Origin of the sequence: Enterococcus sp. AZ009, assembly GCF_050548785.1 — a bacterium.
GTDB lineage: Bacteria > Bacillota > Bacilli > Lactobacillales > Enterococcaceae > Enterococcus_D > Enterococcus_D entomosocium.
In genome coordinates, this window is record NZ_CP172960.1 from 1,622,013 (window position 1) to 1,737,355 (window position 115,343).

Below are 115,343 nucleotides of genomic sequence, written 5' to 3' on the forward strand. Positions count from 1 at the left end.
GAAGCATTGATTGAAGCAGTAAGTCAGGTCAATCCTAGGATCGCAACGATTCTTTTCTGTGGCAGACCACTGGTTTTGACCGCCATCGAGCCTCTTTGTCAAGCCATCATGATTGCCTGGTTCCCTGGATCAGAAGGCGGTAATGCATTGGCAGATTTGTTGATGGGCGAATCTGAACCGCAAGGACGTTTAGCTATGAGTTTTCCAAGGGCAGAAGGACAGTTGCCGTTGACTTATGCTCAACTCTCTACAGGTCGGCCACTGACAGAAGAGAATAGTGATCAAAAATATATTTCGCGCTATATGGATGAAAAAAATGAGCCGTTGTTTTCTTTTGGCTCGGGGATAGGCTATAGTAAATGCACGATTACCCACACCCAAATCATTATTCCTCAGGAAAAGGGTGCGCCATTTGAGATCAGTTGCACACTGAAAAATGAGGGCGATGTGCCGCATACAACGACATTGCAACTCTATAGCAGAGACGATGTTACGGAAGTAGCACGACCGATGAGGGAATTGAAACAATGGCAAAAAATCCATCTTGCTGCAGCCGAAGAAAGGCAGCATTCATTCTATGTTACACCAGAGGATTTTGCTTATGTTCATTCCGATTTCTCGACAGAAAGTGATCCTGGTACGATTTCCTTATACCTTGGCTTTGCTGCTGCCTCAGCGAAGTTGATTGGTACGCTCACGATTTAAAAGCCTTTCGAGGCTTTTTTTTTCGGGTACAACTTGTACCAAAGTGGCACAGGTTTCAAGGTGCTGGTACATGCGCCAACTAGTCCTAGAACCATTGTGGGTGAAAACGTTTTTATATATAGTTGGTTTATCGGATGGCCAACCTTAGAGTGGTCGTTGATTTTTTCAGCAAAATAAAAACGTTTTTATTTTTGGGAAGAATCCTTCAGGAGGGGAGAATCATTTGACAAATCGAATCACGATTCGGGAAGTGGCAAAGGAGGCAAACGTGTCGATTGCGACCGTGTCTAAAGCATTAAACGGTGTCGATGTTGTTCGGCCCGCAACGAAAGAACGTGTGATGGCTGCCGCGCAGCGGTTGCATTATGTCCCAAATTTGATGGGCAAACAATTAAAAAACACGAAAACCAAGATGCTTGGTTTTTACACCACCAGCATTAAGGGCCCCTACTTTAGCGTACTAGTTGAAGCCATTGCCAGAGAGGCAGAAAAACATGGGTATGCAGTCAACGTGTTTTTATCTGCAGATAAGCGCGTTGTCCTCAATAGTATTTTAGGTGGTGTTGTTGATGGCATTATTGGATTTGAAGATTTTTTAACGAAGCAGGATTTGGCTGCGATGGAACGAGAACAAATCAAAGCCGTCTTTATCGATCGAAACATTCAAGAGAAGAACTTCGGCAGTGTAGTCTTTGATTCTTTCGAAAAAGGGAAAGCAGCCACCGAGTATCTTTTGTCACTTGGCCACAAAAAAATTGCCTTTATCAGTGGTATTACTGGTGTTTATGATAGTGATGAGCGTTTAAGAGGGTATTTAGAAGCATTAAACGAGGCAGGGGTTTCTAAACGGTCGGACTATCAATTGCAGGGGTTCTTTGAAGAAGAACGAACGAGAGTCCGCGTGCAACAGTTTTTGCTAGAGCAGAAAGATTTACCCACAGCGTTTCTGGCGGGAAATGATCTTAGTGCGATCGGAACGGTCAAGGCGATCCATGAGACCAAGTGGCGGGTGCCGGATGATTTCAGCGTAATTGGCTTTGATGGCATCGATCTCTTGGACTATTTCATGCCTCGGTTGACGACTGTGAAAAATCCAATCCAATTGCAAGGGGTCACGGCAGTAAACCACTTGATCGAAATGATTGAGGAAAATGCATGTGGTGTCTCCTACGTTTTACCAGGAGAATTGAGTATTAATCAATCGACAAAACAAGTAAATGAATAATGAGGGTGAAGCAATGTTTATTGGAATTGATGTTGGAGGAACGGCTATCAAATATGGTGTGATTTTGAGAACGGGTGAAATTGTGAAGAAAGGACAGATGCCAACCATTCATGAAAAAGAAAAATTTTTGCAATCCATCACAGCATTGATCGAATCGCTGCAGCAAGACGCAATGATCGAAGGTGTCGGTATTAGCGCACCGGGCATCATCCAAAAAGATGGCACGATGATCACGGCAGGATCAATCAAACCGCTTTATGGAATCAACCTAAAGTTGGAATTAGAGAAACGTGTCAAGCTGCCAGTCCTTGTTGAAAATGATGCCAATGCTGCAGCGATTGCTGAAAAATGGCTTGGGCATGCACAGGCTTGTGAGAACTATCTTTGTCTTGTTGTGGGAACTGGTATTGGTGGCGGGATCATCGTCAACAATCAGCTCTATCGAGGCAGTCATGGCATGGCAGGTGAATTTGGGTGGATGCTGATCGACACATTGCCTGAACAGGGAAATCTAGAGTCAGTTTCCTTGAATCAACGAGCAGCCATCGTGGGTGGTCTTTGCCATCAGTATCAACTGGCACTTCAGCAACAAGGGCGAAGTGATCTGCCTCAAGATGCAGTCGAGATCTTCCAGAGAGGAGAACAAGGAGAAGTAGTAGCGAACCAAGTGATTGCTCAATTTTTCCAAGATTTATCAGTGGGCTTACTGAATTTGATCAGTACATTTGATCCCGAGCTGATTTTGGTTGGTGGTGGGGTCAGTGAAAATGATGGTTTCATGACAAGGCTTGAAGAGACCATGAGCCAGCTAAAAGCTCGCCATGAAAGTATTGGTTATTTAGAAGGTCGCACGATTGCACCGATTCAACGAGCAAAATTAAAAAATGATGCTGGTATGATTGGTGCGGTCTATCAATTGATGAACCAATAAAGGAAAGCATGTATTTCCTTTGGGTGAAAAAGTAAGCGTTTTAGAAAGGGTGGAAAAATGGAATCAAAAGGTGTCATGCTAAAAGCAACCCCACAGAAAAGGTCATTTTTGCAAAAACTAAAAAGCCAAAGCTTTTATCAAGCGATGGTTTGGCCAGGTATTATCTTGATGATTATTTTTAATTTTATCCCATTGTATGGGATCGTTATCGCGTTTAAAGATTACTCAGTTCTTGATTCGATCGCAAATGCGGAGTGGGTCGGTACTCAATATTTTCAAGAATTTTTTAGTGATTCAATGTTTTGGACGGTGATGAGTAATACATTGGGCATCAGCTTTTTTAAACTACTGATTGGCTTTCCAGCGGCGATTGGTTTAGCGGTATTGATCAATGAAATCGTTCATGTGCGCTTGAAGAAGGTCGTTCAAACGGTGTCTTATTTGCCGCACTTTCTTTCTTGGGTCATCTTAGGTGGCATGTTTATTACGTGGTTGTCTGATACCGGTCTGGTCAATAATTTACTGTTAGGTTTTGGGTTGATCGATGAACCGATCCGCTTCTTGACCGATCCCGAAAAATATTGGGCGATTGCAGTCATTTCCGATATTTGGAAAGAAGTTGGCTGGAATACGATTTTATACATCGCTGCTATGACGGGGATCAATCCAGCTCTTTATGAAGCAGCTAGAATGGATGGCGCCACGAAGTTCCAGCAGATCACGCGGATCACGATTCCTTCGATCCGTCATATTATCGCCTTGACATTTGTTTTGTCAGTGGGTGGGTTATTGGGTTCAAACCTCGATCAGACACTCGTCTTACAAAACCCTGTCAATTATCAGTCCAGTGAAGTCATTAATTCATTTGTCTATAAAATGGGGATCCAACAAGGAGACTTCTCCTATGCGACCGCCGTTGGCCTGTTTGTGTCGGTTGTTTCTTTGATCCTCGTAGTAGGAAGTCATCTTTTGACCAAAAAAATCAGTGATGAATCAGTCTTTTAGAGGAGGAAAAGTATGAAACAAACATTTTCAAAAGATGAGAAGATCTTCAATACCGCCAATGTGATTTTCATGGTATTCTTTTTAGCCATCATTGCGTTGCCATTATGGAATATCGTCGCTTTGTCGTTCAATGATGCAACCGATGCCGCAAGAGGGGGGATCTATTTCTGGCCACGGGAATTTTCACTAGAAAGTTACTACACCGTTTTTGAAGATTCTGCGATCTATAAAGCTTTTGTTATCTCAGTTGCAAAAACAGTGATTGGCGTTGTTTTGCATACGGCATTAACGGCGATGGTCGCCTATGGGATGAGTCGCAGAAACTTAATGGGACGGAAAATCTACATGAACATGGGGATTTTAACGATGTTCGTTTCCGGAGGAATGATCCCAACCTTTCTCTTATTCAAAGAATTAGGATTGTTAAATAATTTTTGGGTTTACATCATTCCTGTCTTATTTTCTTTTTACGATATGGTGATTTTGATGAATTTTTTCCGGAGCATTCCATTTTCGCTGGAAGAATCTGCCATGATGGATGGCGCCAATCCTTTTATTATTTTCGTGAAAATCATTTTGCCATTATCCCTTCCAGTTTTGGCAACCATTGCATTATTCCACGGCGTCTTTCAGTGGAACGACTACATGACCGCCAATATCTATGTGGATGATCGTAGTTTATATCCTTTACAAATGCTACTATTTCGGATCGTTTCGGAAAATCTATCGCCCGCAGTGGCGACCGGAACCAATGTTGTCAGAAATACAACTTCACAGTCATTGCAATTAGCAACCATGGTGGTAACGACGGTTCCTGTCGTCGTGATCTACCCATTTTTACAAAAGTACTTTATTCAAGGGATGACTCTTGGATCAGTAAAAGAATAGACAAAAGGAGAGAAAAAAATGAAAGCAAGCAAATTATTTTTAGGGATCGGTCTCGTATGTACATCTGTCATGGTATTAGGTGCCTGTGGTAATTCCAGCAGTGAGTCAAAAGGAGCTGCTGAGGTAGAAGATCTGCCAGAAGCTCGCTTTGAAGCAGACAAAGATACACCAAGCTGGCAAAAAGACACCGACCATGAAGCTACCTTAAAATGGTATGTCAATTTTGATTGGTATGCTCAGCCGGGGTGGGGCAAAGACACTGTGACGCGAAAAATCAAAGAAGACATGAATATCAATGTCGAATTTATTTCAGGAAATGACGAGAACCTTAATACGATGCTAGCTGGTGGCGATCTTCCAGATATCATGACCTTCGATAAAAACCTGTCTGCTGCAAATGAAGCGACAAAATTTGCCTTGCCATTGAATCTTTTGGCAGAAAAATATGACCCTTACTTCTTAGAACATGCAGCGAAACCGGAATCTGTTCAATGGTTTACTTTAGAAGATGGCAACATTTATGGATACCCGAGCTTTTCCACGACTGCACAAGATTATGAGGACGGCAATGTAGTGGGAGACCAAGTTTTCATTGTCCGCAAAGATATTTACGAAGCGTTAGGTGAACCCGATATGTCGACGCCAGAAGGATTTTTAGATGCGTTAAAACGGGCAAAAGAAGCATTTCCGACAGCAGATGATGGTGCAGCTCTAGTCCCATTTGCTTCGACTGCACTAGATATTTCCAATGGTGGGGATGGCGCCTATGGTGGTACTTTGCAAGACTTTCTCAGTATCGCACCAAGTGTAGACGGTCAATTCAATGATCGTGACGCTGATGAGGAGTACATCACTTGGATCGAGACATTTAGAAAAGCGTACAATGAGGGATACATCAACAATGACCAGTTTTCAGACAATGACAACACGATGAAGGAAAAACTAGGACAAGGGCGTTATTTTGCTTACCTGCATACGAATACGAAGGGACTCAATGAGTTTATGTCCGATAATAATGCCCGTAATCCTGAGCAAACCTATATTGCCGTCGATGGTCCGAAAAATTCGAATGGCGATGATTCCACTTTTACTGGCGGAAATATTGGTGGATGGACACAAACCTTCATCACGACGTCGACAAAAGAACCCCAAAAAGCCATGGAACTTTTGACGTATTTAGCAAGTGAGTATGGCACGATGGTCACTACCTTTGGTATCGAAGGGGAAACATACAATCTTGTGGATGGCGTGGTTGAGTACTCAGAAGAAACAGAAGCGTTACGAAATTCTGATATTGCTCGCTTTGATAAGGAAATTGGTTTAGGTTCTTATTGGTTTGTTGGCAATGACAATTACGCCATTCAAATGGGACAAAAACCAGCAACATCGATTCGGCAGATGGTGGAATGGTCGCAAGACAAATTGGCGCCGCGTTTTGAGATCGAAGACATTGATCCTCGCACCGGTTCTGAAGCAAGAAACCTCACTTCCATCAACACAGCAAGAGTGCAAGCGTTGGTCAACTTTATTCAAGCAGACTCGGAAGAAGCGGGCCGTCAGATTTGGGAAGACTACCTAAAAGAACGAGAAAACAATGGATGGTCAGCAATCGTTGATTACCGAAATGAGAAAATCGCTGAAAATATTGAAAAATTAAACTAAAGGTGTGTGAGTGTGATGTTTGCTTTAGAGAGTCGTTTTTATCGTCTTTGCGAAATCGTTTTTCGTATGCTGGTATTGAATCTCTTGTTTTTAGTGGTATCGTTTCCGATCATCACGTTTCCAGCCGCTTTGCGAGCAGTGGTCGATGCTTACGAACATCCTGAAGCAAAACTGCTAAAACCCTTTTTGAAAAATAGCAAAAGCGCGTTATTGAAGACTCTGCCACTAGGGGTCTTCAATCTCTTCTCATTTTTATGCGGACTCAGCTTGTGGCGTTCTGCTACTTTGACGAATTCATTGTTTTTCTCTTTTTTGACCATCATTTTTCTTACTTTTTTGTTGTCCTACAACATTAACCTGTATGTGATGCAATCAAAAATGCAAGATCGGCAAAACCTGTTTATCCTTTTTCGTAGTAGTTTTTTCTTTACGATGATGCACTACCATAAAGGGATCGGAATCTTAGTCCTAGCAGCGATCGGCTATTTCTTCACATGGCAATTAGCGCCAGGTATCTTCTATCTGTTTTGTCTGTCTGGGCCCTTGTATTTCTATCAAAAAGTGTTGCATCTAAACAGAGTGGATCAATCTTGATTCACTCTTTTTTTGTTGCTTGTAATCGCCACTAACTAGGAAGTAGACAGGATGAAACACATTCCAATCTTTGAAACGCATTGAATTGAAAACGTTTGCTATTCTATTAGTAACAAATGTTTCCTATAATGAACCTACAAATCAACTACAAAGGAGTTTCCTCAATGAAAGAAAAAGTGATGGATGCGATGCAGAAATTCTCCAAGGCAATGTTTGTGCCCGTTTTGATTTTGCCGATCGCAGGGATATTGATTGCCGTTGGGAATGTGTTTACAAATGTCCGCTTGCTTGAGCAGTTTCCCTTTTTGGATAATCCGATAACCACCGGTTTTGGTAGTATCTTATCCGCTTCCTTATTACCGATTTTAACCAATTTGGGCATTATTTTTTGTGTCGGGATCGCTTTAGGGTTAGCTAATAAGAAAAAAGCTGAAGCGGGATTTACCGCGTTGTTAGGTTATTTCGTCTTCTTGAATGCCATGAATAAATTCATGGAACTTCGGGGGATGTTGGTTCCAGCCGATGCCCTTCAAGGTTCAGGACAAGCGATCGTTTTAGGAATCCAAGTGTTGGATATGGGGGTCTTTCTGGGGATCATTTTAGGGATCGTCGTAGCATTGATCCATAATCGTTTTATCGATACGACCTTTAACAACGCCTTTCAAGTTTATGGCGGCGCGCGCTTCGTCTTTATTGTCTTGATTCCGGTCGTCGTGTTATTAGCCATCGTTTCCACGTTTATATGGCCAGTAATACAAACTGGCATCGACGGTTTAGGCGGCATCATTCAACAAACGGGCAACTTTGGCATCTTCTTGTACGGTATGTTGGAACGCTTATTGATTCCAACTGGCTTGCATCACTTGATCTACACGCCGTTTTTGTATACCTCATTAGGCGGTGTCGCAGAAGTTGGCGGTCAAGTCTTTGAAGGGGCACGAAACATTTATTTTGTGGAAATTGCTGACCCAGCAGTCCGCGTATTATCGCAAAGTGTCATTTGGGACGCTCGTGGGATCTCAAAAATGTTTGGACTGATCGGTGCCTGTTTGGCGATGTATCAAACGGCAAAACCAGAAAATAAAGTCAAAGTCAAAGCCATTTTGATTCCAGCTGTCGTCACTTCCTTTATTGCAGGTGTGACTGAACCAATCGAATTTTCTTTTATGTTCGTGGCACCTGTTTTGTTCGTCATTCATTCTGCACTTAGCGGCTTGAGCATGGTGGCGTTAAATCTCTTTGGTTCTCGCGCCATCGGACCGAATGGCTTCATCGACTTTCTTTTGTACAACTTGCCCTTAGGGATCGAGAAAACTCGCTGGCCAGTGTACTTGATCGTCGGAGTCGTCTTCTTCTTTCTTTATTACTTCTTGTTCCGCTTTTTGATCACGAAACTGAATTTGAAAACGGTCGGGCGTGAAGAAGATGGGACAGAGACCAAACTGTATTCGAAGAAAGAGTACAAAGAAAAACAACTTGCTGGAGCAGGTGTCGGGGTCATGGCGAGTGACCAAGCCGCCACTAGTCCGACTGGTGAAACAAGTATCTCAGCAATCATCACTAAAGCGCTAGGTGGCGATGACAATATCAAAACCATCGACAACTGCTATACCCGCTTACGTTTAAAACTAAAGGATCCTGAACTCGTGGATGAAGCGCTACTAAAAGACGAAACACAAGCCAAAGGCGTGATCAAAAATGGTGAAAATGTCCATGTCGTTTACGGGTTGACTGTGCCGAAAGTGCGGGAAGAATTAGAAAATTATCTTGGAAGAGAAGGAGAGATTGAATGATGAAAAATTTTTCAGTAGTGATCGCAGGGGGCGGCAGTACCTTTACCCCGGGAATCGTTATGATGCTGCTTGATAATCAAGAACGCTTTCCTTTAAGAAAGCTGAAACTATACGACAATGATGAAGCACGCCAAGCGATCCTCGGTGAAGCCCTAGCGATCTTATTAAAAGAACAAGCACCGCAAATCGAATTTTCATTTACGACGGATCCTGAGGAAGCCTTCAGCGATGTCGATTTCTGTATGGCGCATATCCGAGTAGGAAAGTATGATATGCGGGAAAAAGATGAAAAAGTCCCCTTGCGTCATGGCGTCTTTGGTCAAGAAACCTGTGGTCCAGGAGGGATCGCTTATGGGATGCGCAGCATCACTGGTATGCTGGAGATCATTGATTACATGGAAAAGTATTCCCCCGATTGTTGGATGCTGAATTATTCCAATCCGGCTGCAATCGTAGCTGAAGCATGTCGGGTCTTGCGTCCTGAGTCAAAGGTTCTGAATATCTGTGACATGCCTGTGGGCACGTTGCGGCGCATGTCGCAAATCATTGGCAAGCAGCCAGAAGAACTAGAAGTTCGCTACTTTGGCTTGAATCATTTTGGCTGGTGGACTAGTGTCAAAGACAAAGAAGGCACGGAGTACATTCAAACCATACGTGACTATGTTGCAGAACATGGCTATTTGACGCAAATCGAAGTGGATACCCAACATACAGACCCAAGTTGGCAAGACACCCACAAAAAAGCCAAAGACCTCTTGGCTCTCACACCAGAATATCTGCCAAATACGTACTTGAAGTATTATTTATACCCAGATTACGTCTACGAACACATGAAAGAACACCCAGAGTATACGCGTTCCAATGAAGTGATGGAAGGACGGGAAAGACGAGTGTTCGATCATGCCAAAAAGATCACGGCACAAGGATCTGCTGAAGGGATCGCTTTTGAGATTGATGCCCATGCAACCTTTATCGTTGATTTGGCACGCGCCATCGCTTTTAATACGCATGAGCGAATGGTCATGATTGTGGAAAACAACGGCGCGATTGCGAACTTCCCGGATGATGCCATGGTGGAAGTGCCATGTATCGTCGGTTCTGATGGACCAGAAGCCCTCGCTCAAGGAAAAATTCCTGCCTTCCAACAAGCGCTCATGTTCCAACAGGTGACTGTGGAAAAATTAGTGGTCGAAGCATATGTGGAAAAGAGCTATCAAAAAATGTGGCAAGCGTTAAGCCTTTCCAAAACGATTCCTAGCGCAAAAGTAGCCAAAGAGTTACTCGATGATTTGGTCTCGGAAAATGGTGATTACTGGCCAGGATTGTCTTGATTTGTTTCACATTTGCGAAACATTCGCTAGTTGGATAACGAAAGAGGAAGATTCTCCAAGAATCTTTCTTTTTTTTGATTTTTGCTGTGGAAGGATACTTCTCTGAAGAAAATCATCACTAAACGTCTTCTCAACAAAACGATCAGACAGGTATGCTAGAATATGCCACTAACTATGGTAGAATAAAGCTAATTGAATCAGATGAGAGGGAGCAATGCGATGTTTTTAGGGATTGATATCGGCACAACAGCCATAAAATTTGGGGTTATTGAAGATCGGAAAATCATTTACTCACAGTCATTACCAATCAAAACCCATAGCCACGGGTTAAAACAGACCCAATCAGCGACCCAGATCAGTAGCCAATTAATCAGTGGTGTCACAACGATTCCCGCTCAATTAAAAGCGGCAATCACAGTGATCGGGTTCAGTACCGCTATGCACAGTTTGATGCCAGTGGCTGGTGAGACAGCAGAAGAGATTTACATTTGGTCAGACAATCAAGCGAGTCAAACGATGACGGCCTTTCGTCAAACGGATCTGGCGGCAACGTTTTATGAAGAGACAGGGACACCGATCCATGCAATGTCTCCCTTTGCGAAACTGGCTTATTTTCAAACAAGTGGTTCATATTCCAAAGAGACGAAATGGTTAGGCTTAAAAGAACTAGCAATGGCGTTGTTTACCGGACAAGCACGGATCGATTATAGTACCGCATCAGCAACCGGTCTTTTTTCTTTGAAAGAAAAGCAATGGAGTCAAAAGATTCTCACCTATTTATCCCTTTCAAAAGCCCAATTAGCGCCTTTATGTGCACCGACTGATCGTTTTTTGATTACCGAGGAGATGGCGCAGCGGTGTGGCTTGAAGCCTGAGGTAGAAGTGATGTGTGGGGCTAGCGATGGGTGTTTGGCAGCATATGCTGGCTATATTTCTACAGGGATCCGCAACAGCTTGACGATCGGAACCAGTGCGGCGGTTCGTAAAGTAAGTGAGACCACCGTCTTTGATGACCAAAAACAAAATTTTTGCTACTATCTGCAAGAAGACCTCTATGTCGTAGGGGCACCTTCGAATAATGGCGGTTGTGTGCTTGCTTGGGCAAAAGAGACCTTATCAGAAGATCCTGATGGGTTTTATCATTATCTGCCGCAAGTCATGGAGGAATCACCGATCGGCAGCAACGGTTTACGTTTTTTCCCCTATTTAAATGGCGAGCGGGCACCCTTTTGGACGAATGAAATCACAGGTGGCTTTTCTGGCTTGACCCTGAAACACAATCGCTCAGATATGTTGCGGGCAGTCCTCGAAGGCATGCTGATGAACATCGATTTATTAAAGCAAATGGCGCAGTTGGAAGGGGCAGTCACTGTAAGTGGTGGTTTCTTTCAAACAAAACTATTAGGTCAAATGACCGCGGATGTGTTGGGGCTAACCTGTTATCTTTCCGATGAAAATGAACCGATATTCGGCTTGTATGATTTGTACAAAAGCTCTGTTGTGCGGCAAGATCAGCCAGATGAAAAATTTGTTCCTGATCCGCAGAACCACGCGCTTTATCAAGAACTGGCAAAAACGTATTTTCATGCATAAGCAAAAACCAGCAATCCACTAGGGTTGCTGGTTTTCTTTTTCAACACACGTGAAAGCGTCGACGATATATTCCATCAATAAGAGCAGTTTGCCAAAGAAACTGGTGTACTGGATGTTTTGGGTGTCGTAGGGACGTTCATCTGTCACTTCAAAGGAAAAGGTCGCTAGTTGATTGGCGCGATGCTCACCGTTCCCACAAAACAAAACAGTTGGTATGTGATGTTCATTGGCTAATGCCATCTTTTCCAGCACTTTTTGTGTTTCGCCAGATTTAGAGATAGTAATCAACATACTTATGTTCTCGATGTTGTTACTAATGATCCCACCTGAGTCAGAAGCACTGACTAATAAGGTTTTGATGCCGTTGACAAGCATTTTTTTGTGTAGGTATTCTGCCACGATCCCCGAAAAACCTGTGGCATAAATCGTAATAAACTTGTTCTTGTTTTGTCCATAGATTTCTTTGATCGCTTCGATCGTATCTGCAATACTGGCAGCGTCAATTTGGTAATCGATGGCGGCTTCAGTGATCGTCTGATTTTTCAAGCGATTCTTTAAGAAGTAAAGCAGCTCTAGATAGCCAGAAAAACCTAGTTTTTGCGCAAGCCGCACGATGGTTGCTGGGGAAGTGTAGATCGTTTTAGCGATTTCTCTTAAGGGCAGTCCATCGATCGCAGCGGTATTTGCAAGCAAATAATCAAGAATTTGCAGCTCATTGTCAGTCAATTTTTTTCCTTTGATCAATACATTTAAGTCCATTGTTCGGCACTCCTTTGTCTTGTCTTCATCATACAATGAATAACGACAGAAAGTAAAATAGGAATCGCGTCATGCTGATATATAGGAAAAAAGATTGTGCATTTCCTAAAAAGATATTATAATTTCTTATATAGAAAATAAAGGTGGAGAAATGATGACACAAAAACCATATGGAACCGTACTACTAAAAGCAGCAACCATTTTAGATTACCTCGCAGAAGCGCCAAGTAAACCATTGCAAGAAATTTCAGAAGCAACGAAACTGACCCCATCCACAGCTTTGAAAATATTGGAAACGCTACAAATGATCGGCTATGTCAAACGCGACAAAGAGAAGAATTATCGCTTAGGGTCTAAGCTGATCAAGTATGCGAATCAAAACATTCAAGAGCTTGATTTAGTGGAAATCAGCTTGCCATACTTGGAAGCATTGCAGAAAACGGCGGATGAAACGATCCACTTAGGGGTCTTGACCGCCAATGAGATTCTTTATGTCAATAAATTGGAGCCTCAGAATCAAACGATCCGCATGTCTTCAAAAGTAGGAATCACAAGACCGTTGTATAGCTCTGCCATGGGGAAAGCCGTTTTAGCGGAGTTTGATGCCCCTCAAGTAGAGGAGTACTTGGCAGCAACGCCTTTAACCGCTTATACCGAAAATACCATTACAAATCAGTTGAAGTTGAAGAAAGAATTGGAACAGGCAAAAGCGAACCAAGTAGCCTTTGATGATGAAGAAATGGAACAAGAAATCTATTGCATCGGCGCCTCACTGATAAAAGATCAGGAGATCGTTGGGGCGTTTTCTATCAGCCTACCGAAATACCGCTTGACCCCAGAATACAAAACGACATTGATCGATGCGATTATTGCGACAAAACAACAAATTGAACAAGCGTTATAAACTTTTTAATGGAAAGCCCTTGCAAATAAAAACGAGAACGGTATAATGAACGTGTAAGTTTCTTTATAATAAATACCATTTTCCAAATAGGAAATAAGTGGAGGGTCTTAATGAAAAAAGTAGCGAATTTAATGAAACTAAAGGAAAGCGGTGTGATCGCTGTTGTACGTGGCGCTTCAAAAGAAGAAGCACTACAAGCAAGTAAAGCGATCGTTGCAGGGGGGATCACCGGCATTGAGTTGACTTTTACAGTGCCTCAAGCGGCGGATGTAATCGCTGAATTGGTAGCAACCTTCAAAGAGAATCCAGAGGTAGTTGTTGGTGCGGGGACCGTTCTTGATGCAGTGACCGCCCGCTTAGCGATCATGGCAGGAGCAGAATATGTCGTCAGCCCAACCTTTGATCAAGAAACGGCTGAATTATGTAATTTATATCAAATCCCGTATCTGCCTGGTTGCATGACCATTTCAGAAATGAAGGACGCCTTAAAAGCAGGCGCAGATATCATTAAACTATTCCCGGGTAGTGCGTATGGACCAAGTATCATCTCGGCCTTCAAAGCGCCATTGCCACAATTAAACATTATGCCGACCGGTGGTGTCAGCTTAGACAACATGCAAGAATGGTTTGCAGCGGGTGTTGTAGCCGTTGGTGTAGGGGGGAATTTGTTAGCGCCAGCAGCAAGTGGGGATTTTGACAAAGTAACAGAAGTAGCGAAACAATATGCGGCAAAATTAAAAGAGATTCGAGGAAAGTAAGATGGCAAACATTCTGACACTAGGAGAAATCATGTTGCGTCTATCGACAACGTTAGGCGACCGAATCGCCCATAGTTCGACGTTTGCTGCCCATTATGGTGGCGGGGAAGCCAATGTTGCGATTTCCTTGGCAAATTTTGGTCATCACGTTTCTTTTGCTAGTAAAGTGCCGGAAAATGCTTTAGGAGATGCCGTTTTTCATCATTTACGAAGCTATGGCGTCGATTGTCGCCACGTGCTTCGTGGCGGTTCCCGACTAGGTACTTACTATATTGAAACCGGTATCGGGGAACGAGCAGCGCGAGTGGTTTATGATCGCGCAGGCTCTAGCTTTGCTCAAATGAAGGAAAATGAGTGGCAGTCTGACCTTTTTGATGGGGTTGATATTGTTCACCTTTCAGGAATCACGCCCGCTCTTTCAACGACTTGGCAGACACTTTTGCTGACGTTGATCAAAGAAGCGAAAGCAGCTGGTTGTAAAATCAGTTTCGATATCAATTATCGTGGAAAGCTGTGGACGACCGCTGAAGCACGCGTCTTTTTGCAAGAAGTGCTCCCCTATGTCGATTATTGCTCGGCAGGACAGTTAGATGCCCAAGTCTTTATGGATGTATCAGCTCCAACAGAGGAAGTCGAAGATGACTACTATTATCAAGAAATGCATCGGAAATACCCAAATATCCAGCTCTTTTATTCAACTAGTCGTCAGGTGCTCTCAGCAAGTCACAATCAATTGACAGGAAGCCTATGGCATAACGGCAATTATGTCGTTTCTGCTACCCATGAGATCAATCCAATCGTTGATCGCGTCGGAGGCGGCGATGCCTTTTCAGCTGGTATCCTACATGGTGTTGTCACGAAGAAACAAGACCAAGAAATCGTTGATTTTGCCACAGCCGCATCTGCTTTGAAACATACGATCCATGGCGACTGTAATCAGTTTAGCGCCAATGAGATACAAGAATTTATTGCAACAGGTTCAGGAAAAATTATTCGATAGGAGGAATAAAACATGCAACACATGGAAACACGCTATACCCATAGTCCACTTGATATTCGTCACTATAGTACCGAGGAATTACGCAGAGAATTTTTGGTAGAAAAAATTTTCACACCAGGACAAATCATGCTGACCTATACCCACAATGATCGGATGATCTTTGGCGGAGTGACACCGACAGAAGAAGCGTTAGAAGTGAAATTAAGCAGCGAATTAGGGGTGGAATACTTCTTAGAACGTCGCGAATTAGGCGTCATCAATATTGGAGGACCTGGTGCGATCACGATCGATGGCCAAAAAGAACCAATGAAAAAACAAGACGGCTACTATATCGGCAAGGAAACCAAACAAGTCTTGTTCCACTCAGATGATCCAGCAAATCCAGCGAAATTCTATCTATCTTGCGTGCCAGCACATAAGAAATACCCAAATGTAAAAATCAGTATTGATCAAGTCACACCAATGGAGACTGGCGAAGGCTTGACATTAAATGAACGGAAAATTTATCAATATATTCACCCAAACGTTTGCGAAAGCTGTCAATTACAAATGGGGTATACGATCTTAGAACCAGGCAGTGCTTGGAATACGATGCCAAGTCATACCCATGAACGTCGGATGGAAGCATATGTGTATTTTGATTTTGCCAACGAAGACACAAAAGTGTTCCATATGATGGGCAAACCAGATGAAACGAAGCATTTAGTCGTTAGTGGAGAACAAGCCGTTATTTCTCCAAGCTGGTCGATCCATTCGGGTGTTGGAACAAGTAACTACTCCTTTATCTGGGCAATGTGTGGCGAAAATATCACCTATACCGACATGGATATGGTGGCAATGGACGACTTAAAATAAAAAGAAAGAGGGTTTATCAATTATGGATTTTTCAATGGATCAATTTCGTTTAGATGGTAAGATCGCATTAGTGACAGGCGCTGTCTATGGGATCGGTTTTACGATCGCTCGGTCACTAGCAGCAGCAGGAGCAACGATCGTTTTTAACAACTTGGATCAAGAATCAGTGGATAAAGGATTAGCAAACTATCGTGAAGCAGGGATCGAAGCCCACGGTTATGTCTGCGATGTAACGGATGAAAAAGCAGTCAACGAAATGGTCAAGCAGATTGAAGAAGAAGTTGGCGTGATCGATATCTTAGTCAATAATGCTGGGATCATCAAACGAATCCCGATGTTGGAGATGTCTGCTGAAGACTTCCGCCAAGTCGTTGACGTGGACTTGAACGCTCCATTTATCGTTTCAAAAGCAGTCTTACCGTCAATGATCAAAAAAGGACATGGAAAAATCATCAACATTTGCTCAATGATGAGTGAATTGGGAAGAGAAACGGTGGCTGGTTACGCAGCGGCTAAAGGCGGCTTGAAAATGTTGACGAAAAACATTTGTGCTGAATTTGGTTCAGCTAACATTCAATGTAATGGGATCGGACCTGGTTATATTGCAACACCGCAAACCGCACCATTACGAGAGATCCAACCAGACGGTTCTCGTCACCCATTTGATCAATTTATCGTAGCGAAAACACCTGCTGCCCGTTGGGGTGAGCCAGAAGATTTAGCAGGACCAACTGTTTTCTTAGCTTCTGAGGCATCAAACTTTGTCAATGGCCATGTCTTATATGTAGACGGCGGTATCTTGGCGTATATCGGGAAACAACCTGAATAAAACAATCAGTAGTAAGGATGGGGACGATTGCAATCGTTCCCATTTTTATGGTGCAACACCTAAGAAATGCAGGGCTTTAAAAGGTAGCTTGGCGATAAATGGGTTGAAGCAAAGCAATTGCAAACAAATCTTTTAAAAAGAAGGAAAAGCAAAACGCTGTGAAGGAAACTGTTCTTCGCAGCGTTTTGCTTGAGTAGCTCTTTTTCAAATCAGGTAGCGTATTTATGTTAGGGGAAGATTCAACACGAACAATGAGTTTCAATCTAACAAAACTTGTTGTGCAAGCGGTAATGGAGCATTTGTCAAACATTTGGCAACTAATTTGGCGACGGCTGTAGCACCTTGGTTATTCAAATGCGTGTTATCCGTAATGCCGGCTGGATAATTGGGGTGCTGGTTTTTTTCTAAATGAAGAAAATAGGTTTTCGCCTGTTGTGGTTCCAGCGCTGAAAAGAACCGTTGTGTTGCGGCAAAAAGATCCAGACAGACCACATCCAAGGAGGTAGCCAAAGCACGCATTGCTTCTGGGTAAGGACCGACTGCCAAAGGATCAAGTTGCTGTTGGTCCACGTAATGCAAACGAGTGATCGAGGTCAATAGGATCGGTGTCGCTTGCTGCTGGCGTGCCGTTTGCACGTAGGTTGCTAAATTATGCTGATATTCAACAGGTGTCGTGCCGCGACTATCTGTTTTTTGATCATTGTGTCCAAATTGAATCAAGAGATAATCACCAGCATGTAGTTCTTTTTCTGCCTGCAACAAGCGTCCTTCTTCAATGAAGCTCTTGGAGGAACGCCCATTTTTTGCCAAGTTGACGATTTGATGCTGGGGGAGATAGCGTGAGATTTTTTCTCCCCAGCCCGTTTCTGGACGAGCGCTAGGCTCTTTGATCGATGCGGTGGAATCACCGACGATGACGATTTTTACCATTTGCTTTCTCCTAAAATTTGAAGTAGTTGCTGGCGTTTTGATAACAGACATTTTCTACTAATGGTTTTAACTGACGAAGATCAGCAGGGGCTTCACCACGTACAACGATCTCAGCAAGCCATTCACAAAAGACGCGTCGGAAATATTCATGACGGGTGTAAGACAAAAAGCTTCTTGAATCCGTCAGCATGCCGACAAAGTTAAAGATCACACTGCCGTCTGCGAATTTCGTCAATTGGTGACGCATGCCTGCGCGGGTGTCGTTATACCACCAGCCAGATCCTAACTGCAATTTATTATTGCCTTCTTGCTGGAAGCACCCCATCAAAGCGACGAGTGCATCATAGTCATTGGGATTTAAGGAGTAGAGAATCGTTTGAGGCAAATGGTCTTGCGCATCAGCAGCGTTCAATAATTTCTGCAAGTTTTGAGTCAGTGGTTGATCATTGATGCCATCGTAGCCAGTATCTGGTCCCAAGCGCTCAAACATTCGTTGGTTGCAGTTACGGTACGCATGGACATGCAGTTGCATCGTCCAACCATGTTCGTGATACAGCTGCATCAGTTCAACTAGAACATTGGTTTTGAAGAACGAGACTTCTTTTTCCTCCAAAGATTCTCCAGCTAATGCTTTGGCAAAAATTGCTTCAAGGGATAACTGTTCGTCTGTAGCATACACTAAAGTATCCAGCGCATGGTCAGACAAGCGGCAGTGATGCTGGTGAAAATAGCTTACACGGTCCCGCAAGGCTGTCAAGAAAGCATCGTAGGTAGTGATCGCGTTTTCGACACTCTTTTCGAGTTTGGTAACATAGGTAAGAAAATTCGGATGGTCGATTTGTAACGCTTTGTCAGGTCGAAAGGTCGGCAAGACCCGAAAACGTTGCTCTGTTTGGCTTAATTGGTGATGATAGTGAAGATCATCGACTGGATCATCTGTGGTGCAAACGATCTCGACTTTACTGCGAGCAATCAAAGCTCTTCGGGTAAAGTCTTTTTGCTGCAATTTTTCGTTGCATAGCCTCCACAAAGTTTCGGCATTTTCTTCAGTAACGGGAAGATCGATCGCAAAAAATCGCTTTAACTCTAAATGGGTCCAACTGTAAAGGGGATTTCCCACCAATTTTGGCACTGTTTGACACCATGCCAAAAATTTTTCATAATCACTGGCATTGCCCGTAATCGCTTCTTCGGGTACGCCACAAGCGCGCATCAATCGCCACTTGTAATGATCGCCACTTAGCCATGCCTCGGTGATAGTTTTAAAGGGCCGATCCTCATAGATTTCTTTCGGGTCTAAGTGGCAGTGGTAATCAATGATCGGCAGATCTTTGGCATATTCATGGTATAGGGTTTGAGCAATTTCATTTGGCAGTAAATAGTTTTCATTTAAAAACATGTCGAACCTCTTTTCTTTGGTTATAGTGTCACACCATTTTTAAAGATGGCGATCTCACGAACGTTGTTGGCTTCATTACGAGTCGGTTTTCCACTGGCAGTATCGATGATCGCTTGAATAAAGTCTTCCAGCACGACCTCCATCGGCTCTTCCAACAAGCGACCAGCGTTGAAATCCATCCAGTGGGGTTTCTTATGATAAATCTCTTGATTCGTGGCAACTTTCATGGTCGGCACATAGGCACCAAATGGCGTGCCCCGACCAGTGGTAAATAAGACGAGTTGGCAATCGGCAGAAGCCAGTGCAGAAGCGGCAACAAGGTCGTTTCCTGGACCTTCCAGCAGGCTCAAGCCTGGCTTACGGAGTTTCTCCCCATATTTTAAGACATCGACGACAGCGGAAGTCCCAGATTTTTGGGTACAGCCTAATGACTTATCTTCTAGCGTAGTGATCCCGCCTGCCTTATTGCCAGGAGAAGGATTTTCATAGACTGGTTCACCGTAAGCAAGAAAATAATCTTTAAAGTCGTTGATTAGATGAAGGATTTTTTCAAAGGTTGCTTCATCTTGTGCACGCGCCATCAAGACTTGTTCAGCGCCAAACATTTCGGGTACTTCCGTCAAGACCGTGCTGCCACCTTGAGAAACTAAAAAGTCAGAAAATGCCCCTAACAAAGGGTTGGCGGTGATCCCAGAAAACCCGTCAGAACCCCCACATTTTAACCCGATCTTTAGCTCACTCAAGGGAACGGCTTCTCGTTGATCCTCTTTTGCTGCTTCCAGTAATTCTTCTAATAAGCTTTCGCCGACCGCAATTTCATCGTCGCTTTCCTGTGCCACCATAAATTTGACGCGCTTTGGATCGTAGTCACCCAGGTTTTTCTTAAACTCGGGAACGGTGTTGTTCTCACAACCTAAACCAAAGACCAAGACGCCACCGGCATTTGGATGATGCACCGCATCAATTAAAATTTGACGGGTGTTTTGATGATCTTGGCCTAACTGGGAGCAGCCGTAGGGATGTTTAAGGATCGTAATATGATCAAAAGTGCCAAGATCTGGATGATTCTTCTTGAAGTTTTCAACAATGATCTCTGCGATGCCATTGATACAACCAACTGTTGGCACGATCAGTAAATCATTACGAATCCCAACTTTGCCATTTGCCCGCCGGTACCCTTGGAACGTCGCAGCCCTTTTTGGATAACGGACGGGATGCAAATCGGGGGCATAGGTGTATGCTAAGGTACCAGAAAGGTTGGTTTTGACATTGTGGGTATGCAACCATTGGCCAGTTTTAACATCAGTTAAGAGATGTCCAATGGGGTAGCCATATTTGATCACGTCTTGTGATTGAGCTAGGTCTTTGAGGGTGATTTTGTGTCCTTGCGGAATATCCTCAAAAAGGGTGATCGTTTGGTCTTCAAATGAAAGGGTCGTTTTAGCAGCTAGTGGTTTTAATGCGACTGCGACATTATCATTAGGGTGCAATTTCAATAGTTGCGCGGGTGTTTCTGTTAATGTGCTGGACATAAAGATTCTCCTTTATTTCAAACTTGGCTCAGGGGTGTCAATCGACGCAAGTAACTGGCGGGGTCCGTCTTGTTTTAGACATGCGCACATTTCATTGATTGTCGCTGTCATAAAGCTCAGGTCTGCATGCCAGAGTTGCTCATTTTTTAATAGAGTGGCGATCTGTTCTTCTGCTGGTAATTGTTTCACTTGCTGAAATATGGTTGTCACTAGGTCATCATCTTGAAAAGGTCGAGTGAGATAGAAAGTCAGCAACCCTGCCAGTGCGGCAGTGATTCGTTTTGGTAACTGCTGGTTTTGTTGGACATAACGAGTTAAGACTGGTTGAAGACGCGCACGGAATTTTGAGACGCTGTTTAAAGCGATCGATTGCAGCTGATGCTTCACATAAGGATTTCTGAAGCGCTCTTTGATTTGTTCCGCATAAGCTGCAAGCTGCGCTTTAGGCAAATCAAGCATTGGAATCAACTCTTCCAGAAAAAGACCATCCAAAAAGGCTGCAAAATCACGGTCGTTCATTACTTCTTCAACGGTTTCTAAACCAGCTAAAAGACCGAGAGGAACCATCGCCGTATGAGGACCATTTAATAAATGTACTTTTTGTTCACGGTAAGGGGTCATATCTTCTGTCACGATCACATTCAACCCAGCTTCTTGCAAGGGAAGCTTTTCGGCTACGCCGCTTCCTTCGATCACCCAGAGCATAAAGGGTTCCGCAGTGACCATTACGGCATCCTCATAGCCAAGAATCTCTTGGTATTGTGCCACTTTATCGCGAGGATATCCTGGAACGATCCGATCGACTAAGCTGCAGCAGAAGGTGTTTTCTTTTTCTAACCAGTTGACGAAGTCTGACTCCAAAGACCATAATGCGGCATATTGTAAGACGATCTCTTTTAGTTTTTCCCCATTCCGATCGATTAATTCACAAGGAATGATCAAAAATCCCGGTTTTTGTCGTTGAAAACGACGATACAAAAGAGCGGTCAGTTTTGCAGGAAAACTTTTGGGAGGGGTATCGTGTAAGGTATCCTCTGGGTGAAACGCAATACCTGCTTCCGTCGTATTAGAAACGATGATCTCAAGTTGCTCGTCTTCGGCTAAAGCAAGATAGTCTTCCCATTGCTGATAAGGATTCAGCACTTGATCAATGGTGGAGACGACTTCAAATGTTTGAGATAAAGCGCCATCGACAAGTCCTTCTAAGATAACGGTGTAGAGATTTTCTTGTTGTGCCAACAGCTCTTTCAAGCCGTGATCAATCGGCTGTACCACAACGGCACTGCCATTAAAAAGCCCTTGTTTGTTCATTTGCTGCAGCTGCCAGTTAAAAAAGCCCCGCATAAAATTGCCTTCCCCGAATTGAATCACTCGGGCTGGATAGGTTTGATGGGGTTGTTCGGTAATTTTTTTCATAGAATCCTCCTTAAAAAATAGTTATGCACACGTTAACATTTTTGCGTAAGCGCTCTTGAAAACAAGAGGCTTACAGCGATTGACGAATGATTAACGAGGTATCAAAGAAATGTTGTTTCTCAACTACTTGATTGGCAAATGCTTGCAACAGCAGAGTTGCTGCCAATTGACTCATTTCATAGACTGGTTTGCGGATCGTTGTTAAAGGGGGATACGTATAGGGAGAAAAAGAACTATCATCAAAACCGATGATACCGATCTCCTCTGGGATCTTTCGTCCTGCTTGATGACAGGCATTGATCGCCCCGATCGCCATATCATCATTGGCGCAAAAAATCACTTCAGGTGGTTCAGGTAAAGCGAGTAGTTGCTGGGCACCCAGCTGACCACTTTCCAACGAGTAGTCGCCAGCTACGAAGTATTCTTTCGGGCAGACAAGCTGCTTTTCTTGAATCGCTTTCATAAATCCTTTGCGACGCTCTCTAGCGGAACCAAAGGAAGCGATCCCTTCGATCATGGCGATCTTTCGAAAGCCTTGTTCAAGCACATAGGTGATCATTTGATAGACCCCTTGGGCATCATTACTAGTGACATTCATCAAGGTTGCATCCTGCAATTGACGATTCAAAACGACGATGGGAATGTTTTTCTTTGAAAGAGCAGCGATAAAGCCGTCATCACGATCACTTTGACTCATCACGATCGCTCCATCTAGGCGATTCGGCTCTTCATCAAATGTATCGGATTGCAATAATTCATGAACCGCCAAAGTATATTCGGATGGTAGGGTATCACTGATTCCTTTGATCACTTCGACTAAAAAGCTATCGGAAGTACCAATGGATAGATGAGAAAAATAAAGACCAATGATATAAGATTTCTGATTCACCAGACTTTTGGCATTGACATTGGGCACATAGTGTAAAGATTCAGCGATGGCTGCGATCTTCTTTTTTGTTTCTGGCTTGATTAATGGGCTATCGTTTAACGCACGAGAAACAGTTGTATGTGAAACACCAGCGACTTTGGCGATATCTTTGATCGTGACCATAGAAAACCTTCTTCCTTTTTGCTTGATTCAAGCATAGCTTGTTCCCACGAGAATGTCAATACACCAAGGATGCACACGTGAAACATTTTTCAAAATAACATAGGAACTTTTTCTGGGATGTGCTAGTATAAAAGAAGATAGTTAGGTAATGGGAGGGAGTCTATGAAATTCTTTTTAAGCTATCATCAAACATCCAACTTGTTTTATAAAATATTTATTTTGATTTTTCTAATTGGTAGCGCTTTAATCATTGGGTTTAGTGGGGTCATTTATCATCGAACGTATCAAAACATTCAAGAAACGTTTTTGCAAAGTCAACATAATTTGGTCAACCAAGTCAAAGAAAATCTGGATCAAAAAATTCAGATGGTGGAGTATGCCTTTTCTACATATAGCAGCACGCAAAGCTTTTCCGATACGATGGAACAGCCGTTTTCCGTGACGAATTATCGACAAGTGCGCGAGATCAATTCGCAACTGGCTTACATTGGTGTGATGGGAATCGAAAACGCCAGCTACCAATTGGTGAATTTGAATCAGCATTGGAAAATCGAAGAAGGCTCCTTAAAACAGATCGATGATACTGAATTCGCTGCTTTTCAAGCGTTGATCGACAACCAACGCTACTTGTATTGGTTGCCAGAAGATGGCTATTTAAAAATGGTGATGACGCTGCCTGTTTTTCGACAGGAAACCACTGCTTTGGGGATCGCTGAAATCCAAGACCATACCATTGCGCAGTTGGTGGCAGATCATGACGATTCCTTTTTGAATATTTTTCATGCGGACGGACAACTGCTTTTCGATAATGGTGAAGTGATCGATTCTGACTTACACGAAACAATGATCGCAGCTGCCCACGACGATGGCATCTTCACTGACAAAGAAAACAATAAGTATGTGGTCACACAATCGGATTACAATAAGTGGTATCATGTGATCCGTCTGGCACCTGCCAGTGTTTCGCAAGCAATCCGTGAATTAAGAAGCGGTTTGATCGTGATTGGCAGTCTTTTGATCATCCTCTTTTTATTAGTATCCTATCGCATTGCGATCGTGGCTACCTCACCCATCAATCGGATCGGTGAGCTTTTAAAGCCCAAAAAACAAGGTCAGAAATTAGAAGTCAATCAGTTGATTTCCGATATCGACCAGGTCTTACATCAAAACCACGATCTCGCCGTCAAAGTTGAACACCAAAAGCCCGAGTTAGAATCCTTGTTTTTATTAAACTTGTTTCGCGGCTGTATCTCAGAAGCAGATAGTCACTTAAAACTGTCACAATTTGGGTATGAAGTATCCGAAACGGAACACTATGCCGTATTACTGATTCAAATCGATGATTTGTGTGGACGAGAAACAGCGACTATTGATATTTTCTTGCTTGCCATCGAGAATCTCGTTTCTGAAATCATTCCGGCGAATTTGCGTTTTCAGCCAATCATCTCCAGTCAAGAAACCCAAGGAACAATTTTAAAGCTTCCTGAATCAGTTGACCAAAAACAAGTATTGACCTATTGTCAAAAGATCCATCAAGCGGCAAAAGATTACTTGAAAATCAAAATAAGTTGTGGGGTCTCACAATCCTACGACCGCCTCGTAGAAACCAAATTAGCGGTTGATAACGCTAAAGAAGCCTTGCACTATCGAATGAATTTAGGGGAAGAAGTCATTATCTTTTTTGACGACATTGCGGCACAATTAGACAATAACGCGATCGTTCAGTACCCTAGAGAAGCAGAAAGCACCTTTTTGGATGCAATGCGTAGTGGGGATCTAGCGACCATCAAAACGAGTTACACAGAAGTCGTACGCGAAATCATTCATGAAAACAAAAATCCGTTGACGATTGAAAGTGCCTTGTTTAAGTTGATCAACAGTATCGTTCAGCTAGGGCAACTCCTAGGAGCAGATCATACTAGCTTGCAGAATAGTCGTAAAGTCTATCAATCCGTGCTCAACCAAACCAGTTTGTTCAAAGTTGAGCAAATCATCTATCAAGAGTTAGTTTTACCTATCGTTGAAACGACACAAGCCAAAACAGATCGAGAAATTCGCTCCTTGTCTGAAAAGATGGTCTTGATCGTACACCAACAATACGACCAAGATCTCTCCTTAGATAGCATTGCTGAACAGTTGCATTATAATGCCAATTACTTAAGTAATGTGTTTAAAAAGGAATTATCCATCAATTTTGCCGATTACTTACAAAACTATCGATTGCAAGTCGCGAAAAAGTGGTTAAGAGAAACCGATTTGACCATCAAAGAAATCGCCGCCAACCTACAATATACCAACTCTCAAAACTTCATCCGCTTTTTCAAAAAGAAAGAACAGATGACACCCGGAGAGTATCGCAAACGATCCAAAGATTAAAAGAAAAAAAGCGTTTTTTGATCAACGATCAAAAAACGCTTTTTTTCTTTGCTGCCTGTTGGCTACCCTTTGACGGAACCAACCATGGCACCTTTCACGAAATACTTCTGGACAAATGGATAGGCGATCAACATTGGCAAAGTCGCAACGACGATCACGGCCATTTTCACGGATTGTGCTGGGGGGACAACATCGACACTAGCGGCATCGGCGTTCATCCCGCTGGAGACAATCACGATTTGTCGAAGGAGCACTTGGATCGGCCATTTCGCTGAATCATTGATGTACAAAATCGCTGATTGATAAGTATTCCAATAACTAACAGCGTAGAACAAAGAGATCGTCGCAATCGATGGTAAGGAAAGAGGTAAGATGATACGGAAAAAGACGCCCCAATCAGAGCAACCATCCATTTTTGCTGATTCCTCTAAACTATCAGGAATCCCTTGGAAAAAGTTTCTCATAATGATCATATTATATGCACTGATGGCGCTCGGTAAGATCAGTGCCCAGAGAGAATCGATCAAGCCAAGGCTTTGTACCAAAATAAAACTTGGGATCATCCCTCCGCTAAACAACATCGTAAATACGACAATAAAATTGAAGATGCCACGTCCATGCAAATATTTTCTTGAAAGAGCATAGGCCATAAAAGAGGTCAAGATCATTGAAAGAACCGTTCCGACGATGGTCACAAAAAGGGAAACACCAATACTCGTAAAAATCGTGGGAGTCGAGAGAATATACCGGTAAGCATTTAAGCTAAATTCACGTGGGATAATGATAAATGTTCGTGTCGCAATCTCAGAAGAAGAAGCAAAGGAGCTTCCGAGAATGTTCAGAAAAGGCAAGAGACACATTAAGGTAAAGAGTAGTAGAAAACCGATAATAAATCCTTGAACAACCCGTTCACTCTTCGGGCGATTCGTTTTTTTTAGGGTTTGTTGCATAGGAAAAACCTCCATCTTTTTTTACTTAAATAGGTATTTCCAACGTATCATGAGGCGGGGACAACGTATATAATCACTTTTACATGTTAAAAAAATCACAATCATGACAAACGTTGATAAATCAATGGTTTTCCAATTCAACCGAGAAATAATCCTAAAAAATGTATGCCCTTCCAATGCTGAGAAAATGATTATATACGTTATCTTTCTTACACGCTACCATGGGACTATCAAATCAAAAAAACTCGGAGGAACAAGTATGGAAACAAAAGTTGATAATTACTTCTCACCACTTACTGAAGAAGAACAGCGACTGCGGTTGAAAAAGAAAAAATGGGCGCAAATCAGAAAAAATCGTGCGCTCTATATTATGGTATTGCCAGGTATTTTATATTTTATTATCTTTCGTTACATTCCAATGGGCGGTTTAGTCATCGCTTTTCAAGACTACCAGCCATTCTTAGGGATCTTAGGCAGTCCCTTTGTTGGGTTTACTCATTTTATTCGGCTCTTTACTGAAGATACTTTTGTGATGTTGATGCGCAACACGCTGATCATGTTTTTCTTAAATATCACGATTTCCTTCCCTTTTCCTATTTTATTGGCGCTTATGTTAAATGAAGTAAATAACCGTCGCTTGAAAAAAAGTATCCAGACGATTATTTATTTGCCTCATTTTATGTCGTGGGTGATCGTAGTTTCAATCTTCTACGTCCTGTTGACGACTGAAGGCGGTGTGATCAATAACATGATCGAAAGTCTTGGTGGGGAACGTATCCCATTCTTAACTAGCCGTACTTGGCTACGTCCAATGTACATTTTCCAAGATCTTTGGAAAGGTGCCGGTTGGGGGACGATCGTCTATCTAGCCGCTATTACCAATGTTGATGAACAGCTTTATGAAGCTGCGGATATGGATGGGGCTGGCAAACTACGTAAAATGTGGCACATCACGTTGCCGTGTATTCGTCCGACGATTGTGACCTTAATGATTTTAAAAATCGGTTCGATCTTAGATATGGGCTTTGAGCATATGTTCCTATTAATGAACTCAATGAACCGTGAGGTTGCCCAAATCTTTGATACCTTTGTCTATACCGCCGGGATTCAAAATGGTCAATTGAGTTACTCGACAGCTGTTGGGCTGTTTAAAGGTCTTGTAGGTTTGATCCTCGTTGTTTTTGCGAATCGTTTGGCGAAAAAAATTGGGGAAGATGGTATCTATTAAGAAAGAGGGGATCATATGACGATTGAGAAAATCACGAAAATCAACGATGGGCTAACCGCGTTTTTGACCCTGATCGCCCTTCATTTTCTTTGGCTAAGTGTGACACTTCTGGGGGGAATCTTTTTGGGAATCGGACCAGCCTCGTATGCCATGATGAAATATTATGATCGCTGGCTTCGTCTTCACGAACGACCGCCTTTGATCAAAAGTTTTTTCTACTATAGTAAAGAACGGTTCCGACAATCGGTGCTGATCAGTTGGTTGTTTCTGATCATCGCAGCGATCGTGATCACCAATATATTTGCGCCATTTCCATGGTTTATCCAAGTAGCGAATGTCCTCTTTTTGATTGCGTTTCTCTTTCTATTCATGCACGTGTATACCGTCATGGCAGCCACTAACTTTGTGACCGTGTTTGAGATCCTGCGAGGGAGTGCGTTGTTAGGTTTAGGCTATCTGCATTATTCGATCATTAGTTGGTCGATTTTGATCGTTGGCTATTTAGTTCTTGGCAGCTATTTCTTGATCGGCCTCATTTTGATGGGGAGCAGCTTAGTTGGTGGTGTTTTTGCCCTTGCTGGTAAAAAAATTCTTCAAGATATCCACCCAATTGAAACAGATCAGGTGGTTTCAAAAACGGCATCGACTACGGAGCAAACCGTTGCCAGTAAAGGAGATGAGGTCATTATCTAAAGAAAACGGCTCAAAGACTTTTACTGGTCCGTGAACAAAACGGTCACTAGAAAACACCTGAAAAATAGCAGAACAAGCTGAACCCTCATGAAATACAGCCAGTAAAACGGATTCATTGAAACAGCTCTATGAATTGAGGAGACTACAATAAAAGGAAGTATCGTACATGAAGAACTATTCGGAAATTGCTTTGAACACATTATTTGAGCGCTATGACTACTTATGCAAAGAAAAAATTTATCACGGAAAATGGTCCTATGACATCGGGGTCGTTTTGCAAGGCGTGAAAGAAGCCTATGAACAGACTGGTGACAAACGCTATTTCGACTATATCCAAAACACGATGGATGTTTATATTGACGAAGACGGTCGTATCAAAAACTATCAGATGGATGCGATGAATATCGATTACATCAATAATGGCAAATGTTTATTCTTGCTATACAAAGAAACAGGAGCGTCAAAATACAAGATCGCCTTGGACACGCTGTATCAACAATTACAGCAGATGCCAAGAACGAGCGAAGGCGGGTTCTGGCATAAAAAAATCTATCCGTATCAAATGTGGTTAGATGGCTTATATATGGGGGCCCCATTTTTGACAGAATACGCACTGACATTTGATAAAGAAGAAGCATTGGCAGATGTAATCAAGCAATTCACCTTATGCTTTACGCATACCCTAGATCCAAAAACGGGTCTTTTGTATCACGCGTGGGATGAACAAAAAGTCCAGCCGTGGGCAGATCCCAAGACCGGTTGTTCAAAAAATTTCTGGGGACGGTCAATGGGATGGTTCATGATGGCTCTCGCAGATACGATGGTGCTATTAAAGGAATCAGAGCAGAAGAATCCATTAGAAAACATGTTTGTCTCCTGTCTAGAAGCTCTTGCTAAAGTAAGAGATCCCCAGAAAAAAGTGTGGTATCAAGTCTTAGATAAAGGCAGTGAGCGTGGGAATTATTTAGAAGCATCTGCTTCTTCAATGATTTGTTACGCAACAGCGAAAGCAGTCAAAGCAGGGATCATCGATCAAAAATGGCAAGTGTTTGCCCAAGAGACCTATCAAGGATTGCTTGATGAGTTTGTCTTTTTAACAAAAGAAGGCTGGTTGAATCTGATCAGAAACTGTGAAGTTGCTGGTCTTGGTGGACCAGATAATCGGGATGGTACGTTTGTTTACTATATCAGTGAACCCGTTATCACGAATGATTTCAAAGGATACGGTGCCTTTTTACAAGCGAGTTTACTGCTGCAACCATTAACGGAGGAAGGAAGCAAGAAATGAATATCCAATTGACTACAGCTGATTTACAAGGAAAAGAAGGTCTGTTGACAGAAGCGATTCAAGAAAAAATTGATGAATTGCATCAACAAGGAGGAGGCAGAATCACTTTTTCAGCAGGACGCTATCCGACGGGTGCGCTCTTTTTAAAAAGTAACATTGAACTGCACCTACTATTGGGGGCGACCTTAGTATTTTCTGATGATCCCAAAGACTATCCCGTCGTCGTGTCTCGCTGGGAAGGGGTCAAACGGGAAGTTTATGCCTCTTGTTTATATGCCGAGAATGCGGAAAATATCGCTGTCACAGGACTAGGAATGCTTGATGGACAAGGGCAAAGATGGTGGAATACCTTTCGGGAAAATCGTGAACAGCTTGCTTATCCACGACCAAAATTAATTAGTTTTGACTCTTGCCAGCAAATTACGTTGAAAGATATCCGTCTTGTCGATTCACCAAGTTGGACCGTCAATCCGATTCTTTGCCAAGATCTAACGATCGATAATCTTCGCATCAAAAATCCAGCGGATTCGCCAAATACAGATGGGATCGATCCTGAATCTTGTAAAAATGTCCGCATCAGTAACTGTCATATCGATGTTGGCGATGATTGTATCGCCATCAAATCAGGAACGGAGGACACTAAAGAACGGGTCGCTTGTGAGAATATCACGATCGTAAATTGCCATATGCTTCATGGGCATGGGGCCGTCGTTCTAGGGAGTGAGATGAGCGGCGATATTCGTAATGTCACTATTAGTAATTGTATTTTTCAAGATACCGATCGTGGGATTCGTTTGAAATCACGTCGTGGACGTGGCGGAACGATCGAAGATATTCGAGTGAATAACATTGTGATGGATAATGTCATCTGTCCATTCACTTTAAATCTTTACTATTTCTGTGGACCGAAAGGCAAAGAAAAGTATGTTTGGGATAAAAATCCGTACCCGATCACCGAGGAAACCCCTCATTTCCGGAGAATTCATTTTGCAAATATCTCGGCTCGGAATGTCCATGCGGCCGCTGGGTTTGTTTATGGCTTGGCTGAACAATTTATTTCAGATATCACTTTCCAAGATATTGCCGTCTCTATGGCTGAGCACCCAATTCCAGGAAAGCCTGCGATGATGACAGGTATCGAAGAGATGACAAAACAAGGTTTTTATATTGGCTGTGGACGGAATATTCAGTTTGATCGTATCAATTTGGAAGGTGTAACTGAAGCGTTCCATATCGAGAATAGCCGGGAAATCACCGTCACACAGTCATTTGAGAATCGTCAGCCTCTGGGATTTCAAGGAGATTTTTTGTGAGGGATCCTCAGTTACTTCAGCTGCTAGGTCCTGATATGAAAGTTGCACCACAAGTGGTTCAGCAAACAAAAGAGCAGGTGCAAAATTATACCTTGGAACATTTACTTCTACGATTAAATCAAGAAGAGGATGTCCCTGCATACTTTGCTTATCCTAGCTCTCAGCAACCGGTTCCACTCGTTTTGTTCAATCATTCTCATGGCGGCGACTTCACGATGGGGAAAGAAGAACTGCGACAAAGTCCGCCGTATATGCAAAAAGAAAGCCTATTCGCTGCATTTATGAAGCTGGGCGTCGCCGTTGGAGTGATCGACATGTGGGGTTTTGGCGAACGAAAAAACGGTGAGAATGATAGCTACAAGCGGTTTCTGTTGCAAGGCAAAACATTATGGGGACAACGAATCTATGACAATCAACAGTTTTTAACCTATCTTGCTTCCCGTAAAGAAGTGAAACATTCCGCTATCGCCACATTGGGACTTTCTATGGGGGGCTTGATGAGCTGGTGGTTGGCAGCGCTAGATGAACGGATATCAGTGGTGGTGGACATGGCAGCACAAGTGGACTATCAAGCATTGATCAAAGAGGACCGTCTAAGCAAACATGGGTTTTACTATTATGTTCCTAATGTGTTGAAAGACTTTACGACTGCGGCGATCCAAAAACAGATCGCACCACGCCCGCGTTTGAGTTTGGTTGGCAAAGAGGATCGTGGCTGCCCCTCAAGCGGCGTCGCTCGTTTGGATCAGCAGGTCGGGCAGCATTATGAAGCAATAGGCTACAAGGAGCATTGGCAGGCGTGTTGCTTGCCAGGTGGTCATGAAGAAACCAAGGAGATGAGAGCGCAGTGGATCGAATTTCTAAAACAACACCTCCTATCAAGCTAAAGGTTAGTAAAGAGCCGCAAAAGGGTGATTTTACGAGTATCCAAGCAGCCGTGTTGGCTGCTGAAGCCTTAAACGCACCTTGTGAGATCACGATCGCCTCTGGCGTGTATCAAGAACAGGTGAAAATCTATAAAAACCAGCTTACGTTGATCGCGGAACCCCACACGTTCTTATGCTACCACTTGGCTGCCGAGCAAACCGATGAAAATGGGCAAAAAAGAGGAACCTTTCAAACAGCGACGCTCTTTATCAATAGCCGAGAAGTCTTTGTAAAAAACCTGACCATCATCAATGACGCAGGGTATGGGCAAGCAGTTGCCGTCTATATCGAAGGGGATGACATTCGCTTCGAACGCTGTCATCTCGATGCTTTTCAAGATACCTTGTGTCTGGGTCCATTGCCAAAATATACCAAAGAAGGCGAACCAATGATCAGTCCTTGGCGAAAAACAATCTTTGACCAACAACAGAGTTTGTTTTTGCATTGCAGAATCAGTGGAACAGTCGATTTTATTTTTGGCGGTGGTTCCGCCACCTTTGAAGAGTGTCGCTTGCATTGTAAAAATACACCACAAACGAACTACGTTACTGCTGCCTCAACTAGCAAACAAGCAAGCGGGTTAACCTTCGATCGGTGCCGAGTGACAGGGGACAAAGCCTATTATCTAGGCCGCCCTTGGCGCAATGAAGCCAAAGTCACCTTTTTATCCTGCTGCTTTGATCAACAGCTCGCCCCTTGCGGATGGTCTGATTGGGGAAAAACAGCAAGCCACCAAACGGTCACATTCACGGAGCGAATGTGTTGTTACCAAAGAAGTCCCCAACGTCCTGAATGGGTGACTCTTGAAGGAGTGATAGAAAAATGAACAAGGCAAAATGGTCTGGCTGGATCGGGATGGTTCTCGCTCTGGTGTTGATGGGCGGCTTTTCCTTGGCGATCAATCAAATGACTGTCCAGCAGTTCGAAGAGATCTTTCAACGTGCGTTTCCCACTATACTGAATCAAATGACGGAAGAAGCAGCATTGGCGCAATTTCAAACACTCGGCGCTTGGTTTGGCTTCACGCTGTTGGCACTCCTGATATTGGTTTCAGTGGCGACGATGCTTGTTCGCTATCGTAATTATCGAAAGCAATCTTGTGCTATTTATTTTTTGACTGGTGTCGTGACATTGATTGGTAGTCAAATGATCGCTTTTCCGATTGCCTTTTGTTTCTTTTTAGCGGCGGGTTTTTGTTTTCTCCATCGCGATGATCGACACAAGAAAAAAACAACGGACACAGTCAGCAAACAAGGAGGGGTTGCATGAAGGCAGTGATCAATAATCCGATTTTAAGAGGGTTTCATCCTGATCCGAGTATTTTAAAAGTCGAGGATACTTATTATTTAGCGGTTTCTTCCTTTGAGTGGTTGCCAGGAATTCGGGTCTACTGTTCTCGAGATCTAGTCAATTGGTCCCATGAAACAGATATTCTGACCAATCAGGTGGATTTATTAGGTAACACAGCAAATTGCAGCATTTGGGCACCGCAAATCAGTTACGCAAACGGACAATACTATTGTGTCTATACAAATGTTCGCAACACGACACGCCCCTTCAAAGACTGTCGAAACTATCTCATCACGGCTCCTACGATTCATGGGCCATGGAGTGAGCCCATTTACTTAAATGGTAGTGGCTTTGATCCGTCCTTGTTTCATGATCAAGAGGGGCGTATCTGGTTATTGAATGCGCTTTGGGATTATCGTAAGGATACACCAAATAAATCGGTGGGGATCGTGCTCCAAGAATACTCTGAAGTACAAGGCCGCTTGATCGGTGACAGAGTGCCAATTTTTTCTGGAAGCCAGCTGGCGAAGACTGAAGCACCGCATCTTTATTACCACAATGAGTGTTATTACTTACTGACGGCAGAAGGAGGAACGGGTGCAGGTCATGCGGTAACGGTTTGTCGTAGTAAAACCATCACTGGGCCTTATGAAGTAGATCCGCATTTTCCCATGATGCGTGCCTATCAGCGCGAAGATTCCCCTTTTCAATGTACAGGTCATGGCAGTTTGACGATTGCACCATCAGGAGAATGGGTCATGAGCTATTTGATGACTTGGCCAGTAGAAGAGGCAGCGATCCTTGGACGAGAGACGGCACTCCAAACCGTCTATTGGGATCACGAAGGATGGCTGCGTCTTAGCAATGATGATACGATCCCAGATCAAACCATCAGACTCGCTAGCGACGCTCAGAAGCAAAGGGCATCACCTGCTGTTTTTATGGATGATTTTAAAGGATCATTGCAAAAAGCATGGAACGGTAGGCGATTGCTGCCCAATGAAGAGTGGTGCAATCTGACTAAGCGACCAGGGTTTTTGCGATTGATCGGCGGAGAATCGATGCAATCGAACTTTCATAAGCACTTATTGGCGATTCGTCAACAAGACTTTTGTTTTGAAGCTGAAACAGTGATGGAATACCACCCCCAATCGTTTAATCAGATGGCTGGATTGTCGCTGTTCTTAAACGAAGAAAACTATTTGTTTTTCTATGGGACTTATGATGAAAAAGACGGCAAGATCCTTCGTCTGATTCGGTGTTGTGAAGGAGAATTTCACTTGTTCCCAGATAAATTGCCCCTCGCTGCTTCAAGTGAGCCGATCGGATTGAAAGTAGTCGGTTCTTATCTAGAAGCAGAATGGTTCTATCGGCAATCACAAACGTGGCATCCCTTTAAAAAGCAAAACATCCAGTTCTTGTCTGGTGGTTTTACAGGGAATTTCATTGGAATCAGTGCCCATGATCTAGATCACTTTGCTGGAAGCTATGCCGATTTTACGTACTTTAAGTATCAAGGGAAAGATCCGCTCGATGATGATTCCCTAAAAATAGAGAAAGAAGGGTAACGAATGAAAAAGTTGAAAGTAGCAAGTTTATTATTATGTGCAGGACTGTTTTTAGCAGGCTGCGGCGATGGCGGAGGTTCATCTGATGGACCAGAAAGTGATGAAAAAACAAGTATTTCTTGGATGGCAATGCTGCATACCGCTTCACCTCCGTCTGGGGATGTAACACAAAAGTTAGAAGAATATACAGGGGTCGAGATCGACTTTACATGGGTGCCGGACGCATCAAAAACAGAACGCTTGAATGCAGCATTAGCGTCAAATTCTTTAGCAGATATCGTAAGTTTGACAGAAATCAATAACACAACCGTCCGTAGTTCGCTAGCATCTGGAATGTTCTGGGATGTGGAACCCTATTTAGAAGAGTTTCCGAATCTGGCAGAAATTTCTGAGGATCGCTTAGAATCTTCTCGGATCGATGGTCATATCTATGGTGTACCGTTTCTAAAACCGATCGCTCGTTATGGTGTCCTCGTAAGAAAAGATTGGTTAGACAATTTAGGGTTGGACGTGCCATCGACTTTAGAAGAATTATCAGCTGTGGCACAAGCCTTTACAGAAGGAGACCCAGATGGCAATGGGGTAGATGACACGGTCGGATTCGTTGAACGTGATGAGTCCTTTAATGTTGGGTTCCGTTCACTTTCAGGTTACTTTGGTGCAGACAATTGGTTTACGATCACGGATGATGATGAAGTGATGCCATCCTTTATGCAACCAGAATACAAAGAAGCAATGGAATGGTTCCGTAATATCTATGATAACGGCTGGATGAATTCTGATTTTGCGGTAATGGCGAAAAATGATCAGAAGAACTATATCGTTCAAGGTCGTGGTGGGATTGTATTGAGTGGTTTGCAAGAAGTACGTAACTACATTGATGATGCAGCTGGTACTGATGAAGAGCATATGGAATGGGTCTTGATCAATGATATCGTCCATGAAAATGTGGAACGTCGTATCCTTTCTGATACCAATGGTGGAATGGGCGGTTGGTTAGCCATTCCGAAAAACAATGTTGAAACCGAAGAAGACTTACGTGTTGTTTTGAAATTTATCAACGATTTGATGGACGAAGAGCCGTTTACCTTGATGACGCAAGGGATCGAAGGGGTCCATTATGAAATTGATGATGAGGGTGTCTATGTCCGTTTAGATGATACGAAGTGGCAACAAGAAGTACAACCATTTTCTTCGTCTCGTCCATCAGAATTAGTAACAGTTTTCCCTTCAAGCAACCCATATGTCAACTTAGCCAATGAAAAGATTCGGGAAAATGAAGAATTTGCGGTGATCAATCCTGCACAATCGCTGACCTCTGAAACCTATGATCGTTCATGGTCAAGCTTGATTGAAGGAATCTCAGACGCTTACTACCAATATATGACTGGGGAAATCGAGATCGATGGGTTTGATACAGCGATCGAAACCTTCTTAAGAAATGGTGGACAGCAAATCATTGATGAGTTCACGGAAGATTATCGTTCACAACAATAAAGGTCACAAAAGGTTCTGATCATCTGTTGAGAAGGAATGGATGAAGTGAGGAGCCGCTACTGCTGAATGATTGGAAGACCAAGACCAGTTGAAGTGATTCGCTGCTTGGTCTTCTTTTTGCTTCAAAAGCAGTGAAGAAAGGAGAAGCTATGTTTCAACTAACTGTTCGGGGGCATGATTTAAAGAATTATGGGTCCCCAGAAGAATTAGCGCAAAAAATTGCCGCCAAAAACATTCATAACATTCAATTTGCATTAAATAAATCCTTCCCGCAATGGGCAGAGCCAGAGCAATTAAGCCCTGGTTTAGGCCGCTTTTTCAAACGTGTTTTTGGTCAATCTTATGTTCAGGTCGCTTTATTGAGTTGTTATAGTAATCTGATCCATCCTGATCTGGAAAAACGGGAAGCGATTTTATCCAGATTCGAGACCTATCTCGCACATGCCAAATACTTTGATGCAGCTATGGTTGCAAGTGAAACTGGTTCGGTTTTGCCAAATATGGGGTATACCGAGGAAAATTTCAGTGACGTCGTTTTCGATGATTTGGTTCAGGTGATCAAGCGTTTGGTCCAAGTGGCTAAGAGACATCAAGTGATGCTAGGGATTGAAGCGGGCTTGAATCATCCACTATCATCGATCGATCGAATCGAAGAATTGCTGGAACGAGTACCGTCTGACTATTTAGGGATCATCTTTGATCCAACCAATCTGATTACGGCGAAGAACTATCAAGAGCAAGTCGCTTTGACAAGGGAAGCTTTTTCCCGCTTTGGTGATGCCATCGTTTGCTTGCACTTGAAGGACTATCAAGTAATCGATGGTAAAATCAAGGTAGTGCCATTGGGAGAAGGAAGGATTGATTATCAACAACTATTGGCCATCACCGCTGAATACAAGCCATTTTGTTATGTTGTGTTAGAAGGGACGACCGAAGAAGCGATGCAGCCGACCATTTCACTGATTGAAGCATTGCAAAAGTGAGCGAGCTGTCTTTGATTGTGACTGATGAGGAAAAGCTTTGTTACAAGGAGTCACGGGAGATCAAGGAATCCTTTCCTCAACAAGCAGATTTATTTACTTACTAAAAGTTAGTGTTATACTTAAAGGTACAAGTGAACTTAACTGTTTAGAAAAGAGGAAATAGCGATGACAATGATTCAATCAACCTATCAAATCGATGCAACAGCCGCAATTGGCAAAGTCGTTTTAAAAGTAGCGAATATGGAAAAAATGAGCCGGTTTTATTCGGACGTGATTGGCCTAACTTTATTGGAGCAAAGTGTAGATCACGCGCGATTGGGCGTGGGGACACAAGAGCTTTTAGTCCTAGAGAAGGTAAGTGATCCGTTGCCTTTGACACGGAAAACAGGCCTTTTCCATACGGCGTTTCTTTTGCCTAGCCGTAAAGACCTAGGAAATATGCTGATTCATTATTTGGAGGCCAAAGCCCCTCTGGATGGTGCTAGCGATCATGGGTATAGTGAAGCGTTATACCTGACCGATCCAGAAGGAAACGGGATCGAAGTGTATCGTGACAAACCGAAGAGTGAATGGGATATTCGAGCAGACGGTGAGATCGTGGGCGTTACTATCGAAATGGACGCGCAAGGCGTGCTGGGAGCCGCTGACCGATCACAAACGACTTTTCCAGTTGGCACCACGGTGGGGCATGTCCATTTGAAAGTGGCGGATCTGGCAAAAACAGAAGAATTCTACACCGAAGTTTTAGGCATGCGTTTGACTTCAGATTTTGGTAGCCAAGCAAAGTTTTTTGCTGCTGGTTCGTATCATCACCATATCGGATCGAATATTTGGATGGGAAGAAATGTTCCAGCTATGGAGGAAAAGGATCTAGGCTTAGCGTACTTTACGATCGTTTTGCCAGCTTTTGCTTTTTCTACGTTACGAAGTCATCTAAAGGCAAGTGGCGTTTCTTATGAGTTAGAAACAGACAGCCGCTTGCATTTGACTGATCCGAATGGGATCAATCTGATCATCGAAAGAAAGAATCAGCCTTAAGATGGAGGTTTTTTCATTCATGAAATGAGAGAATAACCTATAATCAAGTAAAAGGAGAGCAAGCATGAAAAAAAACGGGGCGGGACAATCACTATTTCTAGCATTATTGATCAGCATGGGCTTATTTTTCTTTGTCCAAGGGAAACAATTAATAGAAAGTGGGGCGTCTCCTGTGATTTTTATTGCTTTTTCGGCTTTTGCAGGAATTATCGGAGTTGGTGTCTATGGTCTTCAAGCAATAATGAAACAGCATCGGCGCAAAGCCATGGTACCAATCAAAACCAAAAAATAAAGAAACCGGCCAATCTTAAACAGGAAGATTGGTCGGTTTTTTGTTTACGCTAAGAAAAAATGGGGAATGGGATCTGTCTCGTCCACTACATACTAATTTTCCATGTTTTCAATCGCAAATTCGATCTCATCAGGTAAGAAGCCGTTCCCTTCAAGATGAGCGGCCATATTTCTTTGACGGATCCCTAACACCCGGCGGGATTGATTGGCGCGCCCTAAAGCATGGCGATACCAATCTACGTCAAGGGTCTCTAGTGCCCATTGTGTTTCCTCCGCAGTGAAACCTTCTGTTTCTAACAGTTCTGCCATCTCTTGTTTTGAATAAAAGCGACGATTTCCTTGCGCTCTAACGAGGAAAAAGGCTTCACGTTCTCGTTCTGTCGCATTGTTTTCGCGCTCATAGCGTGCTGCTACAGTCGGGGCGAAATGAAACCCTGCTAAAATCGTTTCCTCGGTCACTTCGTTATCAAACACGTAGGTTCTAAATTGAAAACGATTGTCGTTTTCCAGTTCAAGCCATAGGGATTCAACCAGAAATCGATAACCGACTGGAATCGTTTCATAAACTGCATCGGCAATTTCGTAAAAATAAGCGGAAACGGCTTCGTAAGGAGTCATTATCTCGGGAACGATTTCCGTCATTTGCCCATTAAACAAAGTGATTGCGGCAGGGTATTTTTCGCCAGCATTCGTAAATGTGAGAATCTCCACTGGCTCATGTTTTGTTGAAAAGACATTCATGGTCACACCGTTCGCCAAATCAATAGCACTCTGCCACTCGATTTCTTGGTCTTCGCTTTGTTGGTGTAAGTGTTCAAGTGTATCAGGTGTCAAACCAAGCTTTTCTCGTGTATCTTCATTAATTCCTTCTTCATCGGCAAGAGGATTGTTTGCTCCAGCGGTCACTAGTGCCAAATCCTCTTCGTATTCGTTGAATAATTCTTGCAATTTTGCTCGTCTACTGACGATGATCGGGCTCTCTTCATGGATGGCAAGTAAGGCTTCGATACGGCCATTGCGAGCGGCAACCCAACTGGGCATATCCAGATAGCGAGCTTCGATCGCTTCTTGAGCGAGTGCGATCATTGTTTCCGTGTTTTCAATGAATGCCGCCTTGTGTTTTGAGTTGCTATTGACCTGGTCTAGAAAGGCCAATTCTGCTTCTTTGCCTCGAATCATCAGTTCGAGATTTTCAATACTTAACTCATAAGTCAGATTTTCTGCATGATAGGTATGTTCCCAACCAGCATCTAAAGCTGCCCCGATGCGTTCAGAAAGTTCCTCAGGACTTGCTAAATTTATCGTCCCACATCCTGAAATCAGGGATAGTATTAGTAATAAAGGCAACAAAACTTGTTTTTTCATTTTTCTCCTCCTCGGGGATTCTGGTAAACTTCGCCATTTTGTTCGAATGAACGCATCAGATCGAGCACTTTCTTGGGTATAAAAAATAGCAACAATATAAGGGCTATCATAAAGGCATCGCGATGTCCTTTTCTTCGCTAGTTTTTAGTTACCCATGTTTGTCATCGCGTAGTCGATTTGTTCTTCTGAAAAGTCTTCGGAAGCCAATAACCGGCGAATGTTGTCTGGAGGAAGACTCATCAAGGAATGGTAACTATTTGCTTTCTTCAACGCCTGCTCGTTCCAATCAATCGTGAGCTGATCAACTGCCCATTGCGCATCATTATGGGTAAACCCTTCAAATTCTAATTGTTGGATCAATCGTGCACGTGAGAAAGCCATGAGGTTCGTATAGGATTCGGCACGTGCGATCGTTCGTCTTTGTTCTGAAGATCCTTCATTCTCGGTCTGAGTTTGTTCGTCATTGTTTTGCTCTTGCTGCAAAGCCGTAGCTGCTTCTTGTTTTGCGTTTGCTTCTTGAAGCTGTTGATACACGGTAGTGACCATGTCTTGATCAATGTCATGATCAAAGCCATAGGTCATCACCGCCAGCTGATATTCATCTGAAGATTGATCGAATCGATTCATAAACATCAACGATTCACGAGGAATATTTACGACCAGCCCTCGTAAAATCGTTTCATAGAATGCAGCTTTTTGCTCGTCGGCAGTTTCCCGATTAAGAACAGTAAATCCAGATGCGTACTCCTCTTCGGGCTTCGAAAAAACGAAGACGTCAACATTCGTTTCACTTGTGTGGTAAACAGTGGCGGTGAGTTCGTCGTCAAGTTTGATCCTGCGATGAAGAGTTAGCTCATCTTCGGTGAGCTGCTGAAGCTGCGCAATATCGTCTGCCAAAAGCCCCAGCTTTTGACGCGGGTCGGCTTCAGGAATCGTTTCGTTTGCTACCTCCAGTAGACGGTTGAGGTTGTCATGATTACTGAGAATGATAGGGCTCCGTTCATGAATCGCAGCCAGAGCCTGGCTATAACCAATGCGGGCAGCAAACCAAGCAGGGACATCGATCCGACGCTCCACTAACGCTCGTTCAGCGGTTGCCATCAAATCAATTGTGTGGCTGATTAACTGATAAAGATCTTCGTCGGAAGAATCAAGCTCTTCCAAAATAGCCAATTCGGCTTGACTGCCGGCAATCAACAACTCTAAGGTTGCTGGGTGATAATAGGCCCAGCCCGTTCCGGATTGGTTTGTATATTCCAGTCGTGCGTCGATGCCAAGTGCAACGGTCTCTGACAGTTCTTCATCTGCCTTTGCGCAACCGATAAGCAAAATAACGAATGACAATAGGGTGATCAGTACTCTTTTTTTCATTAGGCTCCTTCTTTCTATCGAAAGTAACTGAGAAAACGGTCGGAAGAGGTTTGTTTATCTGGGGGAAGGAGGAGAGAAGGTGAATGGGAAAAATGCTGAAAAGATTTTTCATCACCAGTAAATTCAGGCAACTGTTTCTGATCCGCCAATAAGAAAAAGCGGAGCATCGAACCAGCTTTCGAGAATAATTGTTATATTATTCATTTTATATGAAAAATAGTGTGAAATGCAATGATAAAAGAGTTTTTATCGATTTATACATTTGGGAAAGGAAGCTTCGTATCAACTTTCTAGGAGTAGACGCTCAAGATCAAAGCGATCGAAAGAATTCATCGAAGGATCGCCATGGGGAATCTTTTGAGCAAACAAAAAAACAGCTTCCCATAATAGGGAAGCTGTAAGGATGCGGAAAATGGGATTTGAACCCACACGAGCGATTGCTCACAAGACCCTCAATCTTGCACGTCTGCCATTCCGTCATTTCCGCAAATACTATAGAAGGAAACGCAGGCTGAGGTAGTTCTGTCACGCCGCGTCTAGAAAATATCTTACCTGATTTTCAACAGGTTTGTCAATAACTTTTCCTAATGCTATTTGAAAGAATTTTCAGACTTTAGATTGCATTTTTTTCCATAAAAGGTATGCTAAAAGAATGAATAATTATTTTTTTGAGAGGAGAGCAAATGAACTACTTTAAAAACCAGTTAGCTAAATCTGTCAAACAGAAAACGTTCCTCTTCCTGCTCATTGGTGCCTTTAGTTTAGGTTGCTGTTTTTCCATTTATTTGAAGCTGATGGAACCCATCAACTTACCCGCCACGATCACTGCAGAAAAAGCGGAAGCCTCACGGCTTGTTGATCGCTACCAAGCCAATCAGTCGGGTTCACCTGCTGAACAAGAGGTGTATCAACTTTTGCTTGAAAACAATACACTGACTTCGCGACAGTTATCCAACTTGATTATGGAAGAATACGAACGATTTAATCAAACGAGTATTCAAATTGCAGAACTAAAAAAGCAGATTTGGGCGTCAGAAGTTGATGACAAAGGATTTTTGCCACCTTTATGGGCAATCGAACAAGATCAGAAGGTCTATCAAGCTTTAGTCGAGCAAGAAAAAGAGCCGGTCCTCACTGCTGCCAATGCCCAGACCGCTGTCGCTTTGGCAATAACCTTTTTGCTTAATTTTGGCTTCTTCTTTTGGGCTTTTTTTGCCAGTGACAATTTGATAGAAGAAAGAGAACACTTCTCTTTGATTCGCTCGTACCCGCAGATTTTTCCGATTCGGATGTTAAGTAAAATTGTGGTTAAAGGGATTACAAATTTAGGCGTTTTGATTGTGTTCTTCTTAGGCGTCTTTCTTTCAATGAGCCTTCTGGGGGAGTTCGGGGATTGGCAGTATCCAGTAGCCGTCTATCTCAATGGGGAGTGGGTAGCCTTACCTTTTTGGCAGAGCGTTTTATATAGCCTGGTTTCTTTTGGCTTGCTGATTGGTTTGATCGAATGCTTAGGTTTTGTCATGAACATGATCGCAGCCAATCGATACGTCTCTTTCTTTTTGCTGGTGCTTTTTTATGGGCTCGGCTTGATTCCGATGCTGCAAAAGATCCCACTGTTACCAGTTCATATAGCTGCTATGGATAAATTTTATTCGGGCGCCTTTGCATTGGGTTCTGGTACTTCTTGGGGAGTCTATGCTAGTTGGCTGCTGACGGTGGTGTGGATCTTCCTTTGTATAGCTTTGATGCTCGTTGCGGATAAACAGAATCGCTTGTTGAGAGGAGGCAAAGGATGAAAGACTATTTTTTATTTGAATTACGACAACTCTTAAAGAGCAAGAAAACTATTGGTCTTTTTTGCTTGCTTCTTATCTATAGCGGCGTTTACAGTTTTTGGCAAAAAGATTTTCGCCCGATTGAACGAGTAGATAAAACAGAAATGCAACAACGCTATACTGTGCGACAAGATTTTCTTGATCAACAAGCAGCCAATCCTTCTGACCATTGGTCGGCAAGCTTAGCAGTTGAAATGTTTACCCCATGGAACGAAGCGGAAAAACAACGATTAGATGCACTAGCTGATGAAAACTGGCAAGCTTATGCACGAGGAACAACTACGTGGTACCAGTTGGCGTTGCAGTTTACCGATGAACGAAATGTTTTTTATACACCGGATTATTATACGTTTCAAAATTACTACGCTGCCTATGACGGTCGCTTTGGTTATGCTTCAACCGCTAAGCTTATGGAAGCCTTCAGCCAGTTGCCGAATAAGAAACTCTCGCAAGCAGTCATGGAGCAAAAAACGGGGATACAGGCATTGCAGCGAAGTTTTACTGGATATTTACCGATTCTATTGCTTGCTGTTTCTTTATTTTTGGCGATCGATTGTTTGCCAAAAGAACGAAGACATAAATCCCTATTTCTTTCACTGCCATTATCGGCAGAAGAGATCCTTTGGAGCAAAACGGCAGTATTGATGGTCGGTTCTGCAATTGCAACGCTTGGGACCATGTTCTTTCTCTGGTTGGGTTCTGGCATTCAATTCGGCTTTGGTTCCCTGGAAATACCGGTCACGATTTTATCAACGACCTTTGATGCTCGCTACCCGATCACAGATTTCAACGCTTTTGAAACACAAGCCATCGGTCTTTTTATAGGCCAATGTTTTCTTGCGACGCTTTTTTTGCAGTTTATTTATTGTCGCGGCATCTTGTTGTTCAGTACCCTGTTTCGCTCAGAACTGGTTAATTTGCTTTTGGCTGGTTTTTGCTTGCTTTCACCCTATATTTTCCAAAGACGTTGGTTCAGTGCTTACCTTGATAAAACGCTGTATGTCTATCTGTATCAAAATGTGGGACAAGTCCTTTCAGGCTGGACACGTTTTTATTTTGGTTCTGCAGGGTTTACGATGGAAAAAGGGTTGCTTTTATTAGGAGGCGTTTGGCTTCTGATCGAAATGTGTTTCTTCGTGACGATCCAACGCAAAAAATTTCATTTGGCATAGGAGGAACGATATGTTAGAACTGAAAAATGTGACGGTCACGTATACGAGAAAAGTATTGGATCAGCTTTCCATTGCCTTTTCTCCCGGGGAAATCGTCGGGTTAGTCGCCCCTAACGGCACCGGGAAATCCACGCTATTGAATGTGGCGATGAATTTCATCCAGCCGAATGAAGGCGCAGTATTTTTGAATGGCAGTCAAGTATATGTGACCAAAAAATCAGAAGTGGCAGCGCATCAACAAATTTCGTTTTTTCCTGACCAAAATGATTTGTACAATGATTTGAGTGGTTTCGAGCATCTCAAGCTGTATCAGCGAATGTGGCGTTCAGAGGAACACTTAGTGGAAGAAACGATTGATCGTTTGCGGATGAGTGACTATATCAAACGTCCTGTGGGTACCTATTCGCTGGGCATGCGGCAACGTCTTTGTTTTGCGATGCAGATCGTGACGGATACGCCTTATATGCTGATGGATGAAGTCATGAATGGCTTGGATCCGACCAATGTGGAATTGATCTCTAACGTATTAAAAGCCTTGCGAGCGCAAAAGAAAGCGATCGTGATTGCTTCGCATATTTTGACCAATTTGGATTCCTACGCGGATCGGGTCTTGTTTTTAAAAGACGGCAAGATCATTCACGAATACTTTGGTCGCAAGTCGTTAGTCAATCAACCGTTGTACTTAAAAACGGACTCGGCAGATTTTTTGGTGGCTTTTCCAGAATTAACGACGGTGACCATCGATCTGCAAGGACGGATCTATCTGGTAGAAATCAGCGATCCGCAGTTGCCGCAACGTTTTATCGCAGCAGGAATCACTGATTTTTCGGTGGGGCATTTGGCGTTAAATGAATTGTACTTGAAGTATTTTCCTGAAAATTCCTGAATGAACCAAATTCAGTGGATGAACGCAGGGCAAGCGCTCTCGACCGAGAGGCGAAAAATTTTCGCCACAGTTAAAATTTTTTTGCTATAATAGGTTCAATCTGAAAAGAGATCAACGACGAGAACCAATAACCTGACGTTGACCTATGGTTAAAGGAGAAATGGAATATGAAGAAATTTTCGAAGTCGTCAAAACTTGAAGGGGTCAGTTATGATGTGCGCGGCCCAGTTTTAGAAGAGGCCGATCGGATGCAAGAAGAAGGCATCAGTATCTTGAAATTAAATACGGGGAATCCCGCGCCTTTTGGGTTCGAAGCCCCAAATGAGATCGTTAGAGACCTGATTATGAACGTGCGAGAATCGGAAGGATATTCTGATTCGAAAGGGATTTTTTCTGCCCGTAAAGCGATCGAACAATATTATCAATTACAGAAATTTCCTGATGTGACCATCAATGATATTTACACAGGTAATGGTGTTTCCGAGCTGATCACGATGTGCATGCAAGGTTTGTGTAACAATGGGGATGAAGTGTTAGTGCCGATGCCTGACTATCCTTTGTGGACTGCTTCGATCTCATTAGCTGGCGGAAAGCCCGTCCATTATATTTGTGATGAACAAGCAGATTGGAATCCTGATATCGAGGACATCAAAGCCAAGGTCACCAGCAAAACCAAAGCGATCGTCATTATTAATCCGAACAATCCAACAGGAGCCGTTTATCCAAAAGAAATTTTGGAGCAAATCGTCGACGTTGCTCGTGAGCATGACTTGATCATTTTCTCTGATGAGATCTATGACCGGTTAGTCATGGATGATTATGTCCATGTGCCGATTGCTACATTAGCGCCAGATCGATTCGTTGTGACGCTAGGTGGCTTGTCTAAGTCTCATCGAGTGGCAGGTTTCCGTGTGGGCTGGATGGTCCTCAGTGGCGACAAGTCCCATGTGAAAGACTATATCGAAGGCTTGAATATGCTATCTTCGATGCGACTGTGTTCGAATGTCTTATCGCAACAAATCGTTCAGACCGCATTAGGAGGCTATCAAAGTTCTGATGAGTTACTATTACCAGGTGGTCGTATTTATGAACAAAGAGCGTTTATCCACAAGGCAATCAATGACATTCCGGGATTGTCAGCGGTGAAACCGAAAGCCGCCTTTTATATTTTCCCTAAAATTGATATTCAACGCTTTAATATCACCAATGATGAACAATTTGTTTTAGACTTTTTACACGAGCACCACATTTTGCTGGTTCACGGCGGTGGGTTCAACTGGCAACAGCCAGATCATTTCCGAATCGTTTATCTTCCTAATATGGAAGACTTAAAAACGACTGCTGAAAAAATGACAGAATTTTTGGCGTCCTATCGTCAGAAATAAGAATATAAAAAAGCACCGCTCCTTCAACAACCGTGAGGGAGTGGTGCTTATGTTTTTATTCGGCAACTGGTTGACAAATTTTTTTGCTCACAATCATTCGATTGGTAAATTTATCCAGCATTTCAGCACTAGGATCGGTGACTTGAACCAGAACAGAGTTCTCATATTCTCGTTCGATGATCCCTTGATACTTCTTGCCATCCCATGTAAAAAAGATCGTACTGTCGATCGTCATCTTAACACCTCATTTGAAATTGTGGAAAAATAACAAGACATTCTTGAAATTGCTTTCCTTTTTGTCATTATGTGCTAAAATAAAGAAAATTAAAAATGCGAATTCGCATTTTTGACAAGAAACGTTCGGTTTTTATAAGAATTCCCCCCGGAGGACAATTATGAAGAAAAAAGAAGAATCTTTTGGTCAAAATATCCGTTCGATTCGGTTGAAACGAAAGATGACACAGAAGATGTTAGCGGAAGATATTTGTTCGCAAAGTGTTTTAAGCCGTATTGAAAACAACGAAGAGTTGCCGAATGTCTGGGTGATGTACCAAATCTGCCAACGCTTAGGAGTCACCTTAGATCAAGTAATGATGCTTCATTCGGAAGAGATCAACAAAACCAATCAAATCTTTGCCGAAATCGAATCACATTTTGTCCATAAGCAGTTTCAAGAAATGCGGGAAAAAATGGAAGATAAGGCGATCAAGGATTATTTGTATCTGGATTCAGATATGCAAATGTATTACTACTATCTAGGCAGCTGTGATTATTTCCTCGATCAAAACTATGATGCCGCCCTTGAGGCGCTGAAAAAAGGATTGGCCTACTCCTATCAACAGGATAAGACCAATGTGTCGGTGATGGAAATTCGTATCCTGAGCTGCATGGGTCGCGTCTATAGTGATTTGCTGCAACTGGGTGAGGCTCGTTTTTACTTAGAAAAAGCTTACGATGCCATGCACGCACTGCCGCCGGAACGTCTCTCCACATCATTGACCAAAATTTACTACAATTATGCGGTCTTTTTAAAGGAGCAACAAGAAGATTGCCTCGCGCTAAAGGTAACGAACGAAGGCATTTCCTTAGCCAGAGAAAAAAACAGTTTGTATTTTCTAGAAGAATTGTTTGAACTGAAGGGACACTTACTTTATAGACTGAAAGAAGAAAATGCAGCCGAAAAAAGTTTTCAGCTGTATCGTGCTGTCATGGATATTCGCCAATCTGACAAAGTGGTGTAGACCTTTCTTGACTTCTTCCCTAAATAAGAGTACTTTTAAGGAAGAAAAGAAATAGAGGAGCGATCAAGATGAATAAATATATTTACGCAGACAAATTCTTTCTAAAATCAGCGGTTCATGGCCCTGGTTACCTGGAGGTCAAAGAGGGGAAATTCGGAGCGATCGTCGATGAAGTCCCTTCTGGTGCAGACGTAGAAGATTATTCAGGCAAATGGGTAGCACCGGGTCTTGTGGATACTCATATCCACGGATTTATGAACCATGATGTGATGGACAACGATGCAGAAGGCATTAAAACCATGTCGGAAGGCCTTTTATCATGTGGTGTGACTTCCTTCTTGCCAACAACCTTAACATCCAGCAAAGAACGGTTGCGGGATGTTGCTGAAACCGTTGGGAAAGTCAAAGACGAAGTTACAGGAGCAAAAATCCAAGGGATCTATTTTGAAGGCCCATTCTTTACTGAAGAACATAAAGGTGCACAAAATCCAATTTATTTTGGTGATCCTGATATCGATACCTTCCATGAATGGCAAGAAGCTTCTGGTGGAATTATCAAAAAAATCGCCTTGGCTCCTGAGCGAGAAGGTGTGAGTGAGTTTGTTTCGCAAGTGACGGAAGAAGGCGTAGTGGTTGCTCTAGGCCATAGTAACGGTACATTACAAGAAGCGCAAACAGCAGTTGAAGCTGGTGCTAGCGTTTTTGTTCATGCATTCAACGGTATGCGCGGATTAAACCATCGCGAGCCTGGAATGGTTGGTGCCCTACTTTCATTAAAAGAAGTTTTTTCAGAGTTGATTTGTGATGGCCACCATGTGCATCCTCAAGCAGCTGAGATTTTGATGGAAAAAGCTGGTCACGACCATGTTGCCTTGATCACTGACTGTATGATGGCTGGCGGCATGCCAGATGGTGATTATATTTTAGGTGAATTTCCAGTAGTGGTGAAAGACGGAACGGCTCGAATGGAAACTGGCAATCTTGCTGGTAGTATTTTGAAACTAAAAGAAGCTGTGAAAAATGTAGTAGACTGGGGAATCGCTACCCCTCAAGAAGCGGTCATGATGGCCAGCTTGATTCCAGCAATCAGCTGTAAAATTGACCATGCTTGCGGCATGATCAAACAAGGTCGCCCAGCTGACTTTATTGTTTTGGATCAAGAAATGAATGTAACAGCCACCTATTTAGATGGCGTCTGCCGCTACCAGGCGTAAAATAAAACAATCTGCTTAAAGAAACAAGAAGAGAGCTTCTCTTGATCTGTTTTTTGAGCAGATTTTTTTGTTTTCAGTTATGATGAAAGAAAACGACATCCTATGAAGGAGATGATGGGGATTTGAAGACGATTTTAGTTACCGGCGCCAATGCCGGTATGGGCTTTGCAACAGCCAAACAATTGGCAGAATTGGGGATGCATGTGATTTTGTATTGCCGTTCTGCCGAACGAGGGCAGGCAGCACAGCAACGTTTGAAGGAAGAGACAGGCAATCCAAGCATCGATCTAGTGATCGGTGATTTGGGGTCGTTGGCTAGCGTACGCAAGTCAGCCGCTGAAATCAACGCCCGCTTTGAGAAATTGGATGTACTGATCAATAATGCGGGCATCGTCAATTTAAAAAAAGAGCGAACAGCCGATGGATTTGAACAAATGCTGGGCGTAAACTACGTGGGGCATTTTGAACTGACCCGTCAGTTATTGCCGCTAATAAAACGTGCCGATGCCGGCAGGATCGTTAATGTGTCATCCGGCGCCTACAAATTTGTAAAGAAAAAGGATCAGCGCTTTTTCGATGTACCGGATTTTTTCCCTTGGCGGGAATATGGCCGCTCAAAAAAAGCCCTGATTTTATTTACGGATGCGCTTGCGTTCCAGCTACGCAATACGACCGTTACTGCTAATTCCTTGCATCCGGGAGCTGTGGCGACCAGCTTAGGGGTCAGTCGACAAACAGGATTTGGTCAATCTATTTATAAAATGTTGACGCCTTTTTTTAAAACAGCCGAAGAAGGGGCAGATACAGCGATTTACTTAGCGCTAAGTCCAGACGTTGCGGGTATCAGTGGCCGCTACTTTGTTGATCGTCAAGCAGTCCTAACCGAGATCCCGAAGGAGCAGCAACAAGCACAGAAACTATGGCAAGAAACGCAACAAAGAATTGCGGACCACACAAAATGATTTGTTTTGCTTTTGCCAATCTGGATCACTTTGAATAAATGACTTGTTTTTTAGCAGCACGACCTTGTGCTGCTTTTTTGCGGTTTCTTTCAAGGGAAAAAGTGTGATACACTGTTAAGCGAGAAAGCGCATGCGGCGCTGGAATTCTTGGAGGAATAAAATGAGTTATATTGAAGTAGTGAAAGAAGTGAAGAAATACACAATGGGCGATACGGTGATTGCTGCCAATGATGGCGTCTCTTTTTCCGTAGAGAAAGGCGAGATCGCGCTGATCCTTGGTCCTAGTGGCGCCGGTAAGTCCACCGTTTTGAACATACTAGGCGGGATGGATCAATGTGACAGCGGCCAACTGATTGTCGATGGAACGGATATTGCTGGTTTTGATGCTAAACAACTAACGACCTATCGTCGCAAAGACGTCGGATTTGTCTTTCAATTTTACAATTTGGTGCCGAACTTGACGGCTAGAGAAAATGTGGAACTGTCGGCACAAATCGTACCCGAAGCACTTGATGCAGCTGAGATTTTGACCCAAGTTGGATTAGGTGATCGCTTGGATCACTTTCCTGCACAATTGTCTGGCGGTGAACAGCAAAGGGTCACGATTGCTCGTGCCATAGCCAAGAAGCCCAAACTGCTGCTTTGTGATGAACCAACTGGGGCACTTGACTATGAAACGGGAAAACAGATTTTGGCTATTTTAGAAAAAACAGCTCGCGAGACTGGGACGACCGTTTTGATCATTACACACAACAGTGCCTTGGCTCCCATGGCGGATCGCGTGATCCATATCAATGACGCAAAGGTTCGCAAGATGGAAAAAAATACTCATCCGATTCCAATTGCCTCTATTTCTTGGTAAATGCCTATGAAAAAAACATTATTACGTTCCAGTTTACGTGAAATTAGGCAAGCACCCGGGCGGTTTTTGTCCATTTTAGGCATTATCTTTTTAGGAGTCGCTTTTTTTGTCGGGATCAGCGCCACCGGCCCTAATATGAAACAAGCTGCTGAAGATTACTTTTCTCGCCAACAATTAGCCGACCTTACAATTGCTTCAACTTTGGGGTTGTCGGATACCGATCGGCAAATCATTGAGGAAATGCCTGGTGTCACAGCGGTTGAGACGGAGCAGATCGCTGATATCAATGCCGAAAATCATCGTGCTGTGATTCGTGTCTTCTCTCTTTCAACTGATCGATCTGTCAATCAATATGAGGTGACTTCTGGTCGATTGCCGCAAAAATCAGGGGAAATCGCCTTAGATCAAGCGGCACAAAATAGTGGTGGTTTCGAATTAGATGAATCCTTTGAGTTGCCAGAAAGTGGCGAAAATCAATTAAAAACCCATACCTTCACGATCGTGGGCTTTGTCAATAGTCCTGAATATATTGAGAACTTTCATCGGGGGAACAGTACCGTTGGTAATGGGACTGTGGATTACTTTGCGGTGATTCCTGAGGAGGATTTTAAAGAAAGTGCGTACGCCCGATTTTTAGTTCGCTTTGATGACTTATCTCAAATGGAAAGCTATTCAGTGGCGTATCAGACGAAAAGAGATCAAATAAGTGCTGAAGTTGAGAAAAAGTTGGCTCCTCGGGCGCAAGGACGCAGACAAGAGCTGATCGATGAAGCACAACCAGCCATTGACGAAGCCAAAGAACAGATCCGCAACGGAGAAACGGCTCTGCAAGAAGCACAAAGGGAACTCGACGACGCACAAGAAAAATTAGCGCAGGCGCACCGGGAACTGACGGAACAAGAAGCAGCATTCCAAACAGAAATTCAAGCTGCCCAAGAGCAGTTGAATAGTGAAGCACAAAAAATAGCTGAGGGTAAGCAAGCGTTGGCGGAAAACCAACGACTGCTGGATCAAAGCGAACAAGCGTTGCTTCAGCAAGAAGCCCAAGTAAAATCAGCCCAAGCCCAGTTAGCGCCCATTTCGGCACAAAAGTCAGAACTACAAAGTGGCATCCAACAAGTGGAGGAGCAACTTGCGCTGGCATACCAAGGCATGGATCAAATCAGAAGTGTGGGTCAACTTTCTGCAGAGGAGCAAATGGCCCAGCTGCCTACCGTCTATGCACAAGTAACAGCCGCTCTGGCACAGTTGAACCTACCGACAGATGTTCTTGGTCCGATTCCTGATCTGGAGGAAATCGATGAAACGATGATTGCTACTATGCTGACGGCAGCTGAAGATACATTGAATCCACTCATTGCTGAAGGTGAGCAACAACGTGCCCAATTAAGCGGACAACTGGCTGCAATCAATGAACAAGAAGTGCAACTTCAACGGGCGCAACAGCAAGTCAACGCTGGCTGGAGCCAGGTCAGTGCCGGACGCCAAGAATTGGCACAGGCTCAGACCCAGATCACTCAAGGAGAATCGCAGCTGAGTGTTGCTCGTGAGACTTTAGCTTCTGAGCAAGCTAATGGTCAGTCTTTGCTAGACAAGGGCTGGCTGGAATACCGAGAAAACGAAGCAACCCTTCAAGAAAAGCTAGCCGAATTTAAAGAAAGAGCACCAAAAGAACGCGAAAAGCTTGAAGATGTCAAAAAAGAAGTTGCGGAAAAAGAGCAGGAATTGTTGGAGCTAAAACCGGCAGTTTATCGTGTCGCGAACCGCGATGCGAATCCTGGTTATTCAGAATACCAAGACAATGCGGAACGCGTTTCTTCGTTAGCGACGATTTTTCCAGTCATTTTCTTTTTGATCGCAGCCTTAGTGAGTCTAACCACTATGACGCGGATGATCGATGAAAAACGCAGTGAGATCGGAACGTTGAAAGCACTAGGCTATCGCAACTGGGAGATTGGACAGAAATTTTTGCTTTATTCCTCTGCAGCAGGCATCACAGGTGCTGTATTGGGCCTAGCAGTAGGCTTTTCCTTTTTTCCAGCAATCATCATTCAAGCTTATGGACCACTTTACAATCTCACAGAGTATGACACCCCATGGTATTTGCGGCTTTCATTGATTGCTGTGGGTGTTAGCTTGCTTTGCACCATCGGAATTGCGCTGCTGGTTTTACGATTTGATTTAAGACAGTCATCGGCTTCCTTGTTGAGACCAAAGGCCCCAAAAACAGGGAAACGAATTCTCTTAGAAAGAATCACTTTTTTATGGCGGCACTTAAGTTTTATTCAAAAAGTTACAATGCGAAACCTGTTTCGCTACAAGTCCAGAATGCTCATGACCATCTTAGGGATCGCGGGATGTACCTCCATGATCTTGACTGGATTTGGTCTAAGAGATTCTATCAGCAATATCATTCCTTTACAGTTTGAGAAAATCTGGCAGTATCAGGCGGTGATCACCTTTGATGATGAGATTTCGGAAGCAATGAGTGAAACAAAAGCCGCCGCAGAAGATATTGAAGGCTTTGAAGCAGGGTTATTCTTGCATACGGAAAGTCTGACGTTGGCTCAATCGGGGGTCACGCAGCAAGAAGTAACCGTCACCGTGCCAGAAGATCCTGCGGCTTTATCGAGATTTGTCCACTTGAATGATCGGGTTTCAGGAGAAGCTTACGAGCTAGAAGGAGAGGGTGCCATCATCAATGAAAAGCTTGCTAAGTTGTTTGGATTATCGGTGGGTGATACGATAACGTTGACGAATGAAAGCGGCGAGGAATTTCAACTGAAGGTAGCTGCCATCGCAGAAAACTACACGGGCCATTTTGCTTATTTGACACCTGAAACGTACGAAAAGATCTTTCAGGAAACGCCTGCTTACAATAGTGAGTTATTGAAATTCAATCAGCGCTTAAGCAAAACAGATGAAGAAGCGATCGCAGCTGACCTGATGGCACAAGATAATGTCATCAATGTTTCCTTCCTCTCAGCTTCAGCGGATGCCTTAGATGACACGACAGCAACCTTGAACATCGTCATTTGGATCTTGATCACGTCAGCAGGGGCATTAGCCTTTATCGTGTTGTACAACTTGAACAATATCAATATAGCGGAACGGATCCGCGAGTTGTCGACTATCAAAGTATTAGGCTTTTATGATCGAGAAGTGACGATGTACGTCTTTCGTGAGAATATCTTTTTAACGATTTTCGGTATTGGTTTTGGCTTGTTATTAGGGGTGCTTCAGCATCAATTTGTCTTACAGACCATCGAAGTTGATATCGCCATGTTTTCACCGACAGTCGAACCAATGAGCTATGTGTATGCAGCGGGATTGACCTGCTTGTTTTCAGGCGTGGTAGGGATCGCGATGTATTTCAAGTTGAAACATGTCAATATGATCGATGCCTTGAAAGCCAATGAGTAACAAAAACAGCCTTTTTTCAGAAGCATTCTGGAAAAAGGCTGTTTTTATTTTTCTTGTTTTTCTTGCTCAGAGATTTCCCCTTGGACTTCTTCTAGCATGGCTTTTAGTTCAAGCTCTTTTTGCCTTAGCACGACCAAATCTTCTTGAATCTCATCCTTTTTCTCTTCCTCAGGTGGTCGAATAACAAAATTGATTGACAGGGCAACTAAGGTACCGATAAAGGTATCAAGCACACGGTCCAATGCAAAGATGATCGATTCCCCTTGTGGGACACTGGAAGTGATCAACAGCATCGTCGCAATGGCAGAGATGATGCCAGAATTGTTATTGATGCCATCTGAAAAAACGATGACAAAGATGACCAGTGCGGGCAGGACAAACAATTCGATCAGAAAATCATTTTGAAAATATTGCTTCGTCAAAAAATAAAAAATGGCTGTACCGCCGCCGATCGTATTTCCTAACACCCGTGATTTCCCAAAAGAGATTGTTGTTGTCAGGTCTTGTCGCAATGAAAAGACAGCAGACAAGGCAGCAATCAAAGGCTGGCCGCGATCAAGGAAATGAAAGAGCAGAATACAAAGCATGACAGCGATGGCTGTTTTTATCGTTCGCATACCTAAGCGAAAACGCCCCAGTTTCATGGTAGAATGCCCCCTTTACTTAATCATACCCAATGCTGTTGAGAAATTCTAGTCTTATTCCTCACAATTTAGTATACTTTTCAAAGGAGGTGACAAAAATGAAAATTGGATTGAGAACAGTGAAGACAGCAGTTGCTGCCGGTTTGTCCATGTTTCTTGCTCAGCAGATCGGTCTATTGTATGCACCAGCCGCAGGGATCATCGCAATTTTGAGTGTTGGGAATACAAAGAAAACCTCGCTCTTTACAGGAATCGGTCGCTTGGTTTCCTTGGCGATCGCGACGCTCCTAGCTTTTGTCAGCTTTCATCTTTTAGGCTTTGGTCCGCTGGGCTTTGTTCTTTTTCTCTTCCTATTTATTCCGACGGCAGTCTATTTCAAATTAACCGATGGGATCGTGGTCAATTCGGTCTTGGTGACCCATTATATGATGGAACGTTCTTTTGCTTGGCCATTGATTGGAAATGCTTTTTTGTTGATGAGTATTGGCATCGGCTTTGCACTTTTATTTAACTTGTATATGCCAGACGGCGAACGGGCATTGAAAGAAAAACAGCAGTTGGTGGAAGAAACGTTTAAAAGTCTTTTAAAAGACATGTCGATCGCGTTAACAGAAAAAGAAAAGGCGACGCTCCCTCATGTTTGCCAAGCATTGTTAGGAGAAATCAAGCAAGGCAAACAGCAAGCGATGGTTCATAGTGAAAACCAGTGGCGAGGAGAAGCCTCTTATTATGAAGAGTATTTCACCATGCGGCAAAGTCAAGCGCGCTTACTCTTGGAAATGGTTGATCTATTACAATTGTTTTGGGTAGAAGAAGCCTATACAAATGCGTTTCAAGAGCTGCTATCCTTTACCGCCCAGTCCTTTCATGAAAATAACGATGGAAAAGAGATCTTGGCAAAAATTGCAGCTTTATACGAAGATTATCGACAAAAACCATTGCCGCAAACAAGAGCAGAATTTGAAAATCGGGCCCAGCTGTTTCAGTTTCTGCAAACCTTTAAAAGTTTTATTGAAATCAAAGCCGACTTTTCTGAACAGATTCAGACGATGGAGCGCTAAAAAAAAGACTCCTGCAAAGGAGTCTTTTCACTTTTACTGTTGTTCCCAAAAAGCTTGCATTTGATCAAGAACGTCAATGACATCGGTGGTCAAGTGGATTGATCCTTCGATATCGCCATTGATGGCTTTGATCATATTGGCAATTTCATAATTAAGGGCTTGATTACTGTCACCAGCTTCGATGACCTCATTTGACCCATCGCGGAAATGAATCATGGCTTTGTCCGCACGAGGATACTCATCCACCGTAATGTACCCTTCTTCAAAAGCAACGATACCTGTTTTAGGCATTTTCGCTTGGAAAGTCAGCGTGACACTAGCCATTTCATCAGCTGGATTTTGGAGGATCGTTACAGATTGTTCGTCTACACCAGTAGAGAAGGGCTTCATGCTGCTAAACGCCACTTCTGGCGTATCCGTCATGAAAAAGCGAGCAAATGAAACGGCATATGTGCCAATATCCAGTAACGCACCGCCACCTAAATCTGGGTTGAAGAAACGATTGGTGGGATCAGGATCTTTATAGCTGCCAAATGGTGCTTGGATCATTTTTAATTTTCCTAAGCGCCCAGCATCGATCTCTTCTTTCAAACGTGCATAAACCGGCATATTGAGATCGTCATAGCTTCTTCTAATATCAGATTTTTTTCTTTGGCTAAGGTCAATTCTTCAGCTAATTCATCGGCACTGGTCGTAATGGCTTTTTCACAGAGGACATGTTTTCCGGCCATTAGAGCTTTCATAATAAATTCGTGATGAAGATCATTAGGTACTGCAATGTACACAATATCAATTTGCGGATCTTCCAGCATAGCATCTGTGCTTTCATAAGCATGGGGGATAGCGTATTTTTCGGCAAAGGCCTGGACTTTTGGCAAACTGCGGGCGCTGACTCCATACAGTTCACTTGCTTCATTGGAAAAACCAGCGGCAAATTGTGTCGCGATGTCTCCAAGTCCAATCATTCCCCAACGGTATTTTTTCATCATTGATCATCTCCTTCATATTTAGTATAACAAAAGAAATGAATTCTTTAAAATAATCAAAAACAATCGCAAAAAGTTTCCATTACGGCTGACTTTCAGTAAAATATAGAAGAGGAGGGATAACATATGCATAATGTATCAATAGCCATTATTTTAAATACGATTATCGAGCAATACACATCAGAAAAACATTTTTATGAGACACATTTAGGAATCACTGAGGAGCAATGGGAAGCTTGGAAAAACGGCACAATGAGTTTATCGCCTGCTGAAAATCAGAAAGTGAAACTGCTGTTTTCGGATTATGAATGGATGCTGATCCAAAAAATCATTCGCCAGACCGTCATTTATCCAGAAAAACGCAATCAAGCGGTCGTCGAGTTCAAAAAAATGAAAACCCAAATCGCCAGAACGTGGCTAGGTAGCGATTTAGCAAAAGTCGAATTGTTAACAGAATCTGAAGAAACAGCCCAATACCTTGATTTGAGAGTCAGTATTACGTATGATGAGTGGGGTTATGATGATATATTAAACTTCCGATTGCCCGCTGTTGTTCAGCAGCAGATCCGCAATGAAAAAATCGAGTTGTTAGAGTGGGTTAAAGAAAATCTGGAAGAAACTTATAATTAAAGGTAGGGTATTTTTTGAAAAAGTATTATGGAATGGCTGCGGCAGCAGGATTCTTGTTTTTGGTTCTCCTAACCATACAAGTGAATCGAGTGACCGCAGTCACCCCAATAAAGAATCTAAGTATCGCTCGTTCTACTACTCAAACAGTGACGAGCGCAACAACTGAATCCAGCAGTCAAACTTCGACGGAATACTCAGAGGATGCGCAAGAACAAGCAGCTGTTAGTGATGAAGTGAACGAAGATGATTTCCCAACTGTCTCATTGAATGATTGGTCATTGGCTCTGGTAGGACCAAAAAATAAAATCGTCAGCGAAATCGCGCAAGAAGATTTGGGGAAATTATCAAATGGCTACCTTGTGGACAAGCGAATCGTTTCGGCATACGAAGAACTAGCTGACGCAGCAAAGGTGGCTGGACATCCTTTAGTCATGGTCTCTGCTTACCGTTCGGTAGAGTATCAACAGGAAATATTCGATGCCAATGTCAATAGCTTGATCCGCCAAGGGAATACAAAAGAAGAAGCAATTCGTATCACGAAACTGACCTTTACTGAACCGGGATATAGTGAGCACCATACCGGTCTTGCGATTGACGTAATCGATGAAGACTGGTATCAAAATCATACAGGCGAACTTCTCAATGAGGGGTTCGGCGTTACAGACGGTGGAAAATGGCTACAAGCCCATGCGAGAGAGTATGGGTTCATCATCCGTTATCCGAAAGGGAAACATGACATTACCCAAATCGATTATGAACCATGGCATTTACGCTATGTAGGCGTCGAAGTGGCGACATATATTGAAGAACATGAGGTAACATTCGAAGAGTTTCTTGATGAGGCAAAAGAACACATCACTCGTAAAGAAGCAGAACTGTCGTATCACGAATTGGCAGATCCTTTGCAGGAGGACTGGATCTTTACTGATTCTCTTACTAGAAATCAAGAAAATAGTCAACGAGCACAAGAAGAGTTGTTGATGAGTGGAGGCGATTTGTTCGCTAAGAACGTGTTTAGTCAGACAAAGGAAGTGAAAAAATGAGTGCAAGACGAAAAAAACAGAAGACTCGTTTCCCATTAGTCTTTCTAGGGTTATTCTTAATTGGGATTGCTTTTATTTTTTCCTTAAATAGTTTGGCGGATCCTCTTCCGAAAGAGGAAGAAACAAATACTGAAGCGATCTCTCATGAAGAATTTATCGATCGCATTGCTCCTTACGCGCAAGAACTGCAAAAAGGCTATGGGATTTTACCAAGTATCATTATAGGTCAGGCGATTCTTGAATCAGATTGGGGCCAGAGTTCTCTAGCCAGCAAATACAATAATTTATTTGGCATCAAGTCATTTGGTCATTCAAAAAAGGTGACATTAGATACCCAAGAGTTTTATAATGGAGAATGGGTCACGATTCAAGGAGATTTTCGTGTCTATGATACTTGGGAAGAATCAATGGATGATCATACGATGTTGTTTGTAAATGGTGTTGATTGGAATCCTGCGCTTTATGTAGATGTCTTGACAGCAAACGACTACCGCAGTGCCGCACAAGCCTTACAAGATGCAGGGTATGCAACGGATCCAGATTATGCCAGCAAAATCATTCAAGTCATTGAAACCTACCAATTGAATCGATTTGATCAATAAGAAAAGAGAGTTGGCTGCTTATGGAAGAAAAATATATGCCAAAAATCACCACTGATTTACGCAAAGATATCGTCAAAGTGCCTAAAGTTATTCGAGAGGCTAGCGGCATTCAAATATTTGGGAAACAAATCCGCTCCATTATTTTTACTACGGATATTGCGATCATCCGTAATACAAATGCGGACGCTGTGATAGCGGTCTATCCTTTTACACCGCACCCAGCAATTACGAAAGCAATTATCGAAGCAGCAGATATTCCAGTGTTTTCTGGTGTCGGCGGCGGCTTGACCCAAGGATTCCGCTCTTCTTATATGAGCATGTTTGCTGAAGCTCAGGGATCGATCGGGGTCGTCTTAAACGGACCCACGCCATTGAAAACTGTGGAGCAAGTCTGTAAAGTCGTGGATATTCCCGTTATCAGTACCGTAACGAGTAAGTATACTGAAATTGATTCCAAACTTGAAGCTGGTGTGAAGGTCATCAATATCAGTGCCGGCAAGGACACAGCGGATACCGTGGCTTTCTTCCGTAAAAAATATCCGAAGCTGCCGATCATTGCAACGGGTGGTCCAACTGAGGAGAGCATCTTAGAAACGATTGAAGCAGGTGCGAATGCGATCACTTACACGCCGCCTTCCAACGGGGAGCTTTTCAGTAAAAAGATGGAGCACTATCGTGATATGGAGAAACCAGAGTAGCAAATGATCCACAAATGAGAATATTTTTATTTATAAAGGGCATTCCATGCTTGTGTTTTTAATCAAAGACAGGCATAATCGAATCTATCATTTAAAAATTACTTGTATATCGTCGAAATATGGTCGACAGTCTCTACCCGATACCGTAAATATCGGACTATAAGTAAAAATCGTGCCTGTTAGACACTTTTTTTGCTTTGGCAAAAAGAGTGTCTTTTTTTTCAGGATGGAATAGAAAGGAACGAGGAGAGCTAGGATGGATAAATTAGTTGAGCGTATCAAAACACACGGGAACGTCTTGGGTGAAGGGGTTCTCAAAGTGGACCAGTTTTTGACCCACCAAGTGGATTATGAGTTGATGAGAGAAATCGGTACAGTTTTTGCAGAACGATTTCAAGAAAGTGGGATCACCAAAGTAGTGACCATCGAAGCTTCAGGGATCGCACCAGCACTTTATACTGCAGAAAAGTTGCAGGTACCAATGATCTTTGCTCGAAAAGCAAAGAGTCTGACGATGGATGAAGAGTTGTTGACCGCATCGGTCTATTCCTTTACTAAGCAAGTGACCAGCCAAGTATCGATTTCTAAGAAATTCTTATCTTCAGATGATACGGTATTAATAATTGATGATTTCTTAGCAAACGGACAAGCTGCAAAAGGATTGATCGAATTGTGTCAGCAAGCAGGCGCAAAAGTCGTTGGCATTGGGATCGTCATTGAAAAATCATTCCAAACTGGTCGACAATTGCTTGAAGAAATGGGAATCCCCGTTGTTTCCTTAGCACGAATCGCCTCATTGTCGGAAGGCCAAGTTAGCTTTTTGGAAGGAGATGCCTAATGAAAGAGACGAATAGCCGTTCAGCAGTTTTGGGCTTGCAGCATTTGCTAGCGATGTATGCAGGAGCTGTTGCCGTCCCTTTGTTGATTGGAACAGGCCTCGGCTTTAATGAAGCGCAGATGACGTATTTGATCTCGATCGATATTTTCATGTGCGGAATCGCTACGCTTTTGCAATTAGTCGTCACCCGCTTTTTTGGGATCGGCCTACCAGTCGTTTTAGGTTGTGCCATCCAAGCTGTCTCCCCATTGATTTTGATTGGCACCAAATCAGGAATCAGTGCGATTTACGGAGCGATCATTGCCGCTGGGATTTTCATTGTCTTGATCGCCGGCATTTTTTCGAAAATCAAAGTTTTGTTTCCCCCATTGGTGACGGGAACGGTGATTACCGTCATCGGTTTGACCTTGATTCCAGTCGCCATCACCAAAATCGGTGGAGGGGATGCCGCAGCTGCTAACTTTGGTGATCCAACGAATTTATTGTTAGGCTTTGTGACGATTGCCCTGATCATTGGCGTGCAAGTGTTTGGCAAAGGCTTTATTCGCTCGATTGCCGTACTGATCGGTTTGATCGGTGGGACTATTCTAGCAGCATTATTAGGCTTGGTTGATCTTTCTGCCATCGCCCATGCACCTGTGTTTCATTTGCCTCAGCCTTTTTATTTCGGTTTACCAACCTTTGATCTGTGGTCGATCGTCTTGATGATCATTATTTCCATTGTTAGTTTGGTAGAATCCACAGGCGTTTATTTTGCACTGGGAGACATTACTGAAAAACCGATTACAGGCAATGACTTAAAGCGCGGCTATCGTGCGGAGGGCTTGGCGGTGATCCTTGGTGGGATCTTCAATACGTTTCCTTATACTGGATTTTCACAAAACGTAGGTTTGGTTCAACTTTCAGGCATTAAGACGCGCCGTCCGATTTTCTTTTCAGCAATTTTTTTGATCGTATTAGGATTGTTTCCAAAAGTCGGTGCCATCGCACAGATCATTCCAGAGGCAGTGCTTGGCGGCGGCATGTTAGTGATGTTTGGCATGGTCGCTGTTCAAGGGATGCGAATGCTGAGCAAAGTTGATTTTATGAATGACAAGAACTTGTTAGTGATTGCAGTATCGATCGGTTTTGGTTTAGGGTTCAATATGATGCCAACCTTATTTAGTCAGATGCCTGAAACCGTTCAAATGTTTACAGGCAATGGGATCGTCATGAGTAGTTTGACTGCCATTGTTTTGAATCTGTTCTTTAATGGGCTGCCGAAAGAAACAGACGAAGTGACGGAATTGAGCTTGCAACAGTAAGTTTATTTGATCCAGACGAGGATTCGTCTGGATTTTTTGTATTGTTCCTTTATTTGTCTTATTATCGGATATCTGACGTGTTGAATACATATCTTTGAGATAAAAGCGAACAATGGAAAGTAAAATTTGTTAATAGTTCGAAAATATTTTGACATTGCTCGGGCAACTCGTTACTATTTAGAGGTGAAAGTGAATGTTAGCAGAGCCATGTGACTTTGGGATATCTCAGACGTAGCTTCAAAAGGTTGCTAACAAAATGATTTTCGTAAGAAAAATACTTCTGAGGTTCATTCAGAAGAAAATCGTAAAAAATCAGTGGAGGGAAAATTGAATGAAACCAGCAGTTGCAGTGATTATGGGAAGTCAATCAGATTGGGAAACAATGAAGGAGTGCTGCTTGATTTTAGATGAGTTAGCGATACCTTATCAGAAAAAAGTCGTTTCGGCACATCGTACACCAGATTTGATGTTCGAATTTGCAGAAACAGCCCGAGAAAAAGGGATTAAAGTCATTGTTGCAGGAGCGGGTGGCGCTGCCCATTTGCCGGGAATGGTGGCAGCTAAAACAACATTGCCGGTCATTGGTGTTCCCGTCCAATCACGCGCATTAAACGGTTTGGATTCCCTTTTATCGATCGTGCAAATGCCGGGTGGTGTACCAGTAGCAACAACGGCGATCGGAAAAGCTGGCGCAACTAACGCAGGACTACTTGCAGCCCAGATGCTTTCCATGTATGATTTAGAGATAGCGGAGAAATTAGACGCACGAAGAAATACATTAAAAGAAATCGTATTGGAAAGTAGTGATCAACTTGATTAAACCTTTAATGCCCAACGCAACGATCGGAATCGTTGGCGGAGGACAGCTAGGTCGTATGATGGCAATGAGTGCCAAAGAAATGGGCTTTCGGGTTGGCGTTTTAGACCCTACTGCCAATTGTCCAACAGCCCAAGTCGCTGATTGGCATATTGTTGCTGCCTATGATGATGTGTTTGCTTTAGAAGAAATGGCTCGACGTGCCGATGTAATCACCTATGAATTTGAAAATGTCAGTGTTGAAGCATTGAACTCTATTTTGCCTTACTCACATATCCCTCAAGGCACCGATCTGTTAGCAATCACTCAAGATCGTTTGTTAGAGAAGTCATTTTTAGAGGCAAACAATATCGTGATTGCACCTTATGCCACGATCATCAGCCCGACAGACATCCAAGATGCCATCGATAGCATTGGTTACCCTTGTGTATTAAAAACCACCAGAGGCGGCTATGACGGAAAAGGACAGCACGTGCTTTACAGTACGGCTGATTTGGCGCCTTCCATGAATTTACTTCGCGAAGGAACTTGCGAATTAGAAGCATGGATTCCTTTTGAAAAAGAATTATCGATTTTAGTTGCCGGTAATGGAGAAACCTTTACCACTTTCCCAGTGGTAGAAAATATCCACCGTAACAATATTTTGCATCAAACGATCGCTCCTGCGCACATTGATCCAGAAGTTGCCGAAGAAGCCAAACGGATCGCTCACATTATTGCAAAAGCTTTGGATCTGCAAGGCGTTTTAGCCATCGAAATGTTCCTGACCAAAAGCGGCGGCTTGTATGTCAATGAATTGGCGCCACGTCCGCATAATTCGGGTCACTATTCGATCGAAGCTTGCTCCATGAGTCAGTTTGACGCTCATATCCGCGGCATCTGTGGCTGGCCGTTGCCGGAAGTTTCTTTGCTTTCACCAGCAGTCATGGTCAATGTCTTAGGAGATGAATTGACAGAAACCTATGATCTGATTGCCACAAAACCTGCTTGGCAATTTCATTACTATGGCAAAGAAGAAGCAAAAACCGGTCGCAAAATGGGACATATCACTATTTTGACGGAAGACATTGCAGAAACCACTGAAGAAATCTATCAAACCAATATTTGGGATTAAAGGAGATAAAAACATGTTAGAGCGTTATACAAGACCAGAAATGGGTGCTATTTGGACCGATCAAAATCGCTACCAAGCGTGGCTAGAAGTCGAGATTTTAGCTGACGAAGCTTGGGCGGAATTAGGAGAGATACCGAAAGAGGATGTTGCATTGATTCGTGAAAAAGCATCCTTTGATATCGACCGTATCTTAGAGATCGAAGCGCAAACGCGACATGATGTGGTTGCTTTTACCCGAGCAGTCTCTGAATCTTTGGGTGATGAAAGTAAATGGGTCCACTACGGCTTGACGTCAACGGATGTTGTTGATACGGCGTATGGCTACTTGATGAAACAAGCCAACGATTTGATTCGTGAAGATTTGAACCGTTTCGTGACGATCATTGGCGAAAAAGCCAAAGAATACAAGCATACCGTGATGATGGGACGTACCCATGGTGTTCATGCGGAACCAACGACCTTTGGCTTGAAATTAGCCTTGTGGTATTCAGAAATGAAACGCAATGTTGAACGTTTTGAGCGGGCAGCAAAAGGGGTCGAAGCTGGAAAGATCAGTGGTGCTGTTGGAACCTTTGCAAATATCCCTCCATTTGTCGAAGAGTATGTCTGTGAAAAACTAGGGATTCGTGCGCAAGATATTTCCACGCAAGTATTGCCTCGTGACCTACATGCTGAATATTTCTCAGCAATGGCGTTGATCGCAACGAGCATTGAGAAATTTGCCACTGAGATCCGTGGACTACAAAAATCAGAAACGCGGGAAGTTGAAGAATTCTTCGCCAAAGGACAAAAAGGTTCTTCTGCCATGCCCCATAAGCGTAACCCAATCGGTTCTGAAAATATGGCCGGACTTGCAAGAGTCGTTCGCGGTCATATGGTGACGGCTTATGAAAATGTCTCCCTTTGGCATGAACGGGATATCTCACATTCATCGGCAGAACGGATCATTATTCCGGATACGACGATTTTGATCGATTACATGCTGAATCGCTTTGGCAATATCGTCAAAAATCTGACCGTTTTCCCAGAGAATATGAAGCGCAATATGAATGCGACCTTTGGATTGATCTACAGCCAACGGGTGATGTTGAAATTGATCGATCACGGAATGACCAGAGAGCAAGCCTATGACTTGGTTCAGCCGAAAACAGCGCAAGCTTGGGATGAACAAACGGATTTCCGCCCATTGTTAGAAGCTGATCCAGCAATCACGGATGTTTTGACCAAAGCTGATTTGGACGATGCCTTTGATTACAACCATCATTTAAAACAAGTTGACACGATCTTTGAACGTGTCGGTTTAGCCGAATAAAAAAAGCTGCAACCTTGAGACCTCCGTCTTAAGGTTGCAGCTTTTTTTAATAATGTTCAGCTAAGTAGGTCAATAGATCAGGTGCTAAACCAGTTGCTGATTGGTTTTCCTGGCGATCTTCTAACATGGAAACCATCAGAAATCCTTGATCTTGCGAATCGAAGGCGAATAAGAAGCTGTTTTCTTGGCCTTTTTCATCTTGCTTTTCTTTGATTTCAGCAGTTCCTGTTTTGGCAGCTAGCGGAATGTTCAGCGCTGCCAAAGAGTGTGCCGTTCCGTTGGCATCTGAGACAACAGCTGTCAAATCTTGATTGATTTGCTCAATCGTCTCTGGTTTAAAGACTTCTTTGTCTTTTTGCTCTGCCTCTTTCACTAAACGGGGATAGACCAGCTTCCCTTGATTGGCAAAGACCGAGTAAGCAGCAGCTTGTTGAATGGGATTCAGTAACAGTTCTCCTTGCCCATAGCCGGTATCTGCCAGTAAAATCTCTGAGTTGAAGGACTCTTCATTGGAAATTTGAGCAGGATTCATCGCAATCGGTAAATCAAACGTTTCGCCAAAAATCAATTTCGACAAGCCATTACGAAAAGCATCTTCACCCATAGCTAAGGTTTGTTGTGCCATATAGATGTTATCAGAGTAAACCAGTGCATCTTTTAGATTGACAGAAGCTACATCGCTGACTCTGGTGACAAAGTAGTCTCCCCACGAGCTGTCTTTTTGCCACTTCAATCCATCGATCGCAATACTTTGGGTAGGGTCGATCGTACCGTTTTCTAAGCCAATCGCTGCCGTGATGGTCTTAAAGGTCGAACCTGGCGCATAGGCCGTAGCAAAGCGGCTGATGAAAGGCAAGGCTTCATTTTGTTCATACGCATCATAGTCTTCTTGTGAGATTCCTTGGGTCATTTTATTGGGATCATAACTCGGTGAGCTGGCTAATACCAGCAGATCACCGGTTTTTGGTTCTGTGACGACCGTGGACCCCGCCTGATTTTGTAAGGCGTCAAAAGCTGTCTTTTGGGCTTGTGCGTCAATGGTCAGTTGGATATCTTTACCATCTGCCCGTTCTTTTTCTAAAAGAACCGATTTTTCAGCACCGTCTTCATCTGTGATGGCGATTTTTCCGCCATTTTCGCCCCGCAACTCTTTGTCAAAGGCAGCTTCCAGACCACTACGACCAATTTGTCCGTTGCTTGCTAGCGTTTCATCCTTTTCGATATCTTCTGCAGTCACGTTCCCTAGATAACCAATCAACTGGGCAGCGGCTTCTCCAAGAGGATAAGTCCGTCCCGTCGTTTCTTTTAAACTTGTTCCAGTTGGCATTTCATCGGTTGGTTCGATAATCTTTAAGGGAACGAACAACTCATCTTGGACCCACGATTGCGCCAATGCTTGATCGATCGCATCTTCTGTTAGGTCAAAACGTTCCGCGATTGCTTTGATATTGGCGGTTTTTTCGTCTCCCGTACCCAGCTGCCCCGGAATGACGCCTAGTTGATAGAGCGTGCCATTTTCTGCTAGCGGTTCATTATTTCGGTCGAGGATTTCTCCGCGTGTGGCATTATCTACCGAGATACTGATTTTGTCTTGTCCTTCCATTCCCGGAAAAATCAATTGAGGCGACCAATCGATCTTGGCTTGGTCATCAGTCAGAGTAATCGTGCCACTATAAGACAGCTCTGTTAATTCACCTAACGAGGTGGTTAAGGAACCGTTGTATTGGAAATTGAATTGATCGGAATCCTTATCATCGGGCGTTACCTCAATTCCTGAAGCTTTAAATGATTCGGCACCGATACCAGTGAAAATCGCTTCGTATTTTGCTGAGACTTCGTCTGCGGTAAAGCCGTTTGATTCCAAACTTTCTTCGGTCAGTAAAGCAGATAGATTGCTGTACTTCTGATCAGATATAGCACCGATAAAGGAATTGAGGACTTTTTTTGCTGCTGCTTCTTCTTGTCGATTTTGATAGACTGTATAGCCATAATAACCGCCACCAAGTACTAATAAGGCGGCAGGGAGTGCCAGCCAGACGAAACGCTTAGGTTTTTTCGCTGGTTTTTCTTTGCGAGAGCGCCGGTTTTCTGACATATTATTGTTCCTCCTTTAGTGCCGACAAACGGGCGTGATAAAGCGGCAACAGCGTTTGATAAACTGCTAAAATATCCGCCATCTCAACGTCTTCGATCATTTTTTTCGGAAAAATCTTGCCAATCTGAAGTTCACTTTTTTTGACTTTCTGTAATCGTTCTAAGTAGGTTGGCCATTTAGCGATTGGAGAGTGGTCATACTTGGTATGATCAGGAGATAGCGTAAAGTCTGCTGGCAATTGATCAAATAATTCTTTTTGAGCCAGCCAAGATTCCGCGATCGTTGCTTGATTTTTCGGTTGATCGATCACACTGAGCCAAACAAAGACATACGCTTGATTGATCCCAATTTGAAAGTGGGCATCCATTTTATAACCACGCTTGTTAGGGCCGATCCCCGCCCACGTTTCGGCAGGAGGGTAGACGGTTCTACGCCGATGCTGTGCGATATGCAAATAAAAAGGTTCTTGACAGCTTTCTTCAAATAATGGGATCGCTGCCTCGCCGATGGTTTGGAAAACCGGCTGGATCTCTGAACGGATTTGTTCCATTCTTTCTTCTAATGTTTCTAAAGCAAAAGCATCAAATGACTGTTTTGTAAATAGCATAATCGTGTCCTTTCTTTTGTCTGAAAACAGTATAACAAAAAAAGCCCGTAAAATTTCGGGCTTTTGTTTTTTTTATCTTATTTTTATTTAGTGATCACCCGTCAGTGCGTAGCATGACTTAAGTTAAAGGTAGGGGCTTGACTTTGTTCCTTCAAAAGATGCAAAAGATCGTCTAAAAAAGAAAAGTCCATTTCTTCTAAATTAAAATAAATACGGAAAGAATACGTATGTTTAAATAAGCTTTGACGATGTATCTGGTGAATGATCAATTCGTCATTGCGGCCATTTTGAAATTGTAGAACTCTTTTTTGTTCTTCTGCATAGTGAGGACGTGCCCCTTTTTTGAAGGGACTGAATACATAGAAACTCGTTTGTTGGTTAATGGAAAGGATTTGCTGCACGGCCAATAATTCGTTATGGAGCTGTTGTTTTTCTTTGTCTGTTAAATGAGCTAAAAAAAGTTCAGCACGATTCTTTAGCGACCACATATAGTACTCCTCCTTGAATGTAGCTACAATACGACCTAAATATAGCATGAAAATAGAATGTTGTAAACGCTTTATAAAACCCTTCGCCAGTCAAACGGGAGAGGTAAACTTGCTCGACGGGATAAAAGGCGAACATTCGTGTTTATTAATGTGTAAATGTACAGATAATCGTTGACCCGCTTTTTCAGCGTTGTTAGAATAATAAACAAATAAAGATGTGTGTCATCGCTATGTGAAAAATAATACTTAACTGAGGTGGAATATGGAATCAGAAGTGCTTCTTTATGAAGGAAAAGCCAAGAAATTGTTTAAAACCAACGAAGAAGATGTGTTGAGAGTCCTTTATCTGGACCAAGCAACTGCGCTGAACGGTTTAAAGAAAGATGCAGTCGCAGGGAAGGGTGCCCTAAACAATCAGATCACTGCGCATCTTTTTCAGCGTTTAGCTGATAAAAATGTCCCAAGTCACTTTCTTCAATTAGTGTCTAAACACGAACAATTAATTCGAGCTGTCACCATGATTCCTTTAGAAGTCGTTGTTCGCAATACGGCTGCTGGTAGTTTTTCAAAGCGCTTGGGCATCGAAGAAGGAACCAGACTGCCAAAGCCGATCGTGGAGTTTTACTACAAAGAGGATCGCTTAGATGATCCGTTTATCAATGACGATCATGTGTTCTATCTGGGTCTTGCCACAAAAGAGGAACTGGACCAGATCAAAAAACTGGCGCTACAAGTCAACGCTGCGTTACTGGAAATCTTTGCAAGTATCCAGATTCAACTGATCGATTTTAAAATCGAGATCGGCAAAACCAAGAAGGGCGAGTTGCTCCTGGCTGATGAGATCTCACCAGATACTTGCCGCTTATGGGATATGGGTACAAATGAACATCTTGATAAAGATGTCTATCGTCGTGATTTAGGGGACATCGTTCCTGTTTATGAAGAAGTTTTAAATCGTTTAGAAAAGGAGAATTCAACATGTATTTAGTCAAAGTTTACGTCACTTATAAGGAATCTGTTTTGGACCCTCAAGGAGAAGCCGTCAAAGGAGCTGTTCATCGCTTAGGATATCAAGATGTCAGTGATATTCGCATCGGGAAATACTTTGAAATCAAAGTGACACCTTCCAACAATCAAACACAAGCAGCAGTAGCAGAGGAGATTGAAGCGATCTGTGACAAACTTTTAGCAAACGTCAATATGGAAACCTACCGTTATGAAATAGTTCAAATGGAGGAAGCAGCCCTATGAAATTTGCAGTGATCGTCTTTCCTGGATCAAATTGTGATGTTGATTTGATGTGGGCAATCAAAGATATCATGGGTGCAGAAGCAGAATATGTGCGCCATGATGCAGAAAGCTTAGCCGGTTTTGACGGTGTTTTGCTCCCAGGAGGATTTTCCTATGGTGACTATTTGAGATGCGGTGCAATCGCTCGTTTTTTAGCGATCATGTCAGAGGTCATTCGTTTAGCAAATGAAGGCAAACCTGTCTTTGGTACCTGCAATGGGTTTCAAATTTTAACGGAAGCGGGCTTGTTACCAGGGGTTTTACAAAGAAATGAATCATTGCATTTTATTTGCAAGCCGGTCCGTCTGCAAGTGAATAATCAAACAGCTTTTACTTCTGAATATGAAACGGATCAAGTCATTACGCTTCCTGTCGCTCATGGTGAGGGCAATTATTATTGTGATGAAACGACTTATCAGGAATTGGTTGCCAACAACCAAATCGTTTTCCGTTATGAAGATAACGTCAACGGCAGTCTACACAATATCGCTGGTATCTGCAACAAAGCAGGCAATGTCCTAGGCATGATGCCCCATCCAGAACGAGCGATGGAAAGTTTATTAGGCTCAGAAGATGGCAAGAAGTTTTTTGCTTCATTATTGAAAAATTTTGGGAAGGTGCCGGTAAATGGATAAAATGATCGTAAAAGAACCTACACCACAAGAAATCAAAGACACGAAATTATACGAGCAATGGGGATTGACCCAAGAAGAATATCGGATGATCTCAGAAGATATTTTGGGACGTTTACCAAACTATACCGAAACTGGACTCTTTTCAGTGATGTGGAGTGAACATTGTTCTTACAAAAATTCCAAACCTGTTTTGCGGAAATTCCCGACAGATGGGCCGCAAGTACTGCAAGGTCCGGGAGAAGGTGCGGGCATCGTGGATATCGGCGATGATCTAGCTGTCGTATTTAAAGCGGAAAGCCATAATCATCCTTCTGCGGTGGAACCTTATGAAGGAGCAGCAACTGGTGTTGGTGGGATCATCCGCGACATCTTTAGTATGGGAGCAAGACCGATTGCTGTTTTAGACTCCTTACGATTTGGTGAGTTAGATAATCCAAGAACGAAATATCTTTTGGAAGAAGTCGTTGCTGGGATCAGTGGCTATGGCAACTGTATCGGGATCCCGACCGTTGGTGGTGAAGTGGCATTTGATCCTTGTTATGAAGGCAATCCGTTAGTCAATGCCATGTGTGTAGGGATCATTGCCCACAAGGATATTCAAAAAGGGCAGGCCAAAGGTGTTGGGAACACCATCATGTATGTCGGCGCAAAAACAGGACGCGACGGGATACATGGGGCGACTTTTGCATCGGAAGAATTTGTCGAAGGAGAAGAACAACAACGTTCCGCCGTACAAGTCGGTGATCCTTTTATGGAAAAACTTTTGTTGGAAGCTTGTTTGGAATTGATCGTGGATCATTCGGACATTTTAGTCGGAATTCAAGATATGGGTGCTGCTGGATTAGTTTCTTCTAGTGCCGAGATGGCATCAAAAGCCGGATCAGGTTTGCGCTTAACATTAGATGATGTTCCACAACGAGAAACCAATATGACGCCTTATGAAATGATGTTGTCAGAATCCCAAGAGCGGATGCTGATCTGTGTCAAAAAAGGGCATGAAGCTGAAGTGGAAGCCCTCTTTAATAAATACGATCTAGAAGCAGTCGTGATCGGTGAAGTGACGGATGATGGCAACTATCGTTTGTTCCATCATGGACAGGAAGTCGCTAATTTACCAGTGGATGCTTTAGCTGAAGATGCACCGACTTACTACAAAGAGATGGCAGAACCAGCACGGATCAAAGTGTTTAAGGAAACACCGGACTTTGTTCCAGTGATTCATTCAGCAACGTCTGTATTTGCGGATCTGCTGCAGCAGCCGACGATCGCTTCGAAACGCTCGATTTTTGAAACCTACGATTCGCAAGTTCGTACCAATACCGTGGTAGGACCCGGCAGTGATGCGGCCGTTTTACGAATCAAGGGAACCAATAAAGCCTTGGCGATGACGACTGACTGTAATGCTCGTTACCTTTACTTAGATCCTGAAGTCGGCGGACAGATCGCAGTTGCAGAAGCTGCTCGAAATATCGTCGCTTCCGGTGGGCGTCCATTGGCGATCACTGACTGCCTTAACTTCGGCTCGCCAGATAAACCAGAAGGATTCTGGGAGTTATCTACGGCTGCTGACGGGATCTCAGAAGCTTGTCGTGTACTAGAGACACCAGTAATCTCTGGGAACGTCTCCTTATACAACGAAACGGACGGACAATCGGTCTATCCAACGCCTGTAATTGGGATGGTCGGATTGATCGAAGAGCTGGCGCATATCACGACGCAGCATTTCCAAGCAGCAGGGGATGTGATCTATGTCCTAGGGGAAACCCATGCTGATTTCAATGGGTCTGAATTGCAAAAACTGCAGACAGGAAAGATCGCTGGGCGTTTAATGTCCTTTGATCTTGAAACAGAAAAAACGAACCAACATTTGGTTACCGCAGCGATCCAAGCAGGTCTTGTTCAAAGTGCCCACGACTGTGCCGAAGGTGGTTTAGCGATCGCTTTAGCCGAATCCGCTTTTGACAAGGGCTTTGGTCTAAATGTGACCGTGTCATTGCCAGCAGCACAATTGTTTTCAGAAACCCAATCCCGTTTTGTGCTTTCAGTCGCACCTGATAAGCAAACAGCTTTTGAAGCACTGGTAGGTGCTGCTGCAATAGCGATCGGGGAAGTGACTGCTGATGGCCAGATTCGCATGCAAGCACAAGATGATACGATCGAGATGCCCCTTACTGAGGCGAAATTGAAATGGGAGGAAACCATTCCATGTTTAATGAAGTAAAGAGCCTCAACGAGGAATGTGGGGTTTTTGGTGTTTGGGGTCATCCAGATGCCGCTCGTGTCACCTACTTCGGACTACACAGTTTGCAACATCGCGGCCAAGAAGGTGCTGGGATCGTCACGAATGATGCGGGAAAACTCAATGGTCACCGTGATTTAGGGTTGCTAGCGGAAGTGTTTTCGGATGAACGTGTCCTCCAGCGTCTGACAGGAGATGCTGCCATTGGTCACGTTCGTTACGCAACTGCTGGTAATGGTAGCGTTGATAATATTCAACCATTTTTATTCAAATTTTTTGATCAGCAGATTGGCTTAGCTCATAATGGCAACTTGACGAATGCGAAAAGTCTACGGAAATCCTTAGAAGAGGCTGGTGCGATTTTCCACTCGAATTCCGATACAGAGATTCTCATGCACTTGATCCGTCGCAGCGAAGAACCGCTTTTTATGGATCGGGTCAAGGAGGCGTTAAATCAAGTTAAAGGTGGATTTGCGTACCTTTTACTGACGGAAAATGCCATGATCGCAGCACTAGATCCCAATGGCTTTCGGCCATTGTCAATCGGGAAAATGGTCAATGGTGCCTATGTGGTGGCTTCAGAAACCTGTGCGTTGGAAGTCATCGGTGCGGAATTTATTCGTGATGTACGACCGGGCGAAGTCGTGATCATTGATGATGCAGGCATTCAAATCGAGCAGTATACCCAAGAAGTACAGCCGGCGATTTGTTCGATGGAGTTTATTTATTTTGCCCGTCCTGATTCCAACATCGCTGGCGTCAACGTCCATCGTGCCCGTAAAAATATGGGCCGTCGCTTGGCACAAGAGGCACCGATCGAAGCGGATATGGTCATTGGTGTACCGAATTCATCCTTATCTGCTGCCAGCGGGTACGCAGAAGCTTCAGGTATTCCTTATGAATTGGGCTTAGTAAAAAATCAATACATTGCACGAACGTTTATTCAACCGACACAGGAGTTAAGAGAGCAAGGCGTGCGAATGAAGCTCTCAGCTGTTCGTGGCGTAGTCGAAGGCAAACGAGTGATTCTAGTCGACGATTCGATCGTCCGAGGAACCACCAGCCGCCGTATCGTGCAACTGCTAAAAGAGGCAGGTGCCAAAGAAGTTCATGTGCGTATCGGTTCGCCGCCTTTGCGCTATCCATGTTTTTACGGGATCGACATTCAAACGAGAAAAGAATTGATCGCAGCCAAATATACGGAAGCTGAGATTTGTGAAAAAATCGAAGCAGATTCTTTGGCCTTTTTAAGTGAAGACGGGTTGATCGAAGCGATCGGTTTAGATTTCGACGCACCTTACTCAGGATTGTGTATGGCCTATTTCAATGGCGATTATCCAACCCCTTTGTATGATTATGAAGAAAACTATCTCGCGTCTTTAGCTGAATAAGCTGAATAAATAGTAGGCAAAAATGGTTTTTCAAACGAAGCAGTGAAGGACCGCTGGTTTACTTGCGTTAACGACGAATGAGCTGAATGAAGAAAAGCGGATGAATGATTGAGGAGGAACGAACGTGGCAAATGCATATGCAAAAGCCGGTGTCGATGTCGAAGCCGGTTATGAAGTAGTCGAACGGATCAAAAAGCATGTGAAACGAACAGAACGGCTAGGCGTGATGGGGGCAATCGGGGGCTTTGGTGGCTGTTTTGACTTATCATCGTACCAATTGAAAGAACCGGTACTCGTTTCTGGGACAGATGGTGTAGGAACCAAGCTTTTGTTGGCGATCCAACAAGAACAGCACACAACGATCGGCATTGATTGCGTCGCGATGTGCGTGAATGATATCGTCGCTCAAGGGGCAGAACCTATCTACTTCCTTGACTATGTTGCAGTTGGTAAAAACGATCCGGCAAAGATCGAACAAATCATTGCTGGTGTCGCAGAGGGCTGTGTGCAAGCGGGGGCTGCCCTGATTGGTGGGGAAACCGCTGAGATGCCGGGGATGTATCAGCCAGAAGAATATGATCTTGCTGGTTTCGCCGTAGGGATCGTCGAAAAAAGTCGCTTGATCACTGGAGAAACCATTAAAGAAGGCGATGAGCTGATTGGTTTGCCTTCTTCAGGCATTCACTCCAATGGGTACTCTTTAGTCAGAAAAATCTTTTTTGAACAGCATGGCTATACAGGAGCAGAAACGTTTGCGGAACTTGGTAACCAAACGCTTGCAGAAAGTTTATTGACGCCAACGAGAATTTACGTTGATGCACTGAAACCTTTATTGACAGAAGGATTGTTAGCTGGAATTTCTCATATCACTGGTGGCGGCTTTGTTGAAAATATCCCACGGATGCTGCCTGAAGGTCTGGCGGCAGAAATCGCCTTAGACACTTGGCCGCAGTTGCCAATATTTGATATGATCGCTACTCATGGCGCGATTCCTCATCAAGAAATGTTCGAGATTTTCAATATGGGTATCGGTATGGTCTTAGCCGTTGCGCCAGAAAATGTTGCGGCTGTGATGGCACTTCTATCCGCCAATGAAGAACAAGCATACCGGATCGGTAAAGTGACCAAACGTAACAACGAAGCCGTTTGCTTCAAAGAGGCAGTCCGATGAGGATCGCCGTCTTTGCTTCTGGAACGGGCAGCAATTTTACAGCAATCGCCGATGCGATCCAAGCAAATAAAATCAAAGGAGCGCAGATCGGGTTGGTCTTTTCCGATAAACCTACAGCGCCAGTAATAGAAAAAGCCCGCGCGAGAGACTATGAAACGCTTGTCATAGAGCCAGCGGCATTTGCATCAAAAGCAGCCTTTGAAAATAAATTGATCGAAGAATTGCAGGATCATGCCATCGATTTTATTGTTTTAGCAGGGTATATGCGAATCATCGGCAACACTCTATTATCCGCTTATGAAGGCAGAGTCATCAATATCCATCCCTCCTTGTTGCCGAGTTTCCCAGGTAAATCTGGGATCGCCGATGCCTTCGCTTACGGCGTGAAAGTGACGGGAGTGACGGTTCATTATGTCGATGCCGGCATTGACACAGGGCCAATCATTGCCCAAGAAATCGTTCGGATCGACACCGACGATACATTAGCAAATGTGACAGAAAAAATTCATCAAGTAGAACATCAAATCTATCCAGCTGTTTTAGCTGAAATCGTGGAAAAGGGGCTATCGAATCGTGAATAAACGTGCATTAATCAGTGTGTCTGACAAAGAAGGACTCGTACCATTTGTCCAAGAATTGACCAATTTAGGATTTGAGATTATCTCAACTGGCGGGACAAAAACGGCCTTGGAACAAGCGGGGCTTCAACCGATCGGCATCGAAGCGGTCACAGAATTTCCTGAAATGATGGATGGTAGGGTCAAGACGCTACATCCAAGGGTGCATGGTGGTCTGTTAGGACGGCGTGATCTGCCTTCTCATATGGAGGCAATGGCTGAGCATGGCATTTTACCGATCGACCTTGTTGTCGTCAATCTTTATCCATTTAAAGAAACCATCAGTAAGCTTGACGTCACAGAAGCCGACGCAATCGAAAATATCGACATCGGCGGACCAAGCATGCTACGTTCTGCGGCGAAAAATCATGCCTCAGTAACTGTTGTCGTTGATCCCAACGATTACGACTGGGTTTTAGCTGAGCTGAAGGAAGGCAATACGACGTTGGCATCAAGAAAGAAATTAGCTGCCAAAGTCTTCCGCCATACCGCCGCTTACGATGCCTTGATTGGTGAATACTTGACCAAAGCGGTGGCTGAAACAGAAACAGAGACCTTGACGAAAACTTATGTTTTGAAACAAACATTGCGTTATGGTGAAAATAGTCATCAGAAAGCTTCCTTCTATCAAGATGCATTACCCGTGCCCTATTCGATTGCCAGCGCAAAACAAATCCACGGCAAAGAATTGTCTTACAACAACATTAAAGATGCTGACGCTGCCTTGCGGATCGCAGAAGAATTTACAGAGCCAACTGCGGTAGCCCTAAAGCACATGAATCCCTGTGGAATCGGAAGTGGAGAAACGATTGCTGAAGCTTTCCAAGAAGCTTACGAAGCAGACCCAGTGTCGATTTTTGGCGGGATCATTGTTTTGAATCGTCCAGTTGAAGTGGCAACTGCGGAGCAACTGCAGCGGATTTTTCTTGAGATCATCATTGCACCTGCATTTGAAGAAGAAGCACTAGAAATCTTAACGAAGAAAAAAAATCTGCGCCTGCTGGTTGTTGATTTCGAAAAAGCAGCCAAACAGCCAGAAGTTGTCTCTGTCCTTGGGGGCTTATTGGTGCAAGAACCAGATGATCAAATGGAAACACCAGAAGATTGGACCGTGGTGACAAAGAGAAAGCCAACAACAGAAGAAAGCGCAGCTTTGGTTTTTGCTTGGAAAGCGGTGAAACACGTGAAATCTAATGCCATCGTTTTAGCCAATCAACAGCAAACCGTCGGGATCGGCGCTGGTCAAATGAACCGCGTGGGTTCGGTGAAAATCGCCGTCGAACAAGCCCGTGAAAACAATAAACTGGCTGGTTCAGTGCTGGCAAGCGACGCCTTTTTCCCAATGGATGACAGTGTTGAATATGCAGCGCAACAAGGAATCAAAGCGATTATTCAACCTGGTGGCAGTATCAAAGATCAAGAGTCGATCGACATGGCAGATAAATACGGTGTGGCGATGGTCTTTACTGGTGTTCGTCATTTTAAACACTAAGAAATAGGAGAAGACGATGAAAATACTTGTTATTGGTAGTGGCGGTAGAGAGCATGCCGTCGCAAAAAAGTTTCTGCAGGATCCTCAAGTGGAAACAGTCTTTTGTGCGAAGGGCAATCCCGGTATGCGAAAAGACGGGATCAAGACAGTCGCAATTGAAGAGTCCGATCATGAAAGTCTAATTGCTTTTGCTCAAGAGCAGGAGGTTGATTGGACCTTCGTTGGTCCGGAAGTTCCGTTGCTAAATGGCATCGTAGATGATTTTCAGGGGGCGGGCTTGGAAATTTTTGGCCCCAATCGCCAAGCAGCGATGATTGAAGGATCAAAAGAGTTTGCCAAAGAATTGATGCGAACCAATCACATTCCAACAGCAGACTATCAAAGCTTTACAGATAGTGCCCAGGCAAAAGCCTATATCCAACGTAAAGGTGCGCCAATCGTCATCAAAGCAGATGGTTTAGCGGCGGGCAAAGGCGTGGTTGTCGCGGAAACCATTGAAGAAGCAAACGCAGCAGTCGAAGCGATGCTGGAGCAAAATGCTTTCGGTGAAAGTGGTGCAAAAGTGGTGATCGAAGAGTTTTTGGCTGGCGAGGAGTTTTCGCTATTGGCATTTGTGAAGGGCGAAGCCGTCTATCCAATGGTCATTGCCCAAGACCATAAACGTGCCTTCGATGGCGATTTAGGTCCGAATACAGGAGGTATGGGGGCTTATACGCCGGTACCGCAGATTCCGCAAGAAATGGTCGATCAAGCGGTAGCAGAAGTTTTACTTCCTGCAGCAAAAGGGATGATTCGCAACAATACACCGTTTACGGGGATTCTCTATGCAGGTCTGATTGCTACCAATGATGGACCGAAAGTCATCGAATTCAATGCGCGTTTTGGCGATCCAGAAACACAAGTCGTGCTAAGTCGCTTAGAAAGCAGTCTAGCCCAGATCATTGATGATCTCTTACAGGACCAAGTACCTACGATCCAATGGAATCAATCGGCTTCGATCGGTGTCGTGATTGCCTCTCAAGGATATCCAGGCAAGTATCAGCAAGGAATGCCTGTCCCAAGCCCAGAAGGAGAAGGAACGCAATTCTTTTATGCAGGAGTGGATGAAGCTGCCGACCAAGGTGGTTTGACGGCAGCTGGTGGGCGCGTTTTTCTTGTGGAAGCATCAGCTGAGAATTTAGCTGCTGCACAAAAGAACGTCTATGAAGCAATCAGCAGGTTGTCTTTATCTGGCTTATATTACCGAAACGATATCGGCGATAAAGCCTTGCAATATAGCAACTCATCAAAGGCGATGAAGTAAAGAATATTTCTGTGCATAACACAACCTGAAAAAAAGGAGGGCTGCCAGTAGAACCAATCGGTTGTGCTGGTGGTTTTCGTTTTATGGGAGGTTTTTTTGACGTTTGTATAGCGTTTTCATCTTGTTGTGATAAAATAGGAATGTAGTTTAAATAAGGAGGAACTTTACGTGAAAAAAATTAAATTCGGTCCCACTGATTTAGAAGTATCCAGCGTGATTTTAGGATTGATGCGCATCAACAATGCCAAAGATCCTGTGAAGGTCTTGACGACTGCGATTGAAAATGACATTACCTTCTTTGACCATGCGGATATTTATGGTCGCGGTGAATGTGAAACGATTTTTGCAGAAGCGTTAGCAAAAACGGCAGCTAAAAGAGAAGATTTATTTATTCAATCAAAATGCGGCATCGTTCCAGGTGAAATGTTTGATTTTTCGAAAGAGCATATTATCTCTTCTGTGGAAGGTAGTTTGCAACGATTGAAAACTGATCATTTAGATGCGTTATTATTGCATCGCCCTGACACTTTGTTTGAACCAGAAGAAGTGGCAGCAGCCTTTGACCAATTAGAAAAAGACGGTAAAGTGAAATACTTCGGTGTCAGCAATCAAAAACCTGGTCAAATCGAGCTATTGAAAAAATATGTTTCGCAACCTTTAGTAGCGAATCAACTGCAATTCGGGATCATGCATACAGGGATGATCGATCAAGGGATTCATGTCAATATGACGGATGCTGGCAGTGTCGACCATGATGGAGAAATTTTGGAATATTCTCGTTTGCATGAGATGACGATCCAAGCTTGGTCTCCGTATCAGTATGGTTTCTTTGAAGGGGTCTTTATCGGTAACGAGAAATTCCCAGAGTTAAACGAAAAATTAACCGAACTAGCGAACAAGTATCAAACAACGCCGACTGGCATCGCATCTGCGTGGATCTTACGTCATCCAGCAAATATGCAAGTGATTGCCGGAACGATGACCCCACATCGAATTGAAGAAATTGCGCAAGCTTCTTCGATCGTATTGACCCGCCATGAATGGTATGAAGTGTATAAAGCAGCAGGGAACATATTGCCTTAATTTATACGTAAATTCCGTTTTATTCAGTTGTTATAAGGATGAATGTTCGCGAAAGACGAACATTCATCCTTTTTTTTCAAAAAGTATTTCTAAAAAGCTTGTATTTCATTTCCAGGTGGTTTAAATTGTTGTGGGCGTTAAAAATAGGCTGATGCCATTTGATGCTTGCTTCACTCTTAGTAAGATTTGGAGGATATTTTTATGTTTGACATGAAAGTTTTTGATTACGAAGATATACAACTGATTCCTAACAAGTGTATCGTGAACAGCCGTTCAGAATGTGATACCACGGTGACATTAGGCGGACACTCGTTTAAAATGCCTGTTGTTCCTGCAAATATGCAAACAATTATTGATGATTCAATCGCAGAATTTTTAGCTGAAAATGGCTATTTTTATATTATGCACCGCTTTGATGAAGAAGCACGGATTCCATTCATCAAAAAAATGAAAAGCCGCGGCTTGATTAGTTCAATCAGCGTGGGTGTCAAAGAAAATGAATATGCCTTTGTAGAAGAACTAGCTGAGAAAGAGCTTGTTCCTGATTTTATCACGATCGATATTGCCCATGGTCACTCAAACGCCGTGATCAATATGATTCAACACATCAAGAAGCATTTACCAGCAACGTTTGTGATCGCTGGAAATGTTGGAACGCCAGAAGCAGTTCGTGAATTGGAAAACGCTGGCGCAGATGCAACAAAAGTCGGTATTGGACCAGGGAAAGTTTGTATCACAAAAATCAAAACTGGTTTCGGGACTGGCGGATGGCAATTGGCAGCATTACGCTGGTGTGCCAAAGCTGCTCGCAAACCAATCATTGCAGATGGTGGCATTCGGACACACGGCGATATCGCTAAATCTGTCCGCTTTGGTGCAACCATGGTCATGATCGGTTCATTGTTTGCTGGGCATGAAGAATCACCAGGGGAAACCAAGGTAGAAAATGGCGTTGTAATGAAAGAATACTTTGGTTCTGCATCAGAATTTCAAAAAGGTGAAAAGAAAAACGTAGAAGGAAAGAAAATTTGGATTCAATACAAAGGTTCTTTAAAAGATACGTTAGTTGAAATGCAGCAAGACTTGCAGTCATCGATCTCTTATGCAGGTGGAAAAGATTTAGAATCGATTCGTAAAGTGGATTACGTAATCGTGAAAAATTCGATTTTCAATGGAGATACTATTTAAGCTGGATACTGAAGAAACGGCCTTTTAGCGGTCGTTTCTTTTTTTTGTTGGAACAACCATTTTGTTTTTCTGTTTTCTTCGTTATAATAGAAGCAATGAGAAGTAGAGGAGCGGGTGACCAAATGACAATCAAAGTGATGTCTGTGTTCGGTACCAGACCGGAAGCCATCAAAATGGCGCCACTAGTAAAGGAATTGGAAAACGACCCGCGTTTTGAATCGATCGTTGTGGTGACGGCGCAGCATCGAGAAATGTTGGATCAAGTTTTAACGGTTTTTGAAATCATACCAGATTATGATCTGGATATTATGACTTTAGGGCAAACTTTGACAGGAATCACTACCAAAGTTTTGCTGGATCTGGAACCTATCTTGCAAAAGGAAACCCCTGATATCGTACTCGTTCACGGGGATACGACCACAGCTTATGCAGCCGCGACGGCAGCTTTCTATCAGCAGATTCCTGTGGGGCATGTGGAAGCCGGTTTGCGTACATGGAACAAAAAATCTCCTTATCCGGAGGAAGCCAATCGTCAGCTGATCGATGTATTAGCGGATTTTTATTTTGCGCCAACTGTCCAAAGCAAAGAAAATTTATTAGCGGAAAATCGCAATAAAGCTGCAATTTTTGTAACGGGAAATACCGCCATTGATGCGATGCGTTATACGATCTCGGAGGACTATCAGCATCCAGAACTTTCTGCAGCAGATAAAACCATGATTCTTCTGACAATGCACCGTCGCGAGAACTTAGGTGTTCCGATGAAGCAAGTCTTCCGCGCTTTAGCGAAGATCGCTAAGGAGAAACCAACCATCAAAGTGGTTTTTCCTATGCATAAAAATCCTCAAGTCCGAGGGATTGCTATGGAGATACTTGGGGAACTAGAAAATGTCACGCTGATTGAGCCTTTAGATGTCATTGATTTTCACAATGTTGCCAATCAAAGCACATTGATTTTGACGGATTCTGGTGGTGTCCAAGAAGAAGCACCGTCGTTAGGCGTTCCTGTTTTGGTCTTGCGAGATACAACAGAGCGCCCAGAAGGAATTGCTGCAGGTACGTTAAAACTGATCGGTACGTCTGAAGCTGCGGTTTATCAAGAAACGAAGCGACTACTAGAGGATCCAGAAGCTTACAATGCCATGGCACATGCAGAAAATCCCTATGGCGATGGGAAAGCTAGTCGGCGAATCTTGAAAATTTTAGCAGATCATTTTTCGTGAGAGCTAGATCGAAAGAATACCGAAAAAATCATTTTTCAGAATCGGATGTGAAAGAGAAATAGGCAGCTGTTTATTTAAATGGCTGTCTATTTTTTATTCGAGTTCGGAAATTTATTACATTCTCTCCTTCAATGGGATAGCCGAAGTGACTTGATGAATTCTGGGTTTTGCCCTGAGAGGATTTCTCTCTATCTGTTCGTGTAAAAAAAGTTTTGTCACATATAAAATCACACCAGTTCTTTAACGTTGTTATTTTATTGTAAGACCTTTCATTTGAAAACCAACGAAAATCTATGAAAAAAGGGTGCTTTTTTCCATTGTTGCGGTTGACATTGGCTAGGATAGCAGTTATTATGTGGGTAGTTGGAAGATAGACTTCCGGCGAACTGACATTTTATACAAATAATTGTTAGGTGAGGCTCCTATATGGACACAAGCTGCTGCCGCAAAAGTATCGAGAGATACTTAGTTGGTAGGACAGGTCTAATCGTGAAGGTTAAACCCAAAGTAGCTGATAGCAGATTTGCTATCTACGCCCTATAGTGCTAAAGCTCTACAATGATCATGAGTTTTTTACGCATGCTTATTGGGAGCGTGCGTTTTTTTGTGTCTTTTACGCATGTTCCACAGTGACTTACCTAATAAAAAGAAAGGAAGATTCACATGGAATACCCCAGTCCCCAGATGAAACAGCGGAGTAATTATCGAATCGCTAGGGGTGGCGTAAGCAACTCCTAAGTGCTAGGAGGAAAAAAAGATGTTAAAAAAACTATCGAAAGATCAAGAACTAAAATTACTGGCAAAATTGACCGAAAGAGAACTGCTGATGGAAATGCGGACATCCTTCCAAGGGCTATCGGAAGAAGATGCTGCAGAACGTTTGGCAGAGTACGGTCCAAACAAAGTGGATGCGCAAAAACCAACACCTGCTTGGTTGATGATCCTAGGTGCTTTCAAAGATCCTTTTGTGTTAGTTTTGGCATTATTAATGGTTATTTCTTTTGTAACAGGCGATATTGAAGCAGTGATCGTGATGGGAATCATGATTTTAGCCAGTGTCATGATTACTTTCGTCCAAGAATACCGTTCCCAAAAAGCAAGCTTAGCGTTAAAAGAACTTATTGAAAATACTTGTTCCGTCACTCGAGATGGAATCACGAGAGAAATTCCAATGGATGAAGTCGTTCCAGGAGACATCGTCACCTTAGCAACCGGCGATATGATTCCTGCGGATGCGATCTTGATTTGGACCAAAGATTTATTTATCAATCAATCTTCATTAACAGGCGAATCAATGCCAGTTGAAAAATTTGTCGATGCTGGGATCAAAGAAAGCGATGAACAAATTTCTGCACTAGATATGCAAGATCTTGTTTTCATGGGTACCGATGTCTTAAGTGGTCAAGGAAAAGCCATTATTTTGAAAACCGGTCAAAGTACTTTCTTCGGTGATATTGCCAAAAATGCGACGACGAAACGGGGTAAAACAACCTTTGAAGATGGCTTAACAAAAGTCAGCAAGCTATTGTTGCGAATGGTCATGGTTCTTTTCCCAATCGTTTTACTGATCAATGGTTTGACCAAGGGTGATTGGGGCGAAGCGTTGTTCTTCGCGATTGCAGTAGCAGTTGGTTTGACGCCAGAAATGCTACCAATGATCGTCACCAGTAACTTAGCCAAAGGGGCGATCTCTTTATCAAAAGAAAAAGTGATCGTCAAAGAATTGCCTTCGATTCAAAACTTAGGTGCAATGGATGTACTATGTACCGATAAAACGGGTACGATCACCGAAGATCGTGTTGTACTGGTACAGCATTTAAACCCATTTGGCGTAGAAGATAAACAAGTCCTTGATATGACGTATTTAAATTCTTACTATCAAACAGGGTGGAAAAACCTGATGGATATTGCTGTCTTAAACTACTATGAAGAAGAAGGCTTGGCAGCGCCATTTAACGATGTGACAAAAATCGATGAGATTCCGTTTGACTTCTCACGTCGCCGCTTGACGGTTGTTGTCAATGCAGATGGTCATCAACTGATGGTCACTAAAGGTGCCGCCGAGGAAATGGAACAAGTCTGCAAGTACGTAGAAGTTGATGGCAAAGTGATGGAATTGACTCCTCAATTGAGAAAACAATTGCGTCAAGTGAATTTGCGCTTGAACAAACAAGGAATGCGCGTATTGACTGTTGCTGTAAAACGAGATGCCCACGCAGATGCCGTTTATTCTGTAGAAGATGAACAAGATATGATCATGATTGGCTTTATGGGCTTCTTAGATCCAGCAAAAGAAACAGCAAAAACAGCGATTGCTTCTTTACACGGTCATGGCATCAATGTCAAAGTGTTAACGGGAGATAATGCGATCGTTGCACAAAAAGTTTGTCGAGATGTTGGTATTGATGCAGATGAATATTTGTTAGGAACCGATATAGATCATCTGTCAGATGAAGAGTTAGCAGAGAAAGCTGCAAAAACTAATCTGTTTGCAAAATTAAATCCAATGCAAAAATCCCGAATCATTGAAACCATTCAAGCGGCAGGCCATACGGTCGGCTTTATGGGAGATGGCATCAACGACGCGCCTGCTTTACGTACGGCAGATGTTGGTATCTCGGTTGATACCGCAGCAGATATCACCAAAGATGCCAGCTCGATCATTTTATTAGAAAAAAGTTTGAATGTCCTTGATAAAGGGGTCATCGAAGGCCGCAAAGTATTTACCAATATGATGAAGTACATCAAAATGACGTTGAGTTCGAATTTCGGGAATGTGTTCTCGATCTTAGTTGCTAGTGCCTTTTTACCTTTCTTACCAATGTTGTCCATTCAACTGTTGGTTCAAAACTTGGTGTACGATATGGCCCAATTGACGATCCCATGGGACAACGTAGATAAAGAAGAGTTAGAAAAACCAGTTAAATGGCAAGTGGGTGGACTATTGAAGTTTACCGTCGGCATTGGACCTGTCAGCAGCATCTTCGATATTTTGACTTTCTTTATGATGTGGCATGTCTTTAGTGCAAATACCATCCAAGAGCAAGCCTTGTTCCAAGCAGGATGGTTTATGATTGGCTTGACGACACAAACCTTAGTCGTTCACATGATCAGAACGAGAAAATTACCATTTATCAAAAGTATCGCATCACCTGCAGTTTTGATTTCAAGTGTTCTAGCGATTGCAGTTGGCTTCTTGGTCATCTTGACGCCATTGCATACCGTCTTTGATTTTGCAGCACTGCCATCAAGTTACTGGCCATGGTATGTCGGTATCAATCTAGCTTATTTAGTAACAGTTGAGTTTGCGAAACGCATTTACATTCATGTCACGAGAGAATGGATTTAAAAAAACAGGTCGGCGTTCTTCCTAACAGGGGGAGAATCGCCGATCTGTTTCTTTTTATCCGTTCTCTGTATTATTTTTTTCTCATATTAAGAAATTTCTCTTTGATTCAAGTCGAATCCTTCACAAGTGATAAAAGGAGGTTAATGATAAATCTGTTTAGCGGAATGGTGGATGCTGTACTATTCTTAAATAAAAAAAAGAATCTGAAAAGAAAAAATTGAAGAAAGCGATTGCTTTAATGTGATTAATTTCACTAATGTTTTCTTAAGAGTTGCTACAGTGGGAATTCTTTTATTAAAAAAAATACCCTTTTCACTTGTCATTTTCGAAGTTAAATGATAATTTATAAGAGTAAATGAAATTTCGATAGTACAGATTTAAACCCTGTTACATACGAAAGTGAATTTTTATATCAGAGAGGAAAGTGTGTCAAGATGGCAAAAAAACAAAAAGCACTTGATTTCCAAGCGATTTTGGAGCAAGTCAATGCGGATTTTCCAACTTACCAAGCTTTGGACAAAGACGGGAAAATTGTAAATCAAGAGTTAGTACCAGATTTAAGTGACGACGAATTAGTTGAATTGATGACTCGTATGGTATGGTCTCGTGTATTAGACCAACGCTCAACTGCGTTAAACCGTCAAGGTCGTCTAGGTTTCTTCGCGCCAACTGCTGGACAAGAAGCAAGCCAATTAGCAAGTCAATTTGCTTTTGAAAAAGAAGACGTTTTATTACCTGGTTACCGTGATGTACCACAATTGATCCAACACGGTCTGCCATTGAAAGAAGCTTTCTTATGGTCACGTGGCCACGTTGCTGGGAACCTTTATCCAGAAGATTTAAAAGCATTGCCACCACAAATCATTATTGGTGCACAATACGTCCAAGCAGCCGGCGTTGCTTTAGGATTGAAAAAACGCAACAAGAAAAATGTTGTATTCACTTATACAGGTGATGGCGGTTCTTCACAAGGGGACTTCTATGAAGCAATCAACTTTGCAGGGGCTTACCATGCAAACGCTGTATTCTATATCCAAAACAATGGTTTTGCGATCTCTACACCTCGTGAAGTACAAAGTGCGGCACCAACATTGGCACAAAAAGCTGCAGCAGCTGGGATCCCTGGTATCCAAGTTGACGGTATGGATCCATTGGCAGTGTACTATGTTTCTAAAGCAGCTCGTGAATGGGCAGCAAACGGCAACGGTCCTGTATTGATTGAAACCTTGACTTACCGTTACGGTCCACATACATTGTCTGGTGATGATCCAACCCGTTACCGTTCAAAAGACATGGACAGCGAATGGCAACAAAAAGATCCATTGGTACGTTTCCGTACTTACCTAACTGAAAAAGGACTTTGGTCTGAAGAAAAAGAAGAACAAGTCATTGAACAAACAAAAGAAGAAATCAAAGCAGCGATCGCTGAAGCGGACCGCGTGCCAAAACAAAAAGTTTCAGATTTCTTGAAAAACATGTTTGAAGTACAACCACAAAACATTAAAGAACAAATTGCAACTTACGAAGCGAAGGAGTCGAAATAGTCATGGCACAAAAAACAATGATTCAAGCAATTACAGATGCCTTAGCTGTTGAAATGGAAAATGACAAAGAGATTTTAGTCTTTGGTGAAGATGTCGGTAAAAACGGCGGGGTTTTCCGTGCAACAGAAGGTTTACAAGAAAAATTCGGCGAAGATCGTGTCTTCGATACCCCTCTTGCTGAATCTGGTATCGGCGGCTTGGCTTTCGGTTTAGCATTAGAAGGTTTCCGTCCAGTTCCAGAAATCCAATTCTTTGGTTTCGTATTTGAAACATTTGACGAAATCGTTGGTCAAATGGCGCGTACTCGTTACCGTATGGGTGGTACACGTAATTTACCAATCACTATTCGTTCACCATTTGGTGGCGGTGTGCACACACCAGAATTGCACTCAGATAACTTGGAAGGATTGATCGCTCAATCACCTGGTATCCGTGTCGTTATTCCATCAAACCCATATGATGCAAAAGGATTATTGATTGCTTCTATCCGCAGCAATGACCCAGTTGTTTTCTTAGAGCACATGAAACTTTACCGTTCATTCCGTGAAGAAGTGCCAGAAGAAGCATACGAAGTTCCTTTAGACAAAGCAGCAGTAACTCGTGAAGGTTCTGATGTTTCAATCATCACTTATGGTGCAATGGTTCGTGAAGCAATCAAAGCTGCTGACAACTTAGCGAAAGAAAACATCAACGCTGAAATTATCGACTTGCGTACAGTTGCTCCTCTTGATGTTGAAACGATCATCAAATCAGTTGAAAAAACTGGTCGTGTGGTTGTCGTTCAAGAAGCACAAAAACAAGCAGGTGTTGGCGCTCAAGTCGTTTCTGAAATTTCTGAACGTGCGGTTCTATCACTAGAAGCTCCAATCGGACGCGTGTCTGCACCAGATACGATCTTCCCATTCGGTCAAGCTGAAAACATTTGGTTGCCAAATGCAAAAGACATCGAAGACAAAGTGAAAGAAATCGTGAACTTTTAATAGTTGAAGAAGGGAAGAATAGAAAATGGCATTTCAATTTAAATTACCGGATATCGGTGAAGGAATTGCAGAAGGCGAAATCGTAAAATGGTTCGTCAAAGCAGGGGATACCATCAATGAAGATGATACCTTACTAGAAGTTCAAAATGATAAATCAGTGGAAGAAATTCCATCTCCAGTAACAGGAACAGTGAAAAACATCGTTGTCCCTGAAGGTACAGTCGCAAACGTTGGAGATGTCCTTGTTGAGATCGATGCACCAGGACATGAAGACAACGAAGGCGATGCAGGTGTAGCAGCAGAGTCTCAAACACCAGCAAAACCAGCAGCAGAACCTACAACGGAAACGGCTGAAGCATCAGCTGGTTCTTCTGAAGGCGCAGGCGTTTTCCAATTCAAATTACCAGATATCGGTGAAGGAATTGCAGAAGGCGAAATCGTAAAATGGTTCGTTAAAGCAGGAGATACCATCAATGAAGACGATACGTTGCTTGAAGTTCAAAACGACAAATCAGTCGAAGAAATCCCATCTCCAGTAACAGGAACAGTGAAAAACATCGTTGTTGCTGAAGGAACAGTTGCAAATGTTGGTGATGTTTTAGTTGAAATCGACGCACCTGGTCACAACAGTGCGCCTGCTTCATCAAGCGCACCTGCAGAAGCACCAAAAGAAAAAGTGGAAACTTCTGGTTCAGCAAGTGTTGTTGAAGCAGCAGATCCTAACAAACGTGTCTTGGCTATGCCTTCTGTCCGTCAATTCGCTCGCGAAAAAGATGTGGATATTTCCCAAGTATCTGCAACAGGTAAAGGCGGACGTGTAACAAAAGAAGACATCGAAAACTTCCTATCAGGTGGCGGACAAGCTGCAAAAGCTGAAACTCAAGCTCCTGCGAAAGAAGAAACAAAAGCTGTAGCAACTGAAAGCAAACCAGCAGCTCCAGCAAAAGCCTTCAAATCAAACTTAGGTGATTTAGAAGAACGTGTTGCCTTAACACCTACACGTAAAGCAATCGCTAAAGCGATGGTAAACAGCAAACAAACAGCACCTCATGTAACCTTGCATGATGAAGTTGAAGTAACAAACCTATGGGATAATCGTAAGAAATTCAAAGAAGTTGCTGCTGCAAACGGCACAAAACTTACTTTCTTACCATATGTTGTAAAAGCATTGACTGCAACAGTGAAAAAATTCCCTATCTTGAATGCGTCGATCGATGATGCAAAACAAGAGATCGTATACAAAAACTATTACAACATCGGTATCGCAACAGATACTGACCATGGGTTGTATGTACCAAACGTAAAAGATGCAGATCGTAAAGGCATGTTTGCTATCGCTGATGAAATCAACGAAAAAGCAAAACTTGCTCATGACGGCAAATTGGCTGCAGATGATATGCGTAATGGTACCATCACAATCAGTAACATTGGTTCAGTTGGTGGCGGCTGGTTCACTCCAGTAATCAACTACCCTGAAGTAGCTATTTTGGGTGTAGGTACAATCGCGCAACAACCAATCGTAAACGCTGAAGGCGAAATCGTTGTCGGACGTGTGATGAAACTTTCATTAAGCTTCGACCACCGTATCGTTGATGGCGCAACAGCGCAACAAGCAATGAATAATATCAAACGTCTATTAGCTGATCCAGAGCTATTAATGATGGAAGGATGATTAACAAATGGTAGTTGGAGATTTTGCTGTTGAATTAGATACAGTTGTAATCGGTGCGGGACCTGGCGGCTATGTAGCTGCCATCCGCGCTGCTGAAATGGGACAAAAAGTAGCAATCATTGAAAGAGAATACATCGGCGGCGTTTGTTTGAACGTTGGTTGTATCCCTTCAAAAGCCTTGATCGCTGCAGGTCATCATTATCAAGAATCTTTGGATTCAACAATGTTTGGTGTAACAAGTGAAAATGTTTCCCTTGATTTTACCAAAACACAAGAATGGAAAGACAACAAAGTCGTTAAAACGTTAACTTCAGGTGTTGGTTTCCTATTGAAAAAACACAAAGTAGAAACGATTGAAGGAGAAGCTTTCTTCGTTGATGATCACACATTGCGTGTCATCCACCCAGATTCAGCACAAACATACTCTTTCAACAATGCAATCATCGCAACAGGTTCTCGCCCAATTGAAATCCCTGGTTTCAAATTCGGCGGACGTGTTCTTGATTCAACTGGCGGATTGGCATTAAAAGAAGTTCCTAAAAAATTCGTTGTTATCGGTGGCGGTGTCATCGGTTCTGAACTAGGTGCAGCTTATGCAAACCTAGGGGCAGATGTAACGATCCTTGAAGGCTCTCCTCAAATCTTGCCAACCTATGAAAAAGACATGGTCAAATTGGTTGAAGAAGACTTTGCGAAAAAAGGTGTAACAGTCGTTACCAACGCAATGGCGAAAGAAGCAATTGACAATGGCGATAGCGTAACTGTCAAATATGCCGTAGATGGTAAAGAAGAATCAGTTACTGCTGATTACGTGATGGTTACTGTTGGTCGTCGTCCAAATACTGATGACATGGGCTTAGAACAAGCAGGTGTTGAAGTAGGCGAACGCGGATTGATCACGGTTGACAAACAAGGCCGTACCAACGTATCAAACATCTACGCAATTGGTGATATCGTACCTGGTGCTGCATTAGCACATAAAGCTAGCTACGAAGCAAAAATCGCTGCTGAAGCAATCTCTGGTAAAAAAGTTGCCGTTGATTACAAAGCAATGCCAGCAGTTGCCTTTACTGACCCAGAATTGGCTTCTGTCGGTATGACGATCAAAGATGCCAAAGATGCTGGAATTGAAGCAAAAGCATTCAAATTCCCATTCTCAGGTAACGGTCGTGCGTTATCTCTAGGAAAAACTGAAGGATTCATCCGCTTAGTAACAACGGTTGAAGACAATGTGATCATCGGTGCGCAAATTGCTGGTCTAGGAGCAAGCGATATGGTTTCAGAACTTGCTCTTGCTATTGAATCTGGCATGAACGCAGAAGATATCGCGTTAACGATCCATCCACATCCATCTCTAGGTGAGATCACAATGGATGCTGCTGAGTTAGCTCTAGGATTACCAATCCACATTTAAGCTTTATGAAACTCGTTCATCATTTGGTGAACGAGTTTTTTTATCACCAGAAATAAAGCGATCCTATGCTATTGACAGAATCTTCTGGAAATGATACGATGCTCTTAATATTTCAACCGTTGATGAGGAAAGTACATTGATTTGGCAAGCCTAGAGAGTCTTCGTAGGGTGCAAGAAGAACTTGTAGAATCAATCGAAAATGGCCTCAGAGGTGATCTTCTGAACTTGTACGAAAGATAAGAAGATCCGGGTGCGCCCGCTATCGCGTCAGAGTATAACGACGTTTATTTGTCGCGTACTTGCTGAGAAGCATGCTGGAAAGTTTGCTTGAATAAAGGTGGTAACACGTAAACACGTCCTTTGATATTTCGATATCAGAGGGCTTTTTTATTTGTATTATTAAGGAGGAATAGTATGACAGAAAGATTTGAGACGATTCAATTACACGGAGGACAAACACCAGATCCTACCACAGGGAGTCGCGCCGTACCCATTTATCAAACCACATCGTATGTGTTTGAGGACGCAGATCAAGCGGCAGCGAGATTTAGTCTTAGTGAGAATGGCAATATCTATACCCGTATTACCAATCCAACAACGGCTGTTCTAGAAGAACGACTAGCCCTCTTAGAAGGCGGTGTCGGTGCGTTAGCAACGGCTTCTGGCTCAGCAGCGATCACCTATGCGATTTTAAATCTTGCACAAGCAGGAGATCATATCGTTTCTGCTGCTTCAATTTATGGGGGGACCTATAATTTATTCGCTCATACGTTGCCAGATTTTGGCATCACTACAAGCTTTGTTGATAGTGAAGATCTGGCAGCACTAAAAGCAGCCATCCAAGAAAATACCAAAGCAGTTTTTCTAGAGTCTTTAGGCAATCCAGATATTGATATTGCCGACTTTAAAAAGATTGCAGCGATCGCTCATGAAGCAGGGATTCCCCTCATCATTGACAATACCTTTGCGACTCCCTATCTGTTTCGAGGATTTGAGCATGGGGCGGACATCGTCGTTTATTCCACGACAAAATACCTCGGTGGTCACGGTGCTGCTTTGGGAGGGGCCATTATCGACAGCGGCAACTTTGATTGGACAAATGGCAAATTTCCCAAGCTGGTCGATCCCGATCATAGCTACCATGGAATCTCATGGGTAGAAGCCGCTGGTAACGCTGCCTATATCACTCGGGCTCGAACGATTCTTTTACGGGATACAGGTGCTGCGATTTCTCCCTTCAATTCATGGGTGTTGCTGTTAGGAATCGAGACCCTCTCGTTGCGGATGGAACGTCATGTAGAAAATGCGCAACAAGTTGCTGAATTTTTAGCCGAGCACTCGGAAGTCTCTTGGGTTCATTTCCCAACCCTGCCGGACAGCCCCTATTTTGAACGGGCGCAGGAGTATTTCTCCAAAGGGACCAGTTACGTCTTTTCCTTTGGATTAAAGGGTGGGGCAGAAGCAAGCAAAACCTTTTGTGGCGCAACCAAGCTCTTCTCTTTGCTGGCAAATGTCGGGGATGCAAAGTCCTTGATCATCCATCCAGCTTCGACGACCCATTCCCAGCTTAGCGTAGAAGAACTTGCAGCAGCCAAAATTCGTCCAGAGACGATTCGCCTATCCATTGGATTGGAAAACATCAACGATCTATTGGAAGATCTCACGCAAGCCTTCCAACAGCTCTAAATAGTTGAAGCAGTAGGAAAAGCGCAGGATACTATGCTGCGCTTTTTTGTTGCTAGTTAGTGTTTCAAATAAAACTGCGGTTTCTGTTGATAGAAGGATAGTAAATCCATCGGTTCTATGCTATATTTAGTTGCTAAGGAATATGGATAAGGTGGGGGATGTATGCGTAATCATGCAAGTGACAAGAGGATTCGGTTTTACTACACAAATTTGCAATTTCTTTATTGGATGATGTTTTGCTCAATCTATGGCTTTGCGACACTCTTTTTGATTTATTTCAAGGTCGATCCAGCAAAAATTGGCGGTATTTTAGCCCTAGTCAATATTGCGTCTACGATTTTGCAGCCCTTCATCAGTCAAGTCATTATCAAAAAAAGCAAAGTACCACTGATCGTTGTCTTGAAAACGATGACAATCGGCGTGGTCGCGGTGCTCTTAGCAGGTGTGATGGTCCCTGGATTATCAATACTGACCTATGTTTTAGGAGGGATTTTGCTCGTTTCCATGCAGTCCTTTCTCAACGCCTTGGCGTTTGAATACACAAATAGCGGCAACAAAATCAATTTTGGCTTTTCCCGTGCCGGTGGGTCACTAGGATTTGCGGGTACCTCCTTTTTACTGGGGCAGCTCTTAGAGGAGTTTTCGGCAGCCCTTTTACCAATGATCGCTATCGGGCAAGCCGTTTTGTTTCTCATTATTTTGCTTTTGCTGCCAGCGATCAAGAAGCCAGAAATGCCCGTGATGCTTACAGAACAAAGTCATTCAGGTGCCTTTTTGAAAAAATATCCTTTTTTGCTCTTTCTCTTTGTCGGGTTTAGCTTTCTCTTTAGCTTCCACACGATGATCAACAGTTTTTTGGCACAAATTTTTGCCGATATTGGCGGTGGCAGTAAGGAAGTTGGCATCGCCCTGATGATTGCGGCGTTATGCGAATTGCCGGGTATGATTTTCTTTGAACAGTTAGTGAGGATACGGTCTAGCCGTTTTTGGCTGTTGCTGTCCAGTGTTGCCTTTGCCATTCGTGGGGTGCTGATGCTGTTGATCAGCTCCATCATCCTGATGGAAATTAGCCATTTGATGCAAGGGGTTAGTTTTGCCTTGTTTATTCCTGCTTCTGCTTATTTGTTCAACCATAGTTTGGCAGATGAAGACCGGGTTTTTGGACAAACGATCATCATTATCGCTACCACGATCGGTGGCGTGATCGGCAACCTTTTAGGGGGGATGCTGATCCAAAGCTTCGGTGTCTGGGAAATGCTTTTGATTGGGACTGGGTTTGCCGTTTTGGGTGCTGCATTGACCTTTATCGGTGTGAAAAAAATCCCTAAAAGCAACAAAAAATTAGCGATCATAAGCGAATGATCGATAGGTAGAAAAAAGAGTTGCGGCCGTATTTCCTTCGGTCGCAACTCTTTTGAATCTGATCAATGGGTACTATTTCTTTTCTAAAACAGCAATAAATTCCCGCATATAGTCTGGTAGATCTGGGGGACGGCGGCTGGAAACGATATGTCCATCCGTAACCACAGGTGTATCGACCCATGTGGCTCCAGCATTTGTCATATCATCTTTGATGCCTGGTGTACTGGTAACCGTCTTGCCTTGCAGGATATTCGCAGAAATCAAGACCCAGCCTGCATGACAGATTTGTCCAATGATTTTTTGGTCTTTGTCCATCGTTCGCACGAAAGAGATGACCTCTGGGAAACGCCGTAATTTATCAGGTGCCCAACCACCCGGAACTAAGATGGCATCGTAGTCATCGGCGTGAATATCAGAAAAAGCATAGGCTGATTCTGCGGGTACACCATATTTGCCAATATACGTTTTATGCGCTTCTTCACCGACTAAATCGACTTGTGCGCCTTCTTCCCGTAACCGATGGACCGGATACCAAAGTTCTAAATCTTCGAAATCATTGTCGACTAAGGCAATGATTTTTTTGTTTTCTAAACGCAAGAGAATTCCTCCTTTTTCTTGTTATTCTTACTGTAACATCATGCCAAGGGAAACACCAAAAGTATGCTTCCTGAAAAATGCCAAGAAGCTATTCTGAGAATGGTCGTTCAGAGAAATGATATTGATGTAAGCGTTGTAATCATTAGGGGAGTAAGCGATAATAAAAGAAAGCCAAAGGAGGCGAAGATATGGAAGCATTCGAAAAAGCACGAAAATTTATTTACAAAAACGCGCGCCCTTTAGACCTTGCTCGTTGGCAGTACCATTTTGAAAATGGATCTCGCGAGGCTGTATTACAGGCGTTACAAGTCTACCAAAATGAAGATGGTGGTTATGGGCATGGTTTGGAACCTGATTATTGGAATCCCAATAGTACACCGATTGCAGTGTGGGAGGCATGTCGAATTTTACGAGAGCTTGAATGCCTTCATTCGTCAAATCCACAAGTCCAAGGGATTCTAAGGTATTTAGCTAGTGGAAAAGAATTTTCTGAAGGGAAATGGCTCAACCAAGTGCCGTCAACGGTATCCTATCCGCATGCGATTTGGTGGGAGAGTCCTGTGGGCGTGCCAGCAGACAACCCAACGGTCAGTCTAGCTGGTACGATCTTAAGAACAGGGGAAACGACCCTCTATCAAAAAGCACAAGAAATCGCCGAAACAGCAGTTGCAAGTTTTCTTAAGGAGCCAACCAGTGAAATGCACACATTAGTCGTCTATCTAGAATTATTACAAGACTGTGAAGAAATCCAGTATCAGCCTGTTTTAGCAAATGAACGCTTTCGCGAGATCTTATTCTGGCAAATTCGCCATGCAGTCTCAAACGAGCCAGAAGAGTGGTTCACATCTTATGTCAGCAAACCTTCAAATTTTTTCTTTACAAGAGAGCAGCTGCTTGGGATTTTTAGTGAAGAAATATGTAAAAAAGAAGCCGAAGAAATTTTAGAACACCAACAAGCAGACGGATCATTTGTCATTCCATGGCAATGGGGAACAGATTACCCAGAGTTTTTCATTAGTAAACAGTGGTGGAAATCAATTGCTATCATTAAAAATTTTTTGTTTTTGCGGGCTTTTCTAGACGAACCTTTTTGAAATCGGTCATCTTTTAATCAGCGATCTCGTTGAAAGAACAAAGGAATTTCCTTCTTATTTGAGATTCATGGAGTTCAGCTTCTAGAAATCCAAATAGTTTGTAAACCAGAGGTACATTCATTGCCAGAATGTACCTTTTTTGCAGCGGAGGCTCTGACCTATTTTCAATTTTGTGGTACACTGAATAAGATGAATAGGAGTGGTAATATGCGGGATTATCAATATCCTCTGGACTTAGATTGGTCGACGGATGAAATGGTCGTCGTCATGAAGATGTGGGAACGGTTAGAACAAGCCTATGAAAAAGGCCTTCCTAGCAGCACGTTTCTTGAGGCGTATCAAGCCTTTAAGAAAGTCGTTCCCAGCATTGGCGAGGAACGCCGTTTAGGTAGAGAATTTGAAGAACTATCAGGCTATTCGTTATACCATGCCGTGCAGGCAGCGAAAAAGACTGAGGGAAAACTAAAAATGAAAGGGTAGATCAACGAATGCATGAAATCGTTAATGAAGTTCGCCAGTGGATGATCGCTGCAGGCGAAAGGATCAAAGGCAATTTAAATAAAGAAGACTTGGTGGTCGAGACAAAATCAGGACGGAAAGACTTAGTGACAGAATTGGATAAAGCCACGCAAGATTTTCTGATTGGTAAGATCCAATCCTATGATCCGGATGCCAAAATTTTAGGTGAAGAAAACGGACTGGACACACTTGCCGACATGAGTGGACGGGTCTTCATCATTGATCCGATCGATGGAACCATGAATTTCGTGTTGGAAAAAGAAAACTTTTGTATCATGATCGCGATCTACGAAGAGGGCAAAGGGCGCTTTGGTTTTGTCTATAATGTCATGAAAGATGAATTCTTATGGGGGGGTCCAGAGATTGGTGTTTATAACAATGGCAAGAAGATCGAACCGCCGAAAGATATTGCCTTATCCGAGGGTCTCGTTGGCTTGAATTCACCCATGTTGATCCATAACCGCCACCACGAAACTGAAGTCAGTGACAAAGCATTAGGCATTCGTATGACTGGATGTGCTGGGGTAGAGTTGATCGCCCTCGCTAAAGGACAAAGAGCAGGCTATCTTTCTCATCTTGCGCCATGGGATTATGCGCCAGGGGGCGTTTTGTTAGAAACCCTTGGATTAAAAATGGCAAACATCAAAGGAGAGCCGCTATCCTTGAATGGACGGGAATTGTTTGTCGGCGGTACACCGAAAGCTTTCGAAGAATTATTGGCGATCGTTAATCAATAAGAAAAAAACCAGATATTTTATTAATATCTGGTTTTTTCTGTAAAAATGAAAACTTTGCACTATATTTCAGAAAGAAATTCTGGTATAATGGCTTGTCGAGTGCAATGTCACCAAAAAAGGAGTTTATAAATTGAATATTAGAAATGATATCCGCAACGTCGCTATTATTGCCCACGTTGACCACGGAAAAACTACATTAGTTGATGAATTATTGAAACAATCCCAAACGTTAGATAGCCATACCCAATTACAAGAACGGGCGATGGATTCAAATGCGATCGAAAAAGAACGTGGCATCACGATCTTAGCGAAAAATACAGCGGTTGAATACAACGGTACAAAAATCAATATCATGGATACCCCAGGACACGCGGACTTTGGTGGTGAAGTAGAGCGGATCATGAAAATGGTCGATGGTGTTGTTTTGGTTGTTGATGCTTATGAAGGAACGATGCCTCAAACACGTTTCGTATTGAAAAAAGCGTTGGAACAACACTTAGTGCCAATCGTAGTTGTCAACAAAATCGACAAACCATCTGCTCGTCCTGAGCATGTTGTCGATGAAGTCTTAGAACTATTTATTGAATTAGGTGCCGACGATGACCAATTGGACTTCCCAGTGATCTACGCTTCTGCGATCAATGGAACTTCAAGTGAATCAGATGATCCTGCTGATCAACAAAAAACGATGGCACCATTGTTTGATACGATCATCGAACATATTCCAGCGCCAATCGACAACAGCGACGAACCATTGCAATTCCAAGTATCATTGCTTGATTACAATGACTACGTTGGACGTATCGGTATTGGCCGTGTCTTCCGCGGATCAATCAAAGTCGGCGACCAAGTTGCATTGATGAAATTAAACGGAGAAGTTAAAAAATTCCGTGTGACGAAACTTTTCGGTTTCTTCGGTTTGAAACGTTTGGAAATCCAAGAAGCCAAAGCCGGTGATTTGATTGCCGTTTCTGGGATGGAAGATATCTTCGTTGGTGAAACTGTTACACCAATCGATCATCAAGATTCATTACCTGTTTTACACATTGATGAACCAACTTTGCAAATGACCTTTATCGTGAACAATTCACCATTTGCGGGTCGCGAAGGAAAATTCGTAACCGCTCGTAAAATTGAAGAACGCTTAATGGCGCAATTGCAAACAGACGTTTCATTGCGTGTGGATCCAATCGGACCTGATTCATGGATCGTTTCTGGACGTGGCGAACTTCATTTGTCAATTTTGATCGAAAATATGCGTCGTGAAGGCTTTGAATTGCAAGTTTCTCGTCCAGAAGTTATCGAACGCGAAATCGATGGCGTGAAATGCGAACCATTTGAACGGGTGCAAATCGATACCCCAGAAGAATACATGGGATCAGTAATCGAATCATTGGGAATGCGTAAAGCAGAAATGCAAGATATGATCAATACAGGGAATGGACAAGTACGGATCATTTTCTTGGCACCAGCTCGTGGCTTAATCGGTTACACGACAGAATTCCTATCAATGACTCGCGGCTACGGCATCATGCACCACACCTTCGATCAATATTTGCCAATGATCCAAGGACAAATTGGTGGCCGTCATCAAGGCGCACTTGTATCGATCGATACAGGAAAAGCAACGACTTACTCGATCATGAGTATTGAAGAACGTGGAACGGTCTTCGTTGAACCAGGTACCGAAGTGTACGAAGGAATGATCATTGGTGAAAACTCTCGTGACAAAGACTTAACGGTCAATATCACGAAAGCAAAACAAATGACCAACGTCCGTTCTGCAAACAAAGACCAAACCTCAGTTATCAAGAAACCTCGTATTCTTTCTTTGGAAGAATCACTGGAATTCTTGAATGATGATGAATACTGTGAAGTAACACCAGAAAGCATTCGTTTAAGAAAACAAATCTTGAACAAGAGCGAACGGGAAAAATCACAGAAAAAGAAAAATAACTGATAACTAAAACAGTGATCAAAAGTTTTAAACACTTCTGATCTGTTCGATTTTCCGAAGGATGGAAAAGGGATTGCTCCTGTGTTGCAGCGGCTCTTCGCCGCAGGACCCAGAAAAAGCAATCATCCGATTTCCCTCCTTCGGTTCTTTTTTGCTCGAAGTCAAGTTGAACCGTTAGAATAAGCACCGCTTGCAATTTCGGCCATTCCTTTTTAAAATGAAGAAAGCAAGCACAAAGGAGAAATCTATGAAAAATTATCCTGTTAAAAAGAATCAGGAACTTGAAGTTGATATTTTGGATCTTTCCCATGAAGGAAATGGGATCGCCAAAGTCGATGGGTACTTATTATTTATTGAAAACACCCTGCCAAATGAACGTGCCTTAGTCAAAGTATTGAAAGTCGGCAACAAATTTGGTTTTGCCAAAGTGATGAAACTGTTGCAAGCAAGTCCTGATCGGCAAGAATTACCGAATGAAGCATTGTTGCGCACCGGGATCGCCCCATTGAGTCATTTGAGCTATGACAAACAATTAGCCTTCAAACAGCAGCAAGTAGAGAATGTTTTGGCTAAAATCGCCAAATTGCCTGAAATCACAGTCAATGCGCCAATCGGAATGGAAAAACCATTTGGTTACCGCAACAAAGCGCAAATCCCTGTGCAAAAAATCCATGGGGAATTAACGACTGGATTTTACCGCAAAAACAGCCATACTCTGGTACCGATCGAAGACTTTTATATTCAAGATCCAAACATCGATCAAGCAATCATCAAAGTCAGAGATATTTTGCAGCGGTTCAATGTCAAAGCCTACAATGAAGAAGCCCATGAAGGGTTCTTACGCCACATTGTCGTTCGTCGTGGGCATCACTCAGGTGAAATGATGGTCGTATTAGTGACACGTAAACCGAAATTCTTCAAAGGAGAAGAAATCGCGGAAGTGATCCACGAAGAGATTCCAGAAGTTGTTTCTGTCATTCAAAACATCAATGAAGAAAAAACCAATGTGATCATGGGGGAATTCGAGCGTGTGTTGTATGGCAAGTCATCGATCGATGATCAATTATTAGGTAAAACCTTCCAAATCTCAGCGAAATCTTTCTACCAAGTCAACACAGCGCAAACAGAAGTCTTGTATCAAACCGCCTTCGAGATGGCGCAACTGTCTGAAAATGATGTCGTTGTGGATGCTTATGCAGGAATCGGAACGATCGGGATTAGTTTGGCTGATCGCGTGAAAGAAGTGTTAGGGATGGAAGTCATTCCTGAAGCAGTGAACGATGCCAAAGCCAATGCCAAAAGAAATGGTGTCGAAAACGTGCATTACTTTATCGGTAAAGCCGAAAAAATCATGCCGCAATGGCTACGCGAAGGCATTCAACCGACAGTCGTCTTCGTTGATCCACCTCGCAAAGGTTTAGATGCTAGCTTTATCGAAACGACTGCTGCGGTTAAACCAGAGCGCATCGTCTACATTTCCTGCAATCCAGCAACCTTGTCTCGTGACCTCGCGTTATTTGCGGAAGAAGGGTATGTGACAAAAGAAGTCCAACCTGTTGATTTGTTCCCACAAACGACCCATGTGGAGTGTGTCGTGTTGTTAGAACGTCGTTAAGAAACAACAAGTTTTTTTCAGCAATTTTGATCTTGAATTCTTTTTATGGTAATTGTCATAAAATCTTACGATAGCAAAGTTATTAGAGAAAGCAAGTCAATTGAGAAATAAGCAACTAAAACCCATCTGTCTATCTAATTATGTCGATTGTGACGTTTAGAATGGATGAAATATAAAACCAGAAACTGGAACTGAAAGATACTCTTTCTGTACCAGTTTTTTTGTTCTTTCTCACTATTGATGAGCGGGGAAAAAATCAATGCAAAAAGCAGTGAAGCTTCAAATATGCAGACATCCCAATCCTTTAACAAAATGGTTTATCGGCAATTTATAGTTAATGTGTATAAAAATATGGCGTGTGGTGATTAGAAAGTATTATAATAAACGTAGTGAATAGAAAATTTTTGTTAGGAGGGATTACACATGGCAACGATTCGTGCATTTTCACACAAAGAGATTACACCGCAGAATACGCATTTGTCGAGTTTTAAAGTGTTGATAGAGTCAGCTTTTTATGGGAACAATGTCACTTGGATTCATGATCTAGCCACGGCCTATCGCTTAGCAAAAGAATCTTCTGGCGCTATTCTTACGGATATGCCGGTCACACACACCAAGGAGTTAGGACTACCGGAGGATGCTAAAGTCATCGTGTTTAATGACGGAAAAGTTGTTGGACGGACAGCGGCAGCTCGACGCATCATCGGACATCCCGGGATTGATCGAAAATTGTATGAAGGGATTTTAAGAGATGCTTTATTTCAAGGGACACGTAAAAAATTCTATGGCGGTGAAGTTGTTGTAGGGTTAGACGAAGCGTTTATGGTCAAAGCACACCTGTTGCTACCAGAGTACTATGAAACCAATTTTTATTCTTATTTGTTGAATTTTCAAATGCTGACGAAATCATGGCAGGAAAGGTATCAACATTCCAAGAACTATCCAGAGACAGATATTTTCTTGTACGCTGATCCGGACTGGACACATCCTGATTTTCCTTATGGGCTGTCTCTCTTTGATCCTGAACACAATGTTGCGGCAGTCTTAGGCTTAAACTATTTTGGTGAATTGAAAAAAGCGACATTAACTTTGGCTTGGGCTACCGCGCATCGCAATGGCTTTGTGGCGTGTCATGGAGGAATGAAGCAATATCAGCTACCGAATCGAACATTTACGATAGCTGCTTTTGGTCTTTCAGGATCAGGAAAATCGACCATTACATTGGCAGAACATGATGGCAAATATGATATCAAGGTTCTGCATGACGATGCGTTTGTGATCAATCAAACAAATGGTGCGTCCACTGCTCTGGAGCCTTCTTATTTTGATAAAACGCAAGACTATCCATTAACCAACCCAAATGTCCGCTACTTTATCACCTGTCAAAATGTTGGGGTTACTTTAGACGAGGAAGGAAAAAAGGTCATCGTCACCCAAGATATTCGTAACGGGAATGGTCGAACCGTCAAATCACGGTATGTCACACCTAACCGGGTGGATCATTTAGATTCGCCGATCGATGCAGTATTTTGGATCATGAAAGATGACACGCTACCTCCTGTAGTAAAAATTGACGATCCGATTTTAGCCGCTGTTTTTGGTTTGACCTTAGCTACGAAGCGCACGACAGCTGAACATGTTGTCGAGACCACGGATATAGATAAACTGGTCATCGAGCCTTATGCCGATCCATTTAGAGTCTATCCTTTAAAAGAAGATTTTGCCCATTTCATGAACTTATTCAAAGAAAACCAAACGGCTTGTTATATTCTAAATACAGGCTTTTACAAAGACAAGAAGGTCACACCTGAAGTCACGCTGACATCGATTGAAAAAATTGTGGAAGGCGAGGCCAATTTTAAGAGGTTTGGTGAAATCACAGAAATGAGTTACCTGCCAGTAACAGGGTTCGAAGTCGATTTTCAAGATGCCTCCTATGTTGCTCATTTAAGAGAGCGGATGCAAGGACGGCTGGACTTTATTTTGGCTCAAGAAACAGAAAATGATGGCTATAATAAGTTGCCTAAAGAGGTAGCAAAGGCAATGGGAAATGTGATTTCTACATTAAATGAGCTTCCTGGCTAATCCCATTGAATCAAACTTCCGCAAGCGGCTTTTCTTCCTGAAACACTTATTTTGTTAGCCAGAAAGGAGCGATTATGAACATTCAGTTTCACCATATCCAAATCACAGTCAATGATGTAAAAAAAGCAGAAGGTTTTTATGATCAATTATTTGCACTATTAGGTTTCGACCTTCAGAAGAAATATTCTGGGTATTTAGAACATGCCGATATGGAAGTAGTAGAATATATAGGGGATTCATTTGATTTCGGTATTTGTTCCCCACGAAAAGAATGGAAGAAGGAGAAAATCGATTCAAGAAAACCTGGCTCGGTTCAGCACATGGCGTTTAAGGCGGAAAGCCGCGAAGTAGTAGATGCGATCTTTCCCAAAATAAAAGCCTTAGGGGTAAAGATCCTTCACGATCGACCAATGGAGTACAAAGAGCGCATCGCTCCTAACTACTATGCCTTATTCTTTGAAAGCCCAGAAGGCATTCGTTTTGAACTATTTCATTATGCCTGATTCCTTTAACTAGAAGAGTGTGGCATTAAATTATTGCGTGAGCGCGTTCTTATTAAGGTGATCTTTCATTAAGGGGCTAGCATAATCAGGCGAGTTTAGAGAGAAACTTTTTTAGAACCTGTCATCAGGAAAATCTGAACACTCTTTTTTTAAGTACGTCCATCCTGAAAAACTCGTTGGTTCCTAAAATTTATTTGGACAATTCGAATACAAAAATCTAACTCATGTGTTGAAAAACGTCGATTTTATCATTCTAGAAGCTGTTGCATTGTGGGTCAATAAGGGGTTGTTGCGTTGATTGCAGGGCACTTAAGAAATGGAGGAGGAACAATATGGATCAGACGGTTCAGCAAGATATCGAAGCGATCATTTCCCGTCAATATGATCATGGCGCCGATTTATGGTCGACGCCAGACCATAAATTACTGAAAGGAGCACCCTTTACAACCTTAGAGTGTCCTCATTATTTGCTTGAACTTGGTATGTCGCCTGAGAAGAACTTATTAAAAGAGACCGCTGCATTGATCTTTCAAGGATGGAGAGAAGATGGCAGATTTAAAATTTCGCCATCAGGGGGGATTTATCCCTGTCATACAGCGCTGGCTTTGCGAACGCTGTGTGCTCTTGGTTACGCAAGGGACCCGCGGCTACAACAGACCTTTCACTATTTTCTTGCTACTCAGGAAACAGATGGCGGCTGGAAGTGCAATAAATACAGTTTTGGTCGCGGCCCGGAGACCCGCTATTCAACCCCGATGACGACGTTAACGGTCCTTGATGCCTTTCGATATACTCATGATCGTGAACAGATGGAAACACTTAATCAAGCAATCGAATGCTTGCTTGCTCATTGGGAGATTCGTCAGCCAATCAGTCCCTGTCATTACGGAATGGGCACATTGTTTATGCAGACAGAATACCCCTTTAGAGGGTACAATCTTTTTTATTATCTGTATGTCTTGTCTTTTTATCCTTCTGCCAGAAAAGACGCACGGTTTCTGGAGGCTTTGCAGCAGTTTGAATCGAAAGTTAAAAATGGCAATGTTATTGTAGAACGGGTTGTACCAAAACTGGGGAAACTGAATTTTTGTAAAAAAGGACAAATTAGTTCCTTCGCCACCCGACGGTACCAAGAAATCCTAGCTCACTTGGCAGAAGATTAAGGAAAAAACAGTCCTTTGGAATGTTCCTCCATCTAGACGATTCTTTTTCTTTTCTGGTACACTGTCTCTAAAGAACCGACCGAATAATCAACAGAGGGGAGAAAGACATGCAAAAAATCTATCTGGTTGAAGATGATGCGACGATCGTCTCTGTTTTAGCCGATTATTTGCAGCAGTGGGGATACGAATGCCATTCGGCCAAGAATTTTGCTGAACTCTTGCAAGAGTTTCACGACATCAAACCTGATCTCGTTCTTTTAGATATCTCCTTGCCTTATTACAATGGGTATCATTGGTGCCAAGAAATTCGCAAGGAGTCAGAAGTACCGATCATTTTTCTTTCGTCGATGGATCAGCAGATGAATCAAATCATGGCGATGAACATGGGGGCGGATGATTATTTAACAAAACCCTTTGATTTAGCCTTCGTTTTGGCAAAAATCCAAGCGTTGCTACGGCGCAGCTATCAGTATAGCCACCAACAAGCGCTGACCTTTGACATAGGGCAAGTAACCTTTTATCCAACAGAAAATGTATTAAAAAATCAGGGGGAACAGTTGCCGCTTTCTCCAAATGAAGCTCGGATTCTTTCCTTGCTTTTGCAGCATCGAGGGAAGATCGTAGCCAAAGAGACCATCATTGAAATGCTCTGGAATAGTGAAGAGTTCATCGATAACAATACATTAGCAGTCAATATGACTCGTTTGCGAAAAAAATTGAGCCAGATCGAACTATCCGATTTGATCCAAACGGTAAAGAATAAAGGCTATTTGATAGAAAAGGAACACGCCTATGACTAATGTGAAAGAATATTTCGTGTTGTATGGAAAGTTTTATCTCGTTTACCTGCTATTTAGTGCGGGTCTACTAGGGTTATTCTTTCTTCACAGCCTTCCATTAGAACCCTTCATTGACTATGCGGTTTTTTCAGGGGTGATTTTAGGAGGTCTTTCCCTTTTTCATTATTTTCGTTACGCACAAAAAAGAAAGCAGCTACAGCATTTATTAAGAAAAGAACGTATGACGGAAGCGGCGTTGGCGTTCTTGCCGACCACTCGAAATCGGCTAGAAGACGAGTATCAAACGCTTCTTAGGCAGATGGCAAAAGAAAAAACTCTGTCTGAATACAAAGCGACCGTGAAAAATGAAGAAATTTATGAAGATTTCGGCTTGTGGCTTCATCAAATCAAAACGCCTCTAGCGGCGTTGGATCTTTTGGTTCAAAGCGATACCCTGTCACCGACGGAGGTCAAAGCGGAATTATTTAAGGTGAACGATTACTTGCAAATGATGTTGAATTATTTGCGACAAAATTTAGCGAATGATGATTTTGTCTTTGAGTCGATTGCTTTAGAGCCCCTTGTTCGTCAAACAATCAAAAAGTATGCCTTGTTTTTCTCGAAAAAGAATCTGCAACTGGATATGGCAGTGGATTTGACGGTGACATCTGATCGAAAGTGGCTCATTTTTATTTTTGAACAGGTTCTTTTCAACAGCTTGAAGTATACTGAAACCGGTGGCATTAATGTTTTCACTAAAGACAATGCCTTAGTGATTCAAGATAGCGGCATTGGTATTCGTAAGGAAGACTTGCCAAGGGTGTTTGAGAAAGGATATACGGGACAAAATGGTCGCTTTCAGCAACGAGCGAGCGGGCTAGGCTTATATATGAGTCAACAAGCGGCTGAAAAAATCGGCTGCCGTTTAGCGATTGATTCTGAAGTGGGACAGGGAACCATCGTCACACTTCATTTTCCCACCACAAATAACCGATAGCCGCAAACTTTCAACACTGTAAGTTTGCGGTTTTTATTGTAAGTCGCTTTTTTCTGCCAGTCAGCTTATTCTAAAAAGGAAGGAGGGAACAAGATGACACTTTTAAACATTCAACAAGTAAAAAAAATCTATCAAAGCCAGCTGAATGGGCAACCCGTCGAAGCGTTGAAGAATATCACCTTTAAGGTAGAAGAAGGGGAATATGTAGCCATCATGGGGGAATCAGGTTCGGGGAAGAGTACGCTACTGAACTTGATGGCGACGTTAGACCAACCGACAGCGGGTGAGATGCAGCTGAATGGCATCGATTTGACCACCATCAAAGAAAAAGATGCAGCAAGTTTTCGACGGGATCACTTAGGCTTTGTCTTTCAAGACTTTAATTTATTGGACACTTTTACGGTAAAGGACAATATTTTATTGCCATTAGTTTTATCGAAAGTTTGCGTCAAACAAATGGAATTGCAGCTTCAGCCTATTGTACAAACTTTAGGGATCGCCGATTTATTGCAGCATTACCCGTATGAATTGTCTGGCGGACAAAAGCAACGTGTTGCCGTCGCACGAGCGATCATCACAAAACCAGAACTGCTATTAGCAGATGAGCCAACCGGAGCGCTGGATTCGAAAACCTCTGATCAACTACTGACATTATTTCAGCAGATCAATCAAAACGGACAGACGATCGTGATGGTCACCCACAGTTCGATCGCAGCCAGTCGCGCACAACGCGTCTTGTTTATCAAAGACGGGTATGTATTTCACCAGTTGTATCGAGGAGAACGGAGTGATACCGCTTTTCTAGAAGCAATCGCCGAAACAATGACTGCTGTTTTTGCGAAGGAGGAGTAACGAATGTTCTTTCAAAAAATCGCCTTCTCCAATTTACGTAAAAATGCCAAAGCCTACACACCCTTTTTAGTATCCATGAGTTTCTTGGTAGCTGTTTTGATGATGACGCAAATCATCGTGAACAATCCGGGGATGAAGGAACTTCCTAGTAGTCAAAGCGCCATTTTCATGTTTCATTTAGGAAATATCATCCTGATGATCTTTGCGGCGATCTTTTCCTTTTACACCAATAACTTTTTGATCAAGCAGCGAAAAAAAGAATTTGGGCTCTACAATGTTTTGGGACTAGGAAAACGCGAGATAGCCTTCGTGGTCTTTTGGGAACTCTTTTACAGTTTTCTTATTAGTCTTGCGGCCGGACTGATCAGTGGCTTATTGTTTGCACGATTAGGATTTTTGATCCTGAAGAAAATCTTAGCCGTAGGCGAATTCTTTGTTTTTAAACTTTCATTTGAGAGCATTGGATTTGTGATCCTCTATTTTATGTGCGTGTTTGGTTGTCTATTTTTAATTGACCTGTTGCAAGTACGCAAAACCAACCCACTTCAACTGCTACAGGGAAGCAAGCGTAATGAAAAAGAGCCTCGTGCGAAAGGCATTTTAGCACTATTAGGTGTCCTTTGTTTAGTAGCCGGCTATACGATCTCTGTGACGATCAAGTCTCCCATCAGTGCCTTAGGCCTGTTCTTTGTCGCAGTGATCCTCGTGATTTTAGCCACCTATCTGTTGTTTATTTCTGGCAGTATCAAAGCGTTGCAGTTTTTAAGAAAACGAACGACCTATTATTATCAAACGACCCATTTTATCAATGTCTCTACCATGCTGTATCGGATGAAACAAAATGCGGCTGGTTTAGCAAGTATTTGTATTTTATCAACGATGGTGTTAGTGACAGTTGCTACGACCGCCAGTCTTTATTTTGGACAAAAGAATGTGATCGAAACCCGTTTTCCTTACGATGTTCAAATTGAGTCAGCGGCTGATTCCCAGCAAATCAACACAGTGATTGATGGACTTGAAGAGAAGCTAACGATCAAAGAGCGCCAGCAAGTCACTACAACAAGACCGTTGCTTTTTACCTTTGAGGAACCAAATTTTGTTCCCTCAACCACTTTTGAAGAAAATAGCGGTAGTTTAGATAAAGCCGTGTATCTTATTTTTCTTACCAGTTCTGAATACCATGAAATCACCGGGAAAACAGGACCCGCTGACGATGAACTATTCGTTTTTCCCGCAACTTGGACCCAACAAGCATTACCAGAAAAGACGACGATCGATGATCGTCAATTTCGCTTGCGGGAATTGAAAGAACTGCCAACATTCACGAAAACAGAAAACCCGGTTCAGCATCTTGTTCTCGTGGTGGATGATCAATGGCTTGCCGAAAAGCTAAGCTCTTGGTATCAAAATAATGATTTTCAACTTTACCAGCAACCAGTGACAACAACAGTCTTTAATTTTCAAACAGCAGAAGCAAGCGATCGCGAAGCGATCGCAAAAGAGATTCGCAGCGAACTTCTGGCAGCAGATGCTCATGCGAGTGTTCAGTCAAAAGATCTTTTTGAAGGTGAGACCAAAACCTTTACCGGCGGCTTCTTCTTCTTAGGCTTGATTTTTGGTGTGGTCTTTATTTTAGCTGCCGCATTGATCATTTATTATAAACAAGTTTCCGAAGGGATGGAGGACAAAGAACGCTTCGAGATCTTGCAAAAAGTTGGGTTAAGCCATAAGGAAGTCAAACAAGTGATCCAGCAGCAAGTCTTGATGATTTTCTCATTTCCATTGGCGGCAGCGATCATCCATCTCGCATTTGCTTTGCCGATGATTCGGAAGTTGTTGCTTCTTTTTGGTCTGACAGATCGCAACTTATTGATCACGGTATCGATTATCTCTGTTCTGCTGTTTACAATGATCTATTTAATGGTGTATTTCATCACTGCAAGAGTCTACTACCGACTTGTGGAGCGAAAACAATAGCCGTTAAAAAAAGTTAGTCGAACGAGTCGTCACCTACAGGACCTACAGTAAAATAGAATGTGAGAACGCCTCATCCATGAAGCGACTTCTAGAAGTTAGAATTTTTGATCTAACTTTTTGGAATCACTATATGATTGAGGTGTTTTTTTTTTAGCTACTCCTATTAGCCCACTTTTTTAGAGTTGAAAAAAAGGCTTAGGTGACCTATAGTGAAAAGGAGTAAAGCACAGGTATAGATTGCCGCGAGGCTGATAGTCATTTCCAAATAAAAGAGATCATGTGATCCAAAAAGGAGAAAGTCCTATGAAAGAGCAGCCGATAACCATTGAATTTCCCTTAAGAGGTGAGTGGCTTGCGCCGACTACACCAGCCAAGAAGATTCCTAGTCATGGCACCGATCGAATGGGGTTACGTTATGCGTTTGATTTTTTACAAGTCGATTTTGAGGGGAAAACAAAAGCTTTTCACGACCGAAGCTTTCTGCGCTATTTCTTCTTAGGAGTTCCCCTTGAGAACTGTTATTGTTGGGGCAAAGAAATCTATGCGCCCTGTGATGGTGAAGTGATTGTTGTAAGAGAGGGCTATCGGGAACGCAAAGTCGTTCATTGGGTTGTCGATTTTTCGATTGCTTTAAAAAATGGCTTGTTTTTTAATGAACAAAAAGATGAGTATCAACAAATAGCTGGCAACTACATTGTGATAAAAGCTTCTGAGGGCGTATATATGGCATTCGTACATTTGCAAAAAGGATCCATCAAAGTTTCCGTAGGACAAAAAATCACCAAAGGGATGGTGATTGGCAATGTCGGGCATTCCGGCAATTCGACTTCACCTCATTTGCATTTTCAAGTGATGGACAGTAACGATATCGCCTATGCAAAAGGGCTGCCTTGTCGCTTTGAAGAATACGAGGTTTACCGAGCAGGACGATGGATAAAAGTTCGGAATCAGATACCAGATAGTACAGAACGGATACGATTTTTATAGGAGCATTAGGGACTAGCTGTGAGACTTTGATAGGGGGCATCGCCGAAATGCTTAGAAGAAAGAACATTTTAACGTTTCTGAGCTTCTTTAAAAAACTTGCAGCAATCTTAGGTATTCAGAAAATGTATTTCAGGGGGAACAAATGAAGCAATTACCCAATATCATTACTACTTCTCGACTGATTCTAGCACCACTTTTACTATTCCTTCAGCCAATGTCTGGCTGGTTTTGGCTGCTTTATTCCTATTGTTTTTTAAGTGACCTTGTCGATGGGCTACTAGCAAGAAGGATGAACCTCACGAGTGAGGTCGGTGCCTTACTAGACAGTTTCGCAGATGTAAGCTTTTTTCTCGCTGTCTTTCTTTCTTTTCTACCGCAGCTTTTGGAAACCCAAACGATCATGGTTTGGATCTTGGTGATCGCTATCATCCGCTTCGTCAGTTATCTGATTGGCTATGTAAAATTTCAGTCTTTTAGCAGTCTGCATACATGGCTCAACAAAGCAGTCGGATTTCTTTTATGTATTTTTCCATTGCTGCTCATAATATTCCATGAAAGAATTGTTGTCTTGATTTTGGGAGTCATCGGCACTATTTCAGCATTAGAAGAATTGCTGATAACGATCCTCACAAAAAAACTGGATAGAAATCAAAAATCGATATTCGAAAGTTTTATGTAAGGTACCTCTATCATTGAGGGCCTTTTTTGTTTGTTCCTCTGAAGTAGTCTTTTAAAAGTCCTTTCAAAAACAATTTTAAAAATAACATTGAAAACAATTTTTAATGGTACTATGCTTATCTTTGAAGGGAGGCTTCACAAATGAACAGACAAGAACTGCATGCATGTATCAGTAAAAACCAGCCCAATATTTGCCAAATTTCTGCCTACCAAAATGGAAAGGAAGTTTACTCGGATGAATGGCATGAGTATAAGCCAGACGATACTTGCCACCTTATGTCCGCTACGAAAAGTATCGTTTCTCTACTAGTCGGAATAGCGATAGATCAAGGCCTCATCAGGAGTGTCAATGACAAAGTACTCGATTATTTTCCAGACTATTCCGTAAAACGGGGCGAAAAAACGATTCACGATATTACCATCAAACACCTATTAACGATGCGAGCCCCGTATAAATGCAAAGGTGATCCATGGACAAAAGTTTGTTCGAGTGACGACTGGACCAGCGCCTCCCTTGATTTATTGGGAGGAAGAAAAGGAGTGACAAATGAATTCAATTATCAAACCGTTTGTCTGCAGATCCTCACTGGTTTGTTAGCGAAAGCTTCTGGAATGACGACCGTTGATTATGCGAACCATTATTTATTTCGCCCTCTTGGTGTAGCCGAAATAACCAATTATTATGCGAAAACGGCACAAGAACATAAGCACTTTACAATGAGCAAGGCACCAAAAAAACCAGTTTGGTTTTGCGATCCTTTAAATATTGGGGCGGCAGGTTACGGGCTATGCCTTTCAGCAAAAGATTTAGCCAAAATCGGTGAGCTATGCTTGAACCAAGGCATCCATCAAGGGAAACAAGTGATTTCCTCACAATGGCTCACTGAAATGGTCAATCCGCTAGAGACAAACATAGAGAAATTTCAAAACATGAGTTATGGATATTTGTGGTGGATTTTGGATACTGAGAAAAGCACCTATGCCGCCATCGGTAATAGCGGAAATGTCCTTTATATTGATCCCGAATCAGATTGCGTCATTGCTATTACGGCTTATTTTAAGCCAACTGTCTTTGATCGAATCGACTTTATCGAGACAGAGCTAAAACCGTTCCTTTTGCAATAATGAGCGTTAAGAAAAAGCAGTCTACTGTCAAAAGTTGATTGCTTTTTTTGTAGGCGAAAGCTTTATGATCCTTTTAATGACTATGGCAAGTAGGTGACTACGGATAAAGCTTGGCTGCTAGTCTTTTATGAATTTAAAATCTAGCAATTTGATCCCGCGTATAGGAGGCCAAATCAATAATAAACGGAAGATAAATGAGAAATGAATAAAATGACCAAACTATCAACGGCGTAAACTTGGTATACTATAATTGAGAAGAAAATCACAAGTGAAAGGAGCGGTCGGAGTGTTTTCAGAAATCAGTATTTATCAAGTAAAACCAAGTGAAGTCGATACCTTTGAAGCAATCATGCAGGAAGCAACAGAGGCAATGAAGGCCATGGAGGGGGCTTTGTTCTTTCGATTAATGAGACGAACCCATTACATTAAAGAAATGAGCACCATCAAGGAAGGACGCCTGCCTGATCCATTGACAAGAGTCATAAAATGTGTGAAATATGCCCACTATTGGGAGTTTGATACCGAAGAAAACTATGGCAAAGCCCAAAAAAGGCTGTATGAAAGCTATTGGAAAGCAATCGAGAAATGTTTGATCGTTCCCCACGACAAGCTTTTAGGGGAAGTGATTGAGCGATCGTTTTAGTATCGGATGCTCTTCAGATGAACGGACTTTTTGTTGCAACTGTTTAGAAATTATAGGGAAAAATACAACGGGATGTTAAAAAGTCATTCGAATGTTGAATCGACGACTATTAGTTGTTTAAATGCTCTGTTTCTTGAGGGAATCGGAAAGGAGGAACACACGATGGGACAGGTTGCATTTCATAACTTATACAAATTAATAAAAGGTGCTTCAACAGCAGAATTTGTTCCAGTCGTTGAACAATTCAACCGTGAATACATTTTCAAACAAAGAGGATACCTTTCTTTTGAATGATTAGTAGATTGAGAAACTTGGGCTGACATCACCAAGTTCGAAACGAAAGAAGATGCGGAAACATTTGACCAATGCGGTATCCCAGATGCCTTTGCACAAATGTTTTTATTCATTCATCAATCGAAACAGTTGCAGCTCTCACCTATACACGATTGAAAAAATGTTCCAATAACCATTCAGCATGGAATGGACAACGCTAAAAAACAATTCATATGAAAAGAGGAACTTCTTATGACAAAAACAGCAGAATGGTATCAAGGAAAAGCTGGGCGGGCAGAACATTTGGTCTATTTAAATAAGGAAGCCAAAGAGCTTGAGAAACTGATTCATGGCGACAAAACAATGATCATTCGGGGGGCAGCTGGCAGAAAATCACCCTTAGGAGGAAGAGCCAAAATCAACGATCTTGTTTTTTTTGTGGAGACCGGCGGCGATTTGACCATCACTCATCGGGGCATCATTGCCAATGTGACTGAATCTGAAAAGATGACGAAAGAAGAATCCATAGATTTTGTAGAACGCTATGAAAAAGAGTTGAATCTATCGAAAAAGCAAGTCGATCGTTGGGCAGGGAAAAAGTATCTAGCTGTCTATGAAATCGCTGAATTAGAAGAAATAACGCCATTTCAGTACAATCGTGAAAAAAATATGGACGATTGGGTCATCACTGATGATATCAACAAAATTAAATTGTAACGTAGCAAAAACCTAAAAAAAGCGCAAGGAGTTGAGCGAAAGGATGGAAGGCAAAGAGCAATTGTTTCGAGACAAAAACGTGAAACCAACAGAGCAACTGATTGCGGAATCACTGGGTGAGGGATATGCCATTTATCAACGTTTTGTCGAAACGCTTGAAAACGAGGGCATCTCTCTTATGGATTGGCGCTATTACCAAGATGGAAAAGCGTGGTTGTCCAAAGGTGAATACAAATGGACAACGACTCGTGGGACGAATAAAGTGAAACCAATTTTTTGGCTTTCGATGTGGGAGGGCTTCTTCAAAGTCTCCTTTCACTTTAGCGAGAAAGTCCGAACACAGTTATTGTCTCTACCAATCAGTGATGACACAAAAGAAAGGATTCATAAGGCGCCGACCAATGGCACGAAAATGACGTTTTTTTCTGTGATTTTTGATGTAGCGAGTGACGTTCCTTTGAGTGATATTTACCAAATCGCTGAGTTTCGAAAGCATTCTATTTAAGCAATTTTCTTTCGAAAAAATAAAATTCTTATATTTGTCGTTCTTAAAAGCTAAGGAAATTTGTATATTTTTACCCATAGCTATCGGAATGCGCAATGGCTTTTTAGGAAGTCTCGTAATAAAGAGTCGTGATTTAAAGGAGATAGGCTATTTTTTCATCTATTTCAGTGGATGGAAAAAGACGTCCAAGTTAAAGAACGGGAATGCCTTAACTGATTTTAGCCAATAAATCATCTCATTTAATAAAGAAAAACGAGGTGTTTCATGTGAAAGATGAAACACCTCGTTTTTTGTTTTTCAATACCTATCCTCCGAAAACTGTTCCTTCATCCGCTCCAAGAAAAGTCCAGAAGCTTTTGAAAAAACTTGGGTGTTTTTCCAGATAACGTCAAGGTTTGATTCCAGTGCTGGGCTCAATTTTCTAAAACACAATTGGCTATCTGGGGCGAAGTTGACTAATTTATCTAGAGTCAATCCGTAACCGACACCTTCTTCTACCAGCTTTGATGCATTGTAAACTAGGTTATATGTGGCGACGACCGTCAATTTTTTCAGGTCTTTTTTCAACCATTTAGAAAGTTCACTGCTGACCAAACTTTGTCGCGAAGTAATCAAGGGAACGTCCCAGAGATCTTTTGGGGTAATGACTTCGTTGACAGCTAGAGGACTGTCTTTTCGCATCAACACGCCCCAGGTATCTTTGGCAGGTAAGCGTAAGGAATGGTACTTTTTGACGTCTGCTGGACTGATTACGACACCGAAATCCAACAATCCTTTATCCAATCGTTCTTTGACCTCATCGGCGTTGCCGCTATAAAAGTGAAATTTGATGTTAGGGTATTCAGCTTGGATTTCTTTGATGATTGCTCCTAGCAACTGAATCACATAAGTTTCTCCAGCTCCGATCGATACATTGCCGGCGATCGTATCTCGAGGCGACAAAAATTCTGAGCGGGTCTTTTCTAATAATTCTACGATTTCTTCCGCCCGTTTACGAAACAACAGTCCGTCTTCTGTTAGTGTGATTTTGCGATTGCCTCGGGTGAACAACGTCACGCCTAATTCTTTTTCTAGCTCCATCAATTGTCGGGACAAGGAAGGTTGAGAAAGATGCAGATGTTTTGCGGCAGCCGAAATTGTCTCTTTTTCTGCAACTGCTAAAAAGGTGGTCAGATTTTTTAATTCCATTTAAAATGCTCCTCTTGTTATTCGTATAATGAATAGTTAGGTATTTGATATTGATATTTTACATGTAAAAGACCGCGAAGTACAATAGATTTAATCCGAGAATCACTCTTTTGATCTATGAGTTGCTGGTAACAAACAAAAGATCAAAAGAGAAAA

At 42.8% G+C, this 115,343-nt stretch carries 101 protein-coding genes, 1 tRNA gene, 1 pseudogene, 2 riboswitches and 1 other annotated feature (1 of these 106 only partly in view); of the genes and pseudogenes, 85 read left to right on the forward strand and 18 right to left on the reverse strand.

What is annotated here, in order from left to right; translation table 11 throughout:
• The 10 genes from IGJ74_RS07740 to IGJ74_RS07785 form a co-directional block, all read left to right on the forward strand.
• Positions 1 to 705, forward strand: the 3' portion of a protein-coding gene (locus IGJ74_RS07740) for a glycoside hydrolase family 3 N-terminal domain-containing protein (protein WP_087664238.1). The gene continues 1,440 nt to the left of window position 1, outside the view; the window shows 705 of its 2,145 coding nt (coding positions 1,441–2,145); its start codon lies off the left edge, out of view; the stop codon is at positions 703 to 705.
• Between the two features lie 223 nt (positions 706 to 928).
• On the forward strand, positions 929 to 1,930 hold the full coding sequence (locus IGJ74_RS07745; RefSeq protein ID WP_008381553.1) for a LacI family DNA-binding transcriptional regulator: 1,002 nt from the start codon (positions 929 to 931) through the stop codon (positions 1,928 to 1,930).
• A gap of 13 nt (positions 1,931 to 1,943) precedes the next feature.
• A complete protein-coding gene (locus IGJ74_RS07750) occupies positions 1,944 to 2,861 on the forward strand; it encodes an ROK family protein (protein ID WP_008381552.1) in 918 nt (305 codons plus the stop codon).
• A gap of 57 nt (positions 2,862 to 2,918) precedes the next feature.
• A complete protein-coding gene (locus IGJ74_RS07755; protein ID WP_005236531.1) occupies positions 2,919 to 3,866 on the forward strand; it encodes an ABC transporter permease in 948 nt (315 codons plus the stop codon).
• 12 nt (positions 3,867 to 3,878) lie between these two features.
• Positions 3,879 to 4,754 carry a carbohydrate ABC transporter permease gene (locus IGJ74_RS07760; protein WP_005236529.1) on the forward strand — a complete coding sequence of 292 codons (876 nt, stop codon included), beginning with the start codon at positions 3,879 to 3,881 and terminating at the stop codon, positions 4,752 to 4,754.
• Positions 4,755 to 4,772: 18 nt separating this feature from the next.
• Positions 4,773 to 6,416, forward strand: a complete 1,644-nt coding sequence (locus IGJ74_RS07765; protein ID WP_005236527.1) for a hypothetical protein — start codon at positions 4,773 to 4,775, stop codon at positions 6,414 to 6,416.
• Between the two features lie 15 nt (positions 6,417 to 6,431).
• Complete coding sequence (locus tag IGJ74_RS07770) at positions 6,432 to 7,010, forward strand: hypothetical protein (protein ID WP_087664237.1); 579 nt, start codon at positions 6,432 to 6,434, stop codon at positions 7,008 to 7,010.
• Positions 7,011 to 7,174: 164 nt separating this feature from the next.
• The gene (locus IGJ74_RS07775; protein ID WP_218193142.1) at positions 7,175 to 8,803 is read left to right on the forward strand and encodes a PTS transporter subunit EIIC; all 1,629 of its coding nucleotides are present in this window, start codon (positions 7,175 to 7,177) and stop codon (positions 8,801 to 8,803) included.
• Positions 8,803 to 10,134: a 6-phospho-alpha-glucosidase gene (locus IGJ74_RS07780; protein WP_061054494.1), complete on the forward strand. Its 1,332-nt coding sequence runs from the start codon at positions 8,803 to 8,805 to the stop codon at positions 10,132 to 10,134. The genes IGJ74_RS07775 and IGJ74_RS07780 overlap by 1 nt, the downstream gene beginning before the upstream one ends.
• Before the next feature lie 219 nt (positions 10,135 to 10,353).
• A complete protein-coding gene (locus IGJ74_RS07785) occupies positions 10,354 to 11,727 on the forward strand; it encodes a gluconokinase (RefSeq protein ID WP_242691905.1) in 1,374 nt (457 codons plus the stop codon).
• Positions 11,728 to 11,745: 18 nt separating this feature from the next.
• Here IGJ74_RS07785 and IGJ74_RS07790 read toward each other — a convergent pair whose 3' ends face one another.
• The gene (locus IGJ74_RS07790; RefSeq protein ID WP_008381545.1) at positions 11,746 to 12,486 is read right to left on the reverse strand and encodes a MurR/RpiR family transcriptional regulator; all 741 of its coding nucleotides are present in this window, start codon (positions 12,484 to 12,486) and stop codon (positions 11,746 to 11,748) included.
• A 151-nt stretch (positions 12,487 to 12,637) separates the two neighbouring features.
• On the opposite strand from IGJ74_RS07790, the gene IGJ74_RS07795 reads away from it, so the two are divergent.
• From IGJ74_RS07795 to IGJ74_RS07815, 5 genes are all read left to right on the forward strand, one after another.
• Positions 12,638 to 13,390 carry an IclR family transcriptional regulator gene (locus tag IGJ74_RS07795; protein ID WP_016621204.1) on the forward strand — a complete coding sequence of 251 codons (753 nt, stop codon included), beginning with the start codon at positions 12,638 to 12,640 and terminating at the stop codon, positions 13,388 to 13,390.
• A 110-nt stretch (positions 13,391 to 13,500) separates the two neighbouring features.
• A complete protein-coding gene (locus tag IGJ74_RS07800) occupies positions 13,501 to 14,148 on the forward strand; it encodes a bifunctional 4-hydroxy-2-oxoglutarate aldolase/2-dehydro-3-deoxy-phosphogluconate aldolase (RefSeq protein ID WP_016621203.1) in 648 nt (215 codons plus the stop codon).
• Position 14,149: 1 nt separating this feature from the next.
• Entirely contained in the window at positions 14,150 to 15,148 is a 999-nt protein-coding gene (locus IGJ74_RS07805; RefSeq protein WP_218193141.1) for a sugar kinase, read from the forward strand.
• A gap of 12 nt (positions 15,149 to 15,160) precedes the next feature.
• Positions 15,161 to 16,003, forward strand: a complete 843-nt coding sequence (kduI, locus tag IGJ74_RS07810; RefSeq protein ID WP_218193140.1) for a 5-dehydro-4-deoxy-D-glucuronate isomerase — start codon at positions 15,161 to 15,163, stop codon at positions 16,001 to 16,003.
• 22 nt (positions 16,004 to 16,025) lie between these two features.
• The gene (locus IGJ74_RS07815; protein ID WP_005229917.1) at positions 16,026 to 16,832 is read left to right on the forward strand and encodes a gluconate 5-dehydrogenase; all 807 of its coding nucleotides are present in this window, start codon (positions 16,026 to 16,028) and stop codon (positions 16,830 to 16,832) included.
• A gap of 258 nt (positions 16,833 to 17,090) precedes the next feature.
• On the opposite strand, the gene IGJ74_RS07820 is transcribed toward IGJ74_RS07815, so the two are convergent.
• The 5 genes from IGJ74_RS07820 to IGJ74_RS07840 all read right to left on the reverse strand — a co-directional run bounded on the left by IGJ74_RS07820 (position 17,091) and on the right by IGJ74_RS07840 (position 23,160).
• Positions 17,091 to 17,762 carry a rhamnogalacturonan acetylesterase gene (locus tag IGJ74_RS07820; RefSeq protein ID WP_104010376.1) on the reverse strand — a complete coding sequence of 224 codons (672 nt, stop codon included), beginning with the start codon at positions 17,760 to 17,762 and terminating at the stop codon, positions 17,091 to 17,093.
• Between the two features lie 10 nt (positions 17,763 to 17,772).
• A complete protein-coding gene (gene uxaC / locus IGJ74_RS07825; protein ID WP_218193139.1) occupies positions 17,773 to 19,161 on the reverse strand; it encodes a glucuronate isomerase in 1,389 nt (462 codons plus the stop codon).
• 20 nt (positions 19,162 to 19,181) lie between these two features.
• Entirely contained in the window at positions 19,182 to 20,693 is a 1,512-nt protein-coding gene (locus tag IGJ74_RS07830; protein WP_218193138.1) for an altronate dehydratase family protein, read from the reverse strand.
• Between the two features lie 12 nt (positions 20,694 to 20,705).
• Positions 20,706 to 22,109, reverse strand: a complete 1,404-nt coding sequence (locus IGJ74_RS07835; protein ID WP_218193137.1) for a tagaturonate reductase — start codon at positions 22,107 to 22,109, stop codon at positions 20,706 to 20,708.
• A 70-nt stretch (positions 22,110 to 22,179) separates the two neighbouring features.
• Positions 22,180 to 23,160, reverse strand: a complete 981-nt coding sequence (locus IGJ74_RS07840; protein ID WP_005229927.1) for a LacI family DNA-binding transcriptional regulator — start codon at positions 23,158 to 23,160, stop codon at positions 22,180 to 22,182.
• 162 nt (positions 23,161 to 23,322) lie between these two features.
• On the opposite strand from IGJ74_RS07840, the gene IGJ74_RS07845 reads away from it, so the two are divergent.
• A complete protein-coding gene (locus tag IGJ74_RS07845; RefSeq protein WP_218193136.1) occupies positions 23,323 to 25,536 on the forward strand; it encodes a helix-turn-helix domain-containing protein in 2,214 nt (737 codons plus the stop codon).
• Positions 25,537 to 25,598: 62 nt separating this feature from the next.
• Here IGJ74_RS07845 and IGJ74_RS07850 read toward each other — a convergent pair whose 3' ends face one another.
• Positions 25,599 to 26,486, reverse strand: coding sequence for a carbohydrate ABC transporter permease (locus IGJ74_RS07850; protein WP_008381527.1), 888 nt, complete (start codon positions 26,484 to 26,486; stop codon positions 25,599 to 25,601).
• 259 nt (positions 26,487 to 26,745) lie between these two features.
• Here IGJ74_RS07850 and IGJ74_RS07855 point away from each other — a divergent pair, with 259 nt between their 5' ends.
• The 12 genes from IGJ74_RS07855 (at position 26,746) to IGJ74_RS07910 (ending at position 38,603) form a co-directional block, all read left to right on the forward strand.
• On the forward strand, positions 26,746 to 27,714 hold the full coding sequence (locus tag IGJ74_RS07855) for an ABC transporter permease (protein WP_008381525.1): 969 nt from the start codon (positions 26,746 to 26,748) through the stop codon (positions 27,712 to 27,714).
• A gap of 15 nt (positions 27,715 to 27,729) precedes the next feature.
• Positions 27,730 to 28,407, forward strand: coding sequence for a YesL family protein (locus IGJ74_RS07860; RefSeq protein ID WP_005236490.1), 678 nt, complete (start codon positions 27,730 to 27,732; stop codon positions 28,405 to 28,407).
• A gap of 166 nt (positions 28,408 to 28,573) precedes the next feature.
• The gene (locus IGJ74_RS07865) at positions 28,574 to 29,695 is read left to right on the forward strand and encodes a glycoside hydrolase family 88 protein (RefSeq protein ID WP_218193135.1); all 1,122 of its coding nucleotides are present in this window, start codon (positions 28,574 to 28,576) and stop codon (positions 29,693 to 29,695) included.
• On the forward strand, positions 29,692 to 31,008 hold the full coding sequence (locus IGJ74_RS07870; protein ID WP_218193134.1) for a glycoside hydrolase family 28 protein: 1,317 nt from the start codon (positions 29,692 to 29,694) through the stop codon (positions 31,006 to 31,008). Before IGJ74_RS07865 ends, IGJ74_RS07870 begins: the two co-directional genes overlap by 4 nt.
• A complete protein-coding gene (locus IGJ74_RS07875; RefSeq protein ID WP_008381516.1) occupies positions 31,005 to 31,895 on the forward strand; it encodes a dienelactone hydrolase family protein in 891 nt (296 codons plus the stop codon). The genes IGJ74_RS07870 and IGJ74_RS07875 overlap by 4 nt, the downstream gene beginning before the upstream one ends.
• Positions 31,856 to 32,761: a pectinesterase family protein gene (locus IGJ74_RS07880; RefSeq protein ID WP_218193133.1), complete on the forward strand. Its 906-nt coding sequence runs from the start codon at positions 31,856 to 31,858 to the stop codon at positions 32,759 to 32,761. Before IGJ74_RS07875 ends, IGJ74_RS07880 begins: the two co-directional genes overlap by 40 nt.
• A complete protein-coding gene (locus tag IGJ74_RS07885; RefSeq protein WP_218193132.1) occupies positions 32,758 to 33,204 on the forward strand; it encodes a DUF4064 domain-containing protein in 447 nt (148 codons plus the stop codon). The genes IGJ74_RS07880 and IGJ74_RS07885 overlap by 4 nt, the downstream gene beginning before the upstream one ends.
• Complete coding sequence (locus IGJ74_RS07890; protein WP_218193131.1) at positions 33,201 to 34,793, forward strand: glycoside hydrolase family 43 protein; 1,593 nt, start codon at positions 33,201 to 33,203, stop codon at positions 34,791 to 34,793. Before IGJ74_RS07885 ends, IGJ74_RS07890 begins: the two co-directional genes overlap by 4 nt.
• A gap of 3 nt (positions 34,794 to 34,796) precedes the next feature.
• Entirely contained in the window at positions 34,797 to 36,290 is a 1,494-nt protein-coding gene (locus IGJ74_RS07895; protein ID WP_016613309.1) for an extracellular solute-binding protein, read from the forward strand.
• Between the two features lie 149 nt (positions 36,291 to 36,439).
• Positions 36,440 to 37,273 (forward strand): sugar phosphate isomerase/epimerase family protein, encoded by an 834-nt coding sequence (locus IGJ74_RS07900; RefSeq protein WP_008381505.1) that lies wholly within the window; start codon positions 36,440 to 36,442, stop codon positions 37,271 to 37,273.
• Positions 37,274 to 37,438: 165 nt separating this feature from the next.
• Positions 37,439 to 38,311 (forward strand): VOC family protein, encoded by an 873-nt coding sequence (locus IGJ74_RS07905; protein WP_086317257.1) that lies wholly within the window; start codon positions 37,439 to 37,441, stop codon positions 38,309 to 38,311.
• A gap of 64 nt (positions 38,312 to 38,375) precedes the next feature.
• Positions 38,376 to 38,603 carry a hypothetical protein gene (locus IGJ74_RS07910; RefSeq protein WP_005229963.1) on the forward strand — a complete coding sequence of 76 codons (228 nt, stop codon included), beginning with the start codon at positions 38,376 to 38,378 and terminating at the stop codon, positions 38,601 to 38,603.
• A gap of 92 nt (positions 38,604 to 38,695) precedes the next feature.
• On the opposite strand, the gene IGJ74_RS07915 is transcribed toward IGJ74_RS07910, so the two are convergent.
• The 3 genes from IGJ74_RS07915 to IGJ74_RS07925 all read right to left on the reverse strand — a co-directional run bounded on the left by IGJ74_RS07915 (position 38,696) and on the right by IGJ74_RS07925 (position 41,825).
• Positions 38,696 to 39,967 (reverse strand): hypothetical protein, encoded by a 1,272-nt coding sequence (locus tag IGJ74_RS07915; RefSeq protein WP_218193130.1) that lies wholly within the window; start codon positions 39,965 to 39,967, stop codon positions 38,696 to 38,698.
• A gap of 144 nt (positions 39,968 to 40,111) precedes the next feature.
• Positions 40,112 to 41,338, reverse strand: a complete 1,227-nt coding sequence (locus IGJ74_RS07920; protein WP_218193129.1) for an Ltp family lipoprotein — start codon at positions 41,336 to 41,338, stop codon at positions 40,112 to 40,114.
• A 404-nt stretch (positions 41,339 to 41,742) separates the two neighbouring features.
• Positions 41,743 to 41,825, reverse strand: a tRNA-Leu gene (locus IGJ74_RS07925).
• A gap of 196 nt (positions 41,826 to 42,021) precedes the next feature.
• On the opposite strand from IGJ74_RS07925, the gene IGJ74_RS07930 reads away from it, so the two are divergent.
• The 4 genes from IGJ74_RS07930 (at position 42,022) to IGJ74_RS07945 (ending at position 46,616) form a co-directional block, all read left to right on the forward strand.
• Positions 42,022 to 43,134, forward strand: coding sequence for a hypothetical protein (locus IGJ74_RS07930; RefSeq protein WP_194187993.1), 1,113 nt, complete (start codon positions 42,022 to 42,024; stop codon positions 43,132 to 43,134).
• Positions 43,131 to 44,345: an ABC transporter permease subunit gene (locus IGJ74_RS07935; RefSeq protein ID WP_218193128.1), complete on the forward strand. Its 1,215-nt coding sequence runs from the start codon at positions 43,131 to 43,133 to the stop codon at positions 44,343 to 44,345. The genes IGJ74_RS07930 and IGJ74_RS07935 overlap by 4 nt, the downstream gene beginning before the upstream one ends.
• A 10-nt stretch (positions 44,346 to 44,355) precedes the next feature.
• Positions 44,356 to 45,231: an ABC transporter ATP-binding protein gene (locus tag IGJ74_RS07940; protein ID WP_194187991.1), complete on the forward strand. Its 876-nt coding sequence runs from the start codon at positions 44,356 to 44,358 to the stop codon at positions 45,229 to 45,231.
• Between the two features lie 167 nt (positions 45,232 to 45,398).
• A complete protein-coding gene (locus IGJ74_RS07945) occupies positions 45,399 to 46,616 on the forward strand; it encodes a pyridoxal phosphate-dependent aminotransferase (protein ID WP_005236450.1) in 1,218 nt (405 codons plus the stop codon).
• A 55-nt stretch (positions 46,617 to 46,671) separates the two neighbouring features.
• Here IGJ74_RS07945 and IGJ74_RS07950 read toward each other — a convergent pair whose 3' ends face one another.
• Entirely contained in the window at positions 46,672 to 46,851 is a 180-nt protein-coding gene (locus IGJ74_RS07950; RefSeq protein ID WP_005236448.1) for a hypothetical protein, read from the reverse strand.
• A 160-nt stretch (positions 46,852 to 47,011) separates the two neighbouring features.
• Between IGJ74_RS07950 and IGJ74_RS07955 the strand changes: the two genes are divergently transcribed.
• The 5 genes from IGJ74_RS07955 (at position 47,012) to IGJ74_RS07975 (ending at position 54,318) form a co-directional block, all read left to right on the forward strand.
• On the forward strand, positions 47,012 to 47,857 hold the full coding sequence (locus IGJ74_RS07955) for a helix-turn-helix domain-containing protein (RefSeq protein ID WP_008381491.1): 846 nt from the start codon (positions 47,012 to 47,014) through the stop codon (positions 47,855 to 47,857).
• A 68-nt stretch (positions 47,858 to 47,925) separates the two neighbouring features.
• Positions 47,926 to 49,071: an N-acetylglucosamine-6-phosphate deacetylase gene (gene nagA, locus IGJ74_RS07960; RefSeq protein WP_218193127.1), complete on the forward strand. Its 1,146-nt coding sequence runs from the start codon at positions 47,926 to 47,928 to the stop codon at positions 49,069 to 49,071.
• A 122-nt stretch (positions 49,072 to 49,193) separates the two neighbouring features.
• Positions 49,194 to 50,033, forward strand: coding sequence for an SDR family oxidoreductase (locus tag IGJ74_RS07965; RefSeq protein WP_008381487.1), 840 nt, complete (start codon positions 49,194 to 49,196; stop codon positions 50,031 to 50,033).
• A 160-nt stretch (positions 50,034 to 50,193) separates the two neighbouring features.
• Positions 50,194 to 50,895, forward strand: a complete 702-nt coding sequence (locus tag IGJ74_RS07970; RefSeq protein WP_218193126.1) for an ABC transporter ATP-binding protein — start codon at positions 50,194 to 50,196, stop codon at positions 50,893 to 50,895.
• Entirely contained in the window at positions 50,896 to 54,318 is a 3,423-nt protein-coding gene (locus tag IGJ74_RS07975; RefSeq protein WP_218193125.1) for an FtsX-like permease family protein, read from the forward strand.
• Between the two features lie 44 nt (positions 54,319 to 54,362).
• Here the strand turns inward: IGJ74_RS07975 and IGJ74_RS07980 are convergent, their stop codons facing one another.
• Positions 54,363 to 54,962: an FUSC family protein gene (locus tag IGJ74_RS07980; protein WP_005231932.1), complete on the reverse strand. Its 600-nt coding sequence runs from the start codon at positions 54,960 to 54,962 to the stop codon at positions 54,363 to 54,365.
• A 98-nt stretch (positions 54,963 to 55,060) separates the two neighbouring features.
• Here IGJ74_RS07980 and IGJ74_RS07985 point away from each other — a divergent pair, with 98 nt between their 5' ends.
• A complete protein-coding gene (locus IGJ74_RS07985; protein ID WP_086317276.1) occupies positions 55,061 to 56,023 on the forward strand; it encodes an aromatic acid exporter family protein in 963 nt (320 codons plus the stop codon).
• 33 nt (positions 56,024 to 56,056) lie between these two features.
• On the opposite strand, the pseudogene IGJ74_RS07990 reads toward IGJ74_RS07985, so the two are convergent.
• A pseudogene (locus IGJ74_RS07990) lies at positions 56,057 to 57,012 on the reverse strand (Gfo/Idh/MocA family protein).
• 123 nt (positions 57,013 to 57,135) lie between these two features.
• Here IGJ74_RS07990 and IGJ74_RS07995 point away from each other — a divergent pair.
• The 9 genes from IGJ74_RS07995 to purB all read left to right on the forward strand — a co-directional run bounded on the left by IGJ74_RS07995 (position 57,136) and on the right by purB (position 65,367).
• A complete protein-coding gene (locus IGJ74_RS07995) occupies positions 57,136 to 57,639 on the forward strand; it encodes a hypothetical protein (RefSeq protein WP_087664219.1) in 504 nt (167 codons plus the stop codon).
• 32 nt (positions 57,640 to 57,671) lie between these two features.
• Positions 57,672 to 58,682 (forward strand): M15 family metallopeptidase, encoded by a 1,011-nt coding sequence (locus tag IGJ74_RS08000; protein ID WP_087664433.1) that lies wholly within the window; start codon positions 57,672 to 57,674, stop codon positions 58,680 to 58,682.
• Complete coding sequence (locus IGJ74_RS08005) at positions 58,679 to 59,284, forward strand: glycoside hydrolase family 73 protein (protein WP_005236425.1); 606 nt, start codon at positions 58,679 to 58,681, stop codon at positions 59,282 to 59,284. The genes IGJ74_RS08000 and IGJ74_RS08005 overlap by 4 nt, the downstream gene beginning before the upstream one ends.
• 20 nt (positions 59,285 to 59,304) lie before the next feature.
• Positions 59,305 to 59,982 (forward strand): hydrolase, encoded by a 678-nt coding sequence (locus IGJ74_RS08010; protein WP_087664218.1) that lies wholly within the window; start codon positions 59,305 to 59,307, stop codon positions 59,980 to 59,982.
• An 82-nt stretch (positions 59,983 to 60,064) separates the two neighbouring features.
• Positions 60,065 to 60,162: riboswitch (purine riboswitch) on the forward strand.
• A gap of 76 nt (positions 60,163 to 60,238) precedes the next feature.
• Positions 60,239 to 60,820 carry a xanthine phosphoribosyltransferase gene (locus tag IGJ74_RS08015; protein WP_016613323.1) on the forward strand — a complete coding sequence of 194 codons (582 nt, stop codon included), beginning with the start codon at positions 60,239 to 60,241 and terminating at the stop codon, positions 60,818 to 60,820.
• On the forward strand, positions 60,820 to 62,124 hold the full coding sequence (locus IGJ74_RS08020; RefSeq protein WP_010749579.1) for a nucleobase:cation symporter-2 family protein: 1,305 nt from the start codon (positions 60,820 to 60,822) through the stop codon (positions 62,122 to 62,124). The genes IGJ74_RS08015 and IGJ74_RS08020 overlap by 1 nt, the downstream gene beginning before the upstream one ends.
• 331 nt (positions 62,125 to 62,455) lie before the next feature.
• Entirely contained in the window at positions 62,456 to 62,944 is a 489-nt protein-coding gene (gene purE / locus IGJ74_RS08025; RefSeq protein WP_005236418.1) for a 5-(carboxyamino)imidazole ribonucleotide mutase, read from the forward strand.
• Positions 62,937 to 64,055, forward strand: a complete 1,119-nt coding sequence (gene purK / locus IGJ74_RS08030; protein ID WP_172634721.1) for a 5-(carboxyamino)imidazole ribonucleotide synthase — start codon at positions 62,937 to 62,939, stop codon at positions 64,053 to 64,055. Before purE ends, purK begins: the two co-directional genes overlap by 8 nt.
• Positions 64,056 to 64,068: 13 nt before the next feature.
• Complete coding sequence (purB, locus tag IGJ74_RS08035) at positions 64,069 to 65,367, forward strand: adenylosuccinate lyase (protein WP_008381467.1); 1,299 nt, start codon at positions 64,069 to 64,071, stop codon at positions 65,365 to 65,367.
• Positions 65,368 to 65,413: 46 nt separating this feature from the next.
• On the opposite strand, the gene IGJ74_RS08040 is transcribed toward purB, so the two are convergent.
• The 3 genes from IGJ74_RS08040 to IGJ74_RS08050 all read right to left on the reverse strand — a co-directional run bounded on the left by IGJ74_RS08040 (position 65,414) and on the right by IGJ74_RS08050 (position 68,605).
• Complete coding sequence (locus IGJ74_RS08040) at positions 65,414 to 67,462, reverse strand: penicillin-binding transpeptidase domain-containing protein (RefSeq protein ID WP_218193124.1); 2,049 nt, start codon at positions 67,460 to 67,462, stop codon at positions 65,414 to 65,416.
• Between the two features lies 1 nt (position 67,463).
• Complete coding sequence (locus IGJ74_RS08045; RefSeq protein WP_087664216.1) at positions 67,464 to 68,069, reverse strand: DUF1054 domain-containing protein; 606 nt, start codon at positions 68,067 to 68,069, stop codon at positions 67,464 to 67,466.
• Positions 68,070 to 68,170: 101 nt separating this feature from the next.
• A complete protein-coding gene (locus IGJ74_RS08050) occupies positions 68,171 to 68,605 on the reverse strand; it encodes a hypothetical protein (protein WP_005236409.1) in 435 nt (144 codons plus the stop codon).
• Between the two features lie 214 nt (positions 68,606 to 68,819).
• Here IGJ74_RS08050 and purC point away from each other — a divergent pair, with 214 nt between their 5' ends.
• The 19 genes from purC (at position 68,820) to IGJ74_RS08145 (ending at position 94,196) form a co-directional block, all read left to right on the forward strand.
• Complete coding sequence (purC, locus tag IGJ74_RS08055; RefSeq protein ID WP_016620872.1) at positions 68,820 to 69,545, forward strand: phosphoribosylaminoimidazolesuccinocarboxamide synthase; 726 nt, start codon at positions 68,820 to 68,822, stop codon at positions 69,543 to 69,545.
• Positions 69,536 to 69,808, forward strand: a complete 273-nt coding sequence (gene purS / locus IGJ74_RS08060) for a phosphoribosylformylglycinamidine synthase subunit PurS (protein WP_005230018.1) — start codon at positions 69,536 to 69,538, stop codon at positions 69,806 to 69,808. The genes purC and purS overlap by 10 nt, the downstream gene beginning before the upstream one ends.
• Positions 69,805 to 70,482, forward strand: a complete 678-nt coding sequence (gene purQ / locus IGJ74_RS08065; RefSeq protein ID WP_430608750.1) for a phosphoribosylformylglycinamidine synthase subunit PurQ — start codon at positions 69,805 to 69,807, stop codon at positions 70,480 to 70,482. Before purS ends, purQ begins: the two co-directional genes overlap by 4 nt.
• The gene (purL, locus tag IGJ74_RS08070) at positions 70,475 to 72,703 is read left to right on the forward strand and encodes a phosphoribosylformylglycinamidine synthase subunit PurL (RefSeq protein WP_176374277.1); all 2,229 of its coding nucleotides are present in this window, start codon (positions 70,475 to 70,477) and stop codon (positions 72,701 to 72,703) included. Before purQ ends, purL begins: the two co-directional genes overlap by 8 nt.
• The gene (purF, locus tag IGJ74_RS08075) at positions 72,688 to 74,112 is read left to right on the forward strand and encodes an amidophosphoribosyltransferase (protein WP_005236394.1); all 1,425 of its coding nucleotides are present in this window, start codon (positions 72,688 to 72,690) and stop codon (positions 74,110 to 74,112) included. Before purL ends, purF begins: the two co-directional genes overlap by 16 nt.
• A 124-nt stretch (positions 74,113 to 74,236) precedes the next feature.
• Entirely contained in the window at positions 74,237 to 75,283 is a 1,047-nt protein-coding gene (purM, locus tag IGJ74_RS08080; protein ID WP_005236392.1) for a phosphoribosylformylglycinamidine cyclo-ligase, read from the forward strand.
• A complete protein-coding gene (gene purN, locus IGJ74_RS08085; RefSeq protein ID WP_086317291.1) occupies positions 75,280 to 75,864 on the forward strand; it encodes a phosphoribosylglycinamide formyltransferase in 585 nt (194 codons plus the stop codon). Before purM ends, purN begins: the two co-directional genes overlap by 4 nt.
• A complete protein-coding gene (gene purH, locus IGJ74_RS08090) occupies positions 75,857 to 77,392 on the forward strand; it encodes a bifunctional phosphoribosylaminoimidazolecarboxamide formyltransferase/IMP cyclohydrolase (RefSeq protein ID WP_218193123.1) in 1,536 nt (511 codons plus the stop codon). Before purN ends, purH begins: the two co-directional genes overlap by 8 nt.
• A gap of 16 nt (positions 77,393 to 77,408) precedes the next feature.
• Positions 77,409 to 78,695, forward strand: a complete 1,287-nt coding sequence (purD, locus tag IGJ74_RS08095) for a phosphoribosylamine--glycine ligase (protein WP_086317295.1) — start codon at positions 77,409 to 77,411, stop codon at positions 78,693 to 78,695.
• A gap of 168 nt (positions 78,696 to 78,863) precedes the next feature.
• Positions 78,864 to 79,778: an aldo/keto reductase gene (locus IGJ74_RS08100; RefSeq protein WP_016613336.1), complete on the forward strand. Its 915-nt coding sequence runs from the start codon at positions 78,864 to 78,866 to the stop codon at positions 79,776 to 79,778.
• 210 nt (positions 79,779 to 79,988) lie between these two features.
• A complete protein-coding gene (guaC, locus tag IGJ74_RS08105) occupies positions 79,989 to 80,966 on the forward strand; it encodes a GMP reductase (RefSeq protein WP_080555199.1) in 978 nt (325 codons plus the stop codon).
• 122 nt (positions 80,967 to 81,088) lie between these two features.
• On the forward strand, positions 81,089 to 82,189 hold the full coding sequence (gene wecB, locus IGJ74_RS08110) for a non-hydrolyzing UDP-N-acetylglucosamine 2-epimerase (RefSeq protein WP_034872223.1): 1,101 nt from the start codon (positions 81,089 to 81,091) through the stop codon (positions 82,187 to 82,189).
• A gap of 398 nt (positions 82,190 to 82,587) precedes the next feature.
• Positions 82,588 to 82,759, forward strand: a riboswitch (M-box (ykoK) riboswitch).
• Between the two features lie 187 nt (positions 82,760 to 82,946).
• Positions 82,947 to 85,538: a magnesium-translocating P-type ATPase gene (gene mgtA / locus IGJ74_RS08115; RefSeq protein ID WP_005236382.1), complete on the forward strand. Its 2,592-nt coding sequence runs from the start codon at positions 82,947 to 82,949 to the stop codon at positions 85,536 to 85,538.
• Positions 85,539 to 85,972: 434 nt separating this feature from the next.
• Positions 85,973 to 87,082, forward strand: coding sequence for a pyruvate dehydrogenase (acetyl-transferring) E1 component subunit alpha (gene pdhA / locus IGJ74_RS08120; protein WP_005231936.1), 1,110 nt, complete (start codon positions 85,973 to 85,975; stop codon positions 87,080 to 87,082).
• Positions 87,083 to 87,084: 2 nt separating this feature from the next.
• Complete coding sequence (locus IGJ74_RS08125; protein ID WP_005230047.1) at positions 87,085 to 88,062, forward strand: alpha-ketoacid dehydrogenase subunit beta; 978 nt, start codon at positions 87,085 to 87,087, stop codon at positions 88,060 to 88,062.
• A 25-nt stretch (positions 88,063 to 88,087) separates the two neighbouring features.
• Entirely contained in the window at positions 88,088 to 89,734 is a 1,647-nt protein-coding gene (locus tag IGJ74_RS08130; RefSeq protein WP_087664208.1) for a dihydrolipoyllysine-residue acetyltransferase, read from the forward strand.
• A gap of 7 nt (positions 89,735 to 89,741) precedes the next feature.
• Complete coding sequence (gene lpdA / locus IGJ74_RS08135) at positions 89,742 to 91,148, forward strand: dihydrolipoyl dehydrogenase (RefSeq protein ID WP_087664207.1); 1,407 nt, start codon at positions 89,742 to 89,744, stop codon at positions 91,146 to 91,148.
• 110 nt (positions 91,149 to 91,258) lie between these two features.
• Positions 91,259 to 91,512, forward strand: a binding site (T-box leader).
• Between the two features lie 50 nt (positions 91,513 to 91,562).
• On the forward strand, positions 91,563 to 92,834 hold the full coding sequence (locus IGJ74_RS08140; protein ID WP_218193122.1) for an O-acetylhomoserine aminocarboxypropyltransferase/cysteine synthase: 1,272 nt from the start codon (positions 91,563 to 91,565) through the stop codon (positions 92,832 to 92,834).
• A 162-nt stretch (positions 92,835 to 92,996) separates the two neighbouring features.
• A complete protein-coding gene (locus IGJ74_RS08145) occupies positions 92,997 to 94,196 on the forward strand; it encodes an MFS transporter (RefSeq protein WP_218193121.1) in 1,200 nt (399 codons plus the stop codon).
• A gap of 72 nt (positions 94,197 to 94,268) precedes the next feature.
• Here IGJ74_RS08145 and IGJ74_RS08150 read toward each other — a convergent pair whose 3' ends face one another.
• Positions 94,269 to 94,793, reverse strand: a complete 525-nt coding sequence (locus IGJ74_RS08150; protein ID WP_005236373.1) for a type 1 glutamine amidotransferase domain-containing protein — start codon at positions 94,791 to 94,793, stop codon at positions 94,269 to 94,271.
• 188 nt (positions 94,794 to 94,981) lie between these two features.
• Here IGJ74_RS08150 and IGJ74_RS08155 point away from each other — a divergent pair, with 188 nt between their 5' ends.
• From IGJ74_RS08155 to IGJ74_RS08245, 19 genes are all read left to right on the forward strand, one after another.
• Positions 94,982 to 95,887 (forward strand): hypothetical protein, encoded by a 906-nt coding sequence (locus IGJ74_RS08155; RefSeq protein WP_005236371.1) that lies wholly within the window; start codon positions 94,982 to 94,984, stop codon positions 95,885 to 95,887.
• 207 nt (positions 95,888 to 96,094) lie between these two features.
• Complete coding sequence (locus IGJ74_RS08160; protein WP_008381425.1) at positions 96,095 to 96,367, forward strand: UPF0223 family protein; 273 nt, start codon at positions 96,095 to 96,097, stop codon at positions 96,365 to 96,367.
• Between the two features lie 8 nt (positions 96,368 to 96,375).
• Positions 96,376 to 97,143: an inositol monophosphatase family protein gene (locus IGJ74_RS08165; protein ID WP_005236366.1), complete on the forward strand. Its 768-nt coding sequence runs from the start codon at positions 96,376 to 96,378 to the stop codon at positions 97,141 to 97,143.
• A 130-nt stretch (positions 97,144 to 97,273) separates the two neighbouring features.
• Positions 97,274 to 99,103, forward strand: coding sequence for a translational GTPase TypA (typA, locus tag IGJ74_RS08170; protein WP_005236363.1), 1,830 nt, complete (start codon positions 97,274 to 97,276; stop codon positions 99,101 to 99,103).
• A gap of 244 nt (positions 99,104 to 99,347) precedes the next feature.
• Positions 99,348 to 100,715, forward strand: coding sequence for a 23S rRNA (uracil(1939)-C(5))-methyltransferase RlmD (gene rlmD, locus IGJ74_RS08175; protein ID WP_218193120.1), 1,368 nt, complete (start codon positions 99,348 to 99,350; stop codon positions 100,713 to 100,715).
• Between the two features lie 423 nt (positions 100,716 to 101,138).
• Positions 101,139 to 102,800 (forward strand): phosphoenolpyruvate carboxykinase (ATP), encoded by a 1,662-nt coding sequence (locus IGJ74_RS08180; protein ID WP_087664204.1) that lies wholly within the window; start codon positions 101,139 to 101,141, stop codon positions 102,798 to 102,800.
• A gap of 74 nt (positions 102,801 to 102,874) precedes the next feature.
• Entirely contained in the window at positions 102,875 to 103,303 is a 429-nt protein-coding gene (locus IGJ74_RS08185) for a VOC family protein (RefSeq protein WP_008381416.1), read from the forward strand.
• A 332-nt stretch (positions 103,304 to 103,635) separates the two neighbouring features.
• Positions 103,636 to 104,466, forward strand: coding sequence for a prenyltransferase (locus IGJ74_RS08190; RefSeq protein WP_087664203.1), 831 nt, complete (start codon positions 103,636 to 103,638; stop codon positions 104,464 to 104,466).
• A 107-nt stretch (positions 104,467 to 104,573) separates the two neighbouring features.
• Positions 104,574 to 105,266, forward strand: coding sequence for a response regulator transcription factor (locus IGJ74_RS08195; protein WP_086332322.1), 693 nt, complete (start codon positions 104,574 to 104,576; stop codon positions 105,264 to 105,266).
• Complete coding sequence (locus IGJ74_RS08200; RefSeq protein ID WP_086317327.1) at positions 105,259 to 106,242, forward strand: sensor histidine kinase; 984 nt, start codon at positions 105,259 to 105,261, stop codon at positions 106,240 to 106,242. The genes IGJ74_RS08195 and IGJ74_RS08200 overlap by 8 nt, the downstream gene beginning before the upstream one ends.
• Before the next feature lie 93 nt (positions 106,243 to 106,335).
• Positions 106,336 to 107,094, forward strand: a complete 759-nt coding sequence (locus IGJ74_RS08205; RefSeq protein WP_086332323.1) for an ABC transporter ATP-binding protein — start codon at positions 106,336 to 106,338, stop codon at positions 107,092 to 107,094.
• 3 nt (positions 107,095 to 107,097) lie between these two features.
• Positions 107,098 to 109,071, forward strand: a complete 1,974-nt coding sequence (locus IGJ74_RS08210; protein WP_218193119.1) for an ABC transporter permease — start codon at positions 107,098 to 107,100, stop codon at positions 109,069 to 109,071.
• A gap of 303 nt (positions 109,072 to 109,374) precedes the next feature.
• Positions 109,375 to 110,058: a M23 family metallopeptidase gene (locus IGJ74_RS08215; protein WP_034878607.1), complete on the forward strand. Its 684-nt coding sequence runs from the start codon at positions 109,375 to 109,377 to the stop codon at positions 110,056 to 110,058.
• Positions 110,059 to 110,200: 142 nt separating this feature from the next.
• Positions 110,201 to 110,737: a CDP-alcohol phosphatidyltransferase family protein gene (locus IGJ74_RS08220; protein WP_218193118.1), complete on the forward strand. Its 537-nt coding sequence runs from the start codon at positions 110,201 to 110,203 to the stop codon at positions 110,735 to 110,737.
• 140 nt (positions 110,738 to 110,877) lie between these two features.
• Positions 110,878 to 111,861, forward strand: a complete 984-nt coding sequence (locus IGJ74_RS08225; protein WP_005236342.1) for a serine hydrolase domain-containing protein — start codon at positions 110,878 to 110,880, stop codon at positions 111,859 to 111,861.
• A 268-nt stretch (positions 111,862 to 112,129) separates the two neighbouring features.
• Positions 112,130 to 112,504, forward strand: coding sequence for a hypothetical protein (locus IGJ74_RS08230; RefSeq protein WP_086299504.1), 375 nt, complete (start codon positions 112,130 to 112,132; stop codon positions 112,502 to 112,504).
• 162 nt (positions 112,505 to 112,666) lie between these two features.
• Entirely contained in the window at positions 112,667 to 112,798 is a 132-nt protein-coding gene (locus IGJ74_RS08235; RefSeq protein ID WP_008381400.1) for a hypothetical protein, read from the forward strand.
• 231 nt (positions 112,799 to 113,029) lie between these two features.
• On the forward strand, positions 113,030 to 113,494 hold the full coding sequence (locus IGJ74_RS08240; RefSeq protein ID WP_218193117.1) for a hypothetical protein: 465 nt from the start codon (positions 113,030 to 113,032) through the stop codon (positions 113,492 to 113,494).
• Positions 113,495 to 113,537: 43 nt separating this feature from the next.
• A complete protein-coding gene (locus IGJ74_RS08245) occupies positions 113,538 to 113,999 on the forward strand; it encodes a DUF3788 family protein (protein WP_086299502.1) in 462 nt (153 codons plus the stop codon).
• Between the two features lie 297 nt (positions 114,000 to 114,296).
• Here the strand turns inward: IGJ74_RS08245 and IGJ74_RS08250 are convergent, their stop codons facing one another.
• Positions 114,297 to 115,187, reverse strand: coding sequence for a LysR family transcriptional regulator (locus IGJ74_RS08250; protein ID WP_218193116.1), 891 nt, complete (start codon positions 115,185 to 115,187; stop codon positions 114,297 to 114,299).
• Positions 115,188 to 115,343 lie beyond the last annotated feature (156 nt).

Coding starts and splice junctions, on each gene's coding strand:
- IGJ74_RS08215 (WP_034878607.1), top strand. CDS start 109,375: ATGAAAGAGCAGCCGATAACCATTGAATTTCCCTTAAGAGGTGAGTGG.
- IGJ74_RS07885 (WP_218193132.1), top strand. CDS start 32,758: ATGAACAAGGCAAAATGGTCTGGCTGGATCGGGATGGTTCTCGCTCTG.
- IGJ74_RS07770 (WP_087664237.1), top strand. CDS start 6,432: ATGTTTGCTTTAGAGAGTCGTTTTTATCGTCTTTGCGAAATCGTTTTT.
- purD (WP_086317295.1), top strand. CDS start 77,409: ATGAAAATACTTGTTATTGGTAGTGGCGGTAGAGAGCATGCCGTCGCA.
- IGJ74_RS08040 (WP_218193124.1), bottom strand. CDS start 67,462: ATGTCAGAAAACCGGCGCTCTCGCAAAGAAAAACCAGCGAAAAAACCT.
- IGJ74_RS07980 (WP_005231932.1), bottom strand. CDS start 54,962: ATGAAACTGGGGCGTTTTCGCTTAGGTATGCGAACGATAAAAACAGCC.
- purC (WP_016620872.1), top strand. CDS start 68,820: ATGGAATCAGAAGTGCTTCTTTATGAAGGAAAAGCCAAGAAATTGTTT.
- IGJ74_RS08010 (WP_087664218.1), top strand. CDS start 59,305: ATGGAAGAAAAATATATGCCAAAAATCACCACTGATTTACGCAAAGAT.
- IGJ74_RS07830 (WP_218193138.1), bottom strand. CDS start 20,693: ATGTCCAGCACATTAACAGAAACACCCGCGCAACTATTGAAATTGCAC.
- IGJ74_RS07910 (WP_005229963.1), top strand. CDS start 38,376: ATGAAAAAAAACGGGGCGGGACAATCACTATTTCTAGCATTATTGATC.
- IGJ74_RS07760 (WP_005236529.1), top strand. CDS start 3,879: ATGAAACAAACATTTTCAAAAGATGAGAAGATCTTCAATACCGCCAAT.
- IGJ74_RS07795 (WP_016621204.1), top strand. CDS start 12,638: ATGATGACACAAAAACCATATGGAACCGTACTACTAAAAGCAGCAACC.
- IGJ74_RS07895 (WP_016613309.1), top strand. CDS start 34,797: ATGAAAAAGTTGAAAGTAGCAAGTTTATTATTATGTGCAGGACTGTTT.
- IGJ74_RS07865 (WP_218193135.1), top strand. CDS start 28,574: ATGAAGAACTATTCGGAAATTGCTTTGAACACATTATTTGAGCGCTAT.
- IGJ74_RS07935 (WP_218193128.1), top strand. CDS start 43,131: ATGAAAGACTATTTTTTATTTGAATTACGACAACTCTTAAAGAGCAAG.
- IGJ74_RS07915 (WP_218193130.1), bottom strand. CDS start 39,967: ATGAAAAAACAAGTTTTGTTGCCTTTATTACTAATACTATCCCTGATT.
- lpdA (WP_087664207.1), top strand. CDS start 89,742: ATGGTAGTTGGAGATTTTGCTGTTGAATTAGATACAGTTGTAATCGGT.
- IGJ74_RS08250 (WP_218193116.1), bottom strand. CDS start 115,187: ATGGAATTAAAAAATCTGACCACCTTTTTAGCAGTTGCAGAAAAAGAG.
- IGJ74_RS08140 (WP_218193122.1), top strand. CDS start 91,563: ATGACAGAAAGATTTGAGACGATTCAATTACACGGAGGACAAACACCA.
- IGJ74_RS08165 (WP_005236366.1), top strand. CDS start 96,376: ATGCATGAAATCGTTAATGAAGTTCGCCAGTGGATGATCGCTGCAGGC.
- IGJ74_RS08130 (WP_087664208.1), top strand. CDS start 88,088: ATGGCATTTCAATTTAAATTACCGGATATCGGTGAAGGAATTGCAGAA.
- IGJ74_RS08220 (WP_218193118.1), top strand. CDS start 110,201: ATGAAGCAATTACCCAATATCATTACTACTTCTCGACTGATTCTAGCA.
- IGJ74_RS07870 (WP_218193134.1), top strand. CDS start 29,692: ATGAATATCCAATTGACTACAGCTGATTTACAAGGAAAAGAAGGTCTG.
- IGJ74_RS07905 (WP_086317257.1), top strand. CDS start 37,439: ATGACAATGATTCAATCAACCTATCAAATCGATGCAACAGCCGCAATT.
- IGJ74_RS08155 (WP_005236371.1), top strand. CDS start 94,982: ATGGAAGCATTCGAAAAAGCACGAAAATTTATTTACAAAAACGCGCGC.
- IGJ74_RS07845 (WP_218193136.1), top strand. CDS start 23,323: ATGAAATTCTTTTTAAGCTATCATCAAACATCCAACTTGTTTTATAAA.
- IGJ74_RS07920 (WP_218193129.1), bottom strand. CDS start 41,338: ATGAAAAAAAGAGTACTGATCACCCTATTGTCATTCGTTATTTTGCTT.
- IGJ74_RS07785 (WP_242691905.1), top strand. CDS start 10,354: ATGTTTTTAGGGATTGATATCGGCACAACAGCCATAAAATTTGGGGTT.
- purS (WP_005230018.1), top strand. CDS start 69,536: ATGTATTTAGTCAAAGTTTACGTCACTTATAAGGAATCTGTTTTGGAC.
- IGJ74_RS08015 (WP_016613323.1), top strand. CDS start 60,239: ATGGATAAATTAGTTGAGCGTATCAAAACACACGGGAACGTCTTGGGT.
- IGJ74_RS07805 (WP_218193141.1), top strand. CDS start 14,150: ATGGCAAACATTCTGACACTAGGAGAAATCATGTTGCGTCTATCGACA.
- pdhA (WP_005231936.1), top strand. CDS start 85,973: ATGGCAAAAAAACAAAAAGCACTTGATTTCCAAGCGATTTTGGAGCAA.
- IGJ74_RS07985 (WP_086317276.1), top strand. CDS start 55,061: ATGAAAATTGGATTGAGAACAGTGAAGACAGCAGTTGCTGCCGGTTTG.
- IGJ74_RS08200 (WP_086317327.1), top strand. CDS start 105,259: ATGACTAATGTGAAAGAATATTTCGTGTTGTATGGAAAGTTTTATCTC.
- IGJ74_RS08180 (WP_087664204.1), top strand. CDS start 101,139: ATGGCAACGATTCGTGCATTTTCACACAAAGAGATTACACCGCAGAAT.
- purB (WP_008381467.1), top strand. CDS start 64,069: ATGTTAGAGCGTTATACAAGACCAGAAATGGGTGCTATTTGGACCGAT.
- IGJ74_RS08245 (WP_086299502.1), top strand. CDS start 113,538: ATGGAAGGCAAAGAGCAATTGTTTCGAGACAAAAACGTGAAACCAACA.
- IGJ74_RS07890 (WP_218193131.1), top strand. CDS start 33,201: ATGAAGGCAGTGATCAATAATCCGATTTTAAGAGGGTTTCATCCTGAT.
- IGJ74_RS08050 (WP_005236409.1), bottom strand. CDS start 68,605: ATGCTATATTTAGGTCGTATTGTAGCTACATTCAAGGAGGAGTACTAT.
- purF (WP_005236394.1), top strand. CDS start 72,688: ATGTTTAATGAAGTAAAGAGCCTCAACGAGGAATGTGGGGTTTTTGGT.
- IGJ74_RS07975 (WP_218193125.1), top strand. CDS start 50,896: ATGCCTATGAAAAAAACATTATTACGTTCCAGTTTACGTGAAATTAGG.
- IGJ74_RS07855 (WP_008381525.1), top strand. CDS start 26,746: ATGGAAACAAAAGTTGATAATTACTTCTCACCACTTACTGAAGAAGAA.
- kduI (WP_218193140.1), top strand. CDS start 15,161: ATGCAACACATGGAAACACGCTATACCCATAGTCCACTTGATATTCGT.
- IGJ74_RS07775 (WP_218193142.1), top strand. CDS start 7,175: ATGAAAGAAAAAGTGATGGATGCGATGCAGAAATTCTCCAAGGCAATG.
- IGJ74_RS08210 (WP_218193119.1), top strand. CDS start 107,098: ATGTTCTTTCAAAAAATCGCCTTCTCCAATTTACGTAAAAATGCCAAA.
- IGJ74_RS07815 (WP_005229917.1), top strand. CDS start 16,026: ATGGATTTTTCAATGGATCAATTTCGTTTAGATGGTAAGATCGCATTA.
- IGJ74_RS07765 (WP_005236527.1), top strand. CDS start 4,773: ATGAAAGCAAGCAAATTATTTTTAGGGATCGGTCTCGTATGTACATCT.
- IGJ74_RS08190 (WP_087664203.1), top strand. CDS start 103,636: ATGGATCAGACGGTTCAGCAAGATATCGAAGCGATCATTTCCCGTCAA.
- IGJ74_RS07945 (WP_005236450.1), top strand. CDS start 45,399: ATGAAGAAATTTTCGAAGTCGTCAAAACTTGAAGGGGTCAGTTATGAT.
- IGJ74_RS07780 (WP_061054494.1), top strand. CDS start 8,803: ATGAAAAATTTTTCAGTAGTGATCGCAGGGGGCGGCAGTACCTTTACC.
- uxaC (WP_218193139.1), bottom strand. CDS start 19,161: ATGTTTTTAAATGAAAACTATTTACTGCCAAATGAAATTGCTCAAACC.
- IGJ74_RS07835 (WP_218193137.1), bottom strand. CDS start 22,109: ATGAAAAAAATTACCGAACAACCCCATCAAACCTATCCAGCCCGAGTG.
- IGJ74_RS08240 (WP_218193117.1), top strand. CDS start 113,030: ATGACAAAAACAGCAGAATGGTATCAAGGAAAAGCTGGGCGGGCAGAA.
- IGJ74_RS07860 (WP_005236490.1), top strand. CDS start 27,730: ATGACGATTGAGAAAATCACGAAAATCAACGATGGGCTAACCGCGTTT.
- IGJ74_RS07820 (WP_104010376.1), bottom strand. CDS start 17,762: ATGGTAAAAATCGTCATCGTCGGTGATTCCACCGCATCGATCAAAGAG.
- wecB (WP_034872223.1), top strand. CDS start 81,089: ATGACAATCAAAGTGATGTCTGTGTTCGGTACCAGACCGGAAGCCATC.
- mgtA (WP_005236382.1), top strand. CDS start 82,947: ATGTTAAAAAAACTATCGAAAGATCAAGAACTAAAATTACTGGCAAAA.
- guaC (WP_080555199.1), top strand. CDS start 79,989: ATGAAAGTTTTTGATTACGAAGATATACAACTGATTCCTAACAAGTGT.
- IGJ74_RS07955 (WP_008381491.1), top strand. CDS start 47,012: ATGAAGAAAAAAGAAGAATCTTTTGGTCAAAATATCCGTTCGATTCGG.
- IGJ74_RS08045 (WP_087664216.1), bottom strand. CDS start 68,069: ATGCTATTTACAAAACAGTCATTTGATGCTTTTGCTTTAGAAACATTA.
- IGJ74_RS08125 (WP_005230047.1), top strand. CDS start 87,085: ATGGCACAAAAAACAATGATTCAAGCAATTACAGATGCCTTAGCTGTT.
- IGJ74_RS07970 (WP_218193126.1), top strand. CDS start 50,194: ATGAGTTATATTGAAGTAGTGAAAGAAGTGAAGAAATACACAATGGGC.
- IGJ74_RS08195 (WP_086332322.1), top strand. CDS start 104,574: ATGCAAAAAATCTATCTGGTTGAAGATGATGCGACGATCGTCTCTGTT.
- IGJ74_RS08205 (WP_086332323.1), top strand. CDS start 106,336: ATGACACTTTTAAACATTCAACAAGTAAAAAAAATCTATCAAAGCCAG.
- purE (WP_005236418.1), top strand. CDS start 62,456: ATGAAACCAGCAGTTGCAGTGATTATGGGAAGTCAATCAGATTGGGAA.
- IGJ74_RS07790 (WP_008381545.1), bottom strand. CDS start 12,486: ATGGACTTAAATGTATTGATCAAAGGAAAAAAATTGACTGACAATGAG.
- purQ (WP_430608750.1), top strand. CDS start 69,805: ATGAAATTTGCAGTGATCGTCTTTCCTGGATCAAATTGTGATGTTGAT.
- IGJ74_RS07950 (WP_005236448.1), bottom strand. CDS start 46,851: ATGACGATCGACAGTACGATCTTTTTTACATGGGATGGCAAGAAGTAT.
- IGJ74_RS07800 (WP_016621203.1), top strand. CDS start 13,501: ATGAAAAAAGTAGCGAATTTAATGAAACTAAAGGAAAGCGGTGTGATC.
- IGJ74_RS08020 (WP_010749579.1), top strand. CDS start 60,820: ATGAAAGAGACGAATAGCCGTTCAGCAGTTTTGGGCTTGCAGCATTTG.
- purL (WP_176374277.1), top strand. CDS start 70,475: ATGGATAAAATGATCGTAAAAGAACCTACACCACAAGAAATCAAAGAC.
- IGJ74_RS07750 (WP_008381552.1), top strand. CDS start 1,944: ATGTTTATTGGAATTGATGTTGGAGGAACGGCTATCAAATATGGTGTG.
- IGJ74_RS08005 (WP_005236425.1), top strand. CDS start 58,679: ATGAGTGCAAGACGAAAAAAACAGAAGACTCGTTTCCCATTAGTCTTT.
- IGJ74_RS08185 (WP_008381416.1), top strand. CDS start 102,875: ATGAACATTCAGTTTCACCATATCCAAATCACAGTCAATGATGTAAAA.
- IGJ74_RS08225 (WP_005236342.1), top strand. CDS start 110,878: ATGAACAGACAAGAACTGCATGCATGTATCAGTAAAAACCAGCCCAAT.
- IGJ74_RS07755 (WP_005236531.1), top strand. CDS start 2,919: ATGGAATCAAAAGGTGTCATGCTAAAAGCAACCCCACAGAAAAGGTCA.
- IGJ74_RS08145 (WP_218193121.1), top strand. CDS start 92,997: ATGCGTAATCATGCAAGTGACAAGAGGATTCGGTTTTACTACACAAAT.
- purN (WP_086317291.1), top strand. CDS start 75,280: ATGAGGATCGCCGTCTTTGCTTCTGGAACGGGCAGCAATTTTACAGCA.
- IGJ74_RS07995 (WP_087664219.1), top strand. CDS start 57,136: ATGCATAATGTATCAATAGCCATTATTTTAAATACGATTATCGAGCAA.
- IGJ74_RS08000 (WP_087664433.1), top strand. CDS start 57,672: ATGGCTGCGGCAGCAGGATTCTTGTTTTTGGTTCTCCTAACCATACAA.
- IGJ74_RS07930 (WP_194187993.1), top strand. CDS start 42,022: ATGAACTACTTTAAAAACCAGTTAGCTAAATCTGTCAAACAGAAAACG.
- IGJ74_RS08160 (WP_008381425.1), top strand. CDS start 96,095: ATGCGGGATTATCAATATCCTCTGGACTTAGATTGGTCGACGGATGAA.
- IGJ74_RS07850 (WP_008381527.1), bottom strand. CDS start 26,486: ATGCAACAAACCCTAAAAAAAACGAATCGCCCGAAGAGTGAACGGGTT.
- IGJ74_RS07940 (WP_194187991.1), top strand. CDS start 44,356: ATGTTAGAACTGAAAAATGTGACGGTCACGTATACGAGAAAAGTATTG.
- rlmD (WP_218193120.1), top strand. CDS start 99,348: ATGAAAAATTATCCTGTTAAAAAGAATCAGGAACTTGAAGTTGATATT.
- IGJ74_RS08235 (WP_008381400.1), top strand. CDS start 112,667: ATGGGACAGGTTGCATTTCATAACTTATACAAATTAATAAAAGGTGCT.
- IGJ74_RS07840 (WP_005229927.1), bottom strand. CDS start 23,160: ATGGTCACGATCAAAGATATCGCCAAAGTCGCTGGTGTTTCACATACA.
- IGJ74_RS07900 (WP_008381505.1), top strand. CDS start 36,440: ATGTTTCAACTAACTGTTCGGGGGCATGATTTAAAGAATTATGGGTCC.
- nagA (WP_218193127.1), top strand. CDS start 47,926: ATGAATAAATATATTTACGCAGACAAATTCTTTCTAAAATCAGCGGTT.